This window comes from Burkholderia sp. MSMB1072 (assembly GCF_001524725.1).
Lineage (GTDB): Bacteria > Pseudomonadota > Gammaproteobacteria > Burkholderiales > Burkholderiaceae > Burkholderia.
Genome location: NZ_LOYC01000030.1, coordinates 280,154 through 394,648 on the forward strand (window position 1 = coordinate 280,154; position 114,495 = coordinate 394,648).

102 protein-coding genes and 1 pseudogene (2 of these 103 only partly in view) are annotated in these 114,495 nt (G+C 66.3%); 47 read left to right on the plus strand and 56 right to left on the minus strand.

The genetic code is table 11. The features are described from left to right. The 16 genes from hemN to ureG all read left to right on the plus strand — a co-directional run. On the plus strand, window positions 1–144 hold the 3' portion of the coding sequence (gene hemN, locus WS89_RS14690; RefSeq protein WP_059791633.1) for an oxygen-independent coproporphyrinogen III oxidase. It extends 1,248 nt beyond the left edge of the window; only the last 144 of its 1,392 coding nucleotides appear in the window; its start codon lies beyond the left edge, outside the window; the stop codon is at window positions 142–144. A 97-nt stretch (window positions 145–241) separates the two neighbouring features. Beyond that, window positions 242–499, plus strand: coding sequence for a hypothetical protein (locus tag WS89_RS14695; protein ID WP_059499872.1), 258 nt, complete (start codon window positions 242–244; stop codon window positions 497–499). A 104-nt stretch (window positions 500–603) separates the two neighbouring features. Then, complete coding sequence (locus WS89_RS14700) at window positions 604–1,260, plus strand: protein-L-isoaspartate O-methyltransferase family protein (RefSeq protein WP_059499871.1); 657 nt, start codon at window positions 604–606, stop codon at window positions 1,258–1,260. A 14-nt stretch (window positions 1,261–1,274) separates the two neighbouring features. Next, a complete protein-coding gene (locus WS89_RS14705; protein ID WP_006476692.1) occupies window positions 1,275–1,598 on the plus strand; it encodes a rhodanese-like domain-containing protein in 324 nt (107 codons plus the stop codon). Window positions 1,599–1,945: 347 nt separating this feature from the next. Next, window positions 1,946–3,253, plus strand: a complete 1,308-nt coding sequence (urtA, locus tag WS89_RS14710) for an urea ABC transporter substrate-binding protein (protein ID WP_034206613.1) — start codon at window positions 1,946–1,948, stop codon at window positions 3,251–3,253. Between the two features lie 148 nt (window positions 3,254–3,401). Next, window positions 3,402–5,021 (plus strand): urea ABC transporter permease subunit UrtB, encoded by a 1,620-nt coding sequence (urtB, locus tag WS89_RS14715; protein WP_059791635.1) that lies wholly within the window; start codon window positions 3,402–3,404, stop codon window positions 5,019–5,021. 1 nt (window position 5,022) lies between these two features. After that, window positions 5,023–6,210, plus strand: coding sequence for an urea ABC transporter permease subunit UrtC (urtC, locus tag WS89_RS14720; protein WP_059791637.1), 1,188 nt, complete (start codon window positions 5,023–5,025; stop codon window positions 6,208–6,210). Beyond that, window positions 6,207–7,064, plus strand: a complete 858-nt coding sequence (gene urtD, locus WS89_RS14725) for an urea ABC transporter ATP-binding protein UrtD (protein WP_034206610.1) — start codon at window positions 6,207–6,209, stop codon at window positions 7,062–7,064. The genes urtC and urtD overlap by 4 nt, the downstream gene beginning before the upstream one ends. Before the next feature lie 4 nt (window positions 7,065–7,068). After that, complete coding sequence (urtE, locus tag WS89_RS14730; protein WP_059791639.1) at window positions 7,069–7,761, plus strand: urea ABC transporter ATP-binding subunit UrtE; 693 nt, start codon at window positions 7,069–7,071, stop codon at window positions 7,759–7,761. 410 nt (window positions 7,762–8,171) lie between these two features. After that, window positions 8,172–9,047, plus strand: a complete 876-nt coding sequence (locus WS89_RS14735) for an urease accessory protein UreD (RefSeq protein ID WP_059791641.1) — start codon at window positions 8,172–8,174, stop codon at window positions 9,045–9,047. Between the two features lie 238 nt (window positions 9,048–9,285). After that, window positions 9,286–9,588, plus strand: a complete 303-nt coding sequence (ureA, locus tag WS89_RS14740) for an urease subunit gamma (RefSeq protein ID WP_006406310.1) — start codon at window positions 9,286–9,288, stop codon at window positions 9,586–9,588. A 14-nt stretch (window positions 9,589–9,602) separates the two neighbouring features. Then, the gene (locus tag WS89_RS14745) at window positions 9,603–9,908 is read left to right on the plus strand and encodes an urease subunit beta (protein ID WP_059499866.1); all 306 of its coding nucleotides are present in this window, start codon (window positions 9,603–9,605) and stop codon (window positions 9,906–9,908) included. 28 nt (window positions 9,909–9,936) lie between these two features. Further along, window positions 9,937–11,643 (plus strand): urease subunit alpha, encoded by a 1,707-nt coding sequence (gene ureC / locus WS89_RS14750; RefSeq protein WP_059791643.1) that lies wholly within the window; start codon window positions 9,937–9,939, stop codon window positions 11,641–11,643. Between the two features lie 18 nt (window positions 11,644–11,661). Beyond that, window positions 11,662–12,288: an urease accessory protein UreE gene (gene ureE / locus WS89_RS14755; RefSeq protein WP_059791645.1), complete on the plus strand. Its 627-nt coding sequence runs from the start codon at window positions 11,662–11,664 to the stop codon at window positions 12,286–12,288. Beyond that, window positions 12,275–12,955 (plus strand): urease accessory protein UreF, encoded by a 681-nt coding sequence (locus WS89_RS14760; RefSeq protein WP_059499863.1) that lies wholly within the window; start codon window positions 12,275–12,277, stop codon window positions 12,953–12,955. Before ureE ends, WS89_RS14760 begins: the two co-directional genes overlap by 14 nt. A 16-nt stretch (window positions 12,956–12,971) precedes the next feature. Then, complete coding sequence (gene ureG, locus WS89_RS14765) at window positions 12,972–13,619, plus strand: urease accessory protein UreG (protein WP_034206603.1); 648 nt, start codon at window positions 12,972–12,974, stop codon at window positions 13,617–13,619. 64 nt (window positions 13,620–13,683) lie between these two features. Here the strand turns inward: ureG and waaA are convergent, their stop codons facing one another. The 4 genes from waaA to WS89_RS14785 all read right to left on the minus strand — a co-directional run bounded on the left by waaA (window position 13,684) and on the right by WS89_RS14785 (window position 18,543). After that, window positions 13,684–15,036, minus strand: coding sequence for a lipid IV(A) 3-deoxy-D-manno-octulosonic acid transferase (waaA, locus tag WS89_RS14770; protein ID WP_059791646.1), 1,353 nt, complete (start codon window positions 15,034–15,036; stop codon window positions 13,684–13,686). Between the two features lie 37 nt (window positions 15,037–15,073). Continuing rightward, window positions 15,074–15,958, minus strand: coding sequence for a Kdo hydroxylase family protein (locus tag WS89_RS14775; protein ID WP_027810762.1), 885 nt, complete (start codon window positions 15,956–15,958; stop codon window positions 15,074–15,076). A gap of 23 nt (window positions 15,959–15,981) precedes the next feature. Further along, window positions 15,982–16,977 (minus strand): lipopolysaccharide heptosyltransferase I, encoded by a 996-nt coding sequence (waaC, locus tag WS89_RS14780; protein WP_027783735.1) that lies wholly within the window; start codon window positions 16,975–16,977, stop codon window positions 15,982–15,984. A gap of 171 nt (window positions 16,978–17,148) precedes the next feature. Then, on the minus strand, window positions 17,149–18,543 hold the full coding sequence (locus WS89_RS14785; RefSeq protein WP_059499854.1) for a phosphomannomutase/phosphoglucomutase: 1,395 nt from the start codon (window positions 18,541–18,543) through the stop codon (window positions 17,149–17,151). 244 nt (window positions 18,544–18,787) lie between these two features. Between WS89_RS14785 and WS89_RS14790 the strand changes: the two genes are divergently transcribed. The 5 genes from WS89_RS14790 to WS89_RS14810 are packed head-to-tail and all read left to right on the plus strand — an operon-like array spanning window position 18,788 to window position 24,225. Next, entirely contained in the window at window positions 18,788–20,044 is a 1,257-nt protein-coding gene (locus WS89_RS14790) for a lipopolysaccharide biosynthesis protein (protein ID WP_059499852.1), read from the plus strand. Then, window positions 20,041–20,865 (plus strand): glycosyltransferase, encoded by an 825-nt coding sequence (locus WS89_RS14795; RefSeq protein WP_059791648.1) that lies wholly within the window; start codon window positions 20,041–20,043, stop codon window positions 20,863–20,865. The genes WS89_RS14790 and WS89_RS14795 overlap by 4 nt, the downstream gene beginning before the upstream one ends. Window positions 20,866–20,916: 51 nt before the next feature. Next, the gene (locus WS89_RS14800; protein WP_059791650.1) at window positions 20,917–22,053 is read left to right on the plus strand and encodes a glycosyltransferase family 4 protein; all 1,137 of its coding nucleotides are present in this window, start codon (window positions 20,917–20,919) and stop codon (window positions 22,051–22,053) included. Window positions 22,054–22,068: 15 nt separating this feature from the next. Then, on the plus strand, window positions 22,069–23,091 hold the full coding sequence (gene galE, locus WS89_RS14805; protein ID WP_059791651.1) for a UDP-glucose 4-epimerase GalE: 1,023 nt from the start codon (window positions 22,069–22,071) through the stop codon (window positions 23,089–23,091). Window positions 23,092–23,118: 27 nt separating this feature from the next. After that, window positions 23,119–24,225 (plus strand): MraY family glycosyltransferase, encoded by a 1,107-nt coding sequence (locus WS89_RS14810; RefSeq protein WP_059499848.1) that lies wholly within the window; start codon window positions 23,119–23,121, stop codon window positions 24,223–24,225. A gap of 84 nt (window positions 24,226–24,309) precedes the next feature. On the opposite strand, the gene WS89_RS14815 is transcribed toward WS89_RS14810, so the two are convergent. From WS89_RS14815 to WS89_RS14830, 4 genes are read right to left on the minus strand one after another with little or no spacing between them, the layout of a single operon-like run. Next, entirely contained in the window at window positions 24,310–26,193 is a 1,884-nt protein-coding gene (locus WS89_RS14815) for a polysaccharide biosynthesis protein (RefSeq protein ID WP_059779478.1), read from the minus strand. A 12-nt stretch (window positions 26,194–26,205) separates the two neighbouring features. Beyond that, window positions 26,206–27,222, minus strand: coding sequence for an MraY family glycosyltransferase (locus WS89_RS14820; RefSeq protein WP_059791653.1), 1,017 nt, complete (start codon window positions 27,220–27,222; stop codon window positions 26,206–26,208). A 7-nt stretch (window positions 27,223–27,229) separates the two neighbouring features. Beyond that, window positions 27,230–28,195, minus strand: coding sequence for a UDP-glucose 4-epimerase family protein (locus WS89_RS14825; RefSeq protein WP_059791656.1), 966 nt, complete (start codon window positions 28,193–28,195; stop codon window positions 27,230–27,232). Further along, window positions 28,192–29,019 carry a glycosyltransferase family 2 protein gene (locus WS89_RS14830; protein ID WP_059791658.1) on the minus strand — a complete coding sequence of 276 codons (828 nt, stop codon included), beginning with the start codon at window positions 29,017–29,019 and terminating at the stop codon, window positions 28,192–28,194. The genes WS89_RS14825 and WS89_RS14830 overlap by 4 nt, the downstream gene beginning before the upstream one ends. A gap of 270 nt (window positions 29,020–29,289) precedes the next feature. Between WS89_RS14830 and WS89_RS14835 the strand changes: the two genes are divergently transcribed. Next, on the plus strand, window positions 29,290–30,105 hold the full coding sequence (locus tag WS89_RS14835) for a sulfotransferase family protein (protein ID WP_059791952.1): 816 nt from the start codon (window positions 29,290–29,292) through the stop codon (window positions 30,103–30,105). A 92-nt stretch (window positions 30,106–30,197) separates the two neighbouring features. Here the strand turns inward: WS89_RS14835 and WS89_RS14840 are convergent, their stop codons facing one another. The 5 genes from WS89_RS14840 to WS89_RS14855 all read right to left on the minus strand — a co-directional run bounded on the left by WS89_RS14840 (window position 30,198) and on the right by WS89_RS14855 (window position 37,960). Further along, complete coding sequence (locus WS89_RS14840; RefSeq protein ID WP_059791660.1) at window positions 30,198–31,175, minus strand: glycosyltransferase family 2 protein; 978 nt, start codon at window positions 31,173–31,175, stop codon at window positions 30,198–30,200. Between the two features lie 48 nt (window positions 31,176–31,223). Further along, window positions 31,224–31,802, minus strand: a complete 579-nt coding sequence (locus tag WS89_RS32410) for an acyltransferase (protein ID WP_082741866.1) — start codon at window positions 31,800–31,802, stop codon at window positions 31,224–31,226. Window positions 31,803–31,816: 14 nt separating this feature from the next. Beyond that, window positions 31,817–32,977: a glycosyltransferase family 4 protein gene (locus WS89_RS14845; RefSeq protein ID WP_373558389.1), complete on the minus strand. Its 1,161-nt coding sequence runs from the start codon at window positions 32,975–32,977 to the stop codon at window positions 31,817–31,819. Window positions 32,978–33,081: 104 nt separating this feature from the next. Continuing rightward, a complete protein-coding gene (locus WS89_RS14850) occupies window positions 33,082–36,477 on the minus strand; it encodes a methyltransferase domain-containing protein (RefSeq protein ID WP_059791664.1) in 3,396 nt (1,131 codons plus the stop codon). Window positions 36,478–36,589: 112 nt separating this feature from the next. Then, window positions 36,590–37,960 carry an ABC transporter ATP-binding protein gene (locus WS89_RS14855; RefSeq protein ID WP_059791666.1) on the minus strand — a complete coding sequence of 457 codons (1,371 nt, stop codon included), beginning with the start codon at window positions 37,958–37,960 and terminating at the stop codon, window positions 36,590–36,592. Window positions 37,961–38,460: 500 nt separating this feature from the next. On the opposite strand from WS89_RS14855, the gene WS89_RS14860 reads away from it, so the two are divergent. From WS89_RS14860 to WS89_RS14870, 3 genes are all read left to right on the plus strand, one after another. Further along, a complete protein-coding gene (locus WS89_RS14860; protein WP_059791954.1) occupies window positions 38,461–39,285 on the plus strand; it encodes an ABC transporter permease in 825 nt (274 codons plus the stop codon). Continuing rightward, the gene (locus WS89_RS14865; protein WP_059791668.1) at window positions 39,275–40,672 is read left to right on the plus strand and encodes an ABC transporter ATP-binding protein; all 1,398 of its coding nucleotides are present in this window, start codon (window positions 39,275–39,277) and stop codon (window positions 40,670–40,672) included. Before WS89_RS14860 ends, WS89_RS14865 begins: the two co-directional genes overlap by 11 nt. A 319-nt stretch (window positions 40,673–40,991) precedes the next feature. After that, window positions 40,992–42,890: a glycosyltransferase family 2 protein gene (locus WS89_RS14870; RefSeq protein WP_059791957.1), complete on the plus strand. Its 1,899-nt coding sequence runs from the start codon at window positions 40,992–40,994 to the stop codon at window positions 42,888–42,890. Window positions 42,891–43,068: 178 nt separating this feature from the next. Here the strand turns inward: WS89_RS14870 and WS89_RS32415 are convergent, their stop codons facing one another. The 7 genes from WS89_RS32415 to rfbB form a co-directional block, all read right to left on the minus strand. Next, window positions 43,069–43,893: a class I SAM-dependent methyltransferase gene (locus WS89_RS32415; protein ID WP_179949757.1), complete on the minus strand. Its 825-nt coding sequence runs from the start codon at window positions 43,891–43,893 to the stop codon at window positions 43,069–43,071. Between the two features lie 441 nt (window positions 43,894–44,334). Next, window positions 44,335–45,249 (minus strand): glycosyltransferase family 2 protein, encoded by a 915-nt coding sequence (locus WS89_RS14875; protein ID WP_059791670.1) that lies wholly within the window; start codon window positions 45,247–45,249, stop codon window positions 44,335–44,337. 147 nt (window positions 45,250–45,396) lie between these two features. Further along, window positions 45,397–46,815 carry a mannose-1-phosphate guanylyltransferase/mannose-6-phosphate isomerase gene (locus tag WS89_RS14880; protein ID WP_059791959.1) on the minus strand — a complete coding sequence of 473 codons (1,419 nt, stop codon included), beginning with the start codon at window positions 46,813–46,815 and terminating at the stop codon, window positions 45,397–45,399. 130 nt (window positions 46,816–46,945) lie between these two features. Next, entirely contained in the window at window positions 46,946–47,860 is a 915-nt protein-coding gene (rfbD, locus tag WS89_RS14885; protein WP_059791672.1) for a dTDP-4-dehydrorhamnose reductase, read from the minus strand. Further along, window positions 47,853–48,404 (minus strand): dTDP-4-dehydrorhamnose 3,5-epimerase, encoded by a 552-nt coding sequence (rfbC, locus tag WS89_RS14890; protein ID WP_059791674.1) that lies wholly within the window; start codon window positions 48,402–48,404, stop codon window positions 47,853–47,855. Before rfbC ends, rfbD begins: the two co-directional genes overlap by 8 nt. Then, the gene (rfbA, locus tag WS89_RS14895) at window positions 48,389–49,282 is read right to left on the minus strand and encodes a glucose-1-phosphate thymidylyltransferase RfbA (RefSeq protein ID WP_034206577.1); all 894 of its coding nucleotides are present in this window, start codon (window positions 49,280–49,282) and stop codon (window positions 48,389–48,391) included. Before rfbA ends, rfbC begins: the two co-directional genes overlap by 16 nt. Window positions 49,283–49,293: 11 nt before the next feature. Continuing rightward, entirely contained in the window at window positions 49,294–50,355 is a 1,062-nt protein-coding gene (rfbB, locus tag WS89_RS14900; RefSeq protein ID WP_059791961.1) for a dTDP-glucose 4,6-dehydratase, read from the minus strand. Window positions 50,356–50,697: 342 nt separating this feature from the next. Here rfbB and WS89_RS14905 point away from each other — a divergent pair, with 342 nt between their 5' ends. Continuing rightward, window positions 50,698–51,537 carry a symmetrical bis(5'-nucleosyl)-tetraphosphatase gene (locus tag WS89_RS14905; protein ID WP_059791676.1) on the plus strand — a complete coding sequence of 280 codons (840 nt, stop codon included), beginning with the start codon at window positions 50,698–50,700 and terminating at the stop codon, window positions 51,535–51,537. A gap of 32 nt (window positions 51,538–51,569) precedes the next feature. On the opposite strand, the gene WS89_RS14910 is transcribed toward WS89_RS14905, so the two are convergent. The 8 genes from WS89_RS14910 to WS89_RS14945 form a co-directional block, all read right to left on the minus strand. Next, window positions 51,570–52,427 carry a lysophospholipid acyltransferase family protein gene (locus WS89_RS14910; RefSeq protein WP_059791678.1) on the minus strand — a complete coding sequence of 286 codons (858 nt, stop codon included), beginning with the start codon at window positions 52,425–52,427 and terminating at the stop codon, window positions 51,570–51,572. Between the two features lie 19 nt (window positions 52,428–52,446). Further along, a complete protein-coding gene (locus WS89_RS14915) occupies window positions 52,447–53,724 on the minus strand; it encodes a dihydroorotase (RefSeq protein WP_059791680.1) in 1,278 nt (425 codons plus the stop codon). Between the two features lie 61 nt (window positions 53,725–53,785). Further along, the gene (locus WS89_RS14920) at window positions 53,786–54,817 is read right to left on the minus strand and encodes an aspartate carbamoyltransferase catalytic subunit (RefSeq protein ID WP_006476735.1); all 1,032 of its coding nucleotides are present in this window, start codon (window positions 54,815–54,817) and stop codon (window positions 53,786–53,788) included. A gap of 73 nt (window positions 54,818–54,890) precedes the next feature. After that, window positions 54,891–55,403: a bifunctional pyr operon transcriptional regulator/uracil phosphoribosyltransferase PyrR gene (gene pyrR / locus WS89_RS14925; protein ID WP_059791682.1), complete on the minus strand. Its 513-nt coding sequence runs from the start codon at window positions 55,401–55,403 to the stop codon at window positions 54,891–54,893. Continuing rightward, the gene (gene ruvX, locus WS89_RS14930) at window positions 55,390–55,839 is read right to left on the minus strand and encodes a Holliday junction resolvase RuvX (protein ID WP_059499824.1); all 450 of its coding nucleotides are present in this window, start codon (window positions 55,837–55,839) and stop codon (window positions 55,390–55,392) included. Before ruvX ends, pyrR begins: the two co-directional genes overlap by 14 nt. Continuing rightward, a complete protein-coding gene (locus WS89_RS14935) occupies window positions 55,836–56,414 on the minus strand; it encodes a YqgE/AlgH family protein (RefSeq protein ID WP_006491354.1) in 579 nt (192 codons plus the stop codon). Before WS89_RS14935 ends, ruvX begins: the two co-directional genes overlap by 4 nt. A 182-nt stretch (window positions 56,415–56,596) precedes the next feature. Then, a complete protein-coding gene (locus WS89_RS14940) occupies window positions 56,597–57,898 on the minus strand; it encodes a hypothetical protein (protein ID WP_059499823.1) in 1,302 nt (433 codons plus the stop codon). 104 nt (window positions 57,899–58,002) lie between these two features. Then, on the minus strand, window positions 58,003–58,173 hold the full coding sequence (locus tag WS89_RS14945) for a rubredoxin (protein WP_004186709.1): 171 nt from the start codon (window positions 58,171–58,173) through the stop codon (window positions 58,003–58,005). Window positions 58,174–58,427: 254 nt separating this feature from the next. On the opposite strand from WS89_RS14945, the gene WS89_RS14950 reads away from it, so the two are divergent. Then, the gene (locus WS89_RS14950) at window positions 58,428–59,294 is read left to right on the plus strand and encodes a hydroxymethylpyrimidine/phosphomethylpyrimidine kinase (protein WP_012492910.1); all 867 of its coding nucleotides are present in this window, start codon (window positions 58,428–58,430) and stop codon (window positions 59,292–59,294) included. A gap of 187 nt (window positions 59,295–59,481) precedes the next feature. Here the strand turns inward: WS89_RS14950 and groL are convergent, their stop codons facing one another. The 9 genes and pseudogenes from groL to WS89_RS14990 all read right to left on the minus strand — a co-directional run bounded on the left by groL (window position 59,482) and on the right by WS89_RS14990 (window position 69,832). Next, the gene (groL, locus tag WS89_RS14955; RefSeq protein ID WP_059499822.1) at window positions 59,482–61,122 is read right to left on the minus strand and encodes a chaperonin GroEL; all 1,641 of its coding nucleotides are present in this window, start codon (window positions 61,120–61,122) and stop codon (window positions 59,482–59,484) included. Window positions 61,123–61,167: 45 nt separating this feature from the next. Further along, a complete protein-coding gene (gene groES, locus WS89_RS14960) occupies window positions 61,168–61,461 on the minus strand; it encodes a co-chaperone GroES (protein WP_004186661.1) in 294 nt (97 codons plus the stop codon). Window positions 61,462–61,864: 403 nt separating this feature from the next. Beyond that, window positions 61,865–62,377, minus strand: coding sequence for an SRPBCC family protein (locus WS89_RS14965; protein ID WP_059791684.1), 513 nt, complete (start codon window positions 62,375–62,377; stop codon window positions 61,865–61,867). 41 nt (window positions 62,378–62,418) lie between these two features. After that, window positions 62,419–63,051: a LolA family protein gene (locus WS89_RS14970; RefSeq protein ID WP_059499820.1), complete on the minus strand. Its 633-nt coding sequence runs from the start codon at window positions 63,049–63,051 to the stop codon at window positions 62,419–62,421. Beyond that, window positions 63,048–63,467, minus strand: coding sequence for a hypothetical protein (locus WS89_RS14975; RefSeq protein ID WP_059791963.1), 420 nt, complete (start codon window positions 63,465–63,467; stop codon window positions 63,048–63,050). The genes WS89_RS14970 and WS89_RS14975 overlap by 4 nt, the downstream gene beginning before the upstream one ends. Before the next feature lie 26 nt (window positions 63,468–63,493). After that, a pseudogene (locus WS89_RS34990) lies at window positions 63,494–63,562 on the minus strand (anti-sigma factor family protein); the annotation flags it as partial. A 289-nt stretch (window positions 63,563–63,851) separates the two neighbouring features. Beyond that, complete coding sequence (locus tag WS89_RS14980; protein WP_059791686.1) at window positions 63,852–67,229, minus strand: beta strand repeat-containing protein; 3,378 nt, start codon at window positions 67,227–67,229, stop codon at window positions 63,852–63,854. Between the two features lie 511 nt (window positions 67,230–67,740). Then, window positions 67,741–68,985, minus strand: a complete 1,245-nt coding sequence (locus WS89_RS14985) for an NAD(P)/FAD-dependent oxidoreductase (protein WP_059791688.1) — start codon at window positions 68,983–68,985, stop codon at window positions 67,741–67,743. A 67-nt stretch (window positions 68,986–69,052) separates the two neighbouring features. Then, the gene (locus WS89_RS14990) at window positions 69,053–69,832 is read right to left on the minus strand and encodes an ABC transporter substrate-binding protein (protein ID WP_059501107.1); all 780 of its coding nucleotides are present in this window, start codon (window positions 69,830–69,832) and stop codon (window positions 69,053–69,055) included. A 374-nt stretch (window positions 69,833–70,206) separates the two neighbouring features. Here WS89_RS14990 and WS89_RS14995 point away from each other — a divergent pair, with 374 nt between their 5' ends. From WS89_RS14995 to WS89_RS15015, 5 genes are all read left to right on the plus strand, one after another. Continuing rightward, window positions 70,207–71,181: an ornithine cyclodeaminase family protein gene (locus WS89_RS14995; RefSeq protein WP_059791690.1), complete on the plus strand. Its 975-nt coding sequence runs from the start codon at window positions 70,207–70,209 to the stop codon at window positions 71,179–71,181. Further along, window positions 71,178–71,972 carry a helix-turn-helix transcriptional regulator gene (locus tag WS89_RS15000; protein WP_059501105.1) on the plus strand — a complete coding sequence of 265 codons (795 nt, stop codon included), beginning with the start codon at window positions 71,178–71,180 and terminating at the stop codon, window positions 71,970–71,972. Before WS89_RS14995 ends, WS89_RS15000 begins: the two co-directional genes overlap by 4 nt. A gap of 185 nt (window positions 71,973–72,157) precedes the next feature. Then, window positions 72,158–72,889, plus strand: coding sequence for a DsbA family oxidoreductase (locus WS89_RS15005; protein WP_059791692.1), 732 nt, complete (start codon window positions 72,158–72,160; stop codon window positions 72,887–72,889). A 120-nt stretch (window positions 72,890–73,009) separates the two neighbouring features. After that, window positions 73,010–74,449, plus strand: a complete 1,440-nt coding sequence (locus tag WS89_RS15010; protein WP_059791694.1) for a DHA2 family efflux MFS transporter permease subunit — start codon at window positions 73,010–73,012, stop codon at window positions 74,447–74,449. A gap of 299 nt (window positions 74,450–74,748) precedes the next feature. Continuing rightward, window positions 74,749–75,537, plus strand: a complete 789-nt coding sequence (locus WS89_RS15015) for a sulfite exporter TauE/SafE family protein (RefSeq protein WP_043205476.1) — start codon at window positions 74,749–74,751, stop codon at window positions 75,535–75,537. Between the two features lie 155 nt (window positions 75,538–75,692). Here the strand turns inward: WS89_RS15015 and WS89_RS15020 are convergent, their stop codons facing one another. The 3 genes from WS89_RS15020 to WS89_RS15030 all read right to left on the minus strand — a co-directional run bounded on the left by WS89_RS15020 (window position 75,693) and on the right by WS89_RS15030 (window position 80,735). Continuing rightward, window positions 75,693–77,528, minus strand: a complete 1,836-nt coding sequence (locus WS89_RS15020; RefSeq protein WP_059501102.1) for a S10 family peptidase — start codon at window positions 77,526–77,528, stop codon at window positions 75,693–75,695. A gap of 612 nt (window positions 77,529–78,140) precedes the next feature. After that, the gene (locus tag WS89_RS15025; protein WP_059791696.1) at window positions 78,141–80,231 is read right to left on the minus strand and encodes a D-(-)-3-hydroxybutyrate oligomer hydrolase; all 2,091 of its coding nucleotides are present in this window, start codon (window positions 80,229–80,231) and stop codon (window positions 78,141–78,143) included. 138 nt (window positions 80,232–80,369) lie between these two features. Beyond that, on the minus strand, window positions 80,370–80,735 hold the full coding sequence (locus WS89_RS15030) for a BON domain-containing protein (protein WP_059501100.1): 366 nt from the start codon (window positions 80,733–80,735) through the stop codon (window positions 80,370–80,372). 432 nt (window positions 80,736–81,167) lie between these two features. Between WS89_RS15030 and WS89_RS15040 the strand changes: the two genes are divergently transcribed. From WS89_RS15040 to WS89_RS15050, 3 genes are all read left to right on the plus strand, one after another. Continuing rightward, window positions 81,168–82,610, plus strand: coding sequence for a TAXI family TRAP transporter solute-binding subunit (locus WS89_RS15040; protein ID WP_059791700.1), 1,443 nt, complete (start codon window positions 81,168–81,170; stop codon window positions 82,608–82,610). A 94-nt stretch (window positions 82,611–82,704) separates the two neighbouring features. After that, on the plus strand, window positions 82,705–83,343 hold the full coding sequence (locus tag WS89_RS15045; RefSeq protein WP_059791702.1) for a 2-hydroxychromene-2-carboxylate isomerase: 639 nt from the start codon (window positions 82,705–82,707) through the stop codon (window positions 83,341–83,343). Between the two features lie 69 nt (window positions 83,344–83,412). Next, window positions 83,413–84,360, plus strand: coding sequence for a LysR family transcriptional regulator (locus tag WS89_RS15050; protein ID WP_034206550.1), 948 nt, complete (start codon window positions 83,413–83,415; stop codon window positions 84,358–84,360). Window positions 84,361–84,403: 43 nt separating this feature from the next. Here WS89_RS15050 and WS89_RS15055 read toward each other — a convergent pair whose 3' ends face one another. The 4 genes from WS89_RS15055 to xdhA form a co-directional block, all read right to left on the minus strand. Next, entirely contained in the window at window positions 84,404–84,805 is a 402-nt protein-coding gene (locus WS89_RS15055; RefSeq protein WP_059791704.1) for a nuclear transport factor 2 family protein, read from the minus strand. A 100-nt stretch (window positions 84,806–84,905) separates the two neighbouring features. Continuing rightward, window positions 84,906–85,523 (minus strand): xanthine dehydrogenase accessory protein XdhC, encoded by a 618-nt coding sequence (gene xdhC, locus WS89_RS15060; RefSeq protein ID WP_059791705.1) that lies wholly within the window; start codon window positions 85,521–85,523, stop codon window positions 84,906–84,908. Window positions 85,524–85,592: 69 nt separating this feature from the next. Further along, a complete protein-coding gene (gene xdhB / locus WS89_RS15065; protein ID WP_059501096.1) occupies window positions 85,593–87,956 on the minus strand; it encodes a xanthine dehydrogenase molybdopterin binding subunit in 2,364 nt (787 codons plus the stop codon). An 18-nt stretch (window positions 87,957–87,974) separates the two neighbouring features. Continuing rightward, complete coding sequence (gene xdhA, locus WS89_RS15070) at window positions 87,975–89,549, minus strand: xanthine dehydrogenase small subunit (RefSeq protein WP_059791707.1); 1,575 nt, start codon at window positions 89,547–89,549, stop codon at window positions 87,975–87,977. Window positions 89,550–89,883: 334 nt separating this feature from the next. Between xdhA and WS89_RS15075 the strand changes: the two genes are divergently transcribed. Continuing rightward, complete coding sequence (locus tag WS89_RS15075) at window positions 89,884–91,098, plus strand: MFS transporter (RefSeq protein WP_059791708.1); 1,215 nt, start codon at window positions 89,884–89,886, stop codon at window positions 91,096–91,098. Between the two features lie 120 nt (window positions 91,099–91,218). On the opposite strand, the gene WS89_RS15080 is transcribed toward WS89_RS15075, so the two are convergent. Then, window positions 91,219–92,109 (minus strand): DMT family transporter, encoded by an 891-nt coding sequence (locus WS89_RS15080; protein WP_059791710.1) that lies wholly within the window; start codon window positions 92,107–92,109, stop codon window positions 91,219–91,221. Window positions 92,110–92,243: 134 nt separating this feature from the next. Here WS89_RS15080 and WS89_RS15085 point away from each other — a divergent pair, with 134 nt between their 5' ends. Next, entirely contained in the window at window positions 92,244–93,179 is a 936-nt protein-coding gene (locus WS89_RS15085; RefSeq protein ID WP_059791712.1) for a helix-turn-helix domain-containing protein, read from the plus strand. Window positions 93,180–93,206: 27 nt separating this feature from the next. Here WS89_RS15085 and WS89_RS15090 read toward each other — a convergent pair whose 3' ends face one another. Beyond that, window positions 93,207–94,418 carry a pyridoxal-phosphate-dependent aminotransferase family protein gene (locus tag WS89_RS15090; protein ID WP_059791714.1) on the minus strand — a complete coding sequence of 404 codons (1,212 nt, stop codon included), beginning with the start codon at window positions 94,416–94,418 and terminating at the stop codon, window positions 93,207–93,209. A 737-nt stretch (window positions 94,419–95,155) separates the two neighbouring features. Here WS89_RS15090 and WS89_RS15095 point away from each other — a divergent pair. The 5 genes from WS89_RS15095 (at window position 95,156) to WS89_RS15115 (ending at window position 100,726) form a co-directional block, all read left to right on the plus strand. Continuing rightward, entirely contained in the window at window positions 95,156–96,139 is a 984-nt protein-coding gene (locus tag WS89_RS15095; RefSeq protein WP_059791716.1) for a LysR family transcriptional regulator, read from the plus strand. Window positions 96,140–96,169: 30 nt separating this feature from the next. Further along, entirely contained in the window at window positions 96,170–97,168 is a 999-nt protein-coding gene (locus tag WS89_RS15100) for a 2-hydroxyacid dehydrogenase (protein ID WP_059791718.1), read from the plus strand. Between the two features lie 172 nt (window positions 97,169–97,340). Continuing rightward, on the plus strand, window positions 97,341–98,078 hold the full coding sequence (gene bluB / locus WS89_RS15105) for a 5,6-dimethylbenzimidazole synthase (protein ID WP_059791720.1): 738 nt from the start codon (window positions 97,341–97,343) through the stop codon (window positions 98,076–98,078). A 224-nt stretch (window positions 98,079–98,302) separates the two neighbouring features. Further along, window positions 98,303–99,472: an MFS transporter gene (locus WS89_RS15110; protein ID WP_059501087.1), complete on the plus strand. Its 1,170-nt coding sequence runs from the start codon at window positions 98,303–98,305 to the stop codon at window positions 99,470–99,472. Between the two features lie 93 nt (window positions 99,473–99,565). After that, window positions 99,566–100,726: an MFS transporter gene (locus tag WS89_RS15115; protein ID WP_059791722.1), complete on the plus strand. Its 1,161-nt coding sequence runs from the start codon at window positions 99,566–99,568 to the stop codon at window positions 100,724–100,726. A gap of 170 nt (window positions 100,727–100,896) precedes the next feature. On the opposite strand, the gene fahA is transcribed toward WS89_RS15115, so the two are convergent. The 5 genes from fahA to WS89_RS15140 are packed head-to-tail and all read right to left on the minus strand — an operon-like array spanning window position 100,897 to window position 106,816. Beyond that, window positions 100,897–102,201: a fumarylacetoacetase gene (gene fahA / locus WS89_RS15120; RefSeq protein WP_059791724.1), complete on the minus strand. Its 1,305-nt coding sequence runs from the start codon at window positions 102,199–102,201 to the stop codon at window positions 100,897–100,899. Continuing rightward, entirely contained in the window at window positions 102,198–103,532 is a 1,335-nt protein-coding gene (hmgA, locus tag WS89_RS15125; RefSeq protein ID WP_059791726.1) for a homogentisate 1,2-dioxygenase, read from the minus strand. The genes fahA and hmgA overlap by 4 nt, the downstream gene beginning before the upstream one ends. A gap of 15 nt (window positions 103,533–103,547) precedes the next feature. Further along, window positions 103,548–104,909 carry an MFS transporter gene (locus tag WS89_RS15130; protein WP_059501083.1) on the minus strand — a complete coding sequence of 454 codons (1,362 nt, stop codon included), beginning with the start codon at window positions 104,907–104,909 and terminating at the stop codon, window positions 103,548–103,550. Continuing rightward, window positions 104,906–105,136, minus strand: a complete 231-nt coding sequence (locus WS89_RS15135; protein ID WP_034206533.1) for a DUF2783 domain-containing protein — start codon at window positions 105,134–105,136, stop codon at window positions 104,906–104,908. The genes WS89_RS15130 and WS89_RS15135 overlap by 4 nt, the downstream gene beginning before the upstream one ends. A gap of 27 nt (window positions 105,137–105,163) precedes the next feature. After that, the gene (locus WS89_RS15140; RefSeq protein ID WP_059791965.1) at window positions 105,164–106,816 is read right to left on the minus strand and encodes an FAD-dependent oxidoreductase; all 1,653 of its coding nucleotides are present in this window, start codon (window positions 106,814–106,816) and stop codon (window positions 105,164–105,166) included. Between the two features lie 362 nt (window positions 106,817–107,178). Between WS89_RS15140 and WS89_RS15145 the strand changes: the two genes are divergently transcribed. Further along, entirely contained in the window at window positions 107,179–107,982 is an 804-nt protein-coding gene (locus tag WS89_RS15145) for an EAL domain-containing protein (RefSeq protein ID WP_034206532.1), read from the plus strand. Window positions 107,983–108,172: 190 nt separating this feature from the next. Here WS89_RS15145 and WS89_RS15150 read toward each other — a convergent pair whose 3' ends face one another. Both WS89_RS15150 and WS89_RS15155 read right to left on the minus strand, forming a co-directional pair. After that, the gene (locus tag WS89_RS15150; RefSeq protein WP_059501082.1) at window positions 108,173–108,583 is read right to left on the minus strand and encodes a GFA family protein; all 411 of its coding nucleotides are present in this window, start codon (window positions 108,581–108,583) and stop codon (window positions 108,173–108,175) included. 179 nt (window positions 108,584–108,762) lie between these two features. Beyond that, a complete protein-coding gene (locus tag WS89_RS15155; protein ID WP_059501081.1) occupies window positions 108,763–109,554 on the minus strand; it encodes an IclR family transcriptional regulator in 792 nt (263 codons plus the stop codon). A gap of 261 nt (window positions 109,555–109,815) precedes the next feature. On the opposite strand from WS89_RS15155, the gene WS89_RS15160 reads away from it, so the two are divergent. Further along, window positions 109,816–111,003, plus strand: coding sequence for an acyl-CoA dehydrogenase (locus WS89_RS15160; RefSeq protein WP_059791728.1), 1,188 nt, complete (start codon window positions 109,816–109,818; stop codon window positions 111,001–111,003). Between the two features lie 126 nt (window positions 111,004–111,129). Here WS89_RS15160 and WS89_RS15165 read toward each other — a convergent pair whose 3' ends face one another. Beyond that, window positions 111,130–111,768 (minus strand): peroxiredoxin, encoded by a 639-nt coding sequence (locus WS89_RS15165; RefSeq protein ID WP_006476788.1) that lies wholly within the window; start codon window positions 111,766–111,768, stop codon window positions 111,130–111,132. A gap of 317 nt (window positions 111,769–112,085) precedes the next feature. On the opposite strand from WS89_RS15165, the gene WS89_RS15170 reads away from it, so the two are divergent. From WS89_RS15170 to WS89_RS15180, 3 genes are all read left to right on the plus strand, one after another. Next, window positions 112,086–112,388: a DUF883 family protein gene (locus tag WS89_RS15170; RefSeq protein WP_006494044.1), complete on the plus strand. Its 303-nt coding sequence runs from the start codon at window positions 112,086–112,088 to the stop codon at window positions 112,386–112,388. Between the two features lie 119 nt (window positions 112,389–112,507). Then, the gene (locus tag WS89_RS15175; protein WP_059501079.1) at window positions 112,508–112,897 is read left to right on the plus strand and encodes a phage holin family protein; all 390 of its coding nucleotides are present in this window, start codon (window positions 112,508–112,510) and stop codon (window positions 112,895–112,897) included. Between the two features lie 43 nt (window positions 112,898–112,940). Beyond that, a complete protein-coding gene (locus tag WS89_RS15180; protein ID WP_059791730.1) occupies window positions 112,941–113,384 on the plus strand; it encodes a DUF3318 domain-containing protein in 444 nt (147 codons plus the stop codon). A gap of 555 nt (window positions 113,385–113,939) precedes the next feature. Here WS89_RS15180 and nrdR read toward each other — a convergent pair. Together nrdR and glyA are read right to left on the minus strand one after the other, a co-directional pair. Continuing rightward, entirely contained in the window at window positions 113,940–114,419 is a 480-nt protein-coding gene (gene nrdR / locus WS89_RS15185; protein ID WP_050011738.1) for a transcriptional regulator NrdR, read from the minus strand. A 6-nt stretch (window positions 114,420–114,425) separates the two neighbouring features. Continuing rightward, on the minus strand, window positions 114,426–114,495 hold the 3' portion of the coding sequence (gene glyA, locus WS89_RS15190; RefSeq protein ID WP_059791732.1) for a serine hydroxymethyltransferase. It continues 1,178 nt past the right edge of the window; the window shows 70 of its 1,248 coding nt (coding positions 1,179–1,248); its start codon lies beyond the right edge, outside the window — the gene reads right to left on this strand; it ends in the stop codon at window positions 114,426–114,428.

Sequence of the window (114,495 nt, forward strand, 5' to 3'; positions counted from 1 at the left end):
TTCGAGCGCGACGGCCTGCTGACGATCGCACGCGATCGGCTGACGATCCATCCGGCCGGCCGGATGGTCGTGCGCAACATCGCGATGGCGTTCGATGCGTACCTCGACCAGACGCCGCGGCAGCGCTACTCGCGCACGGTCTAGGGTGCGGTTCGCGCGGGTGCCTCGCGGGCGCCCGCCGCACACGGGCGGCCGGTTTGATAGAGTGTGAGGCTTACATCCGCTTCGCCAGCCCCCCAAGATGCGCACCACCAAAGCGACCCACGCGGTCGAACGCCTGAAGACCCGCTCCGGCAACCCGCAATTCGCGGCCGTCGCGATGGCGGGCGGCCTGTTCTATCTCGTCGACCGCTCGGGCGGCACCGCCGAGAAGTGCTGCGAGCCGCTGCCGCTCGACGCGTTCGTCAAGTTCGTCGACGAATTCGGCCCCAAAAAGCCGCGCAAGGCGAGCAAGCTCGACCTCGCCTTCGAGGCGCAGATCAAGAAGAGCAAAGGGTAAAGGTCTGTTGCAGGCCGCCTGAAGGCTTCGCTGCCGTGCCGTTTGGTACAATCACGAAGTTTCTCTATCCCCGCTGATGGCCGACCAGGCTGCGTGACCACACCATGAATATCGAAAACGCGCGTTTCAACATGATCGAACAGCAGATCCGTCCGTGGGACGTGCTGGATCTGGATGTCCTGGGCCTGCTGTCGATCGTCAAGCGTGAAAACTACGTGCCGGCCGAATACCGCGATCTCGCGTTCGCCGATCTCGAACTCCCGCTGCCCGGCGGCGCCAGCAAGATGCTGTTCCCGCGCGTCGAAGCACGCGTGCTGCAGGAACTGGCTGTCAAGAAGCACGAGAACGTGCTCCTGATCGGCGCGGGTTCGGGTTACCTGGCCGCGCTGTTCGCGCACCGCGCGCAGCATGTGACGGCCGTCGAGATCGATCCGACGATCGCGAAGTTCGCGGAAGACAACCTGCGCAACGACGGCGTGACCAACGCCGAAGTCGTGCTCGGCGACGGTTCGCGCGGCTGGGCCGCGAAGGCGCCGTACGACGTGATCTGCGTCGCGGGCGGCCTGCCGGTCGTGCCGCAGGAAATGCTCGAACAGCTCAAGATCGGCGGCCGCCTGTCGGCGTTCGTCGGCGGCCGTCCGGTGATGAAGGCGCAGATCATCACGCGGATCGACGACAAGCAGTACCGCGTCGCCGACGTGTTCGAAACGTACATCGATCACCTCGTCAACGCGATCGAGCCGTCGCGCTTCAAATTCTGAGCGGCGGAGCCTCCATGCAGATCCTGACGCCCGCGATGCTCGCGGAATGGCTCGGCGACACGGCGCGCCCCGCGCCGGTCGTGCTCGACGTGCGCGAGCCGTGGGAAATCGCGACCGCGCAGATCGCCGGCAGCGTGGCGATTCCGATGCAGCAGATTCCCGCGCGCAGCGAAGAGCTCGACGACGAAGCGGAAATCGTCTGCGTGTGCCATCACGGGATGCGCAGCGCACAGGTCGCGATGTTCCTCGAATCGCGCGGCTTCACGAAGCTGTACAACCTGCAAGGCGGGATCGACGCGTGGTCGCGCGACGTCGATCCGTCGGTGCCGCGCTACTGATCGATCCTCCCGGCGGCGCATCGTGCGCCGCCGCGCCGCCCGGCACCCTGCCGCCGGCCACACGAAATCGCCGAACGGGCGCGCACTGCGCGCCCGTTTCTCTTTTCCGCTCCTCCGTTTCCTGCGTGGCGACGCCGCAGCACCGCCGTGCACCATTTGCGCTCGCGCGTCTGCACCGCAACGGACCGTGCATGCTGCACGGCGCGTCATCCGCACCGTCCCGATGCTCGCCCGCACCCCTCGCAGGCACGCCGGGCGTGCATCCGCACGACTGGCACATGCCTTGCGTTACACGATGGCCGGCGCCGCCACGGCGCACGCACATCCAACACGACAAGGGGATCCCGATGAAACGTCGCAGTCTGTTGAAGTTCGGTTCGATGGCCGGCGCACTCGCGCTGGCGGGCAAGAGCCCGTTCGCGCACGCGGCCGATGCGGGCACCGGCCCGATCAAGGTCGGCATCCTGCATTCGCTGTCGGGCACGATGGCGATCTCGGAGACGTCGCTGAAGGACACCGCACTGATGACGATCGCCGACATCAACAAGAGCGGCGGCGTGATGGGCCGCAAGCTCGAACCGGTGGTGGTCGATCCCGCGTCGAACTGGCCGCTGTTCGCGGAGAAGGCGCGCCAGCTGCTCACGCAGGACAAGGTCGCGTGCGTGTTCGGCTGCTGGACGTCGGTGTCGCGCAAGTCCGTGCTGCCGGTGTTCGAGGAACTGAACGGGCTGCTCTACTACCCGGTGCAGTACGAAGGCGAGGAAATGTCGCGCAACGTGTTCTACACGGGCGCCGCGCCGAACCAGCAGGCCATTCCGGCCGTCGAGTACCTGATGAGCGCGGAAGGCGGCGGCGCGAAGCGCTTCTTCCTGCTCGGCACCGACTACGTGTATCCGCGCACGACCAACAAGATCCTGCGCGCGTTCCTGAAATCGAAGGGCGTGAAGGACGCCGACATTCAGGAGGTCTACACGCCGTTCGGCCACAGCGATTACCAGACCATCGTCGCGAACATCAAGACCTTCTCGCAAGGCGGCAAGACGACCGTGGTCTCGACGATCAACGGCGACTCGAACGTGCCGTTCTACAAGGAGCTGGGCAACCAGGGGATCAAGGCGACCGATGTGCCGGTCGTCGCGTTCTCGGTCGGCGAGGAAGAGCTGCGCGGGATCGACACGAAGCCGCTCGTCGGCCACCTCGCCGCGTGGAACTACTTCATGTCGGTGAAGAACCCGACCAACACGAAGTTCAAGGACCAGTTCGCCGCGTGGGTGAAGGCGAACAACCTGCCGGGCGGCGCGAAACGCGTGACCAACGATCCGATGGAAGCCACCTACGTCGGCATCCATATGTGGAAGCAGGCCGTCGAGAAAGCGAAGAGCACCGATGTCGACAAGGTGCGCGTCGCGATGATCGGCCAGACGGTGGCCGCGCCGTCGGGCTTCACGCTCGCGATGGACGGCAACCATCACCTGCACAAGCCGGTGATGATCGGCGAGATCCGCGGCGACGGGCAGTTCAACGTCGTGTGGAAGACGAAGACGGCCGTGCGCGCGCAGCCGTGGAGCCCGTTCATCGCGGGCAACCAGGGCAAGCCGGACGTCGTCAGCTCGATTCCGGCGTTCCTGCGCCGGCAACGCGCGGCGCTGGCCTGATGCGGTGCGGCACGTCGTGCTTCGTGTGCGGCGTGCCGCCCGCACGCCCGCTGCCGATGCGCCGGCACGCGCTTGCCGTGACGAACCGCCCGCGCCGGCGCCGCGCCGCCGCACCACTGCGCTTCCCCACGCCCGACAGGACTTCCCGATGCCTACACGCTTTCGCCGAGCCGCCCGCGCGATCGCGGCATGCGCCGCCCTCGCGGGCATGCTGCCGCACGCCGCGTTCGCGCTGACGGCGGCCGATACCGCCGCGCTCGCCGGCGACGACTTCGACGCGAAGACGGCCGCGATCGAACGGCTCGCCGTCGACACCGATCCGCGCGCCGTTGCGGTGCTCAATGCGTTGTCGAGCGGCGATGCACTCGCGACCGGCGACGGCCGCCTGCTGATCCAGGCAGGCGACACCGCGCACGACGCGCTCACGCAGGCCGCGACGCCGGCCGGCGACGCGCAGCCGGTGATGCTGAACAACCTGCTGCGCACGAAGATCGCCGGCGCGCTGTCGGGCCTCGCGCTCGCGTCGCCCGACGTCGCCGCGCGCCGCGACGCGATCGACGCGCTGCTGAAATCGCCCGACCCGGCGCTCAAGCCGATGATCGACCGCGCCCGTGCAAAGGAAACCGATCCGGCATTGAAACGTCGGCTCGACGCGCTGTGGGCGATCGCCGCGCTGCACGACGCCGATCCGGCCAGGCGCCTCGAAGCCGTGCAGGTGGTGGCCGCGCGCAGCGATCTCGACATGATCGAACAACTGCGCCCGCTGGTCGCGAAGAACGCCGACGGCAGCTACGCGGAACCCGATGCGCAGGTCCGCGCCGCCGCGCAACAGGGACTCGACGCGCTCGACGCGCTGCAGCGCCGCGGCGAAATCGCCGGCACGCTGTTCGCCGGCCTGTCGCTCGGCAGCGTGCTGCTGCTCGCCGCGCTCGGTCTCGCGATCACGTACGGGCTGATCGGCGTGATCAACATGGCGCACGGCGAATTCCTGATGATCGGTGCGTACGCAACCTATGTCGTGCAGACGCTGATCCAGCGCTACGCGCCCGGCGCATTCGACTGGTATCCGCTCGTCGCCGTGCCCGTGTCGTTCGCGGCGGCCGCGCTCGTCGGCATCGTGCTCGAGCGGCTCGTGCTGCGGCACCTGTACGGCCGCCCGCTCGAAACGCTGCTCGCGACCTTCGGCGTGAGCCTGATCCTGATCCAGGCGACGCGCATGCTGTTCGGTGCGCAGAACGTGCAGGTCGTGAACCCGTCGTGGATGAGCGGCGGCGTGACGGTGATGCAGAACCTGATCCTGCCGTACAACCGGCTCGCGATCCTCGCGTTCGCGCTCGCGGTGGTGTTCGTAGCGTGGGCCGTGCTGACGAAGACGCGGCTCGGCCTGTTCGTGCGCGCGGTCACGCAGAACCGCCGGATGGCCGCCTGCGTCGGCGTGAAGACCGCACGCGTCGACGCGTATGCGTTCGCATTCGGCGCGGGCATCGCGGGCCTCGGCGGTTGCGCGCTGTCGCAGATCGGCAACGTGGGCCCCGATCTCGGCCAGAACTACATCATCGATTCGTTCATGGCCGTCGTGCTCGGCGGCGTGGGGCAGATCGCCGGCACCGTGCTCGGCGGCTTCGGGCTCGGCCTCGCGAGCAAGGCGATCGAGCCGTTCTGGGGCGCCGTGCTCGCGAAGATCGCGGTGCTCGTGATGATCGTGCTGTTCATCCAGAAACGCCCGCAGGGCATGTTCGCGCCGAAGGGCCGCAGCGCGGAGGCTTGACGTGACTTCATTCACCGATTCGATACCGAACCCGGTCGCCGGTACGTCCCAGTCCGCCGCCGCCGCGCGCGCGGCGGACGGCTTCGCGCTCGGCCTGCCGCCCCGCCCTGCGCTGCTGTCGCGCCGCGCATGGCTCGCGCTCGTCGCGCTGTGCGTGGCGATCGGCATCGGCGTGCCGCTCGCCGCGCTCGTCGTGCCGGAAGCCAGCGCGCTCCATCTGTCCGCGTACACGATGACGCTCGCCGGCAAGCTGATGTGCTACGCGATCGCCGCGCTCGCGCTCGATCTCGTGTGGGGCTACTGCGGGATCCTGAGCCTCGGCCACGGGTTGTTCTTCGCGCTCGGCGGCTATGCGATCGGCATGTACCTGATGCGCGAGATCGGCCGCGACGGCAAGTACGGCAGCGACCTGCCCGACTTCATGGTGTTTCTCGACTGGCACCAGTTGCCGTGGTACTGGAGCGGCACGCAGCATCTCGCATGGGCGCTCGCGCTCGTCGTGCTCGTGCCGGCCGTGCTCGCGTGGGTGTTCGGCTTCTTCACGTTCCGCTCGCGCGTGAAAGGCGTGTACCTGTCGATCATCACGCAGGCGCTGACGTTCGCCGCGATGCTGCTGTTCTATCGCAACGAGACGGGCTTCGGCGGCAACAACGGCTTCACGGATTTCAAGCGCATCGCCGGCTTCGCGATCACGTCGCCGGGCACGCGCACGGTGCTGTTGCTGCTGACGTTCGCGACGCTCGTGCTCGCGTTCATCGCCGCGCGCGCGATCGTCACGAGCAAGCTCGGGCGCGTGGTGACCGCGGTGCGCGACGGCGAGACGCGGCTGATGTTCCTCGGCTACAGCCCGCTCGCGTACAAGCTGTTCGTGTGGACCGTGTCGGCCGTGCTGTGCGGCATCGCCGGCGCGCTGTACGTGCCGCAGGTCGGCATCATCAATCCCGGCGAGATGTCGCCGGGCAACTCGATCGAAATGGCGATCTGGGTCGCGGTGGGCGGGCGCGGCACGCTGATCGGGCCGATCGTCGGCGCGTTCGCGGTGAACGGCGCGAAGAGTTTCTTCACCGCGTACTTCGCCGAATACTGGCTGTTCTTCCTCGGCCTGATCTTCGTGCTCGTGCCGCTGTTGCTGCCGCGCGGAATCATGGGCCTCGTCGAAACCGTGCTCGCAAAGGGGAAACGCGCATGAACGGAACGGCGCTCTACCAGTTCACGCCGCCGCCCGAGGACGAGCTGCTCGCCGTCAGCGGCAGCGCGTCGATGGGGCGCGTCGTGCCGCCCGGCATCGACACGTCGCACGGCACGATCCTGTATCTCGAGGATATCGAGGTGAGCTTCGACGGTTTTCGCGCGCTGAAGAAGCTGTCGCTCGCGATCGACGCGGGCGAGCTGCGCTGCGTGATCGGCCCGAACGGCGCGGGCAAGACGACGATGATGGACGTGATCACCGGCAAGACGCGGCCCGATGCGGGCAAGGTGTTTCTCGGCCAGACGATCGACCTCGCACGGATGAACGAGCCCGAGATCGCGCGTGCGGGCATCGGCCGCAAGTTTCAGAAGCCGACGGTGTTCGAACAGCACCCGGTGTGGGAAAACCTCGAACTCGCGATGCAGACCGACAAGGGCTGGCTCGCGTCGCTGCGCGCGCGGCTCGACCGCACCGCGCAGGCGAAGATCGAGGAGACGCTCGCGCTGATCGGACTCGAAAGCCACGCGTATCGCGCCGCCGGCGAGCTGTCGCACGGGCAGAAGCAACGGCTCGAAATCGGCATGCTGCTGATGCAGCGCCCCGCGCTGCTGCTGCTCGACGAGCCGGCGGCCGGGATGACCGACCACGAGACGATGGAGCTCGCCGAGCTGCTGAACACGCTGCGCGGCACCTGCTCGATGATGGTCGTCGAGCACGACATGGAATTCGTCGCGGCGCTCGCGGGCGACACGGGGCGCGTGACGGTGATGGCCGAAGGCGCGGTGCTCGCGCACGGCACGCTCGACCAGGTCAAGCGCGACGACGCGGTGATCGAGTCTTACCTCGGACGATGATGCGATGCTGAAAATCGAAGCGCTGAACCAGTACTACGGCGGCAGCCATATCCTGCGCAACGTGAACCTCGCCGCCGACGACGGCAAGCTCACCGTGCTGCTCGGCCGCAACGGCGTCGGCAAGAGCACGCTGCTGCGCTGCCTGATGGGCGTGGTCGCCGCGAAGAGCGGCAGCGTGTCGTGGCGCAGCACCGCGCTCGGCGCACTGCCGCCGTATGCGCGCGTCGCAGCCGGGCTCGCGTACGTGCCGCAGGGCCGCGACATCTTTCCGCGGCTCACCGTCGAGGAGAACCTGCTCGTCGGCGCGGCGAGCCGCAAGGCGCCCTCGAAGGTGCCCGATCGCATCTACGACCTGTTCCCGGTGCTGAAGGACATGCGCGCGCGGCGCGGCGGCGACCTGTCGGGCGGCCAGCAGCAACAACTCGCGATCGGCCGCGCGCTGATGAGCGAGCCGCAGTTGCTGATCCTCGACGAGCCGACCGAGGGCATCCAGCCGTCGATCATCCAGGACATCGGTCGCACGCTGCGCCAGCTCGTCGACGAATCGAAGATGACCGTGCTGCTCGTCGAACAGTATTACGATTTCGCGCGATCGATCGCCGATCGCTACTGGGTGATGAGCCGCGGCGAGATCGTCGCGGGGGGCGATGCGCGCGATATGGAGACGAACGGCGTGCGGGAGCTGATCGCGGTGTAGCGGGCAACGCGGTAGGGGCCGCGCGATGGCGGTGAGTGGCGTTTGGCGTTTGGCGTTTGGCGTTTGGCGTTTGGCGTTTGGCGTTTGGCGTTTGGCGTTTGGCGTTTGGCGTTTGGCGTTTGGCGTTTGGCGTTTGGCGTTTGGCGTTTGGCGTTTGGCGTTTGGCGTTTGGCGTTTGGCGTTTGGCGGTCGGCGGTCGGCGTTTGGCGGTCGGCGGTCGGCGGTCGGCGTTTGACGAACGGTGTTAGGCGGATGGCGCTCGTCGCCCGGCATCCGGCATCCGGCATCCGGCGATTATGCATACGGCCGTACATTCCCGAAGCCCCCGCCCGCTCGGCAACGCCTCTGCTCACGCGTATATTGTTGCGTTAGCATCCTCGTTTCCCGCGCCCGTCCCCAGCTTCCTGCCGATGTCCGCCCCCGACTCCCACGCCCCGCTGTCCCGCCCCGCCGTCGCCAAGTCCTGGCATGGCCGCCTCGAACTCGGCTTCGAACGGCACGGAGCGCGCACGACGCTCGTTCACCGGCTGCACGATGGCCCGCTGCGCGTGCAGCGGCCGCTGTATCCGGAAGGCGACGCGATCTGCCACGCGGTGATCGTTCACCCGCCGGGTGGCGTCGCCGGCGGTGACCGGCTCGACATCGACATCGCGCTCGGCGACGGCACGCATGCCGCGCTGACGACGCCCGGTGCGACCAAATGGTACAAGTCGAACGGCCTCGACGCGACGCAGCGCATCGGCATCACGGTCGGCGCGCACGCGAAGCTCGACTGGCTACCGCAGAACAACCTGTTCTTCGACGCCGCGCATGCCTCGCTCGACTTCACGGTGGCACTCGGCGCCGGCGCGAGCGCGATCGGCTGGGACGCGACGCAGCTCGGCCGACAGGCGGCCGGCGAAACCTGGTCGGCGGGCCGCATCGCGTCGCGCTCGGCACTCGTCGATGCCGAGGGCCGGCCGCTGTGGACCGAGCGCGCACTGCTCGACGCGCACGATCCGTTGCGCGGTGCACTGCAGGGCCTCGCAGGCTTTCCCGTGTACGGCACGCTGTGGGCAGCCGGGCCCGCGTGCGATGCGGCGCTGGCCGAAGCGCTCGCCGCGCGGATGCCGTTCGACGATACGCTGAGCGCGGGCGCAACCTGCGTGACGCCGGGCGTCGTGCTGGTGCGTGCGCTGTCGACGTCGATGGAAGCGCTGCAACGTCACTTCACCGACTGCTGGCTTTATCTGCGTCCGATTGTGCACGGCGTCGATGCACGGCCACTGCGTCTCTGGCAAACCTGAACGTACCGAACGCGGCACGCACCGTTTCGGCGCAGCACCGCCGCCGATGCCGCCCGCATTCGATGCATCGCGCACCACGAACGCGCACATCCGCACATTTCGTCGGCATGGCACGGGCCTTGCTGCTTACATAACCGATACACGACGCACGTAAAACGGCGCGGTGCTACGATGAGCCGCGCGCTGCCCGCACCGCCGCGCACCGATAAAAATTACGTTTTCCTGAACGACTGCCTTCATGAAACTGACTCCCCGCGAAAAGGACAAGCTGCTGATCTTCACGGCGGCGCTGCTCGCCGAACGCCGCCGCGCGCGCGGCCTGAAGCTCAACTATCCGGAGGCGGTCGCGTTCATCACCGCCGCGCTGATGGAAGCCGCGCGCGACGGCAAGACGGTCGCCGAAGTGATGCACTACGGCACGACGCTGCTCACGCGCGACGACGTGATGGACGGTGTGCCGGAAATGATTCCCGACATCCAGGTCGAAGCGACCTTCCCCGACGGCACCAAGCTCGTCACCGTCCACCACCCGATTCCGTGACCGAGGCCCCGCGCATGATTCCCGGCGAAATCCTCACCGACGACGGCGAGCACGAACTCAACGCGGGCCGCGCGACGCTGTCGCTCGTCGTCGCGAACACCGGCGACCGCCCGGTGCAGGTCGGCTCGCACTACCACTTCTTCGAAGTCAACGACGCGCTGTCGTTCGATCGCGCGGCCGCGCGCGGCTTCCGGCTCAACATCGCGGCCGGCACCGCGGTACGCTTCGAGCCCGGTCAGACCCGCACCGTCGAGCTGGTCGAACTGGCCGGCGATCGCGCCGTCTACGGTTTTCAGGGCAAGGTGATGGGGCCGCTGTAAGCCGCGCCCCGCTCTTCAGGAACAGCACATGACATTACGCTTGAGCCGCCGCGCGTACGCGGAAATGTTCGGGCCGACGACGGGCGACCGCGTGCGGCTCGCCGATACCGAACTGCTGATCGAGATCGAACGCGACTTCACCACGTACGGCGAGGAAGTGAAATTCGGCGGCGGGAAAGTGATCCGCGACGGGATGGGCCAGTCGCAGCGCGTGGCCGCCGACGTGCCCGACACGATCATCACGAACGCGGTGATCCTCGATCACTGGGGCATCGTGAAGGCCGACATCGCGATCAAGCACGGCCGCATCGCCGCGATCGGCAAGGCCGGCAATCCGGACATCCAGCCCGGCGTGACGATCGCGATCGGAGCCGCGACCGAAGTGATCGCCGGCGAAGGGCTGATCGTCACCGCCGGCGGCATCGACACGCACATCCACTTCATCAGCCCGCAGCAGATCGACGAGGCGCTCGCGTCGGGCGTCACGACGATGCTCGGCGGCGGCACGGGGCCGGCCACCGGCACCAACGCGACGACCTGCACGCCGGGCCCGTGGCACATGGAGCGGATGCTGCAGGCCGCCGACGGCTGGCCGATCAATCTCGGCTTTCTCGGCAAGGGCAATGCGAGCCTGCCGCAGCCGCTCGTCGAGCAGATCGCGGCCGGTGCGATCGGGCTGAAGCTGCACGAAGACTGGGGAACGACGCCCGCCGCGATCGACAACTGCCTGTCGGTTGCCGACGACACCGACACGCAGGTCGCGATCCACACCGACACGCTGAACGAAGGCGGCTTCGTCGAATCGACGGTCGCCGCGTTCAAGGGCCGCACGATCCACACGTACCACACCGAAGGCGCGGGCGGCGGCCACGCGCCCGACATCCTCAAGGTGTGCGGCGAGGCGAACGTGCTGCCGTCGTCGACCAATCCGACGCGCCCGTACACGATCAACACGCTCGACGAGCACCTCGACATGCTGATGGTGTGCCATCACCTCGATCCGTCGATCGCCGAGGATCTCGCGTTCGCGGAGTCGCGGATCCGCCGCGAGACGATCGCGGCCGAGGACATCCTGCACGATCTCGGCGCGCTGTCGATGCTGTCGTCCGACTCGCAAGCGATGGGCCGCGTCGGCGAAGTGATCATCCGCACGTGGCAGACCGCGCACAAGATGAAGGTGCAACGCGGCGCGCTGGCGGAAGACAATGCGCGCAACGACAACTTCCGCGCGAAGCGCTACGTCGCGAAATACACGATCAACCCGGCGATCACGCACGGTATCGCGCATGAAGTCGGTTCGATCGAACCGGGCAAGTGGGCCGACCTCGTGCTGTGGGAGTCGGCGTTCTTCGGGATCAAGCCGTCGATGATCCTGAAAGGCGGGATGATCGCGATGGCGCAGATGGGCGACCCGAACGCGTCGATCCCGACGCCGCAGCCGGTGCACTACCGCGAGATGTTCGCGACGCGCGGCGGCGCGCTCGCGCGCACGTCGCTGACGTTCGTGTCGCAGATGGCAGCCGACGCGGGCATCGCCGAACGCTACGGGCTCGCGAAGCATGTCGTGCCGGTGCGCAACTGCCGCAACGTGACGAAGGCCGACATGATCCACAACGCGTGGCGGCCGTCGATCAGCGTCGATCCCGAAACCTACGACGTGATCGCCGACGGTCAGTTGCTCACCTGCGAACCGGCAACGGTGCTGCCGATGGCGCAGCGCTACTTCCTGTTCTGATTTCCTGTTTTTCGTTCCATGCGCACCCTCGACAAACGCATTGCCCCGAACGTGAAACTCGCCGCGTCGCTCGTCGCGCGCGCGTCGACGCTCACGCTCGCCTATGACGCCCGCTGCAAGAGCCGCCTCGCGGCGACGCTCGACACCGGCGAGGACGTCGCGGTCCTGCTGCCGCGCGGCACCGTGCTGCGCGACGGCGACGTGCTCGTCGCCGACGACGGCGCGCTCGTGCGCATCGCCGCGGCGCCCGAAACCGTGCTGCTCGTGCGCGCGACCGACCCGCTCACGCTGATGCGCGCCGCGTACCATCTCGGTAACCGCCACACGCCGGTCGAGATCGGCGACGGTTATCTGAAGCTCGAAGCCGATCCGGTGCTCGCGGACATGCTGCGCCGGCTCGGCACGCAGGTCGACGAAACGAGCGCACCGTTCCAGCCGGAAGCCGGCGCGTACGGCGGCGGCCACAAGCACGGGCACGACGCGACATTCGCCGAGGATTACGCGCTCGCACAGCAGGTGTTCGGCGAACACCACGGCCACTCGCACTCGCACTCGCACGATCACGATCACGATCACGATCACGATCACGATCATCAGCATGGTCCGGGCTGCGCGCACGGCCACCACGGTCATGACCACCACTGAGCTCGTCGCGCTGCTGCATCTCGCGTCGCCCGCATTGCCGATCGGCGCGTTCAGCTACTCGCAGGGCTTCGAAGCCGCGCTCGACGCGAACCTGATCCGCGACGCCGACACCGCGCGCGACTGGATCGCGAGCGGCCTGACCGACGTGCTCGCGCACGGCGAGTTGCCATTCCTCGCGCACCAGCTCGCGCGCTGGCACGCACATGACGCGGACGCGCTGGCCCGCGAGAACGCATGGTTCGTCGCAAGCCGCGAGTCGGCCGAACTGCGCCGCGAGACCGAACAGATGGGCTGGTCGCTCGCGCAACTGTGCGCGTCGCTCGAATGGGGCGATGCCGCGCGCCGCGCGACGCTCGCATCGTTCACGCCGATCGCGCTGCCGACCGCATTCGCCTACGCGGCCGCCGCGCACGATGCCGGCGCCGATGCAACGCTCGCCGCGTACGCGTTCGGCTGGGTCGAGAACCAGACGTCGGCCGCGCTGAAAGCGGTGCCGCTCGGCCAGCTCGCCGGCCAGCGCATCATCGTCGCGCTACGCGGCGCGATCGACGCGGCCGTGCGCCGCGCGCTCGCGACGCCGCCCGACGCCGTCAACACGTTCGCGCCGCAGCTCGGCATCCTGTCCGCGCGGCACGAAACCCAGTATTCGCGGTTGTTCCGCTCCTGAACCTCATCGCCCGACCATGAACGCACCTGCTCCCTCCTCCGCTCGCCGCACGAAGAAACTGCCGCCGCTGCGCGTCGGCATCGGCGGCCCCGTCGGCTCCGGCAAAACCACGCTGCTCGAAATGCTGTGCAAGGCGATGCGCGAGCGCTACGACCTCGTCGCGATCACGAACGACATCTACACGAAGGAAGACCAGCGGCTGCTGACGGTCGCGGGCGCGCTGCCCGAGGAACGCATCATGGGTGTCGAGACGGGCGGCTGCCCGCACACGGCGATCCGTGAAGATGCGTCGATCAATCTCGAAGCCGTCGACCGGATGCTCGCGCGCTTTCCCGATGCGGACATCGTGTTCATCGAGTCGGGCGGCGACAATCTCGCGGCAACCTTCAGCCCCGAGCTGTCGGACCTGACGATCTACGTGATCGACGTCGCCGGCGGCGAGAAGATTCCGCGCAAGGGCGGCCCCGGCATCACGAAGTCCGACCTGCTCGTGATCAACAAGACCGACCTCGCGCCGCTGGTCGGCGCGAACCTCGACGTGATGGCGTCCGACACGAAGAAGATGCGCGGCGAGCGGCCTTACGTGATGACGAACCTGAAGGCGCTCGACGGCGTCGCGGACGTGATCGCATTCATCGAGAAGAAGGGCTTGCTGACGGTGTGAGCCGCGCGGCGGCGCGCGGCGACGCCGCCGCGCGTGTCCGGGCGGCAGCGCGCCGCCCGTCCCGTCATGCGTCGTCGTCGACGGCGTCCGGCAACGCACGCACGCCGGCTTCGGCGGGCGGCAGCAGTGCGGCGAGCACGTCGACCGTGCGCGCGGTCGCGCCGCGGTGACGCGACGCGAAGGCCGCGCCGGCCGCGCCCATCGCGATGCGCCGCGCCTTGTCGGCGAACAGCGCGTCGAGCACGTGCGCGAGATCGAGCGGATCCTCGACCTGCATCGCGGCGCCTGCCGCGACCGCATCGGCGGTCGCCTGCGTGAAGTTGAACACGTGCGGCCCGATCAGCACCGGCACGCCGACCGCGCATGCCTCAATCAGGTTCTGCCCGCCGAGCGGCAGCAGGCTGCCGCCGATGAACGCGATGTCGGCCGCCGCGTAGTACGCGCCGAGCTCGCCCATCGAATCGCCGAGCAGCACCGTCACGTCGTCCGGCAGCGGTTCGGCGGCCGGACGGCCCGCCGCGAGCGCGGCCGCATCGGCGGCCCAGACGGAGCGCCGCACGCACTTGAACCCGCTGCGCGCGACGAGCGCCTCGACTTCGGCGAAGCGCTGCGGATGACGCGGCACGAGCACCAGCAGCGCGCCGGGCGTGCGCATTTCCGCGAACGCCTGCAGCACCAGCGCTTCTTCGTTCTCGCGCGTGCTGGCGGCGACCCACACCGGCCGCGCACCGATCGCATCGCGCCATGCATGGCCGCGCGCCGCGAGTTCCGGCGGCGTCGTCATGTCGAACTTCAGGTTGCCGAGCACGGTCACGTTGCGTGCGCCGAGCGACGTCAGCCGCTCGGCATCGGCCGGACTCTGCGCGAGCACGCGCGAGAAGCCGCCGAACACGTCGCGCGTCGCCGCGCCGAACTTCGCCGCGCGCCGGAACGAACGCGCGGACATCCGCGCATTGGTCAGCACGAGCGGCACGTCCGCGCGGCGGCACTCGTCGATCAGCGTCGGCCACACCTCGGTTTCCATCACGAGGCCGAGCGTCGGCCGCCATGCGTGCAGGAAGCGCCGCACCGCGCCCGGCATGTCGTACGGCAGGTAGCAGCGCAACACCCGGTCGCCGAAGATCTGTTCGCCGGTCGCGCGACCGCTCGGCGTCATGTGCGTGAGCAGGATGCGTGCATCGGGACGCGCACGCAGCAGCGCATCGATCAACGGCTGCGCCGCGCGCGTCTCGCCGACCGACACCGCATGCACCCAGATCAGCGGCGCGCGGTCGTCGCGCGAGCGGCCCGCGACGTGACCGAAGCGCTCGCCGATATGCTCGCGATAGCCGCGCTCCTTGCGCGAGCGCACATAGAGCCGGATGACCGCGGCCGGCGCGACGAGCCACCACAGCGTGCGATAGATCGCCCTCAGCATGCGGCCGCCCGGGTATGGCGTCGAAACAGGTGCGCGCTCAAACCAGCGCCCTGCCCGTCAGGCGTTCGAGAATGCCGAGCGGCGCGCATTCGCGGCGGACCATCGCATCGACCGGCAGGAAGAAGGTCTGCTCGAGCATGAACTGGCCGGACATCACAGCGTGCGAAGTCTGATCCGAGAAACATATCCACACGCTGCCCGGCGGAAACGGCATCGTTTGCTGCGGGCAAGTCTTCTGGTAGTCGAGATCGGCCTTCATCCCGTCGTGCAGGTTCAGCATCAGGTGGTCGTACGCGCTGCGCGGCGATTTCGTCACGTGCAGCAGGTTCAGCAGCCAGGCCGAGCCCGGGAACTGCGGCCGGATCTTCGGCAGGAAACGCTTCGCGACGTCCTCGAACGGCTCGCCGACACGCCACACGCGCGGCACGCCGGCCGGATTCACGTTCGTGAACACGCGCAGGATGCGCTCGCCGTAGTTCGGCCGCGACGGGAACGCATCGACGTGCAGCCGGCTGTCGTCCTTGCGCCACGACGTCTGGCGCGTCTCGACCTGCATCAGCCGCAAGCTCGTCGGCGCGACGCGCAACTTGCCGCGGTATTCGGGAAAGAGGCCGTCGACGAGCGTGCCGGCCTGCTGCTGGAAGCGCGCGACGAGCGCGCGCACGGCCGATTGCGTGACGCTGTCGCCGAGCACGCCGGCGAGCGCGCCGCCGTTCGGCGCGAGGCTGATGTTCTTGCGTTTCGGATCGGCGAGCGCCGGATCGAGCAGCGCTTCCTCGCCGCCTTCGATCGCGAAGCGCAGGTGCGGGAAATACAGCACCTTGCCTTCCTCGACCGCGGCCAGCAACTGCTCGCGCGGCGCCGACAGGTTGTGTCCGCTCCAGTCGGCGGACGGGACTTCGATGATCTGGGATTCGCTCATGATCGGTTCGCGTGTGGACAGCGTTACAGGAGACCGAAGCCCGCGAGCGCCGACTTCACCTGCGCGATCGACGGGGGCTGCCCCGCCGTGCCGAGATTGACGACGTTCGGCGACCAGTAGCCGCCGGTCCGCCAGGCCGTCGCGAAATTGTACAGTTCGATCGTCGGACGCTTCAGCGCGGCCGCGATGTGAACCAGACCTGTATCAACCCCGACCGTCGCGGCCGCACCGTCGATCAGCCCGACCACGGCCGGCAGCGACAGCTTCGGCGGCACGATCGCCGCCGCGCCGAACTCCTTCGCGAGCCGCTCGCTGGTCGCCCGCTCCGCGTCGTTGCCCCACGGCAGCACGAGCGACGCACCGCGCCGCACGAGCGCCTGGCCGAGCTCGATCCATGCGGCGTCCGGCCACTGCTTGTCGGCGCGCGACGTCGCATGGACGAACACGACGTACGGCACCGGCAGGTTCAGGCCGAGCGCGGCCACCGCGAGCGCCGCCGCGCGCGTGTCGAGGCCGAATTCGACCGGATCGGCCGGGGTCGGCGCCGGGTCGTCCAGCGCGGCCGCGACGAGCTGGCGCGAGCGCTCGACGACGTGCGTGCGCGGCGCGATCGGCACGCGCTTGCGGTAGAAGAAACGCACCGGCCATTCGTAGCCGGCGCCGTCGGTGCGGTTGCCGAGCCCGACGAGCGGGCCGCGCGCCCAACTCGCGACCCACGCCGTCTTGATGAGGCCCTGGCAGTCGATCACGAGGTCGTACTGCTCGGCCGCGAGGCGCCGACGGAATGCGCGGATCTCGCGCCACGTCGCGCCCGAGAACGGCTTCTTGCGCCAGCGGCGCAGCGAGAACGGCAGCACGTTGCGCACGCCGTCGACGAGCCGCACGAGGTCGACGAAGCTTTCCTCGACGAGCCAGTCGATCTGCGCATCGGGGTGACGGCGCCGGATATCGGCGATCACCGGCATGTTGTGCACGACGTCGCCCAGCGACGACACGCGCACGATCAGGATCTTTTGCACGCTGAAAAAACGCCGGCTGGCAGCCGGCGACGGACATAAAGGGGGGATTTTATCCCGGCCGAAGGGCCGGATAGACAAAAAGCGGCCGCGCGCCCGGGGCGCGCGCCGCTTTTCGGGATATGCACGGCCGACGAACGGCCGTCGTACGGGCGGCCCGCCGGCCGCCGGCGCTCAGAACGGCAGCTTGACGTCCGGCTTCGCGGCCGTCAGCACGCGGCGGAAGTCTTCCTGGATGCGCTTGAGCCCTTCCTGCGTCTCCGCCTCGAAACGCATCACGACGACCGGCGTCGTGTTCGACGAACGCGCGAGACCGAAGCCGTCCGGATACTCGACGCGCAGGCCGTCGATCGTCACGACTTCTTCGGCGCCGTCGAACTTCGCCTCTTTCTGCAGCTTGTCGATCAGGCGGAAATTCTCGCCCTCGTCGAGCCAGAGCTGCAGTTCGGGCGTGCTCATCGCGTCCGGCAGGCTGTTGAGCAACGCGCTCGGATCGGCCGTCTTCGCGAGGATCTCGAGCAGGCGCGCGCCGGTGTACAGGCCGTCGTCGAAGCCGTACCAGCGATCCTTGAAGAACACGTGGCCGCTCATTTCGCCGGCGAGCGGCGCACCGGTCTCGCGCAGCTTCGCCTTCACGAGCGAGTGGCCCGTCTTCCACATCAGCGGCTCGCCGCCCTTCGACTTCACCCACTGCGCGAGGTGGCGCGTGCACTTCACGTCGTAGATGATCTGGGCGCCCGGGTTGCGCGACAGCACTTCTTCCGCGAACAGCATCAGTTGGCGGTCCGGATAGATGATCTGGCCGTCCTTCGTGACGACGCCCAGGCGGTCGCCATCGCCGTCGAACGCGAAGCCGAGCTCCGCATCGGTGTCCTTCAGCGCCTGGATCACGTCCTGCAGGTTCTCCGGGTGGGCGGGATCGGGGTGGTGGTTCGGGAACGTGCCGTCGATGTCGGTGAAGCGCTCGACGAGCTCGCAGCCGAGCGCCTTAAAGAGGCGCGTCGCGAGCGGGCCCGCGACGCCGTTGCCGGCGTCGACCACGAGCTTCAGCGGCCGCGCGAGCTTCACGTCGCCGACGATGCGTGCGATGTATTGGTCCGCGACGTCGATCGCTTCATACGTGCCGCTGCCCGTCTCGAACCGTTCGTCGACGATACGGCGGTACAGCGCCTGGATCTGCTCGCCGTAAATCGCGGCGCCGCGCAGCACCATCTTGAAGCCGTTGTAGTCGGGCGGGTTGTGGCTGCCCGTGACGACGATGCACGAATCGACGCGGCGCTCGCCGCCCTTCAGCGCCAGCGGCACGTTCGCCGCGAAATAACCGACCGGCGTCGGCACCATGCCGACGTCCACGACGTCGACCCCGGCCGCACGCAGGCCGTCGGCCAGCGCGCCGACCAGCTCCGGCCCGGACAGGCGGCCGTCGCGCGCGACGACGACCGCATCGCCGCCCTGCGCACGCACTTCGCTGCCGAATGCCCGGCCGATGCCGCGCGCGGTGTCGACGTCGAGCGTCTTGCCGACCACGCCACGAATGTCATATGCCTTGAAGATGGATTGGGAAATCATCGATTCTCTTCTCTCGGTTGCGTGCATGGAAAATTGTCTGGCTTGCGCGGCCGCCGTTCGCGGGTCCCGCACATGATACGTGCCTGCCGGCACGACACGGCGAGCAACGGCTGGAGCAGCCGCGATCCCACTTATAATCGCGGGTTTTGATGACGCGCATGTCGCCCATTTTAATGCCTAGCCGTCCCGCCGCCGCCCACCCGCCGTTTCCGGCCGCCCGCCGCGCGCACCGCCGCTGCCGCGCATGCTGAAGCGCTTCGGCAACCCGGACGTCGCGAAGGCCGTCGCGAACCTCGTCTGGCTCGGGCTCGAACGGCTCACGCAGATCGGCGTCGCGATCGCGATCAGCGGCCTGCTGGCCCGTTATTTCGGGCCAGATGTGTTCGGCAAATGGCAGTATGCGAATACGCTTCTCCTGGTACTGGCGCCGCTCACCTGGGTGTGCGGCGCGGAAATCCTCGTCCCGACCATCGTCCAGCGCCCGCCGGCCCAGCTCGGTGCGGTGCTCGGCAGCGCGTTCGTGCTGCGCATCGCCGTGTCGGCGGCCGCGCTCGTCGCGACCTGGATCGCGATCGCCGCGGGCGCCTTCGACCCGCTGGTCGGCGCGATGCTCGCCGGCCTGGCGGTCACGATGGTGTTCCGCGAGCCGTTCGTCGGCGTGATCAACGCGTGGCTGCAGAGCATGACCTACAGCAAGCCGCAGCTCGTCACCAGCATGGTCACCGCGCTCGCCAAGGCGCTGCTCGTCTGGCTGCTGGTGCGCGCGGCCGCCGGGCCCGCCCGCTTCGCGTGGCTGTGGGCACTGGAAGCCGCCGCGATCGGCTTCGCGCTGCTGCTGTACTACCGTCACCGTAACGGCGGTACGCTCGGCTGGACGTTCGATACCCCGCTGTTCCGGCACTTTGCGACGGCCGGCACCGTGTTCTGGCTCGGCCTCATCTGCATGTACCTGTTCCTGAAGCTCGACCGCCTGATGCTCGAGCGCCACGTATCGTTCGCCGACCTCGGCCGCTATTCGGCCGCGCAGCAGCTCAACGAGAACTGGATCACGCTCGCGCTGATGCTCGCGCAGACGATCGCGCCCGCCTTCGTCTACCGCGTGCAGGACGTCGCCCGGCTGCGCCGCAACATCGTCCGGCTGATCGCGATGACGGCCGGCCTGATGACGGCCGGCGCGCTCGTGCTCGACGCGGCCGCCCCGCTGATCGTCGGCAAGGTGTTCGGCCGCGGCTACGAGGCGTCGGTCGACATCTTCCGCTGGGCCGTCTGGCTGTCCGTGCCGGCCGGCATCGAGGCGATAGGCAATCTTATCGTGCTCAAATATCAAGCAAAATTCGTGTTGCTGACGAAATGGCTGCTCGCGCTGGCGATCGCCGCGCTCGTCAACCTGTTCGCGATCCCGCGGCTCGGCCTGTACGGCGCGCTCGTCGGGCTGGCGGCCGGCTACCTGGCCGCCGCTGCCGTCAACTTTTATTACATCCGTTTCAAGCTGCGAACATGACGTCCCCCGATTGCCCGCCCCCGCTCGACGACGTGGCCGTACTGATGCCGGCCTACAACGGGCACGACGACGTCGTCCGCACCCTCGCGTCGTTTCGCGAGGATGCGCCCGTGCACGTGCTGATCGTCGACGACGGCAGCACGCCGCCGATCGTCGCGCCCGACTTGCCGGGCCTGTCGACCGACGTGCTGCGCATGCCGCGCAACGGCGGCATCGAACGCGCACTGGCGGCCGGCATCGATGCGCTCGCGGCGCGCGGTTTCCGCTACGCGGCCCGCATCGACGCGGGCGATCTCGCCGCGCCGCAGCGCCTCGCGAAAGAGCGCGCCTATCTCGGCGCCCACCCGCGCGTGGCCTGCGTCGGCATGTGGACGCAGGTCGTGTCGCGCGCCGGCGAGCCGCGCTTCATGCTGACGCCGCCCACCGATCCGCGCACGCTGCGCCGCACGCGCTTCCTGCGCTCGCCGCTCGTGCATCCGTCGGTCATGTTGCGCATCGACGCCGTGCGCGAAGTGGGCAACTATCGCGCGAAGTACCGCGCAGCCGAGGATCTCGATCTTTTTTTACGGTTAATGCAACGCTACGATTGCGCGAACCTGCCGGAACTCGGCCTGTATTACGAGCTTAACGAGGGCGGGATCAGTGCGACCAAACGCCGGCGCCAGCTGGTGTCGACGCTCACGCTGCTGCTGCGCCACTTCAACGTGCTGAACCCGTACGACTGGGCCGGCCTCGCCAAGAACCTGCTGCATTTCGTGACGCCGTACCGTACGCTGCAGCGGATCAAGCAGACGCTGTTCGCCGCGCGGCCGTCCGCCTGACGCGTATCCGGCCCGTTCGGCAATTTCGACGCTTTATTTTTTCTTTTTTTCATGTCCGCCACCTCCCCGCTGCGCATCGCGCTCGTCTGCAACACGGCCTGGGCGATCTACACGTACCGCCACGGGCTGATCCGTGCGCTCGTCGCGCGCGGCGCCGAGGTCGTCGTGATCGCGCCGCACGACCGCACGGTGCCGCTGCTCGAACAGATGGGCTGCCGCTACGTGGCGCTCGCGGTCGCGTCGAAAGGCACGAGCCCGCGCGAGGATCTCGGCACGCTCGCCGCGCTGGTGCGCCACTACCGCGCGCTGCGGCCCGATCTCGTGTTCCATTACACGATCAAGCCGAACATCTACGGCTCGGTGGCCGCGTGGCTCGCGCGCGTGCCGTCGATCGCGGTGACGACGGGGCTCGGTTACGTATTCATCCAGAAGAGCCGCGCGGCGAGCGTCGCGAAACGCCTGTACCGGTTCGCGTTCCGCTTCCCGCGCGAAGTCTGGTTCCTGAACCGCGACGATCTCGCGACCTTCGCCGACGAACGGCTGCTCGCGCATCCCGAGCGCGCGCGGCTGCTGCACGGCGAAGGCGTCGATCTCGACCAGTTCGCGCCCGTGCCGCTGCCCGCCGGCGACGCGCCCGTCTTCATCCTGATCGGCCGGCTGCTGTGGGACAAGGGCGTGCGCGAATACGTGGAGGCCGCGCGCCGCGTGCGCGAGCGCGTCCCGAACGCGCGCTTCCAGCTGCTCGGGCCGCTCGGCGTCGACAATCCGAGCGCGATCGGTCGCGCGGATGTCGACGCGTGGGTCGGCGAAGGCATCGTCGAGTATCTCGGCGAAGCGCACGACGTGCGCCCGCACATCGCGGCGGCCGATTGCGTCGTGCTGCCGTCGTACCGCGAAGGCGTGCCGCGCACGCTGATGGAGGCATCGGCAATGGGGCGGCCGATCGTCGCGACCGACGTGCCGGGCTGCCGCGACGTCGTCGCCGACGGCGAAACGGGCTTCCTGTGCCGCGCGCGCGACAGCGCGAGCCTCGCGGAGCAACTGAATCGCATGATCGCGCTCGGACCGCAAGGCCGTGCGGCGATGGGCGCACGCGGCCGGCACAAGGTCGCGGCGGAATTCGACGAACAGCAGGTCGTCGAACGTTACAGGGAGACCATCCATTCGTTGACAGGATTCACACTCTGAAGGAGCGCATCAGCAATGACCGCTAAAGGCACCATCCTCGTCACCGGCGGCGCCGGCTATATCGGCTCGCACACGGCCGTCGAACTGCTCGACAACGGCTACGACGTCGTGATCGTCGACAACCTCGTCAACAGCAAGGCCGAGTCCGTGCGCCGGATCGAGCAGATCACGGGCAAGACGCCCGCGTTCCACCAGGTGGACGTGTGCGACGAAGCCGCGCTCGCGAAGGTGTTCGACGCGCACCCGATCACCGGCACGATTCACTTCGCGGCGCTCAAGGCCGTCGGCGAATCGGTCGCGAAGCCGCTCGAGTACTACCAGAACAACATCGGCGGCCTGCTCGCCGTGCTCAAGGTCATGCGCGAGCGCAACGTCAGGCAGTTCGTGTTCAGCTCGTCCGCGACCGTGTACGGCGTGCCCGAGCGCTCGCCGATCGACGAATCGTTCCCGCTGTCCGCAACCAACCCGTACGGCCAGTCGAAGCTGATCGCCGAGCAGATCCTGCGCGATCTCGAAGTCTCGGACCCGTCGTGGCGCATCGCGACGCTGCGCTACTTCAATCCCGTCGGCGCGCATGCGAGCGGGCTGATCGGCGAGGATCCGGCCGGCATTCCGAACAACCTGATGCCCTACGTCGCGCAGGTCGCGGTCGGCAAGCTGGAGAAGCTGCGCGTGTTCGGCTCCGACTACCCGACGCCGGACGGCACCGGCGTGCGCGACTACATCCACGTCGTCGATCTCGCGAAGGGGCACATCGCCGCGCTCGACGCGCTCGCCAAGCGCGACGCGAGCTTCGTCGTGAACCTCGGCACCGGCCAGGGCTATAGCGTGCTGGAAGTCGTGCGTGCGTTCGAGAAGGCGTCAGGCCGCCCGGTGCCGTACGAACTCGTCGCGCGCCGCCCGGGCGACATCGCCGAGTGCTATGCGAACCCGCAGGCCGCCGCCGACATCATCGGCTGGCGTGCGACGCTCGGCATCGAGGAAATGTGTGCCGACCACTGGCGATGGCAGGAGGGGAACCCGCGCGGTTTTGTATAATCCGCTGTCCATTTTTCGAGCGATCCCATGCTCAGCTTCGCGTCCGGCTTCATCGTCTCCTTGCTCGTCACGCTGTTCATCGTGCGCTACGCGCACCTTCACGAGAAATTCTCGATCGACAGCGACCTGGCCGGCGTGCAGAAATTCCACGTGCGGCCGGTGCCGCGAGTGGGGGGCATCGGGATCCTCGCCGGAGTCGTCGTGGCGGCGCTGCTCGTATCGCGGCGCTATCCGACGATCGCCGGCAGCATTCTCGGGATCGCTGCCTGCGGGTTGCCGGCGTTCCTGTCCGGCCTCGTCGAGGACCTGACCAAGCGCGTGTCGCCGCGCGCACGGCTGCTCTGCACGATGGGCGCGGCCGCGCTGGCGTTCTGGCTGATGGGCATCGCGGTCAAGCGCATCAGCGTGCCGCCGCTCGATTTCCTGCTCGGGTATGTCGCCATCTCGGCGTTCATCACGGTGCTCGCGGTCGCGGCGCTCGCGAATGCGATCAACATCATCGACGGCTTCAACGGGCTCGCCTCGATGGTCAGCTTCATGATGTTCGCGTCGCTCGCGTACGTCGCGTTCCACGTCAACGACCCGGTCGTGATGTCCGCGTCGATCATCATGATGGGCGCCGTGCTCGGCTTCTTCCTGTGGAATTTCCCGGCCGGACTGATCTTCCTCGGCGACGGCGGCGCGTATTTCATCGGTTTCATGCTCGCGGAGCTCGCGATCATGCTCGTGATGCGCAATCGCGAAGTGTCCGCGTGGTATCCGGTGCTGCTGTTCATGTATCCGATCTTCGAGACCTGCTTCTCGATCTACCGGAAGAAGTTCATTCGCGGGATGTCGCCGGGGATTCCGGACGGCGTGCACCTGCATATGCTCGTGTACAAGCGGCTGATGCGGTGGGCCGTGGGGACGAAGCATGCGCACGACCTGACGCGACGCAATTCGCTGACTTCACCTTATCTGTGGCTGCTGTGCCTCGTCGCAGTGATTCCGGCGACGCTGTTCTGGCGGCATACGGTGCATCTGTTCGTGTTCGTCGTGCTGTTCGCGCTCACTTATGTCTGGCTTTATCTCAGCATCGTGCGGTTCAGGGCGCCCAGATGGATGGTAGTGCGCAAGCACCGACAGAGCCGCTGAGCGATACGCCGATTTCCAGACAAAAAAGCGCCCATGCCGGGCGCTTTTTTTGTCACAACGTGTGCGGCTCACAGCCTGATCGCGTCACCCGTTGGATGCGACGCGCACCGACGGCACGCTCTGCAACACGGGGGCAACGGCCGTCTGGTATTCCGGCACCCAGCGCCGCAGATCGCGCCGCACTTCGTCGTCGGACAACACGCGATGCTGCATCAACCACGGCAGCAATTCATCGAGCAGGTTGTCCGGTACTTCGCGCGCGCGCGCGATCCGCAGTTTCGGGTGCGGCGTACGCGTCGTCGCCTCATCGTCCGCCAGCAGTTCCTCGTACAGCTTCTCGCCCGGCCGCAGCCCGGTGAACTCGATGCGGATCTGCTCTTCCGAAAAGCCGTACAGGCGGATCAGGTCGCACGCGAGATCGACGATCTTCACCGGCTCGCCCATGTCGAGAATGAAGATCTCGCCGCCCTGCCCCATGCTCGACGCCTGCAGCACGAGTTGCGACGCTTCCGGAATCGTCATGAAGAAACGCGTGATTTCCGGATGCGTGACCGTCACCGGGCCCCCCTTAGCGATCTGCTGCTGGAACTTCGGGATCACGCTGCCCGCGCTGCCGAGCACGTTGCCGAATCGCACCGTCTCGAACTGCGTGCGCCCGCTCGTCTGCTGCAACGCCTGGCACGCCATTTCGGCGAGGCGCTTGCTCGCGCCCATCACGTTGGTCGGATTGACGGCCTTGTCGGTCGAGATCAGCACGAAATGACGCACGTCGTGGCGAATCGCCGCGCGCGCCACGCGATAGGTGCCGAGCACGTTGTTGCGCAGCGCCTGCCACGCGTTGTGCTCTTCCATCAGCGGCACGTGCTTGTAGGCGGCCGCATGGAACACGATGTGCGGCGCATGGCGCGACATCACCTGGTCGAGCAGCAGCGAATCCTTCGCATCGCCGATGATCGGCAGGACGGGAAGATCCGGGAAGCGCTCGCGCAGCTCCTCCGTCAGCCGATACATCGCGTATTCGGACAGGTCGAACGCGACGAGCTGCGCCGGCGCGAAGCGCAGGATCTGCCGGCACAGCTCGGAGCCGATCGAGCCGCCCGCGCCCGTCACCATCACGACGCGGCCGCGCAGCAGCGCCTCGACGTGCGGTGTGTCGATCGTCACCGCATCGCGGCCGAGCAGATCCTCGAGGTCGATGTTCCGCACCTGCGACAGGAAGCCCTGCCCCGGCATCAGTGCGGTCAGCGAAGGCAGCACCATCGCCTTGACGCCGGCGCGCACGCACAGCGTCGCGACGCGACGCTGGGTTTCGACCGACGCCGACGGAATCGCGATGATCGCGTATTCGACCTTCATCGCATCGGTCCAGTGCTTGAGATCGTTGAACGAGCCGAGCACCTTGTAGCCGTAGATTTCGCGGCCCTGCTTCGTGACGTCGTCGTCGAGCAGGCCGACGAGGCGCCATTCGCCGGAGCGCGACAGTTCGCGCGCAAGGCTCGCGCCGGCCGTGCCGGCGCCGAGCACCAGCACCGGCTTGCCCTTGCCGACGAGCCCGCCGTACAGGTAGTACTCCTTGGTCGCGCGATACAGCGCGCGTGCGCCGCCCATCGCCAGGAACAGCATCAGCGGCGACACGAGCAGCACCGAGCGCGGGATGATCGGCTGCGGCTGGAACATCACGGCGCCGATCATCACGATCACGCCGCCGCCGACTACGGCCTTTGCGATGCGCATCAGGTCGGGCAGGCTCGCGAACACCCACAGCCCGCGATACAGGCCGAACCCGTGAAACATCAGTGCGTAGACGGGCAGCACCCACGTCAATGCCATCAGCGCGCCACTCAGGAAATCGTGCGGGACGCTGCCGTTGAAACGAACGAGATAAGCGAACAACCATGCGGCGACAACGGCCGTCAGGTCGAACAGGAAAGCACTCAGGGACAGCCAAGATGCTCTGGATCGCAACATCGGCGGGAAACCTCAAGAATTGTTTTCGGCGGCCGCTTGAAACCGGTGCCAGCGCCTGTCGATCAACCATCCGAACCACGCCAGGACGCCATACCACGCGAGGAACGACAGCCATTGCTGCAGTTCGGGGCGGCCCTTTGCCCATACGGCCAGAATTATGCCCGCGAGCATGATGAGGTACCAATAAAGCGCGGTCCGACCGTGACCTATGCCCGATCGGACCATCCTTTGATAATAGTGCTCACGGTGTGCTTGCCAGAACTTTTCGCCACGTAACAGACGTCTCAAAAGTGTTACAGATGCGTCAGCAATAAAGGGCGCGAATACCATCGCGGGGAACCAGATCGGCCAGACATTGGTACGCCAGCCCCAGTAGCCCAGCGCGCCGGCCAGGAAGCCGAGCGGAATCGAGCCGGCGTCGCCGAGAAATAGCCTCGCCGGGTGGAAATTGAGCAGAAGAAAGCCCAGCGCCGCGCCGGCGACCGCCGCCCCGGAAACGACGAGATCGGGCGACGCCTGTGCGCCGCTAAGCGCCGCGACCGCGTACCCGCCGAAGCCGAACAGCGCCATGCCGCCCGCGAGGCCATCGGCGCCATCCATGAAGTTGTACAGGTTCGTCAGCCAGACCATTGCGAAACCCACACCGGCGAGCAGCCACCAGGGCGCATCGGCCGGGAACACGACGATCAGTGCGACGACGGCCACGAGGTGCGCCGAGAACCGCACACGGGCCGGCAGCCCGCGCCGGTCGTCGATCTGCGACATCGCAGCCAGCCCGGCAGCGGCGATCGCGATCAGCCACAGTCGCGGCGCCAGCGTGAGCAGCGCAACGACACAGACCGGCACGATGCCCCATCCGCCGACTCGCGGTGTCGGCAGCGTATGGAGCGAACGATCATTCGGAACGTCGGTGGCAAGACGCCAGGCCAATCCGGTGGCGAGCAGTACGCGGAGAATCGCCGTCGAGGCGAATGCGGCGGCCAGAGCTACTGCGGCCGTGGTGAGCCAGGTGGGATTCGCGAGAAGCATGTGGCTTTTATTTTCGTGTATCGCGCGAACGATACCATGCGGCGGTCGCTTCGAGGCCCTGGCGGGTCGTATAGGGTGGATGCCAGTCGAGCACGCGCTTGATCCGGCCGGTGTCGAGCTGGAGGCTACCGGTCAGGCGGTCGATGGCCGCACTGCGACCGGTCAGCTTTCCGAGCGCGCGCAACAGCGCCGGCGGCACCGCGATCAGCCGCGCTGGCTTGCCGAGCGCGCCGCCGACGAGACGCAGCAGATCGGCGACCGTCGGCGCATCGTCGTCGGCGACATGAAAGCACTCGCCGGCGGCGCGCGGGTCGATTGCGCAACGCAGCAAAGCGTCGGCGAGATTGTCGACGTAGACGATGCTGCGGCGCGCTGAAACCGCGCCGAGCGGCAGCGGCATCCCGCGCGCGACCGCGTCCATCATCCGCAGGAAGTTGGCCCGGACAGCCGGGCCATAGACGAGAGGCGGACGCACGACGACGACGTCGAGCCCGACCGACGCTCCGAATTGCGCGAGTTGCCGTTCCGCACGCAGCTTCGAACGGCCGTATGCATCCTGCGGGTCGGGGTCGAACGCTTCCGACAGCGGTACTCCGCCGTCGCCCTCGCCGACCGCCTTGATGCTGCTCGCGAACACGATGCGACGCACGCCGTGATGGCGCGCGGCGTCGGCGAGACGCAACGTGCCGGCGACGTTGGTGGCATCGAACGCAGCGTCGGGATCGGGGGATTCGTCACGCATGACGTGCACGCGGGCGGCGAGATGGATCACACAATCGGCGGCCAGGTCGGCAGGCCAAGCTTCATCCACACCCGCGAAATCATCGGCGTCGTGGATCCATTCGCGCACGCCGTCGATGCAGCCGCCCGGACGTCGCACCAGCGCGGTAACCGTGTGGCCGGCTTGCAACGCGAGTCGGCAAACCGCCCGGCCGACGAAGCCGTTCGCGCCGGTGACGACGAGGTGACTCACCAGAGCCTCCAGCCGAAGCGGTTGTAGAACTTGAAGGCCGACGCGGCGAACATGCGGATGTGCGCGAAGCCCTTGCGGGATGCGCCGCCACCGTGATGGATCACGCGGACCGACGGGACGTACGCGACGCGGGCAACCTCGTGCGTACGCAGGCTGAGGTCGTAGTCTTCGAAGTACAGGAAGTAGCGCGGGTCGAAGCCGCCGAGTTGCTTCAGGACTTCGGTGCGGAACAGCATGAAGCAGCCGCTGACGATGGGGGGATCCCAGACGACGTCGCGGTCGTTGATCACGTCGCGCATTTCGTAGTGGGCGAGGCGGTTGGCGAACCGCGCCTTCCAGTTCGGCGGGAAAAATCCGCGGACCAGCAGATCGAATAGCGCCGGAGGACGCCTGCACAGATACTGGATCGCGCCTTTCTCATCGGAAATATTCGGCGTCAAAAGCCCGATGTCCGGACGACTGCACATAAAGCTCAACGCTTGCACGAGCGAATCCTCGTCGAGATCGATATCCGGATTCAGAACCAAGTGATGCTCGCTGCTTGCCGTCGTGATCGACAGGTTGTGTCCGCGGCCGTACCCGACATTCCCGTGACCACTCAATGATACACACTCGAATCCGGCCACATTCAATCTGGCCACGTCCTCCCAGATATCCGGCGTGCCGCCGTTGTCGACCACACAGATTACGGCATGAAAGTTCGGATCGCGTAGACGCATCGCACCCACTGCGTCGCGCAAGCTATGGAGCGTCTTGAAAAAGCGCTCGACATCCGGCCGATAGACGACGATCGATACGGTTAGCGGGGCTCTCGAAGTACTCATCTCAAGTCAAATATTATCTAAGTGAACAGGATGTGCATGTGTTTCATCGTAAGGCATTCGAAACATTACGACGAGCCATTTACCCGTCATTGTCGATGCGGGCATGTGGTCTGGCCGGCATCGTGGCCACGACATACGACGTTGGCAAGAACGTTTTGGCGTCCACGATGTCGTACAGGTTCGCGCATACTCATTTGACGGTGAATCGCGCGGCCCCGCGCCCCTCATTTGGTGATGCGGTCAGGCCGTCGTTCATTGCACCTCCACAGCATGTTCATTCTTTTCGGCTCGCCTCGATCAGGAACGACCCTGTTCAAGGAGTCGCTCAATCTGCACAGCGACATCTTCATCCCGAACCAAACCACGCTCATCAGTCCAATCGCTCATGTCATGGGTTGCATCAGCGACTGGTCTGTTGCACGTCCGCTGATCGGCAAGATCATCAAGTCGACGGACGACTTCCCCGAAGTTCTGGAGCCCTTTATCTCCGCCGCGGACATCGACGATGCACTACGTGATGCCGAGCCGACCTTGGCAGGCGTGCTCACATCGATCTATGGCCGCATTGCATCCAATACGGGAAAGCGGTTGAGTGGAGACAAGACCCCTGACGATCTTCTTTCGATCCGAAAGCTGGAACAGGTCGGACTCCTGGACTCCGACATCAGGTTTCTCCATATCGTCCGCGACGTACGCGGCACGATGCTGTCCCTCAAAAACGTCACGTGGGCTCCGTCAGGCATCGAGGAATATTTCCCTCGCTTGTGGAATTACACCAATCTCCACTTGCACAACGCCATGCGCGAGCGCGCGAACTACCTGCTCGTGCGCTACGAGGATCTCGTCTCGAACCCGCGGGATGTTCTGGCGCGCTCTGCGACATTTCTGGGCCTGCCGTTTGAAGAATCCATGCTGGACAATTCGAAGCGGGCGCCGGTACTGCGCCATGATCAGAGCCACCTCAACCTATCGCAGCCGTTCCTGAGCGATCGCGCAACGGCTTGGCAGACGAGCCTGCCACCGGACATCACCGCCCACTGTTGCGCCACAGCGACCGAAGGGCTGAAAACGTTCGGATATATCTGAGTACGCGGTAGTCCGCGCAGACTCTGCCACGAGAACGGTCGCGCCCCCATGCGTGCGCGGCCTCGGTCGTTCTGCTCTGGCGCCGCGACGGGTCAGCCCGCAACGGCCGCGCGAAATGCATCGGCATTTCGCGCATCGACAGCATATTCATAGAATGCCGCACGAGTCGGAAATGCCGGAAGGACGGTCTGCAGAAAGCACAGCATCTCCGTCATCCCCTTGTTCTGCAGGAAGCGTCTGAATGCATCAAGATCGCTTCCGTCCAATCGCGCGGAGAACATTCTCGGCCCCGACATCGCAAGTGCCTGCGCAATAACCGCCGCGATTTCGATCCGAACCTTGCTCAAGTCTTCCTTGATCGTGTTCCTTTCGTGCACGCGATACACGATGTGCTTCACGTCTCGGTCGATATACACGCTGTCGTAGGCGAACGCGTACATCAAGAAATCGAGATCATGACAGTAGCGAAGCGGCTGGAAGCCACCCGCGGCTTGCCATAGAGCCCGACTGAATACCATGTTCGACGTCGTCGCGACAAAATTCTCGTTCAGCAACGCCAGTTGCGGCAATCCGGTATCGCTTAAAAATCCATATGCACGCGCCAGCCAGTCGATCGCAACACCAGCGTGCTGTTCGATGCCGTGGTCGTCCATAATGCCAGCCCGCCCCGCGATCAACCCCAGGCCGGGTCGCTCCTGAATTAGTTCCCGGCAACGAGCGAGTTTCTCCGACGCAAACACGTCGTCCGAATTCAGCACCGCGACATAATCGCCGCGGGCGAGGCCAATCGCACGATTGATCGTATTGTGAGCCCCCGCATTCTCCTGTCGATAGGCGTTCGCATGCGGAACGTTTGCGAGAAGTCGCGACGCGACGTCAAACCCGTCATCGGACGAACCGTCATCGATCAATATGATTTCATCGGCAGGAGAAGACTGCGACAACACACTCTGTAATGTACCTTCGATATACCGCGCATGGTTATACAAAGGAATAACCACGGAAATGGTGGCGTTCTTCCGTGCAGCGGACGCAGGTGCAGACGGTTTGCGGAACTTAAAGATTGACATATTCAAGACCGGGCAATAATTTCATCCACAAAACACTCAAATACGAATTCATTGAATATCGGTATCAAAGAATGGGAAATAACGCGATCGATACCGCAAATCCCGCGTCCGTTCCTTGATAAACCGTGCCGGATTTCCGGCGACGATCGTGTACGGCTCGACATCACGCGTCACAACCGACCCTGCTCCCACCACTGCGCCCTCACCAATACGAACACCGGGGCTGATGATGGCGCGAGCACCGATCCAGACATGATCCTCAATGACGACCGGTTTGCACAAGCATACGAAATCCCGATTCTGTGGATCGTGCGTCAACGTCTGGATCAACGTGTAGTGCGAAATATTTACGTTGTTCCCGATCGTCAAGGGAACGCGCCCATCCAGATAGGTGTATCGGTTTACGACCGTATTATCCCCAATCGAAATGTGATACCCCGTAACAAAGCACCCCATCGCAATGCTTGAATCGCGACCGATCTTCACTTGACAAAATCTGCCAAGGAACCAATGCCTTATTCGATAAGGCATGTAATTCATGAACAAATGATTCCCCAGATAGAAACAAACCGCGGGCTTGAAGCGCCATCTGACGAATCGGTAAAACGACTTGAGTGAGCTCACCATATCCGTATCTTCCGTTATCGGTTGTGCGCCCTAACCACATCTTCGATAATCGATTCGTACCGCGTCACGATATCGGCAAAGTTATAGCTCGCGTAGATCTTGTCACGCCCCCGCGCCCCTCTTTCACGCCACTGTGCTGCGTTCGATGCCATCTGGTCCATTGCGTCCGCGAGGGCGGGTGCAATCTTGTATTCCCTCGGTGCGTAGGCAAGCTCGTCGAGCAACTTCGAATTCAGATTCGGTGTATCGCCATATTCATTCGGGATCAGGATCCCGATATCGTCATCGTCGATGACTTCGGCGGATGCACCTGTGTCGGTGAGGATCATCGGCTTGCGATAGAACATGGCCTCGTTCATCGCAATGCTCCAACCCTCGATGAACGACGGAAGGATGAATGCGTCCGCAACGCGATGTACGTCTTCAACATCCGGGAAATAGCCCGGCATCAGAATATGCTGCTCCAGACCATGTTCGACCAGATAGTGGCGAAGCGCATCGACGTGAGGCGGATAGATCACGTTGCCAACGCAAAGAATCTTGACGTCGCGTCTGCGAGCCAACAAATGGCGCATCGCGTCCGCCATCACGTAGTGCCCCTTGTGCAGATTGTACGAAGCGACATTCGCGAACACGTAGTCGGAATCCGACAGACCGAGCTGCGTGCGCGTCAGCTTCGGTGGCTGCTTTTCCCTCGCCTCGTGTTCAGACAGGATAAGACCGTTGGGCACCGTCACGACCTTGCCGGCCGACACGCCAAGATTCGTCACAGCAAAGCGGGTCGCGTTCTTCGAAACTGAAACGTAGCGATCGACATAGCGATCATTGTCGGCAAACGCTCGTGACTGTTCGTCCGAAAAGAACGCATAGACATTATGGATGAACGTGATATTTGGAATCCCGAGACGGGCAAACAGCGGATAGCCAGTATTCGAGAAGTGAGACATCGAGATATCGACACTCAACTCGGTCAGCAGTTTTTCGTAAGCCGCAAGCGGGTTCGCTGCGGGCAGTCCGACCACCCGCAAGCCAGCATTGCGTGCGACGGTACCAAGGTGCCCAACTTTGCCCGGGGTAACGATGGTGACATCGAAACGTGCCCGATCGAATGCGATCGCGGAATCGAGCACGACCTTCTCGAGACCGCCCTTGTCGAACGATGCCAGTTCGATCACGACACCGAGCTTCCCGTCGGTACGGGGACGACGTTGCGGCGGTACTTTACGAAACAATGAGAACAGGGAACGCAGCATGGTGAGTATCAATATGAGTGGAACGGTCAGTGAATATTGAATGCACCAGGACGCAAATCTCGCTCGCCATCCAGAACATTGATCGATGCGAGCAGAGTGGACATCCTGGCCGCAACGGTTTCCACCGAGTACTCCGCAACCGCGGCCGCAAATCCCGCATCGGCGACGCGCTGCCACAGTTGCCTGTCTTCGAGCAGTTTGACGATCGCCGCGGCAATATCTTCGGCGCTGTCACCCTCAAGCACCTGCTCACCTGGAACGAGGCCCATCCCTTCGCTCGCAATCTTGCTCAGCACGCTGGGTACGCCATGCAACAGGCTTGAAACCACCTTGCCTTTGACACCGGCACCGAATCGAAGCGGTGCAACCGATACGCGAGCCACGTCAAGCACATCGCCGAGATTCTCTACGAATCCGACAACCTTCACCCCCGTCGCCGGATTGTCGAGCGAACGTACGTAATCGGTCACGCCGCTGCCAACGATACGCAACTCCGCCGTGGGCTGGCTCCGCCTCACGATCGGCCAAATCTCCTCGACCAGAAATTGCACGGCATCGATATTCGGTCGGTGCGCGAATCCGCCGACAAATACGACGCCGGACCGCTCGTCGAACGTACGCCCCGAACGGGTCGGCATCCGCGGGATCGGAATGTGATGGACGTTCGCTTGCGGCGCTAAGTCTTTCAGCAAATCGTGCTCGACACGACTCACAACGATGGTCGCATCGGCTTCGCGCACGGTCTGAATTTCCGTGCGCCGCAGCATCAATGCCTCCTCCAGTGCTTCGGGGGAGCGATCGTGGATTGCCGCGCGCTCTTCACGGAGGTAATGGAGATCCACCGTGCCAAACACCAGCTTGACATGCGGTGCGCCCCGACGAAGCGGTTCAACCAGATGACGAGCGACGATGATGCGTTGTGCGACGACTACGCGTGCGTCCACAACCTCTTCCATGAACAACTGGTTGAGCGTCGCGAGATCGCTCGCGCACTGAACCCGCACGCCCCAACGCCGCAGTGCATCCATATAGGCGACAGGAGGCGACTGTTCGAATGCAGCAATGAAGCTCACGTCATAGCCGAACTCGCGGAAAATACGCATGTACCAGTAGACGTCGACCGATCCGGAGTCCTGATCGGGTTTTGGCACGAATGCATCTACGATCACGACCTTCGGTCGCTGCGGCAACACAAGCACGTCGTCAAACGGGCGCTCGACACGGAAGAGCGTGTCGTGATGCTGCCGTAGGAGCCAACGCTGATACGCATCATCCCAATTATCATCATTCGTCGGCCGGCTCGCTCGCGCCGCATTCGACATGACGAAACGGGCGAACGGCTGCAAGTACGTTTTCTCTCCTCGGGCAAACAAATCGAGCGCCAACGCAACGAAACCGGTTGTGAGAACCGGCATCTCCTTCTCGAAACGCGATGCACGCTCCCAGGCATCGCTTCGAACCGCGATGAATCCAGGGCTTGCCGCCTTGATCTCGGTCACATTCTGGATCTTGACGTTATCGCTGTTGACGCCGGCATGCGCGGCCAGGAGATGCGCGCCGGCATCGATGACTCCGCCAGCAGCGTACACCGTACCGTTCCTTTCCAAGATGATCGCGGAGACCGCAGCCGCGTCGGTGAAGCGTTCGAACGCTTCATCGATCGCTGCCAACCATCCCGGACGCGCCAGCAATACGTCCGACATCAGGACGATGAATTCACTCCCGGACAAATTACCGATGTGCTTGGCCAGCGCCGATATCGACTGGGCTGCATGATGATCGTCGATGACCCGGACACCGCTCTCCGCCACCAGCTTCGCATCGATCTCGCCAACCGCAAATATCTGGTACGCGACGGATGTCGTATGGTGGCTCAGAGCCGCAAGACATTCGCGCATCGCCGCACCGCCTTGTGATTGCAGCACGACGATCGTCGCTCGCGGCGCCGCCGCTTGCTCGAACGACCGGAGCGTCAACGGCGACGCCCCCTCGACCTCGGCGATCGACGTGGACGACCTCGCCGTCGCTCCGGAACGCGAAGCCGGTGTCGTGCTGGCACCCTGCTGATTCGCGCGGATACGGCGGGCGGCATAACGAAGCGGCTTCGTCACGCGCCAGGAAGTGGAGTTCGTGATCTGCTTCAACTGCCGCCGAAGGCTCTCGTTCTCGGTCAACAGTGCAACAGTCGACGGATCGCTCTCGCGCCCGCCATCGCTGTCCTGAGCCTGTGTGCCGAGGAGGCCCTCCGTATGCTTCAACTGATCGGTCAACTCGTCCACCCGAGCAGCGAGAACCGTCGAAGTGTTGTTCTGCACGTCAAGAGATTCAAGCACCTTACGTGAAGTCGTCACCGCTTCGTCGCGACGTTCAGCCGCCTCGGTAAGCGTGGAAACGGTCCGGGTCAATCGCTCGACCTCGGTTTTCAGGCGGTCGATATCGGCATTGTTCGCAATGATGACGTCGTTCAAACGCACGGTCTCGACCGTCAACTTGCCGATCTCTTCATCGCGCCGGAGAACCTCGTCGGTCAGCCGCACTGCCTCGGCCGTCAGGCGGCCGATTTCGTCGCCGCGCGCCATGGTTTCCGTCGTCAGGCGGACAATTTCAGTCGCTTGGGCGCCGATATGCGCGTTGCGCGCCTGATCGTAACGCGTGAACGACACACCGCCATCAAGCAGATTGTCCTCCATTTCCGGTATCGGACCATCGGACGCAATCGCAATGAAATACACGGGATCAAGAACACCCGCAGTCTCGCGATACTCGCCCACCTCGTGTTCGGACCAGCAATTGATGCGTCGCTCACCGCTGCGCCCTTCCTTCTGGAGCAGCGATCCGGCAAGCGGCTTCTGTTCATAGAGGACAAAATTCTGAAACCCGCTCTTGAGCCACTGGACGAATTCCTCGCGATCGAGCTCGCGAACATGGTACTCATTGGGAGGCGATCCGGGCGGCGAATAGATCGGACGGTTCGGCGTCGAAATGATCATGATGCCGCCCGGCTTCAATACCCGACGCGCCTCGCGCATGAACGTCTCATGCTCACGAAAATGCTCCAGCGTCTCATAGGAGTTGAGGACATCTACCGATGCGTCGGCAAGAGGAATCTGCGTGGCACTGCCCCACTCGAACCGGAGGTTCGGCACGTCACCATAGCGCCCCTTCGCATTTTCGACAGCTTGCGGGTCGACATCGACGCCGATCACGGAGCGCGCCGCCTGCGCCAGCAAGGCTGAACCATAGCCCTCGCCCGACGCGATATCGAGTACGTCCTTGCCTGCGCAGATCGCCGTCGAGAAAAGATACCGATGGTAGTGCTCGTACTGAATCGGCCCCGCAACGCCGGGAAGATATCGTTCACCGGTGAACGAGTGATCATCTTCCGACGCTTTGAATCGAAAAATTCGCTCTTGCTTGGTCATTTGAGAATCCTGCTCTGCAAACTTGCAAAAATCTTGTAATCGCGCCGAACACATGACGACAACTTCACGCCGGGAGATTGTGCTCATGCCTGGGGATCAAATCCATTCCACGCTATATCTCTTCGGACAGTCCGGCATGCACCATCGGAACGCCCACGAGCGCGTGTCTCACGCGGGATGCGTGCACGCGAAGGGGTAGCGCGTCGTGGATCCAGTGATGCTGAACGTGGTCGTATTGCGTGCCTTCCGCAATCGCGACATTGATCGAGAAAGCCCCCACCGGCAGTATCGGCATGATGAAGGTGAACTCCGCGCATAGCGCATCGCCGGCGTCACATGATACGGGTCGTTCGGCGAAGGTTGCGAACGTGTTGTCTCCCGTCAGTTCCTGACCTCGCTCGTTCTTGAGGTAGAAGCCGACGATCGGGGAAACCAGGGGCTCGTCGATTTCAATTGTCACGCGCAGCGTAATCGTTTCGCCACCGACGATCCATTCGAGCCTGCGCTCCTGATCGTCGAAGAATGCAACGTCGACGATTCGCGCGCCACCCTCGCCAAAAGCCTGCGACTGGTGATTGAACGCAAGCACCTGGATGTCGTTGCGAAACGAGGAGGCGTTGAAGCGTTCGCGACGGAAATCAATTGCACTGTCATGACGCTCGACCTCTACCGGCACCGCCGTGGACGCTGCTCCAGCCGTGCTGTAGCGCGCCTCCAGATACGCCGCACAGACATCCGCCGGTTTCCCCTGCGCCACAATCCGCCCGCTGTCGATCCAGATGACGCGCGAGCAAAGCTTTCTGATCGTCGACGTATCGTGACTGACGAACAGAATAGTCCCGTGCTGCTTGAACTCGTGCAGGAAACGAAAGCACTTCTGATTGAAAAATGCGTCCCCGACCGCCAGTGCCTCGTCGATCACGAGGATGTCCGCATCGACATGTGCGATGACCGCGAACGCCAGACGGACAAACATGCCGCTCGAGTAGGTCTTGACGGGCTGATCGATAAACTCGCCGATGTCCGCGAACTCGACGATCGACTCGTAGCGCTCGTCGATTTGCTGACGGGATAGCCCGTACAGTTGGGCATTCAGATAGATGTTTTCGCGACCGGTGTACTCGACGTCGAAGCCGGAGCCGAGCTCGAGCAATGCAGCAACCTTACCGCGCACGGCGATATCGCCGCGTGTCGGGGCCAGCGTGCCGCAGACGATCTGGAGCAACGTGCTCTTGCCCGACCCGTTCCGGCCCACGATGCCGACGGTTTCTCCAGCCGCGACAGAGAAACTCACGTCATGAAGGGCCCAAAATACGTTCGGCTGCGCTTCAGCTTGCCGATGCGTCGCCTGTCGCGTCGCCGAGCGTTGCGCAAGCCGCGCAATGGCACCGAGCACTCCTCTCTTCAACCGGTCGCCGGGTCGCTCGTAGGACTCAAAACCCTTGCTGATGCCGTGAGATTCGATCGCGATATAGTCAGACATATGAATTCATTCTTCGCATTCCGTCCACACACGATGCCAACCGATGGATTGCGATCGATGGATCGATCCAGTGATGTGCCATCAGTCGCGGATGGTAAACGACGAATCGTACCACGACGCATCATTTCACAATATGGAAAATCGACGCCGAAAGCCCCAGAAAAAGCGCTTCCCCGAACCCGAAATTCCGCTCGGATTCGGCTCGCGGCGTGGAAAGGCACGCGATCGGCATTAATCGGCGACCCCGCACCCGCACTCCGGATTGCTTGCGACATTTACACTTCGACACACGCTGCGACCGACTCGACGTGGGTCCGCCGATGAACCACTATGCGATAATTCGCATGCACCAGAATGGCCCCAGGGCCAAGTAAAGCACTGGACCGCAGGTGCTGCATCGACCTGAAGCCCGCCTGCGGTCATCGAATCGCGGCTGCACGGATCCGCTTTCCGCTGACTCCTTGTGCCGTGCCACACCCGCTGACCTTGTCGTCGAACTTATGCAAAGCTTTAGTCTTTCGCCGCGATCTCTCGCCGCTTCATTGGTGAAAAATCGCCGCCTGATGCTCGATCTCGCGCGCCGCGACGCCGTGGGACGTTACAAGGGGTCCTTTCTAGGCATCTTCTGGTCGTTGCTCACGCCCCTCATGATGCTGAGCGTCTATACGTTCGTATTCAGCGAAGTGTTCAAATCGCGCTGGAACGACGCGTCGCACGCAGCATCAAAGGGCGAATTCGCCGTAGTGCTGTTCGCGGGAATGATCGTGTTCAACCTGTTTTCCGAATGCGTGAACAGGGCACCGGGGCAAATTCTCTCCCACTCGAACTTCGTCAAGAAAATCGTCTTCCCGCTTGAGATCCTGCCTTGCGTGACGCTGTTATCGGCGCTGTTTCACCTTAGCGTGAGCGTCTGCATCCTGCTGGTGGCCGAATGGGCCGTCGTCGGTAGCGTGCCGTTGACTGCGTTTCTGTTCCCCATCGTGCTCGCACCGCTCTGCGTATTCATCATGGGCGTAAGCTGGATTCTGTCCGCCACCGGCGTCTATCTCCGCGACATCGGACAAACCGTCGGGATCGTCATCACCGCGATGATGTTCCTCTCGCCCGTGTTCTTTCCGGTGTCTTCGCTGCCGGAACAGTTCCGCAGCTTCGTCTATCTGAATCCGATGACCTATCCCATCGAACAGGGTCGTGACGTTCTCATTTGGGGACACATGATCGACTGGAATCGGTGGTCCATCTATTCAATCATGGCCATCGCCGTTGCGTGGATCGGCTTCGCATGGTTCCAGAAGACGCGCCGGGGTTTCGCCGATGTCATCTGATGTTGTCATTCGCGCCACGTCGCTCGCCAAAGGATTCGAGTCCTATCGCAAACCGTCGGACCGTCTGAAACGCAGTATCCTCGGCTTGCTGAGCGGGCTTGCGCCGGTCCCGAGCGTGCGCGAATCCCTGCGCCAGCGTGCGCAGGCGTGCGCCCGGATGTTCTGGGCACTCAAAGACGTCGATTTCGAGATTGCGCGGGGAGAGACGATTGGCATCATCGGCCGCAACGGGTCCGGCAAGAGCACGTTGCTGCAGATCATTTGCGGCACACTCGCTCCCACGAGCGGCGTGGTCGAAACCCAAGGACGCATTGCTGCTCTACTTGAACTCGGTTCCGGGTTCGATGCCGAATACTCCGGTCGGGAAAATATCTACATCAACGGCCAGTTGCACGGCCTGACCCGCGAGCAGATCGATTCGCGCGTCGACGAGATCATTGCGTTCGCCGATATCGGCCACTTCATCGACCAGCCCGTCAAAACATACTCGAGCGGCATGTTCGTCCGCCTCGCGTTCGCAGTCATCGCACACGTGGACGCCGACATCCTGGTCATCGACGAGGCGTTAGCTGTGGGCGACGCATTCTTCACGCAAAAATGCATGCGCTTCCTGCGTCGCTTTCAGCAGACCGGGACGGTTTTGTTCGTCAGCCATGATTCATCCGCCATCCGCAGCCTGTGCGACCGGGTCATCTGGCTTGATCGAGGTGTGATGCGCGAATCGGGAAGTGCGAAAACCGTCTGCATGAACTACTTCGAGGCGTTTTATCGGGAGCGTGAGGACAGCGTGTCTCGTGTTGAATCCGGCACCAGAAAGCTCGATGTAACCGCCATCGGCAACGAGCCACGCGCAGATCAGCGCAGCGGATTCCCGCGCAACACAATCGATGCACTGCCGGCGCTGCCGAGCGTCGATCTGGATCCGCACGAACTTCCAGTGCAACGTGAGTCGACGTTGATCGAATCCACGACCCTCACCAACACGAAAGGCGCCCCGGTTACCTGGGTCATGGGTGGTGAACGGGTTTCACTTCGGATTCGTATCCGCCGAACCGAATCCGATATGCCGCACATTGCGTTTTTCGTCAAGGACCGACTCGGGCAGCCGCTGTTTGGTGACGACAGCGTATTCGCGCTGCGGGAAGGCGGTTTTCCATCTGCGAATGCTAGTCACGTCGTTGCGGAGTTTTGCTTCGACATGCCAATTCTTCCGCCCGGCGACTACTCATTCACCGTTCTCGTCGCGGCACCTTCCGAGAAGAGTATTCGCATACTTGACTGCGTTCACGATGCCATCATCGTAAAGTCGGAGTCCGCCCGTGTCGCAACCGGACTCGTCGGAATCCCAATGAATCGCATCGAGCTCTTTGTTCGCGAAACTGCGTAAAACGCGTCAGTCCGTTTGAGAATCCGATCAACCCACACCGACCTGGCCCTGACTTACTCATATGACTTCTGGCCAACACCGCGCCCCACAGGATTCGACAAATCGCGACGCCCTTTCCCGTGACGACGTCGAGGGCAGCGCATTGGCGCAGCGCATTATCGAACTGGAACGCGAACTCGCTGGCCTGCGCAAGGAAAATATCCTGCGCGCGAATGTCGAAGCCGACCGAATCCGGCTTGAGGATGAACTGCGAAACATCCGCGCATCGCTATCATGGCGCCTGACGTCGCCCCTTCGACACGTGACGTCCGCGATCCGCATGGCTGGCGTCGTTGCGGCAACGATCCGGCGCCAAGCGGTCGTCCGCGGTAGCCTGTGGAGTGCACTCTGGCACTACGCGTCCATACTTAAGCGAGAAGGTCTTCAGGGAATCCTTGTTCGGTCCAGGCGTCTGCGTGATGGCGGAGGATTCGCCGACGCCCCCCCGCCCGACGAGGTCTATCACGAGTGGATCAACAAGTTCGACCGATTCGGCGACGCGGAACGTGCGGCCGCTGAAAACGCGCTGCAATCGTTCGAACGTCAACCGCTGATTTCGATCGTCGTTCCGACGTACAACAGCAATCCGTCGCATCTCGAAGCAATGATCCGTTCCGTGCAGGAGCAGGTCTACCCGTTCTGGGAACTTTGTATCGCGGATGATGCGTCGCCGGGCGAGACTACGCGCGAGATCCTGACACGCCATCAGGCACATGATTCACGAATTCGGCTCATGTTTCGTACGGAGAACGGCCATATCTCCGAAGCGAGCAATAGCGCCCTTTCGCTGGCAACCGGCGAATTCGTCGCACTGCTAGATCACGACGACATCCTCCCGCCTCACGCACTGTTTGTCGTTGCACAATACATCAACCGATACCCTCGGGCGCGCATGTTCTACAGCGACGAGGATAAGCTGAACGAACGCGGGCAGCGGACGGCCCCATATTTCAAATGCGACTGGAATCCTGCGTTGTTCCGTACGCAGAATCTGTTCTCGCATCTCGGAGTTATCGAAACCGCGCTCGTGCGACAAGTGGGCGGCTTTCGACTCGGGTTCGAAGGAAGCCAGGACTACGACCTCGCGCTTCGATGCGTCGAGATTGCCGGCGATGACAGCGTCGTTCATATTCCGCATGTGCTCTATCACTGGCGCATCACGGCCAATAGCACCGCAAGAACGAGTCACGCCAAGCCGTATGCGTCAACGGCGGCGCAGCGGGCAATCGAAGGTCATCTCGCGCGCTCCGGCATCGTCGCAACCGTGGAGCGGCCCTTCGGCGACTTGCCGGTTTTCCGCGTGAGGTACGCGATACCCGCCCCTGCTCCAAAGGTATCCATTATCATCCCGACGCGAGACGGTGTCGCGTTGCTCCGCCAGTGCGTCGAAAGCATCGTCGAGCGCACGGTATACCCGAACTACGAGATCATCGTCGTCGACAATGGCAGCACGGACGGGGCTACCCTCGCCTATTTCCAGGAGATATCGCTTCGCCCGAACGTCAGGATCATCACCGACGATTCGCCGTTCAATTTTTCTGCGCTGAACAATATAGCCGCAGCAGCAGCGACAGGCAGTTTTGTATGCCTGTTGAACAACGATACCGAAGTCATCTCGCCTGACTGGCTCGACGAAATGGTTGGCATCGCGTCGCAACCAGGCATCGGTGCAGTCGGGGCAGCCCTATGGTACCCGGATAATTCACTTCAGCATGGCGGCGTGCTGCTGGGATTGGGCGGTATCGCGGGCCATATGCACCACATGCTCAAGCGTGGGAATTTCGGCTACTTCAACCGTGCAGTATCCGTGCAGGACATGTCTGCGGTCACGGCCGCATGCCTCCTTGTCAGCAAGCGGATATATAACGAAGTAGGCGGCTTGGACGAGGCTTTTGCCGTTGCCTTCAATGACGTCGACTTCTGCTTACGGGTACGAGACGCGGGTTACCGAAACGTTTGGACGCCATTCGCCGAGTTGTACCACTACGAATCGGCAACACGCGGTTCCGACATGGCGGCGGACAAATATCAGCGCTTTGTGGGTGAAGTGCGTCGAATGGAAGAGCGATGGGGTACCGCACTGATTCGCGACCCAGCGTACAACCCGAATCTTTCCCTCGCGGTGGACGTATTGCCATTCACGCTCGCCAATCCTCCGCGCATCGGAACCCTCGATTAGGTCGAGGCCTATCGGCGTGAAGTGAACACGACTCGACGGAGCGGTCGGTCCCCGCTCCGCCCGTCTTCAGATCAAAAGCCGCCCTCTACCGCGTGCCACGTGAACGGCAAGGTCGATGAGTATCGCGGAAGACCATCGGTTCAGCCGTTGCAGAGCGGATGCTTGAGTACGGTCAACTTCACAACCATCGACTTACGAATCTTGTCCAGGTAGATACCGGCAGTACCGGCAGAGATGCCGTTCCTTGCCGCTGCGACAAGAAGACCCAGTTGTTATAAATCGCGTATGCACGCTCCATGTCGAGATCACCGTGAGCAGCCAACATCTCCGACTTACCGATGATGCTACAGTAGCGCGCGAGAATATCCTGCCCGTAGTCAGTAAACGCCAATATTCCTTCCACCCTGGTCGGATCAAGATGAAACTCGGGCTCTTGCAAGTGACGAATCATTCCACCCTCGATTACTGCGCGAGGTTCACTTTTAGCAAGATGCCATTTAACCGGTATCGTCGAAACATGATACCCACCGGGTTTCAAAATGCGTCTAATCTCGGCAAATGCCATTTCAGGGCAGGGAACATGTTCCAGAACGTCCTCAGTGATAACCAAATCAAATGAGCAATCGTCGAAGGACGTAGCCTGAATATCCTCGCAAAGTACTCCATTATGACTCTTCCCCGAAGCGATGCCGTCGATATACTCGCTGGAAACGAGGCGTTTCCCAAGTGGGGTCAGGGATTCAGCGACAGCGCCTGCCGTGCTCGCTATGTAGACCGTTCCTCGAAATTTTCTCGCGAACTTCCGGAGCGAGGCACGGGGATCACCACTCAACCACAAATCAAGAATCGACTTTGCAAGATGCCGGTTTCTTGCGGAAGACCCGCAGTACTGACAGAGGAAAGAATTGCGCTTGCAAGGGAAGTCGACCGGCTCGTATGACTTAAAGATGGCCTGCGATCCGCAGACGTGGCAATATCCGCGAGCAATTTGCGTTGGCTCCATACTCATCTCTCAGGTAGACGGTTTGGGTAGGCTTCTGTTGCCATGGCCGTGGCAAATATCGATATATCTCCGACTGAAGACCGGGGCCACGAGCTTACAACACATTACATATAATTATATTTTTGAAAGGAAGTGGGGTTAATACCAACTCCAACCCAATCCGTCAGATTCTGATTATGCCGAGCCTCTCGCACTTCCGACCCATCTACCAACGCATCACCACGCCGCACCTGATTTATGGTGCATCGCAAAAAAAGCGAGCCGCAACATTATTCAGTTGACGCGCCCCGCCGTCACCTGACGACCATCGCCAGGGTTCGGATAGCCACGAATATGAACGCCAGATAGATTTTTGCAGAGCATCCTGATCCCCGCTCCCACAATGAGGCCCATCTGCTCAAATGAGTTTGGCTGACCGCCTAGCGAGACCCAGCGAAACCTTCATCGAGCACTATCGGAATAAGGTCCGAGCCGGCCTCGAAAACCATCGCGAATGCCGCGCCATACCATCACAAGATGCTCAACTCGCCGATCAGGGAAAAAACAATAGATCAGGACCCGAAATGGCAACTTCACGAGTTCTGTCGTCTTCCATTTCAACGGCATCGATGCACGCTTCATCAATGCGATTACATTCCGAAACTGATAATAGTGGCGGATCGGTCCATGCATGGGATAACGACGCCCCAATATCTGAACAGGCTCGCCTCCCAGCTCGTGACTCATCCGCAACCACGGAATCCCCCAGACCTGATAGCCGCGCTGCTTCGCGCGAATGCACCATTCGAGATCGACGAAGTCGATGAATAGCGACTCGTCCATTGCGCCGACGTCTTTCCAGCATTCCAGATTGATGCAGGATCCGGATGAGATGAGAAAATCGACCTCGATTGGCACGTCGCCTACCGGAGGTATCCGCTGGAGTCTCCCCCATCCAAACCGTACAAACGGTGCAACCCCACGCAAACGTCGATCCTCATAAGCCGGACCGATCAGCGCGACGCGGCTTCCCAACTCCCGGGCTTGGGCGATCAGTTTCGGCAGATCCGTTAGCAAGGACTGGGGCGGCTCGCTGTCCTGATCAAACAGCAATGCGACATCGCAACCTGCCTGAATCAACGCGCCGACACCCTGATTGAACGCCATTGCGATTCCGGCATTCCATCCATTGGAAATGTACTCGATCGAACCGGTCAACCCGAGAGCGCGGCGATCGAACACTTCCGGCGTATTGTCGACCACGACGCAATGCATCGACTCGGCCAGCCGATTGGCACGCGCAACGCACGCCGCGTCAGGATGAAAGAAAACGACAACCGCTCCGGTGTTCGGCGATCGATTTTGTGTATTGCTCATAAGATTGCTACGCCTACGGTATCAGCACCGTGCGAAATGGCCACGTTCGCCATCCTGCAATGCGCTTTGACACGACCATTCCGCAATCGGTGATACCAGGCCGCTTCGGCAACGCGAAAATCCGCCACGCCGCTGCCGCCCATCGCGTCATGTTCGCCCGTAGTTATCCTCGAAGCGGACGATATCGTCTTCGCCCAAATACTCGCCACTCTGAACTTCGATCATGACTAGGTCGACTACCCCGGGATTCTCCAGCCGGTGCTTGTGGCCGGCTGGAATGTAAGTGGACTCATTGGTTGACACGAAAAACGCGTCATCACCATTGACGACTTTCGCCATCCCGGACACGACGATCCAGTGCTCGCTGCGATGATGATGCATTTGAAGGCTGAGGCTCGCGCCAGACTTTACGACGATGCGCTTGATCTTGAATCGAGGCCCCTCTTCAAGCACCGTGTACGTTCCCCACGGGCGATGCACCGTTCGATGTACCTTGTACGCCTCGTGACCAGTCGCCTTGAGCTCCGCATAGATCTGCTTCACGTCCTGTGCGCGACTGCGCGTCGCAATCAGCAACGCGTCGGGTGTGTCGATCACGATCAGGTTTTCGACACCGACTGCGCCAATCAAACGCTCAGAACTCTGCAGATAACTGTTTCTGACGTCGATGAGCAGGGCTTCGCCTTCCACGCGATTGCCGTATTCGTCCGGAGTCGCAAGATCACCCAGCGCCGTCCACGATCCGACGTCACTCCAGCCAATCGAGCACGGCACCACCGCCCCCTGCCGGCACTTCTCCATCACCGCATAATCGACGGAAACATCGGGAACCGCGCCGAAACTGTTCGGCTCGAGACGAATCTGCGCCCCTCCGCCCGCACTTGTCGACGACGGTGACGCACCGATACAGGTTTTCACAGAATCGAGGATGTCGGGGCAGTGCTCGGCGAGCTCTCGCAGCATCGTTCCGGCCGTAAAACAAAACATCCCGGAATTCCATAGGAACCGCCCGGATTCGAGATACTGCTGCGCATGGGCGAGATCGGGCTTCTCGACGAATCGCACGATGTCGGTCCCATCCGCCTCGATATAACCATATGCGGTTTCCGGGCTGTCGGGCTGTATGCCGAACGTCACGACCTTCCCGCCCTTGGCCAGCACCGACGCCTTCTCGACTGCGTCGGCAAACGCCGATGTGTCGTTGATCAGATGATCCGCCGCGAGCACGAGCATCACGACCTGTTCACCCTGGGCCGCGGCAGCATACAAGGTCGCTGCGGCGATCGCGGCAGCCGTGTTTCTGCCAAACGGCTCGAGGATGAACGAGGTCGCCAATCCGGTCACATTGACTTCCCGATACTCGTCCTCGGTCTTGAAGAAAAGGTCACGGTTGGTGACCGTGAGCACTTCATCGACGCCAGCCAGACCGGCCGCCCGCAGAAAGGCTTTTTGCAACAGGCTCTCGCCGTCGGCAAGTCGAATGAACGGTTTGGGATGCGATTCACGAGACACGGGCCAAAGTCTTGACCCGGCACCACCGCAAAGAATAATCGGCAACAAGCTCACATGTTCCTCGTATTGCATTGACGATCAACGCGCTTCGGTCGACGTACAACGTCGCGGATATCAGCCGCATCCGCCGTTTCGGTACGAAACGCACTACACGCGCATGCGACCACTCAGACTACAGAAACGATCACGTCTTCTGCATACCAGCCAGGCAAAAACCCAAGGATTCACGCCAGTGCGGCAGAGCCACACCAAAAACCTGCGCCAACTTCGCGTTGGACAACCGAGAGTTCGACGGCCGCTTCGCCGGCGTCGGATAGTCCGCAGCCGAAATCGGCAATACGACCGGCCGCTTCGGAAGGCTCGCCAACTCGAAAATCGCCGACGCGAATCCGTGCCACGACGTGTCCCCGCCAGCTGTCAAATGGTACGTTCCGGAACGGGCATCCCACCATTCCGCCGCGTCCGCAGCACCGCGTGCCTGGGCGATCATGTGCGACGTCGCCGTCGCGATGGCGAGACTCCAGGTCGGTGCGCCCATTTGATCAGCGACGACTTTCAATTCGGGGCGTTCCGCGCCCAAACGAAGCATTGTCAGCAGAAAATTATGTCCACGCGCACCATATACCCAACTGGTGCGCAAAATGAGGTGCCGGCATCCGGACGAGGCGATCGCAGCTTCGCCTTCAAGCTTGGTCAGGCCGTAGACGTTTTGCGGATCCGGGAGATCGGTCTCGCAATACTCACCCGGCTTCACGCCATCGAACACATAATCGGTCGAGTAGTGAACCAGTGCCGCGCCGTTACGTGCCGCCTCTTCGGCCAACACACGCGGCACGTCGGCATTCAGCCGGCGCGCGGCGTCGACGTCCGTCTCCGCCTTGTCGACGGCCGTGTACGCAGCAGGATTCACGATGATCGACGGCTTCAACTCGCGCACGACGCTGCGCACCCGATCGAGATCGGACAAGTCGAGCATCGAACGGTCGCATGCCACCACACGACCGAGACCTTGCAGCGAACGCAGCAGTTCGAACCCGACCTGGCCATTCACACCCGTCACGAGGATCGTCGGTTCAGGAGTCACACCCACCTCACGCATAAACTTCGGCTTCGCTCAACCGCTTGCCGGCCGCATCCTTCGCCGCCAGCAGCGGCTCGAAGTCGATCGGCCATTCGATCCCGATCTCCGGATCGTTCCACACGATGCTGCGCTCGTGTTCCGGAAACCAGTAGTCGGTCGTCTTGTAGAGGAACTGCGCGGCCTCCGACAGCACGACGAAACCGTGCGCGAAACCGGGCGGCACCCACAGTTGCCGGTGGTTGTCGTTCGACAGCACCACGCCCACCCACTTGCCGAAGTTCGGCGAACCCTTGCGAATGTCGACGGCCACGTCGAACACTTCGCCTTCGACCACGCGAACGAGCTTGCCCTGAGCGTGCTGGATCTGATAATGCAGCCCGCGCAGCACGCCCTTCGACGAGCGCGAATGGTTGTCCTGCACGAATTCGACGCCGGGCGCGACCTGCTCGGCGAATTCCTTCCCGTTGAAGCTCTCGTAGAAGAATCCGCGCGCGTCGCCGAACACCTTCGGCTCGATGATCTTGACTTCGGGCAGCGCCGTTGCCGTTACTTGGATGGCCATGCGACTTGATCCGTGAGAATGTTCTTCAGGTACTGACCGTATGCGTTCTTCGCGAGCGGCTGGGCCAGCTTCAACACTTGCTCCGCGTCGATCCAGTTGCGGCGATACGCGATTTCTTCCGGACATGCGACCACGAGACCCTGTCGCTTCTGCAGCGTCGCGATGAAACTGGCCGCCTCGATCAGCGAATCGTGCGTGCCGGTGTCGAGCCACGCGTAGCCGCGCCCCATGATCTCGACATTCAGCGCGCCGCTATCGAGGTAGCGCGAGTTGACGTCGGTGATTTCCAGCTCGCCGCGGGGCGACGGCTTGATGTCGGCCGCGATGTCGCACACGCGGTTGTCGTAGAAATACAGGCCCGTCACCGCGTAGTTCGAACGCGGCTTGGCCGGCTTCTCCTCGATCGACAGCGCGCGGAACGACTTGTCGAATTCGACGACACCATATCGCTCCGGGTCGTGCACGTGATACGCAAACACGGTCGCGCCGCTTTCCTGCGCATGCGCACGCTCGAGCTGCTTCGCGAGATCGTGCCCGTAGAAGATGTTGTCGCCGAGGATCAGCGCCGACGGATCGTTGCCGACGAACTCCTTGCCGATGATGAACGCCTGCGCGAGGCCGTCGGGCGACGGCTGCACCGCGTACTGGATGTTCATCCCCCACTGGCTGCCGTCGCCGAGCATCGACTCGAAGCGCGGCGTGTCCTGCGGCGTCGAGATGATCAGCACATCGCGAATACCCGCGATCATCAGCGTCGACAGCGGGTAGTAGATCATCGGCTTGTCGTACACCGGCAGGAGCTGCTTCGACACGACGTGCGTGATCGGATACAGCCGGGTACCGGAACCGCCGGCGAGAATGATGCCTTTACGTGCCATCGCTTCTCTCCTCAGGTGCGTTTCGCGTAGTTCGTCTCGACCCACTTGCGGTACTCGCCCGATGCGACCTCGTCGGCCCAGGCCTGGTTGTCGAGGTACCAGTCGACCGTCTTCGCCAGGCCCGTCTCGAACGTTTCCGCCGGCTTCCAGCCGAGCTCGCGTTCGAGCTTGCGTGCATCGATCGCGTAGCGGCGATCATGGCCCGGGCGGTCGGTCACATAGGTGATCTGGTCGCGGTACGACCCGGCTGCCTTCGGGCGCGCCTTGTCGAGCAGGTCGCACAGCGTATGCACGACTTCGAGGTTCTTCTTCTCGTTCCAGCCGCCGACGTTGTACGTCTCGCCCGGCACGCCGCGCGCTAGCACTTCGCGGATCGCGCTGCAGTGATCGCCGACGTACAACCAGTCGCGCACGTTCTGGCCGTCGCCATACACCGGCAGCGGCTTGCCCGCGAGCGCATTCGCGATCATCAACGGGATCAATTTCTCGGGGAACTGGTACGGGCCGTAGTTGTTCGAACAGTTCGTCGTCAGTACCGGCAGACCGTACGTATGATGGTATGCGCGTACCAAGTGGTCGGATCCCGCCTTCGTCGCCGAATACGGGCTGTTTGGCGCGTACGGCGTCGTCTCGGAGAATTGCGGATCGGTGGCCGACAGCGAACCGAACACCTCGTCGGTCGACACGTGCAGGAAGCGGAACGCGGCCTTGTCGGCGTCGTTCAGGCCGTTCCAGTACTGGCGGGTCGCCTCGAGCAGCGTAAACGTGCCGACGACGTTGGTCTGCACGAAGTCCGCGGGGCCGTGGATCGAGCGATCGACGTGGCTTTCGGCGGCGAAATGCAGCACCGCGCGCGGCTTGTGCTCGGCGAACAGCGCATCGAGCGCGGTACGATCGCAAATGTCGACGCGTGCGAATACGTGCTTCGGGTTGCCGTCCAGCGATTGCAGTGTACGGAGGTTGCCCGCATAGGTCAGCTTGTCGACGTTGAGCACCGCTTCGTCGGATTCGCGTAGCCAATCGAGTACAAAGTTGGCACCGATAAACCCTGCGCCGCCCGTAACCAGAATCATGAGACTCCCTCTGTAGTAATGCGCGGCGAGCGCCATCAGGCGGTCGCCGCGTCAAAATTCGAAGCACTTGGCGATGGCCGCCACGTCAGACCGGGAATTTTAACCGGTCGACATGGCCTCCAAAGTCATGAAATGCTAATTTTGTTGGGGAAAGCGACAATTATAGGGAGTCGCCCCCTGCAAAAGCCATGCCGCTAACAACTTGATACAGCGCTTCGAACCCTTTCCAGGCGCGAAATTTATTGCCAGATTACCGCCCTGTTGCGGAACAGAAATTGCACGGCGCCGCATTGACTGGATAATTTTCCCCGCGTTCTCGATACTCGCAAAATCCGCCGCCCCATGACCCTCTCCCCCATCGCCATCGGCGACATCCAAGGCTGTCATTCCGCTTTCCAGTCGCTGCTGGCCAAGCTTTCAGTCCCCGCCGACACGCCGCTCTGGATCGCCGGCGACGTCGTCAACCGCGGCCCTGGCTCGCTCGCCGCCTTGCGCGCCATTGTCGATCTCGGCCCGCGCGCGACCGTCGTTCTCGGCAACCACGACCTTCATTTGCTCGCCGTCTCGGCCGGCATTCGCACCGAGCGCCCCGGCGACACCATCGGCGAGATCCTCGACGCGCCCGACGCCGACGCGCTGCTCGACTGGGTCCGCCACCGTCCGTTCGTGCATGTCGACGACGGAAAACTGCTCGTGCACGCCGGCGTGCTGCCGCAATGGGACACCACGCTTGCCCTCGAACTCGCCGACGAACTGCAGCACGCGCTGCGTGCCCCCGACTGGCGCGACACGTTGCAAGGGCTGTACGGCAACGAGCCGAACCAGTGGAGTCCGAACCTGAAGAAACGCGACCGGATGCGCGTCGCATTCAATGCGTTCACGCGCCTGCGCTTCTGCACACCCGACGGCGCGATGGAGTTCAAGGCGAACGGCGGCCCCGACAGCGCGCCGCCCGGCTACCTGCCGTGGTTCGACGCGCCGGGGCGCCGCACCGAGGACGTGACGGTCGTGTTCGGGCACTGGGCCGCGCTCGGCCTGATGCTGCGCGACAACGTCGTCGCGCTCGATTCGGGTTGCGTATGGGGAAACCAGTTGTCGGCCGTGCGACTCGCGGCCGATCCGGCGCAGCGCACGGTCACGCAGGTGCAGTGCGAAGCGTGCCGCTCGCCGGGCGGCGAGTGACGGCACGCTGATTCACGCGCCGCGGTCGCGCGTCAGCCCTCGCGCCCCGGCACGGGCGCGTCGGGCGTCGCGTCGCCCGCAGCATCGGCGCCGAGCTCGGTCGCCGGATACGCATGCTTCTGCAGCTCGGCAAGCGACTCCGCCGTCGGCTTGCCGACCTTCTCCTGCAGTGTCACCAGTGCGGCGGCGATCGCGTCGCGCGCCGCCGCGGACGTCGCGCGGCGGTCGCCGCCCGGCGCGATCGGTTCGCACACATACAGATGCGCGACGAGCGGGCCGCCGCGCAGCACCATGTCGAGCGACTTGCCGAGCGACAGGTCGCCCGTGTACGCCGGCGCGACCGACTGCCGCCCGTGCGCGTCCTCGTACATCAGGCAAATCGGCTGCACCGCGCAGCCGGCCGATACCGCGGCCTGGAACAGGTTCGCATGGAACGGCAGCAGATCCTGGCCGTCGGACGTCGTCCCTTCCGGAAACACGCACATCACGCCGCCGTTGCGCAGGCGCTCGGCCATCTCGTGCATGATCCGCATCGCCTCGGTACGCTTCTCGCGCTGCAGGAACACGGTGTCGAGCTTCTCGGCGAGCCAGCCGACGATCGGCCACTGCCGCACCTCGGCCTTCGACACGAACGGCGTCGGCCGCCACGCGTTGACCGCATAGATGTCCAGCCACGAGACGTGATTGCCCACGACGAGCGCGCTCGCATCGAGCCGCGCGCCGTCGTTGTGGACGACGAGGCGCATCCCGCAGATCCGCAGCATCTTGAGCGACCAGCGGCGTATCAGCTCGGCGCGGTGCGCGGGCGTGACGTGCGAAAAGCGCAGCGCGACGATCGCCATGCCGCGCAACAGGTGAAAGACGAGACGCAGCTTGCGAATGGCGGTCATGGCGAAGGTCCGACGGGGTTCAGTGGCGCTCGAACGCGATCTGCCCGGCGACGAGCGTCGTGCGCACGGTGGCCGGCAGTTCGTAGCCGAGGAACGGCGAGTTGTGGCCCTGGCTCTTCAGCGCACGCGGCTCGACGCGCCAGTGCGCGCGCGGATCGAACACGCACAGGTCGGCCGCGCCGCCTTCGGCGAGGCGGCCCGCCGGCAGCTGCAGCACGTCGGCCGGCGCGGAGGTGATGCGGCGCAGCGCCTGCGCGAGCGGCGTGCGCGTCTCGTCCGCCCACTTCAGCGTCAGCGACAGCAGCAGCTCGAGCCCGGTCGCGCCCGGCGTCGCTTCGCCGAACGGCAGCAGCTTCTCGTCGTCGTCGACCGGCGTGTGATCCGAGCAGATCGCGTCGATCGTGCCGTCGGCGAGCGCCACGCGGATCGCTTCGCGGTCGCGCTCGCCGCGCAGCGGCGGGTCGAGCCGGAACTGCGAATCGAAGTAACCGATGTCGACGTCGATCAGGTGAACGTGGTTCGCGCCGACGTCGCAGGTCACGGGCAGTCCTTCCGCCTTCGCCGCACGCACGAGCGCGAGGCCGGCCGCCGACGACAGCCGCGCGAGGTGCACGCGCGCGCCCGTCACGCGCATCAGTTCGAAAATGGTGTGCAGTGCGATCGTCTCGGCCGCGACCGGCACGCCGGAGAGCCCGAGCCGCGACGCGAGCGCGCCGCTCGCGGCCACACCGCCGCGGCCGATGAACGCGTCGAGCGGACGCAGCCACGTCGTGTAACCGTAGGTGCTCGCGTATTGCAGCGCGCGCAGCAGCACCTGCGTGTCGCGCACCGGCACGTTGGCGTGCGTGAAGCCGACGCAGCCGGATTCGGTCAGCGCGACCATCTCGGTGATCACCTCGCCCTTGAGGCCGACCGTCAGCGCGCCGAGCGGATGCACGTTCGCCTGCCGCAGGTTGCGCGCGCGGAACTTGAGCATTTCCACGAGGCCCGGCTCGTCGAGCACGGGATCGGTGTCCGGCGGGCACACGAGCGTCGTGACGCCGCCCGCGACGGCCGCGGCCATCTCGGACGCGAGCGTCGCCTTGTGCTCGTAGCCGGGCTCGCGCAGCCGCGCGCACAGGTCGACGAGGCCGGGCGCGACGATCAGGCCCGACGCGTCGATCGTCCTGTCCGCGTTGAAACCGGCCGGCGCGCTGCCAAGCGCGGCGATCTTGCCGTCCGCGACGAATACGTCGGCCTGCCCTTCGGTGTCGGCGACCGGGTCGATCAGCGTGCCGCCTTTGATATGAATCTTCATGCGCTGTCTGTGAATGCGTTGATTGCGTTGAATGCCTGGATCGGGATGCGCGAAAGCGGGCTCAGTCGCTGTTGCCGGCGACGATGCCCATCACCGCCATCCGCACGGCGATGCCGAACGTGACCTGGTTGAGGATCACCGACTGCGGACCGTCGGCGACCTGCGAATCGATCTCGACGCCGCGGTTCATCGGGCCCGGATGCATCACGATCGCGTCGGGCGCGGCGAGCGCGAGGCGCTCGGGCGTCAGGCCCCACGTCTTGAAGTACTCCTGCGCGGACGGCAGCAGCGCGCCGCTCATCCGTTCGTTCTGCAGGCGCAGCATGATGATCACGTCGACGCCCTTCAGCCCCTCGTCGAGGTTGTGGAACACCTTCACGCCCATCTGCTCGAGCCCGCCCGGCAGCAGCGTGCGCGGGCCGATCGCACGCACTTCCGGCACGCCGAGCGTGGTGAGCGCGTGGATGTCGGAGCGCGCGACGCGCGAATGCAGGATGTCGCCGACGATCGCCACGCGCAGCTTCGTGAAGTCGCGCTTGTAGTGACGGATCGTGTACATGTCGAGCAGGCCCTGCGTCGGGTGCGCGTGGCGGCCGTCGCCGGCGTTGATCACGTGCACGTGCGGCGCGCAGTGCTCGGCGATCAGGTACGGCGCGCCGCTCGACGCGTGGCGCACGACGAACAGGTCGGCATGCATCGCCGACAGGTTGTTGATCGTGTCGAGCAGCGATTCGCCCTTGCTGGTCGACGACGCATTGATGTTCAGGTTCAGCACGTCGGCCGACAGGCGCGTCGCGGCGATCTCGAAGGTCGTGCGCGTGCGCGTCGAGTTCTCGAAGAACAGGTTGAACACGGACTTGCCGCGCAGGAGCGGCACCTTCTTCACTTCGCGGTCCGTCACGCTGACGAACTGCTCGGCCGTATCGAGGATGTGATTGACGATCGAGCGCGGCAGGCCCTCGATCGACAGCAGGTGCTTCAGCTCGCCGTTTTTCGTGAGCTGCGGGTTGCCCTTCAGGAACCCGTAGCGAAACCGGTCGGGGCTCGCGGCCGCCGCGGGATTGCCGGTGCGGCCAGTGGTGTCGGTGGTCATGGTGTGCGTGATTCCAACTATGCAAACGGGCCGCGGTGCAAACCAGCGGCCCGGGATACGGTTCGCGTGTCGTTCAGGTGCCGTGCGACTCGGCGTGCAGCGTGAACCGCGTATCGTCGCGCGCGAGCACGAGCGTCGCGTCGGCCGGCACGTCGAGCGTGCCGCCTGCGAAGCGCGCGGCGACCGGCAACTCGCGGCCGCCGCGATCGGCGAGCACCGCGAGCTCGACCGCGGCCGGACGGCCGTAGTCGAACAGCTCGTTGAGCGCCGCGCGCACGGTGCGCCCGGTGTACAGCACGTCGTCGACGAGCACGATGCGCGCGCCGTCGACGTCGAACGGCAGCGACGTCGGGCTGGCCTGGCTGTGCAGCCCCTTCTTCGCGTAGTCGTCGCGGTGCAGCGCGACGTTGACGACGCCGAACGCCGGTGCGCCGAGATCGCTCGCGAGGCGCTCGGCGAGCCACGCGCCGCCGCTATGAATGCCGGCGAGCCGCGGGCCGCCCGGTTCGGCGAACGCCGTGCCGTACGCGGCGCGGATCTGGTCGAGCAGGACGCGGTAAAGCGCCTCGGCGTCAATGGTGCTCATGGTCGGACAATTGATCGAAATACTGTTGAAGGATGACGCGCGCGGCTTCGGCATCGAGCATGTCGGTGCGTGCGCGACCGCGCACGTCGCGCTCGCGCAGCCCGGCCTCGGCCTCGACCGACGAATAGCGCTCGTCGATCCACGTGACGGGTAGCCCGAAGCGGCCGTTCAACTGGTTGCCGAAGCGCTTCGCCTGCTGCGTCATATCGTGCGGCGTGCCGTCCGGATGCATCGGCAAGCCCACGACGAGCGCATCCGGCCGCCATTCGGCCAGCAGGTCGCCAACCGCCTTGAAGCGGTGTTCGCGGTTCAGGTTCTGGATCACGACGAGCGCACGGGCGGAGCGCGTCAGCCCGTTGCCGATCGCGACGCCGATCCGTTTCTCGCCGTAGTCGAACGCCAGGAGCGTCGCATCGCGCGCGCTCGCGCCGCTCATGCGTGCCCTGCCTCGCCGGACAGCATCGACGAGCTGACGCCGAGCAGGCCGAGGGCGGCTTCGAAGCGCTCTTCGGCCGGCGTATCGAACACGATGCGCGGGTCGGCGGCGACCGTCAGCCAGCCGTTGCGGGAAATTTCTTCCTCGAGCTGCCCGGCACCCCAGCCTGCATGACCGAGCGTCAGCAGGAAGCGTTTCGGGCCGGTGCCCGTCGCGACCGCCTCGAGCACGTCCTTCGACGTCGTCATCTCGAGCCCGCCGTCGACGGACATCGACGAGTTGTAGCTCGCGCCCTCGACCGGCTCGTGCAGCACGAAGCCGCGCTCGGTCTGGACCGGGCCGCCGAAGTACACGGGAATGTGCAGCAGCGGCTCGATGTCGAGCTTCAGGTCGATGCGGTTGAACAGCGATTCGAGGTCGATGTCGGTAGGACGATTGATGACGAGGCCGAGCGCACCGCGCTCGCTGTGATCGCAAAGATAGACCACCGTCCCCGAGAACGTCGGATCGGCCATGTTGGGCATGGCGATCAGGAACTGGTTGGTGAGATTGATGCGATCGGAAGGCTTTGACATGGTTTGAATTTTAGCAAAGACGCCGCGACCTGACCGGGCCGCGATCAACAAGCAACGCCGCGCCGCGCTGGCAACGGCGCGCGCGGATCACACGGCACTCTAACACGCGCGCGGGCGCTGTCGGCAGCGTGTTGCAGGCCCATGCGACAAGGGCCGCCGCCGTGTGTCCGTCCCCTTGTTCGTCAGGTCCGGCCGAGCGCGGCGCCGAGCGCTTCGGACGCCGCCGTGAGGTCCGGCGGCGCGACGCCGGCCGCGATCTTCAGGAGCGCCGCACGCAGCATGTCGGACGCGTGGCGGTGCGCATCGAGGCCGCCGTCGGCGAGCGGCACGCCATGCGCCGCACGGCGCCACGCCAGGCCAAGCGTGTCGGCCAGCAGCGCCGCGTGGCCGAGCCCCAGCGCGCACGCGGCCGTGCCGACCCGATAGGCCGCGCCGGACGCGTGCCACGCGGCACCCGCGTCGGCGGTGGCCGGATCGGCCGCCAGGTCGGCCATCGACGCATCGGCGGTCTGCAGGAAATCCTCGTAGGCGTGCGCGTTGACGGTCACGACGCCGAGCGCGCGAGTGGGCGCGGCGGCGACCGCATCGTGCTCGGCCCGCGCCGCATCGGCCTCCCACAATGCTTCGGATGCGGGCGTGCCGGCGACGTGCCAGTCGACCGTCAACCCGTAGTCGTGCAGCACGTCGACGAGCGCGACGTCCTCGGCCGCGGCGCCGAACAGCGCGAAATCGCGCCATAGCAGCGCCACCGTCTCGCGCACCAGTTCGGGCGGTGCGCCGCGCCGGCCCTGCGCGTGTTCGCCGAGCAGCAGGTTGGTTCGCGCGAGAAAGCGCTTCAGCTCGGGCGCGCCGCTTGCGCGCAGCGCGCGCACGCATGCGGCCGCGAGCCGCCAGAAATCGTACGGTGCGTCATCGGCGAGCGCGGCCAGCATCGCGTCGAGTTCGTCGAGCGCGGCCCCCGGCGCGCCGTGTTCGGCACGCAGCACGCCCAGCAGCGCCTGCTCATAGCGGGCGCGAAGCCGGGCCGCGAATGCATCGGGCAGCGCGCGCAGCGTGGCAGGCGGCACCGCGCGGCCGACCAGCGCGAGCGCATCGAGCGGCGCGCTCGCGCGCAGGTCGGCGGCGCTTTGCGCACGCAACGCACGGAAATGCTCGAAGAGAACGGGCGAGCACGCGAGCTCGCGCAGGTTGTGACGCCCGACGGCCGCACGAAAATCGTGCAGCGCGGCCCGCCAGCCGGCCGAAGTCGGCTCGGTGCCGACGAGCGGCACGGCGGCCGACAGTTGCCCGGCGAAACGCGCGGCCGGCAGCCAGCCGGCTTCCGCCAGCACGGCCGCGGCCGCGGCGAGCGGCGCCGCGGCGTCGTCGCGCCGCTCGAATGCGTCGGCAGCCGCCGCCAGCCATGCTTCGGCCGCGCGCACGGCTCCGCCACGCGGGTTGGGCAATGCGTCAGGGTGGGGAACGTTCGCCGGATCGGACGTCATGGACACGCGCGCCTGTCATCGTCGAGTCGCTCGCGCGAATCGCGGCGCGCGAGCGCCGAATCCGTGCGAGGCCTGAGCGGAGTGTGCGTGGGCCAGCGGTCCGATCAGATCTGGACCATCTCGAAGTCTTCCTTGCGGGCGCCGCATTCGGGACACGTCCAGTTGATCGGGACGTCTTCCCAGCGCGTGCCCGGGGCAATGCCCTCTTCCGGCAGCCCGGCTTCTTCGTCGTAAATCCAGCCACAAATCAGGCACATCCAGCTCTTGTATTCCATCTTAAGCCGCGTCGGGGAAAGTCGGTAAATTCGGGAGCCATGATGGTACCGTGTCGGGGCCGGACTGCCTAGCAATCGCGCTGGAGGACGGCGACTACGTTGCGCTGCGCTAAAAAATCCGTCGTACCGGCCGGATTCCACCGCATAATGGCTGAAAGTGCGGCCTGCCGGGCAACACAGGGCCGAAAACGCCCCTCTCGCCTCGCGGTCCGCATCTCCGTCGCTTTTCCGTTTTTCTCTTGCCCCATTTTTACATGTCCAGCAACGCCCCTCCGATCGTCCTCACCTTCGGCCTGTCCGATCCCACCGGCGGCTCCGGCCTCCAAGCCGATCTGATGACCCTGGCGAGCATGGGCTGTCACGGCGTGTCCGTCCTGACCGGCTATACCGTGCGCGACTCGGCCGCCTGCGATGAAGTCACGGGCCTCGACCCCGACGTCGTCGCCGCGCAGGCGCGCATGCTGCTCGAAGACATGCCGGTTGCCGCGTTCAAGATCGGCGCGGCGACGCGCGCGGAAGTCGTGAGCGCGATCGCCGAAGTCGTCGCCGACTACGACGGCGTGCCGCTCGTGCTCGCGCCGGACTTCACGCTCGACGACGAACACGTGCTCGCCGCCGACGACCTGCGCGAATCGATCGCCGACCTGCTGGCGCCGCAAACCACCTTGCTCGTCGCTGACCACGCGACGCTGATCGCGCTCGCGCAGCCGGACGGCGATGCCGAGGCACCGAACCTCGATGCGGCCGTGTCGCACCTGCTGTCGCAAGGTTGCGAATACATCCTGTCGTCGGAAACGGGCTCGCACCGGCTCGTCAATACGCTGTACGGCGAAGAAGGCCAGCTTCGCGAAGACATGTGGGATCGCTCGCCGCACCGGCTGATGGGCATCACCGATACGCTCGGCGCAGCTATCGCGGCGCTGCTCGCGAACGGGCAGGAGCCGCCGGAGGCCGTGCGCGAGGCGCAGGAATACCTGTACCAGGCCGTGCGCGACGCGTTCCGGCCCGGTATGGGCGCATACCTGCCCGACCGGTTCTTCTGGGCGCGCAGCAACGACGATTCGGACACACCGCCGGCCGTGAAGGCCGACCCGGCGCCGAGGACGTCGCACCGGCATTGAGTCGCGACGCGGCAGGCAGGTCCCGCCGCCGCACGCCGCGCCGCGCCTGGTGCGTGACAGATCCGGCCGCCTCGCGCACGCATCGAAAATTACGCGCGCATAAAAAAAGACCCGCATCGCTGCGGGTCTTTTCTTTTGGCTGGAACGCGCATCGCTGCGCGTTCCGGACACCATCGACCGAAGTCGATTACATGTCCATGCCCATGCCGCCCATGCCGCCCGGCATGCCGCCCGGCATCGGTGCGTCTTCCTTCGGCAGTTCTGCGACAGCTGCATCCGTCGTCAGCAGCAGGCCTGCAACCGACGCTGCGTTCTGCAGTGCAGTGCGCGTGACCTTGGTCGGGTCGACGACGCCGGCTTCGACCATGTCGACGTACTCGCCCGTTGCTGCGTTGTAGCCGTAGTTGCCCTTGCCTGCAGCAACCGCCGCCACCACGACGCTGGCTTCTTCGCCGCCGTTCGTGACGATCTGGCGCAGCGGCTCTTCCATCGCGCGCAGCACGATCTTGATGCCGGCGTTCTGGTCGGCGTTCGCGCCGGTCAGGCCTGCGATCGCGGTGCGTGCGCGGATCAGCGCGACGCCGCCGCCTGCCACGATGCCTTCTTCCACAGCTGCGCGGGTTGCGTGCAGTGCGTCTTCGACACGTGCCTTCTTTTCCTTCATTTCGACTTCGGTCGCAGCACCGACCTTGATCACTGCAACGCCGCCCGCCAGCTTGGCCACGCGCTCTTGCAGCTTTTCACGGTCGTAGTCCGACGTCGCTTCTTCGATTTGCGCGCGCACTTGCTTCACGCGTGCTTCGATGTTCGCCGCTTCGCCTGCGCCGTCGATGATCGTCGTGTTTTCCTTGCCCACTTCGATGCGCTTCGCCTGGCCCAGTTCTGCCAGCGTTGCCTTCTCGAGCGTCAGGCCGGTTTCTTCCGCGATGACCTGGCCGCCGGTCAGGATCGCGATGTCTTCCAGCATCGCCTTGCGACGATCGCCGAAGCCCGGCGCCTTGACCGCAACGGTCTTCAGGATGCCGCGGATGTTGTTGACGACCAGCGTGGCGAGCGCTTCGCCTTCGACGTCTTCTGCGATGATCAGCAGCGGACGGCCTGCCTTCGCGACTTGCTCGAGCACCGGCAGCAGGTCACGAATGTTCGACACCTTCTTGTCGTGCAGCAGCACGAACGGATTGTCGAGGACGGCGACTTGCTTGTCCGGGTTGTTGATGAAGTACGGCGACAGGTAGCCGCGGTCGAATTGCATGCCTTCGACGACGTCCAGCTCGTCGGCCAGCGACTTGCCGTCTTCGACGGTGATGACGCCTTCCTTGCCGACCTTGTCCATTGCTTCAGCGATGCGATCGCCGATCGACGAATCGCTGTTCGCCGAGATCGAGCCGACCTGTGCGATTTCCTTGTTGGTCGTGCACGGCTTGCTGATCTTCTTCAGCTCTTCGACAGCCGCTGCGACTGCCTTGTCGATGCCGCGCTTCAGGTCCATCGGGTTCATGCCCGATGCGACGTACTTCATGCCTTCGCGAACGATCGATTGCGCGAGGACGGTTGCCGTCGTCGTGCCGTCGCCTGCGTTGTCGCTGGTCTTGGAAGCGACTTCCTTGACCATTTGCGCGCCCATGTTCTGGAGCTTGTCCTTCAGCTCGATTTCCTTCGCGACCGACACACCGTCCTTGGTGACCGTCGGGCCGCCGAAGCTGCGCTCGAGCACGACGTTGCGGCCCTTCGGACCCAGCGTGACCTTGACTGCGTTGGCGAGAATGTTCACGCCTTCGACCATCTTCGAACGGGCGGAATCGCCGAATACGACGTCTTTAGCTGCCATCTTTAACTCCTTGAATTCTTGGGAATATGTACCGTCGGAGGACGCTTACTTGGCGTTGACAACGGCCATGATGTCTTCTTCGCGCATGACCAGCAGTTCCTGGCCGTCGACCTTCACGGTCTGGCCTGCGTACTTGCCGAACAGGACACGATCGCCGACCTTCACGTCGAGTGCGATCGGCGCGCCCTTGTCGTCGCGCTTGCCCGGGCCGATGGCCAGGACTTCGCCCTGATCCGGCTTTTCAGCAGCGGCGTCGGGGATCACGATGCCCGAGGCGGTCTTGGTTTCCTGATCCAGGCGCTTGACGATCACGCGATCGTGCAAAGGACGAAGGTTCATATTCACTCCTCTCTTGACTGAGATTGAAGAACGCTTAGGGAAACTGCCCGGCTCATCGCCCGGCAGAGAATTGTTAGCACTCTCGTGCAGCGAGTGCTAATTATATGGACGGGTTTTGACAAATTCAAGAAGGGAAACCGGGGGGAATTTTCGGGGCGGCGAGGCGGCGGGAAAAATGCAGAAACACAACAAAAAACCTTTAAAAACAGCTACTTGAATACGGCAGCCGTCCCGATGGACAGCCCCATGCGATTCACCAACCTCATCCAGCCCCGATTGGACACCGGGTAAGCCCGGAGTTCCTGAGACCGGCGACATCGCCGCGAAAAAACCGTGTGGGCGCCGATTTCATCCGCCGCGCCACGTTCGTGCGCCTGCGTCGCCGGAGCAAGCGTCGCGCGCCTCACGCATCGGCACAGTCCCCGCCCGACAGCGGCCGGAAGGTCCGGCCGTCCGTCTCGACGGCCGCGCCCAGCCGCCGCGCGAGCCCCTTCGCGCCTTCGCGCATCACGACGTCGTGATTCCATCGGAACAGCGGCCGTGCGAGCGGCTCCAGCCAGTTCATCCAGCCGTGCGTGCGAATGTGCCAGTCGTAGCGCACGACGGTGCGCGCGCCGTCGGCGGCGAACGACCAGCGTCCGTCGCCTTCGATCGCGCCGCTCGCACGGCCTTCGAGCACATGCGGCCGCTCGACGCGCCGCACGCGCATGTCGAAGGTCAGCCGGTACGGCAGCGCGCCCTTCCACGTGTACCGGTGCAGCGCGCCGACGCCGCGTGCGTCGCCATGCTCGAGCTCGACGGTGCGCACGGCGCCCTTCCACCAGTCGGGCCAGCGATCGACCTGGTAGATCGCGTCCCAGACCGCCGCGAGCGGCGCATCCACCCGCCAGATCGTCGAAAACCGGTACTCCGCCATGCAGCCTCCGGCATGCGCGTCAGGAACGCGGATCGGCGCCGTCAGGGCGCGAAGAAACGTTCGGGAAACGCGACGTCGATCTCCACATCGTCGAGCGTCACGGTTTCGAGCGGCACGTCGTCGCCGTCCGCGTAGCTGACGACCTTCAGCGGAAAACCGTCCGCGGCGTCGAGCCACAGCCGGTAGCGATGCACGCCGTCGACCGCGTGCGCGGGCGCGCCCGTGACCAGCACGCGCAGCGCGGTCCGGCCGCCGACGGCCTCCTCGCCTTCGGTCACCGTCGCGCCGCCCTGCTGCAGCGCATGGACGTTGCGCAGCAGTTCGCCGACGTCCGAGCGGTCGACCCGGTGGCCGGTGCGATCGCGCACGAGCGGATTGGACGGCGACAGCGTCAGCGCGGGCGGTGCATGCGTGCCGAACGGGCGCAACCGCACCTTGCCGTCGCCGGGATCGTACGCGAGCACCGCGCCGCGATGCGGCGACACGAAATCCATCCGGACGAAGCCCGGTTTCAGGTATGCGTAGCGGATTTCGGTGTGCTCGCCGTCGCGCGCCGACGAGCGGATCGTCGCGCGGTACGAGCGGACGTGGTCGAAATGCGCCTGCGCGACGGTCACGGGATCGGCTGTCATGCTCGCTCCTATCAGGCTCGCGGCCAGCAACGCGGCGATCACGGCGCCGCCTCGACATCGAGCACGCCTTCCATCCCGCGCTCGCGATGGCTTCTGAAAAACAGCAGCCGGTGCGTGCAATAGTAGGCGAATCGCCCCGGCTGCAGCGGCGTGAAACGAAACGTCCTCGGCGTCGTGCCGAGCTCGGTGCGTACCGCGATGCCGGCCTGCGGCGCGTCGATTTCGAAGCTGTGCGGCACCACGCCGGACTCGGCCGACACGGTCAGCTCGACCGGCACGTGCGCGCGCACGATCACGTGATCCGGCCGGAAGAAATAGCTGCCGCCGACGATCGCCACGCGCTGCACGCCATCGGCGTCGACCGGCACGCGCACGGGCGGGTCGCCGTCCGCTTGCGCAAGCATCGTGCCCGCGAGCAACGCTGCCAGCCCGAACCCCTTCGTCATCGCCGTCTTCATCGCTTGCTCCCTGCGAGCGCCGCGCGTCATCCCTTCCATGCGTCGGTCGGGCCGCCCAGCGCACCGCATGCATCGATCGCGAACTCGCGCAGGCGCGTTCCATTCCGGTCTCCTTGGCGGCTGCCGCCGGACGGGACGATCGGCTGCGTCGCGATCATTATCCCGCCGGCCGGCCGTGCCGGAACTCGGTATGTAAACGGACGGCGACGGCCGGTTATTCCATGGCACGCCGTGCCGCAACGCGGCGAGCGGCGGCGATCATTGATGCGAAGAAAGAAAACGGCAAGCCCGAAATGACAACGCGGCATGACATCGCTGTCATGCCGCGTTGCGCGACCGTTGCGCACGACGGCCGATGCGGCGCCGTCGTGCGGTTTCGGCCGGTTACCTCGGCAGTGCGCCGGTCAGCGACTGGAGCAGCGTCGTCACCGGTGCGAGCGGGTTGTTCGGCGAGCTGTTGCCGGAATGCGGCGTCACCGACAGGCTCGGCGCGGAGCCGAGCACCGTGCCCGCCGACGTGCCGACCGCATTGACGACCGTCGCCGTCGAGTTGGCACCCGTCGTCAGCAGCGAGCCGACCGCGCCCGCCGTGCCGCCGGCCGCATTCGCGCCCGAGCCGAGCAGACTGCCGCCTGCCGCTGCCGTCGAACCGGCCGCGCCCGACAGCGCGCCGGCCGCCTGGCCGAGCGCCGCCGGACCTGACGCGAGTGCGCCCGTCACCGAACCGAGCGCGCCAGTCAGCGCGCCGGCCGGGTTGCCTCCGCCGGTCAGGCCGCTCACCAGATTCGTGATCGGCGCGATCGGGTTGCTGCCGGCGGCGCCGGACAGCGTGCCGACCACCTGGTTCACGACGCCTTGCACCGGCGCCAGCGGGTTGGAACCGCCCAGGTTGCCGAGGGCGCCCGTCACCGAGTTCAGCGCGCCCGTCAGTGCGCCGGCCGGATTGCCGCTGCCGAGCGTACCGACGACCTGATTCACGACACCCTGCACCGGCGCCAGCGGGCTCGTGCCACCGAGTGCGCCGAGCGCGCCCGCCACCGAGCCGACCGCGTTGCCGAGGGCGCCCGTGGCCGTCCCGACCGCGTTGCTCAGCGTGCCGGCCGCGTTGCTGCCGCCGAGCGTACCGACCACCTGGTTCACGACGCCTTGCACCGGCGCCAGCGGGTTCGTCCCGCCGAGATTGCCGAGCGCGCCCGTCACCGAGCCGAGTGCGCCGGTCAGCGCGCCGGCCGGATTGCCGCCCGGCAGGGCGTTCTGCAGACCGCTGACGAGGTTCGTGATCGGCGTGATCGGGCTGCCGCCGCCAGCACCCGACAGCGTGCCGACGACCTGGTTCACGACGCCCTGCACCGGCGCCAGCGGGTTCGCGCCGCTGAGCGCGCCCGTCACCGAGTTCAGCGCGTTCGTCAGCGCACCGGCGGGATCGCCGTTGCCGAGCGTACCGGCGAGTTGCGTGACGGCGCCTTGCACCGGCGCGAGCGGGCCGCCTGCGCCACCGACGTTGCCGAGCGTGCCCGTGATCGTGTTGACCGCGTTGCTCAGTGCGCCGGCCGGGTTGCCGCTGCCGAGCGTGCCCGTGACCTGGTTCACGACGTTCTGGATCGGGGTGATCGGATTCGCGCCACCGCCGAGGTTGCCCAGGGCGCCGGTTACCGTGCCGAGTGCGCCGGTCAGAGCGCCTGCGGGATTACCGCCGCCGATGCCGCCCAGTGCACCCGTCACCGTGCCCAGCGCGCCGGTCAATGCGCCTGCGGGATTGCCGCCGCCAACGCCGCCCAGTGCACCCGTTACCGTGCCGAGTGCGCCGGTCAATGCGCCTGCGGGGTTGCCACCGCCGACGCCGCCCAAGGCGCCCGTTACCGTGCCGAGTGCGCCGGTCAGTGCGCCCGCCGGGTTGCCACCGCCAACGCCGCCCAAGGCGCCCGTTACCGTGCCGAGTGCGCCGGTCAATGCGCCTGCGGGGTTGCCACCGCCGACGCCGCCCAAGGCGCCCGTTACCGTGCCCAGCGCGCCGGTCAGAGCGCCCGCCAGGTTGCCACCGCCAACGCCGCCCAAGGCGCCCGTTACCGTGCCGAGTGCGCCGGTCAATGCGCCTGCGGGGTTGCCACCGCCGACGCCGCCCAAGGCGCCCGTTACCGTGCCCAGCGCGCCGGTCAGAGCGCCCGCCGGGTTGCCACCGCCAACGCCGCCCAGTGCGCCCGTCACCGTGCCCAGCGCGCCCGTCAATGCGCCTGCCGGGTTGGCGCCACCAAGCGCGCCGGTAACACCGTTCACCACGCCCTGCACCGGCGCGAGCGGATTCGAGCCGCTGCCAAGGTTGCCCAGTGCCCCCGTGACCGTGCCAACGACACCGGTCAGTGCGCCGGCCGGGTTGCCGCCGCTCAACGCGCCCGTCACTTGATTCACCACGCCCTGAACCGGCGCCAGCGGATTCGCACCGCCGCCGATCCCGCCCAGCGCACCCGTCACCGTGCCGATGGCGCCGGTCAGCGCACCTGCCGGATTGCCACCACCGAGCGCGCCCGTTACCTGATTCACCACACCTTGAACCGGCGCCAGCGGGTTCGAACCACCGCCGATCCCGCCCAGTGCACCCGTCACCGTGCCGATGGCGCCGGTCAGCGCACCTGCCGGATTGCCACCACCGAGCGCGCCCGTTACCTGATTCACCACACCTTGAACCGGCGCCAGCGGGTTCGAACCACCGCCGATCCCACCCAGTGCGCCCGTTGCCGTACCGAGCGCATTGCTCAGCGTGCCGGTTGCCGTGTTCAGCGCACCGGTCAACGCACCCGCCGGGTTGCCGCCGCTCAACGCGCCCGTCACTTGATTCACCACGCCCTGAACCGGCGCCAGCGGATTCGCACCGCCGCCGATCCCGCCCAGCGCACCCGTCACCGTGCCGATGGCGCCGGTCAGCGCACCTGCCGGATTGCCACCACCGAGCGCGCCCGTTACCTGATTCACCACACCTTGAACCGGCGCCAGCGGGTTCGAACCACCGCCGATCCCGCCCAGTGCACCCGTCACCGTGCCGATGGCGCCGGTCAGCGCACCTGCCGGATTGCCACCACCGAGCGCGCCCGTTACCTGATTCACCACACCTTGAACCGGCGCCAGCGGGTTCGAACCACCGCCGATCCCACCCAGTGCGCCCGTTGCCGTACCGAGCGCATTGCTCAGCGTGCCGGTTGCCGTGTTCAGCGCACCGGTCAACGCACCGGCCGGGTTGCCGCCGCTCAAGGCACCCGTCACTTGATTCACCACGCCCTGAACCGGCGCCAGCGGATTCGCGCCGCCACCGACATTACCCAGTGCGCCCGTCACCGTGCCAGCCGTATTGCTCAGCGTCCCCGTCGCCGCATTCAGCGCACCAGTCAACGCCCCCGCCGGGTTGCCGCCGCCGAGCGCGCCCGTCACCTGATTCACCACGCCCTGTACCGGCGCGAGCGGCTGCACCGTGCCGCCGCCACCGCCGAGTGCGCCCGTCACCGCCCCCACGGCGCCCGACAATACTTGCCCCGGCTCCCCCAGCGACGTCTGGATCGCGCCGGACCCGCCCGCCGTCAGGGTCACCGAGCCCAGCGGCGACGTGCCCGTCGCGGCCAGCCCGACCGACACGCTGTTCGTCGGCGGATTGACGATCACTTGCGGGATTGGCAGCGCATCGAGGGCTCCCGCCATCGCGGAACCCGAAGCCAGTACGCCGAACACCGTCGCGACCGACAGCGCCACACCCGTTAATTTGAAGTTCTGTCCCATCTTTGTTTTTTCCCCATCTCGGTTGGCACTACGTTGACAAAGCATGGGGACGGATTGCACGAAGCGTGCCAATTCCAAAAATCGGCCGTTTCGTCTGCCTACTTATCGGCAATAATGATTTTTAAATCGATTTCAGGTGAAATTGGTGGGTTGCAGAGACTCAATCGTCTGATGAAAAGGCCTCCGGAGCGCGGATGTAACGTAACGTTTGCGAGCCCTACGGTAACGTGTTCCGGTACATTCCGCGTAACGCCTGAACGCGCGGCCGCGATGGAGCCTATACCGTCGGAACTGGCTGCCCATTACGCATTTCAGCAATATGAAAATGCATTGATAAATCGCGAATTTGCTGATTTTCTTTTATCGCGCGATTTTCTTTCCTATCGATTACGCAGATCATTTCCGATTGCGTGGATTTCGACAATCCGGACGGCAAAATGAAAAACTGTGAACGACACGCGTTGCCACCGGCGCATGCCGGTGGCCGAATCCGCATCTGCGCACCGCGGGTTCAACCGAAGCGTGCGGGCCGGTACGGACGGGGATCGATATAGGTCGGCGCGCCCGTCATCATTTCGGCGAGCAGACGACCGGTCGCGGGCCCGAGCGTGAGCCCATGATGGCAGTGGCCGAACGCGAACCACAAATGGCGGTGGCGCGGCGCGGGCCCGATCACCGGACGCATGTCGGGCGTGCACGGCCGCATCCCGAGCCAGGGCTCCGGATCGAGCCGCTCGCCGATGCCGAACGCGTCGCGCGCCAGCGGTTCGGCGCGTGAGAGTTGCACGCCGGTCGGCGGCGCGTCGCGCGGCGCGATCTCGACGCCGGTCGTGAGCCGCAGGCGGCCGCCCTCCATCGGCGCGACGACGAAGCCCTCCTCGGTATCGCACACGGGCACGTTCAGCAGCGTGCGGGTCGGCAGGTAATGCATGTGATAGCCGCGCTTCGCGCGCAGCGGAATCCGGTAGCCGAGCGGCGCGAACACCCGATCCGACCACGGCCCGAGCGCGACCACGGCCGAGCGCGCCGAGATCGGCCCGTGCTCGGACCCGACCTGCCAGCCGTCATCCACCTGCGCGAGCGTCGTCGCGTCGCCGCGCACGAACGTGCCGCCGTCGCGCTCGAACAACCGCGCATAGGCCTTGGTCAGCCCGCCCGGGCTCGACACCGTCTTCGGGTCCTGCCAGTGAAAGGCGCCGCAGAAGGCGTCGCCGATACCGGGCTCGCGCGCGCGCAACGCACGCGCGTCGAGCACGGTCATCCGCAGCCCGTGCGCGTCGGCCACGCGCTGCTGGGCGCGCGCTTCCGCGTCGAACAGCGCGGGCGAACGAAACGCCTCGATCCATCCGCCGTCGTGCACGAGCGGCTGCGCGTCGGTGCGCGCGAGCAGCGCATCGTGCTCGACGACGCTCGCCGCGACGAGCGGCAGCAGGTCGCGCGCGGCGGCCGCGAGCCGCTGCGGCGACGATTCGCGCCAGAAGCGCGCGAGCCAGCCGGCGTACTCGGGCAGCGCCTTGTAGTCCCAATAGAGATCGACCGAACGGTTGCGCGCGTAGCGCAGCAGCGTGCCGAGCCGGCGCGGAAACGCATACGGCACGACCGACGAGCGCTCGATCAGCCCCGCATTGCCGTGGCTGGTTTCCTCGCCGGGCGCGCGCCGGTCGACGAGCGCGACGCGCAGGCCGCGATCCTGCAGATGCAACGCCGACGACACGCCAACGATGCCGGCCCCCAGAACGATGACGTCGAAATCCATGGTTCCCCGCACTGCGTCGAGATGGGAGGCGCCGTGCGCCAGCCCCGCGGCCGGCGCGCGGCGGCGCTTACTTCGCGATGATGTCGCGCTTGAAATACTTCCGCGACAGCGCGCTCAGCGTGCCGTCCTGCTTCAGCGCGTCGAGCGCGCCGACGATCTTCGCCTGCAGCGCCTTGTCGTTCTTGCGCATCCCGAAGCCGGTGCCTTCGCCGAGCGTCGCCGGATCCTTCAACGGCTCGCCGACGATCCGGTAGTCGCGACCGGCCGGCTTGTCGAGGAACCCGTCCTGCGCGGTTTGCGCTTCCTGCACGGCCGCATCGAGACGCCCCGCGACGAGATCGGCGTAGATCTGATCCTGATCCGGGTACGACACGACGGCCACGCCCGCATCGGCCCAGTGCGCCTTCAGGAAATCCTCCTGCGACGAGCCCTGCAGCACGCCGACGTGCTTGCCGCGCAGGCTCGCGACGTCGGGCTTCAGCGGCGAACCGTGCTTCGCCACCATCACGATCGGCACCACGTAGATCGCCGGTGTGAAGTCGATGCTTTGCTTGCGCTTCGCGGTGATGTTCATCGCCGAGTTGATCGCGTCGAACTTGCGCGCCTGCAGCGCCGGGATCAGCCCGTCGAACGCATTCTCGACCCACACGCATTTCATGTTCAGCTTCGCGCACACCGCGTTGCCGATGTCGACGTCGAAACCCTGCAACTGACCGGCCGGCGTCTTGCTCTCGAACGGCGGATAGGCAGCTTCGATCCCGAAGCGCAGCGTGGCCTGTTCCGCATGGGCCGTGACGGCCGCGCACGCGAGCGCCGCAGCGGCGCAGAGGGAAAGTTTCCGGTTCATGACGGTCCTTCTGTTCTGGATTGAGGCTGGAGATCGGTCGTGCGACGCCCTCGACCGGGCGCCAGCGCGGCATCCGAGGCACGCAGCCGCCTGGCGGCGTGTCGGATCCCACATGCGAAATATAGACTTAAAGTCTACTATAGACTATAGGGGATACGAGAATGTCGCGCCAATTTCTCGACGTCGAAATTTCGTAGCCTGCTTCCAACGCCTTTGATTCCATGGTGTTTTCCATGAATCCAGCAATGACGCAGCGTCTCGAAAAGAAAAATTCTCCCGATTTTGTTTGTCTATATTAGACTTTTCGTCTATCACGAACCCTGCCGGACGCCGTCTTTCGAGACTTTCTGTCCAGCCCGAACCGGAGATGTCCGATGACGCAAACCGTCCCCACCCCGCCGCTGATCGTCGACGAAGCCGCAGTGCGCGCGGCGCTGCCGTCGCTCGACGTGCTCGGCACGCTGCGCCGCATGTTCGCGTCGCTCGCCGCGGCGCGCGCAGTGCAGCCGCCGCAGACGCTCACGCTGTTTCCCGATCAGGCCGGCGACTTCATCACGTATCTCGGCGCGCTCGCCGATGCGCAGGTATTCGGCGCGAAGCTGTCGCCGTACATCGTGACGGGCGGCAAGCCCGACGGGAGACCGATCGTCACCGCATGGACCGCGCTGATGTCGATGCAGACCGGCCAGCCGCTGATGTGGTGCGACGCGGGGCTCTTGACCGTCGAGCGCACGGCCGGCACGACGGCGCTCGCGGTCGACTGCCTCGCGCCGCGCGACGCGCGTCATCTCGCGATCGTCGGCACGGGCGCGGTCGGCCTCGCTCACCTCAGGCACACGGCGCCGCTGCGCGATTGGGACACGATCCGCGCGTATTCGCCCGCGCTGGCCGGCGATGCGGCGCAGCAAGCGGCCCTCGCCGCGCTCGACCCGCGCGCACGCGCGGCGGCGAGCGTCGAGGCCTGCGTGCGCGACGCGGACGTGGTGATGCTGTGCACGTCGTCGGGCACGCCCGTGCTTGGCGACGGGATGCTCACCCGCCCCGCGCTCGTCACGTCGATCAGCACGAACGTCGCGCGCGCACACGAAATCCCGCCCGCGTGGCTGCCGGACATGGACGTCTACTGCGACTACCGGTACACGACGCCCGCGAGCGCCGGCGAGATGCAGATCGCGGCGGCCGAGCACGGCTGGGATGCCGGCCGGATCGTCGGCGACCTGCCCGCGCTCGTCGCCGGCACCTGCGCGGCGCCGTCGCGCACGCGTCATGCGTTGTTCCGCTCGATCGGCCTCGGGCTCGAGGACATCGCGATCGCACATGCGCTGTACACGCATCTGACGCGCGCATGAACGGCATGCGCACGCGGGGCCGATACAATGGCGCAACCGCCGCGGCGGCCGCGCGCGGGCGCACGGGCATGCCGGCCGACGGTGCGCCGGCTCGCCGGCCCGACACGCTGCCCGGCTCCCGCCCACCCGAGATCGCGACACCGATGCGCAAGAAGAAATCTCCCGTCAAAGACCTGCTGCTCACCCGCTATGCGCCGATCGCCGACGGCATCGCCGCACTGTTCTTCCCGTACGCGGAAGTCGTGATCCACGACCTGCACGACCAGACCGTGCTGTATCTCGCGAACAACCTGTCCAAGCGCGAGGTCGGCGACGATTCCGCGCTCGAGGAAATCGATCATTCGGCGCGCGAGCGCGTGATCGGCCCGTACGAGAAGCTGAACTGGGACGGCCGGCGGATGCGCTGCGTCAGCAACGTGCTGTTCGACGACGAAGGCCGGCCGGCCGGGATGATGTGCATCAACTTCAACATCGCGGTGTTCGACGAAGTGCGCGCGACGCTCGATCTGTTCATCAAGGGCGCGGGCGTCGTCGCGCAGCCCGACGAGTTGTTCCGCGACGACTGGCAGGAGCGCATCAACACGTTCCTGCACGGCTGGCTGCGCGAGCGGCAGGTCGGGCTGAACGGTCTCACGCGCGAGCACCGGCGCGAGCTCGTCGAGGCGCTGTACGCGGAAGGCGCGTTCCGCGGCAAGAGCGCGGCGAACTACGTCGCGAACGTGCTCGGGATGGGGCGCGCGACGGTCTACAAGCACCTCAAGCACCTGAAGGAAACGCAGGGCGACGCGTGAGCGCGACGCGGCGGGCACCATCGCGGTAGCCCGGCGTCGGTACCGGGCCGGCGGTTCCACGCCCCTGCTTCGCGACACGCGGGCGCGCGCCCTTTCGCACCGTGCCACACGGTTCCGCGAGCGACGAAGCGTCGAAACATAAAGTGATATAGTCTCGGTTACATTTTTTGCCGCCCGGACCGCCCATGACGACCGCTCCCGCCCCGACTGCCCGCCCGACCCTGACCGTCGAAATCTGGTCCGACCTGATCTGTCCGTGGTGCTGGATCGGCAAGCGCCGCTTCGACGAGGCGCTGGCCGCGTTCGCGCACGCCGACCGCGTCGACGTCGCGCTGCGCGCGTACCGGCTGATGCCCGGCCAACCCGTCGAGCCGGTCGAGGCGATGCTGGCCGGCAAATACCGGATGGCGCCCGCGCAGGTCGACCAGATGCTGCGCCAGGTGACCGATGCGGCCGCGAGCGTCGGGCTGCGCTACGACCTGCCCGGCACGCTCGTCGGCGACACGCTCGACGGCCACCGGCTCGTGAAGCTCGCGCAAGCGTCGGGCCGCGCGCACGCACTGACCGAGCGGCTCTACCGCGCCTATTTCTGCGAGCACGGCTCGCTGTTCGATCATGCCGTGCTGACCGAGCTTGCGGTCGAAGCCGGACTCGAGCGCTCGGCCGTCGAAGCCGTGCTCCGCAGCGACGCGTATCGCGACGAAGTCGAAGCCGACATCGCGCGCGCCGCACGAATCGGCGGGCGCGGCGTGCCGCTGTTCGTGTTCGGCGGCCGCTACGCGGTGTCAGGCGCGCAGCCGGCCGACGCGTTCGCGCGGGCGCTCGATCAGGCGTGGCGCGACGGCATCGTCGAACCCGCCGGCGACGACGCGGCCGCCTGCGGCCCCGACGGCTGCGAACTGCCGGCTCGATCGTAACGGCTCATCCCGCAGCACGCGCGCCACTACGCGACGCTCCTGCCACAAACCGGCAGGAAGCCCGCGCCGCCGGCATCTACAATGCATCCTTTCAAATAACTATCGGAAGGCTGCAGGCCCATGACCCACGGGATTCACGGCGAGAAGCGCTGGTACGCGCTGATCGTGCTCTGTCTCGGCGTGCTGATGATCGTGCTCGACAGCACGATCGTAAACGTTGCGCTGCCGTCGATCAGCACCGATCTCCACTTCACCGAAACGGCCCTCGTATGGGTCGTCAACGCATACCTGCTGACGTTCGGCGGCTGCCTGCTGCTCGGCGGCCGGCTCGGCGACCTGTACGGCCAGCGGCGCATGTTCCTCGCGGGCCTCGTCGTGTTCACGCTCGCGTCGCTCGCGTGCGGCCTCGCGCAATCGCAGGCGATGCTGATCGCCGCGCGCGCGGTGCAGGGGTTCGGCGGCGCGGTCGTGTCGGCCGTCTCGCTGTCGCTGATCATGAACCTCTTCACGGAACCCGGCGAACGCGCACGCGCGATGGGCGTCTACGGCTTCGTGTGTGCGGGCGGCGGCAGCATCGGCGTCCTGCTCGGCGGGCTGCTGACGAGCTCGCTGTCGTGGCACTGGATCTTCCTCGTCAACCTGCCGATCGGCGTCGCCGTCTACGCGATGTGCGTCGCGCTGCTGCCGCGCACGCGTGCGCCGGCGGGCACCGCACGGCTCGACGTCGCCGGCGCGATCACCGTGACCGCGTCGCTGATGCTGGCCGTCTACGGCATCGTCGGCGGCAACGAGGCCGGCTGGCTGTCGACGCAAACCGTCGCGCTGATCGGCGCGGCCGTCGTGCTGCTCGTGCTGTTCATCGCGATCGAGTCGCGCGCCGCGCATCCGTTGATGCCGCTCACGCTGTTCGCCGCACGCAACGTCGCGCTCGCGAACGCGATTGCCGTGCTGTGGGCAGCCGCGATGTTCGCGTGGTTCTTCCTGTCGGCGCTGTACATGCAGCGCGTGCTCGGCTACGGGCCGCTGCAGGTCGGCCTCGCGTTCCTGCCGGCGAACCTGATCATGGCCGCGTTCTCGCTCGGGCTGTCGGCGCGCATCGTGATGCGCTTCGGGATCCGCGGCCCGATCGCCGCCGGCCTGCTGATCGCGGCGTGCGGCCTCGCGCTGTTCTCGCGCGCGCCGGTCGACGGCGCTTTCGTGTGGCACGTGCTGCCCGGCATGACGCTGCTCGGCATCGGCGCGGGCGTCGCGTTCAATCCGGTGCTGCTCGCCGCGATGAACGACGTCGACCCGGCCGATTCCGGGCTCGCGTCGGGCATCGTCAACACCGCGTTCATGATGGGCGGCGCGCTCGGGCTCGCGGTCCTCGCGAGTCTCGCCGGCGCCCGCACCGACGCGCTCGCGACGGCGCAAGCCGCGCCGCTCGACGCGCTGAACGCCGGCTACCACGCGGCATTCGCGTTCGGCGCGGCGTTTGCGACCGTGGCCGCGCTGATCGGTTTCGCGCTGCGGATCCGGCCGCAACGCTCGGTCGAAGGCGCAGGACCCGCGATGCACTGACCGTCGGCAGCCGGACGGGAACCGACCTCGAGTCAGGGCGTGCAGCATCGCGCCCTTTTTTGTGCGCACCGGACGCGCGGCGTACACGCCCGGTTCGCCCTGCCTTTCAGGCCGACGACGCCTCTCAGCCCCTGCTCAAACGCCCGTTTCACGCCCGCCGGCCGTCGCCGCGCGCCCCCTCGCGGCCGATTTTTAACCCAGTCGTACGTTGACGCGTCACTTTTGCGACAATGGCGGACTTTGATGCGCGCGCCCCGGCCGCGCGCCGCCGCCGAACGCCGCATAACCGCCTGCTTCCGATGTCGCTTCCCCATATCGATCTGCTGTACTCCCTGTCCGGCCTGTTCGTCGGCATCCTCGTCGGCCTGACGGGCGTCGGCGGCGGTTCGTTGATGACGCCGATTCTCGTGCTGCTGTTCGGCGTCCACCCCGCGACGGCGGTCGGCACCGACCTGCTGTACGCGGCCGCGACCAAGGCCACCGGTACGCTCGTCCACGGCCTGAAAGGCTCGATCGACTGGCGCATCACGGGCCGGCTCGCGGCCGGCAGCGTGCCGGCCGCGGCGCTCACGCTGTGGTGGCTGCACACGCACGGGATGAACACGCCGGGCACCGCACGGATGATCCAGCTCGTGCTCGGCGTTGCGCTGCTGCTCACGTCGCTCGCGTTGATCTTCCGCCCGCAGCTCACGGCATTCGCCGCACGCAACCCGCTCGCGCCGAGCCCCGCGCGCACGCTGTGGTCGACCGTGCTGACGGGCGCCGTGCTCGGCGTGCTCGTGTCGATGACGTCGGTCGGCGCCGGCGCAATCGGCGTGACCGTGCTCCTGCTGCTGTATCCGCTGCTCGCGACGACCCGCATCGTCGGTTCCGACATCGCGCATGCGGTGCCGCTCACGCTGGTCGCGGGCATGGGCCACTGGCTGCTCGGCTCGGTCGACTGGTCGATGCTGCTGTCGCTGCTGCTCGGTTCGCTGCCCGGCATCGTGCTCGGCAGCCTGCTGTCGGCGCGCGCGCCCGAGCGGCTGCTGCGCAACCTGCTCGCCGCGACGCTGGTCGCGGTCGGCGTGCGGCTCGTGCTGGCGTAAGCGGCGAGGCCGCCCTTTCCTCCGCGGTTACACCCTTTTCCCGTCCGGCGCATGACGCGCCGGCCCAGCGCTCGCTGCACAAGAAAAACAGCCCGACCGGCCTGCGCCGATCGGGCTGTCGTCCATCCGGGGCGGCGCGCGCCGCCCCACGCCGCTTACTGCCCCTGCTGCTGCAGTTTCTGCTGCTTCATCTGCTGCGTGCGCGCCTGCAGCTTCAGCACGCGCTGCAGCGCGGTGCGATTCGCGAGGATGCCGTCGTAGAAGTTGGCGAGATCGCCCTTCAACGCGGTCCGCGATGCGTCGTTCAGGTAGATCATGTGACCCGACGGGTAGTTCTTGATCGTCAGGTTCTGCGCCTTGAGCGTCGGATCGAGCGGCATCTGCGCGAGCGTCAGCTCCGTCTGGTGGAACGGCGTGACGGCGTCGAAATAGCCGTTCGCCGACAGCACCTTCAGGTCCGGGTTCACGCTCATCGTCGACGCCAGGTCGCCGGCCGTGTACAGCGTATTGCCGCCGCCCTTGTTCGCGCCGGTCGGGTCCGTGTGGCTGAAGTCCCAGTTGTTGAAGACCTGGTCGTTCAGGTCCACGAACGACGACGTCGACGTGTACTTGAGGTCGGTGTTGATGTAGCTGTTCCACAGCACCGTGTATGCGCCGCCGACGTTCGTGATCGACGGATCGTTGCTGCCCGAGTTCGGCAGGATGTACGGCGCGATGCCCTTGCCCGTGAAGTTCGCGCGACCGTCGTACTGGCCGATCTGCGTGCCCGGCACGAGCGTCAGGAAGAACGTGTACGGCGGGTTGTCGTCCGACGACGGCACGTTGCCGAGCGCGGCCGGGTTGCCGAAGGTCTGGATCAGCGACGTCGGGTCCGTGCCGATGTACGCGCCCATCTGCTGCGCGGTCTGCAGGTTCAGGTTCAGCCGCACGTTCACGAAGCCGCCGTCCTGCGGGTTCGGCTTCTGCGCGAGCGGCGCGAGCGTGTTGTCCGCGTAGTTGCGGGCCTGAACCATGTACGCGTCGAGATCGGTCGGCGTCGGGTTGAGCGTCGTCTTCTTCCAGTAGAACGCGTCGGCCGCGAGCGTCGGGAACGTGCCCGGCGCGGACAGCGCGTTCGCGTAGTCGAGGATCGACGACTGCAGCGTGATCCCGTTCAGGTCGATGCCGTCCTCGTGCAGCACCCACGACACGACCGCGCTGCGCGCGGTGCCGTACGACTCGCCGTACAGGAACTTCGGCGAATTCCAGCGCGAGTACTTGGTCAGGTAGCGCTGGATGAAGCGGTCGATCGAGCGCGCGTCCTGGTCGGTGCCCCAGAAGTCCTTGTTCTTCGCCGGCGCGATCGCCGTCGAGTAACCGGTGCCGACCGGGTTGATGAACACGAGGTCGGTGCGGTCGAGCAGGCTGTCCGGGTTGTCGAGCAGCTTGTACGGCGCGGGCGGGGTGAAGTTCGGGAACGACGACTGCAGGCGCTTCGGCCCGTACGAGCCGAGCAGCAGGTAGACCGACGACGAACCGGGGCCGCCGTTGTAGAAGAACGTGACCGGGCGCGGCTTCGACGGGTCCGGATTGTCCTGCGTGTACGCGACGTAGAACATCTTCGCGTTCGGCGCCGACGTGATCGGATCGATCGTCGTCAGGTGGCCCGTGGTGGCCGTGTACTTGATCGTCTTGCCGCCGATCGTCACCTGGCGGTGCACGACTGCCGCGCCTTCGGTCGAATCCGTGACCGCGTCGTTCGGCCCGGTGCCGTACACGTCGGTGTCGACGTACGGCTGGTCGGCCGCGGCGGCGGCCGTTGCGTCGGTGCTGGCCGACGTGCTGCCGCTGGACGTCGCGGCCGCGGTGGCGGCCGCCGCACTCGGGCTCGGCCCGTCGTCGCCGCCGCACCCCGTGACGAGCAGCGCCGCGGCCGCTGCCGCGGCGAGCGGTACGCTCAGGGTCGTTCCAAATAGCGCGAAACCGTCTTTCAAGGACTTGCGTGTCGTCATTATTGCCTCTCGAACAGAACGATAAATACCGCCGGCCGCAAAGGATCATTTGCGCCGGCGCTCCGCACCGGGAATGCATTCGTTATGCGACGCACTCCGAGTTTTTTACCGGATCGGCGAATACCGATCGGCACGATTTACCCCACCCACGTTTTTTGCAACCGCACAATGGAATCAATTCCATTGCGAACGGCAATTCAACGGTTTGCAGCAATACGAATGCATTTCGCGAATTCGCATGCGCACGAAATCGACGTCCAAAGGACGCCCTGCGAAGCCCGCCCGGCAACGCGCCTTCACTTCGAACAGACGAACGATCCCGGTCGGCGCGATACCGATTAATCGCGAAACGGCGATCAATCGCGACGCGAGCCGACTGAATAAAATCGAAAGGATCGATTAACTAAAAGGAAAGGAATATTCTCGTATCTGGAATTTATTAAATTAAGTGAAAATACCGGCGCATAATAGGTTCCGGATTTATGGCCGTAAAGTAATAATTTGTTACGGCGCTCGCCATTCGGATAAAAGGCAGTACGGGACCGATTCCAGGCGACGTAAAAAAAGCCGGACGGCTGTCCGGCTTCTTCGGAGGCGGCGCGACGGCCGCCGTCAGAGCGGCACGTCGATCGTGCCGACGCCGGCGGAGATCGCGTTCGCGCCCGGCGCGGCCGAGATCGGCGGCAGGTTCGCGCTCGTCAGCGCGGGTGCGGCGCCCGGCGTGCCGCCGCGCGGCACCGTGCGGATCACCTGCGACGGCGGCAGCGGCGCGCCGTTCTTCAGGTGCTTCCACATCAGGTTCAGCGCCTGCACGTTGTAGTAGTGAACCGGCACGAAGCGCGTGTCGAAGCCCGGAACCGACAGGAATGCGTCGAAGTGCTGGCCGTTCGTCACTTCGTAGAACACCAGCTGGCTGCGCCCGGCTTCGCTGATGCCGTTCTGCGCGACGTACGCGCGCGACGCGTGGTTCACGGGAACGAGCGCGTCGCTGCGGCCCTGCACGATGATCGCCGGCTTGCCGTGCAGGTTCGCGTTCACGCGCACCGCGTCGACGTTCGCGGGCATGCCGAGCATCCCGTTCGTCCACAGCTGGCGCAGGCACAGCGCGCCCGCGAAGCTCGCGTCGGGCGTCGCGAGCCGGTGGTCGACGCCCGCGCCGTTGTTGAACACGAGATTGATGCCGGCCGTCGGCGGTACGCCGTTGCCGGCGCCGAACACGGCCGGCATCGGCGACGCGGCGGGCGCCGCGACCGCGCCGGTCGCCGGGTTCGTCGTCGCGAAGCTGAAGTTGCACAGGTTGTCGGTCACGCGCGAGCGCGTGTACGCGTTCGCATAGGTGACCGCGATCGCGGGAATCGCCTGCGAATCCCACATCGACGCCTGCAGCAGGTCGGAATCTGCCAGATAGCCGGCCGCATGGAGCTGCGCGAGCGCGTCGGCCGCCTGGCTCTGCGTGTCGGCGCCCGCCACCAGCCCGGCCGCGGCGAGCGTCGCGCAGCGCTGCGCGCGGATCGACTGCGTGGTCGCGGCCGGCAGCGCGCTCAGGTACGGCGCGCCGGCCAGCGACGCCGATGCGGCCGCGCACGGTTCCAGCAGGTTCGCGAGCGTCGCGTAATCGGCCAGCGGCCGGCCGAACGACGGCACCGGCTGGCCGCCCGCGCGAACGACCGCATTCGGCGCCATCCGCACGTTGATCTGCGGCTCGCCGACCACGACCGCGGTAATCCAGCCGCGGTCGTCCTGCTCGGCCGCCGCGAGCGAGGCGCCGCCGCCGTTGCTGACCGACGCGGCGATCGTCGTGATGTCGCCCGCGCGATAGCGCACGCCGTGACGCGCGCCGTCGATCAGCGGTCCGAACTGCTCGTTGAGCGCCCAGTACGCGAACTCGACCGACTGCAGCGTCACGCGCCCCCAGTCCTGCTCGGGATTCTGCTGCGAATGCGCGTGCTTGAACGCATAGCGGTTCGGGAAGCGGCTGTTGAACGCGGCGAGATCGCCGCTCGTCACGTTCGCGGTGAACAGGCTCGCGGTGCCGGCCAGCACCGCGTTGGCGAGCGTGCCGTCGATCAGCGTGACGGTGTCGGAACCGAGCTCGTGCGCGCCGTTGCCGCCGCCCTTGTCGTTGTAGGCCACCGCGCAGCCGCGCTTGAGCGCCCACTCGCCGGCCGCGGAAATCGCGCCGTACACGCCGCGCGAGCCGGACGACGTCGCGGTGACGATGCACGGCCGCGCGGGATCGAAGCTCGCGGGCACCTGCACGAGCAGCGTCACGTTCTTCGCGCCGCTGCCGTCGTCGGCATACGCGAGATATTCGGTGCCGGGGATCTTGCCTTCGCCGAGCGTATCGTTGCCGTCGAGGTCGACGTTCGGCCCCCAGAAGCGGCCGTAGCCGCCGTTCGCGCTCATGTCGACGAGCGCGCGGTAGTTCGACCAGATGGCAAGGCGACGCAATTCGGCGCTCGTCGGCCGCGACGGGTTCGCGAAGCCGGGCGCACTCGCCGCGGCGAGGCCCGTCTTGCCGAGGCCGGCCGTCAGCAGGTCGTCGCTCGCGCCGTCGTAGGCCGTCGTGCGCACGCTGCCGGACACGAAGCCGGGCAACCGGTTGCGCTCGGCCGACTCGTCGCCGTTGCAGGCGCCGAGCATCGCGACCGCGGCCAGCGCCGCCCCCCACACCACCCGCCTGCCCCACCCGAGCTTCGTCATCGCCGCCCCCTCGATATCGTTATCGGTCCGCCGCCGCGCCGCGCACGGCGTTCGGTGTCTGAAGCGCAAACGGGCCCCGGCATGCCGGGGCCCGCCTGGAAACGGGCGCACGCGGCGCTCGCGCGCCGCCGCCCGGCATTACTGCTGCTGAACCGTCAGCTTGTTCGTGACCGACGTCACGCCCTTCACGCTCTTGGCTGCCGCTTCCGCCTTGTCGATCTGTGCCTGGTCGGGCACCGTGCCCTCCAGCGAGATCGCGCCGCCCTTCGAACGCACGACGAGGTTCGCCACGTCGATGCCGCCTGCCTTCGTAATGGCCTTGCGCACCGCGTAGCCGAGCTTGCGGTTCGCCTTCTTCGCGGTTTTCGCGGCGGCCTTCGGCGCGCTCGCCGCGGCCGACGGCGCTTCCGTTGCCGCTGCATCGCTCGACTGCGCATACACGCTGCCCGACAGACAGGCCGCCACGGCGGCGACACCCAACGCTCTCAACACGATCGACTTCATGCTATCTCCTTATCACTCCGGAACGGCCGTGCACAGTACGGCCGGATACCCCCAAAAACAGCCGGCCCGCGCGCGAACGGGCGGGACAGCCGGTGTTTTCCACGGCGATACGAGAGAGGCGTCACGGGCCGGCGGCCGGCGCACGCGAAAGCGGGCCGGCCGGGCCGGACAGCCGCCGGCCGGACGCGCCCGGTCTGATGACGTGCCGGGTCGCGCGCGATTCGGGCGCGGCTGCGTCGCACAATGTAATCCAGCGCCCGCGGAAGCGCAAAGCTTTTGACGCGACGGCGCGCGCCGCTGTCGCCGCGCCGCCGTGCAATCCCGCCGCGACTCGCGCATGCACGGCGAAACCGGGTACCATCGCCGCGAGCATCCGTGTCATCCGGTGACGACCGTCACCGATGCGTCACGCCAGCGTCATCCGCCGATCCCATGAAGCCAGCCCGCCCTCGCCCGCCGCGCCGTATCCTCGCCCGCTTCGTCGCCGTCTCGTGGCGCGACCTCGCGCTGTCGATCGGCCCGACCGTGCTGCTCGCCGGCGCGGCCGTCTGGCTCGCGGTCAAGCTGATCCAGCCGGCGCCGCCGTCCACGCTCGTGATTTCGTCCGGGCCGCCCGGCAGCACCTACTGGAACGCCGCCCAGAAATACAAGACGATCCTCGCGAAAAACGGCGTCACGCTCGACGTTCAATCGTCCGAAGGTTCCGCGCAGAACCTCGCGCGGCTGTCGAACCCGAACGCGCCGGTCGACGTCGGCTTCGTGCAGAGCGGCATCGGCCCGAAGGAGCGCGACGAGCATCTCGTGTCGCTCGGCAGCATCGGCTACGTGCCGCTCGCGATCATGTACCGCGGCCCGGTCGTCGGGCGCCTGTCCGACTTCAAGGGCAAGCGGCTCGCGCTCGGCGCGCAAGGCAGCGGCGCGCGCGAACTGAGCCTCGCGCTGCTGAAGATGAACGGCATCGTGCCGGGCGGCCCGACCGAGCTCCTGCCGACCGCCGGCGAGGACGCCGCGACCGCGCTGCTCGACGGCAAGATCGACGCCGCGTTCCTGTCGGGCGACTCGACGCAGATCCCGGTGATGGCGAAGCTGTTCCGCGCGCCGGGCGTGCACGTCTACTCGTTCACGCAGGCCGACGCGTATGCGCGGCGCTTTCCGTACCTGACCGCGATCACGCTGCCGATGGGCGTCTACGATCTCGGCCGCAACCTGCCGCCCGCCGACATCCACACGGTCGCGCCGACGATCGAACTCGTCGCGCGCGACTCGCTGCACCCCGCGCTGTCCGACCTGCTGATCGAGGCGGCGCGCGAAGTGCACGGCCACGCGACGATCCTGCAGCACGCAGGCGAATTCCCGTCGTCCGTCACGCGCGGCTTCCCGCTGTCCGACGATGCCGCCCGCTACTACAAGTCGGGCAAGACCTTCCTGTACCGACGGCTGCCGTTCTGGGTCGCGAGCCTCGTCGACCGGCTGCTGGTGGTGGTCGTGCCGCTGATCGTCGTGCTGATTCCCGGGTTGCGGCTCGTGCCGTCGCTGTACGGCTGGCGCGTGCGCTCGCGCATCTACCGCTGGTACGGCGCGCTGATCGCGCTCGAGCGCAGCGCGCTCGGCGAACATACGGCCGAGGAGCGCGTCAAGCTGCTCGACGAGCTCGACGACATCGAGGAAGCGGTGAACCGGATGAAGATGCCGCTCGCGTACGCGGGGCAGTTCTACGTGCTGCGCGAGCACATCGGCTTCGTGCGCGAACGGCTCACCGCGCACGACCAGGACGCGCCGGCGGCCCCGCCCGGCGCCGGCAATCCGCCGGCACGCACGGTAACCGACCCGCCGCCGGCCGGCGACGCCCCCCGGGCGACTCCCGGTTCCGCGTAAGCGAACGATCCGCGATCATTGCTGCATGCGCGCGCCGCCGCGTAACATGGAGGCCGCCGCCAGGCGCCGCACGCCCCACCTTCTGGAGAACGACATGACAACCGGCCTCGACACCGCCCAACCCGCCTGGTTCTTCGACTTCGTGTCGCCGTTCTCGTATCTGCTGCTCGAACAGCACGACAAATGGCCGGACGTGCCGTTCAACCCGGTCGCCGTCTCGCTGCCCGACCTGCAGCGCCACTGGGGCCAACGCCCGAGCGCCGACGTGCCGGCCAAACGCGTGTTCACGTACCGGCATGCGCTGTTTCGCGCGGAACAACTCGGCATCCGCTTCAAGATGCCGCCCGCGCATCCGTTCGATTCCGACAAGGTCCTGCGCCTCGCGATCGCGCTGCGCGCCGATATCGTGACGGTGCTGGAAATGTTTCGCTTCATCTGGCGCGAAGGGAACGATCCGTCGACACCGGAAGGCTTCGCGGCGCTGTGCGAACGCGTCGGCGTCGGCCACGGCGACGAGCTGATCGAATTCGAGGAAACCGCTGCACAACTGACCCGCAACACGACCGACGCGATCTCGCTCGGCGTGTTCGGCGTGCCCACCTTCTGGATGAACAAGCAGCTGTTCTGGGGCGAGGACGCGCTGCCGATGGTGCTGTACTGCGCGCGCACGCCGAACTGGCTCGAATCGCGCGAGGTCAAGCGGATCAGCACGCTGCCGAAGGGCCGCGCGTGATGGCCGGTATCACGCACGGCAACGCGCGGCTGCGGTAAGGTTACGCGTCACCGGAATCACCCCCAATCGATGGAAGACGACGACCGTACCGCCTCGCTCGACATCTGGCTCGTGCGCGTGTTGCGCACGCTGCTGCTCGAGCGCAGCGTCACGCAGGCCGCGCTGCGGCTGAACCAGACCCAGCCCGCGATCAGCACCGCGCTGCGCAAGCTGCGCGAGACGCTGAACGACCCGATCCTCGTGCGCGGCAAGTCCGGCATGGTGCCGACCGAATACGGCGCGTCGCTGCTCGACGCCGCATCGCGCGCGCTGCGCGAGGTCGATTTCATCGCGACGCCGCACGGCGACTTCGATCCGTCGTCCGCGCGGCGCACGTTCCGCGTCGCCGCGCCCGACTACCTGAACGATTTCTTCATGCCGACGCTGATCGAGCGCTTTCGCGACGCGGCGCCGCATGCCCATCTGGAGATCGATTCGCTGAATCCCGCGCTCGACCACGCGGGTGCGCTCGAATCGGGCGCGCTCGATCTCGTGATCGGCAACTGGCCGAAGCCCGACCCGCAATTCGCGCGCCAGGACCTGTTCTCCGACACGATCGTGTGCCTGATGCGCGACGCGCATCCGCTCGCCCGCGTGCCGCTCACGCGCGACGCTTATGCGTCGGCCGCGCACGTCGCGCCCACCCCGTACACCGGCGACAAGCGCAACGCGATCGAGATCGGCCTCGCGCGCGCACGCCTCACGCGACGCATCGTGACGACGCTGCCGTACTTCGGGATCGTGCCGCAGGTGCTGCTGCAGTCGGACCTGATCTTCACGACGACGCGCCGCTTCGCGACGCACTATGCGCAACTGCTGCCGCTCGTCGTCGTCGCGCCGCCCGTGCCGTTCCCGCGTATCAAGAGCTACCTGCTCACGCATCCGCAGCCCGATCGGCCGACCGACATCGCGTGGCTGTGCGCGCTGATGCAGAGCGTATCCGACGAGCTGACGGTCGCCCGCACGCGCAAGCGCTGACGCGCGGCCGGCGCGCCGCGCGACCGTTCGACAGCGCGGCCGCTCAGGCCGTGCAGAAGGTTTCCTGCAGATGGGTCCAGCGCACGACGCCCGCCGCGTCGCGCGCGAACACGGCGGTCGCACGGCGCGCAGGCAACTCGCCCGCCGCCGCATGCTGCGCTTCGAGATAGGCGATCACCGCATGCGATGCGTCGGCCGCGAGCACGCGGATCTCCGACAGCGTGATGCGCAGCCCCGGCTTCGCGCCGGCCAGCTTCGCGAACAGCGCGCGCGTGCCGTCACGGTCGACCACGCGGCCGTCGGTCAGGGTCATCGTGAAATCGGCGGCAAACGCCGCGAGCAGCGCATCGAGCGCCGCCGGCGCGGTATCGACGCCGGACAGCCAGCGCTCGATGACGACGAGGCTCGCATCGAGCGCGTCGAGATAGACGGAGTGATCGGACATGGGTGTGCACGGTGAGGTGAAGCACGGCCCGCTGCCGCGCGTCGTCGTGCAGTGTATGCAAAAACGCGCGGCCGTGCGCCGGCCGCGCGACATCGGCGTTTTACCGCGCGCAGGACACGTCTTCGCGTGCGCGCCCGGCCACCGCCGCCTTCGCATCGGCCACCCGCATGCCCGAGCGTGCCTGCAGCAGCTCCGCGCAGACGGCCACCGCGATCGCGCCCGGCGCCTTGTCGACGATGCCGGCGACACCGATCGGACACACCATCTCGACGAGCCGCGCCGGGTCGACGCCGCGCGCAACGAGCCGGCGCTCGAACTTCACGCGCTTGGTGCGCGAGCCGATCATCCCGAAGTACGCGTAGTCGCGCCGCCGCATGATCTGCGCGGCGAGCGAGAAGTCGAGCGCGTGGTTGTGCGTCATCACGAGGAAGTACGCACCGGGCGGCGCCGCGTCGACGACGGCCTCCGGCGTGTCGGTCGGCTCCGGCTGCACGTTCGGCGGACATTCGTCCGGGAACAGCTCGTCGCGCGTGTCGACCCACTGCACGACGCACGGCAGCGCGCCGAGCAGCGTGACGAGCGCGTGGCCGACGTGCCCGGCGCCGAACAGCACGATGTGCATCGGCGCCGGCGCGCCGGTCGCGCGGTTGCGCTGGCCGGTGCCTTGCGCGAACGCCGGGGTCGACGCGGCGCGCGACGGCTGGGCCGGCCCGTTCATTCCAGCCTCCGCCGGGCCGTGCCGCCGTGAGCGGGCAACGTACGAAGCACGCGCAAAGAGCGTTTCATGTCAGCCTGCCTGGCCCGCGCGGGCCGCACGCACCGCGCCGATCGCGCGCAGGATCGACTCGCCGGTGGCCGGCGCGTCGAGCGGCGGATTCACCTGGTAATCGCCGACTGCCGCGATCGCGTCACGCACCGCGAAGAACACCGAGAACGGCAGCAGCAGCGGCGGCTCGCCGACGGCCTTCGAGCGGTGGATGCTGTCCTCGACGTTGCGGTTCTGGAACAGCCGCACGTTGAACTCGGGCGGCGTGTCGTTCACCGTCGGGATCTTGTACGTGGACGGCGCATGCGTCATCAGCTTGCCGCCCTGGTTCCACCACAGCTCCTCGGTCGTCAGCCAGCCCATCCCCTGGATGAACGCGCCTTCGACCTGGCCGATGTCGAGCGCCGGGTTCAGCGACGCGCCCACGTCGTGCAGCGCATCGACGCGCAGCGTGCGCATCTCGCCCGTCAGCGTGTCGATCACGACTTCCGACACGGCCGCGCCGTACGAGTAGTAGTAGAACGGGCGGCCCTGCAGTTTCGACTGATCCCAGTGCAGCTTCGGCGTCGCGTAGAAGCCGTCGGACCACAGCTGCACGCGCGCGAGGTAGGCCTTCGCGATCACTTCGCCGAACGGCACGCTCGCGCCGCCGATCCACACGAAGTCGTTGCCGAACTTCACGTCGGCCGCATCGACCGTGCCGTCGCCGAACTGCTTCGCCGCGAACGCCGCGAGCCGCTCGCGCAACTGACGCGCAGCGTCCTGCGCGGCCTTGCCGTTCAGGTCCGAGCCCGTCGACGCGGCGGTCGCGGACGTGTTCGCGACCTTGCTCGTATCGGTCGCCGTCACGCGGATCCGGCCGAAGCGGATGCCGAGCTCGTGCGCGACCACCTGCGCGACCTTCGTGTTGAGCCCCTGTCCCATTTCCGTGCCGCCGTGGTTCACGAGCACCGAGCCGTCGGTGTAGATGTGCACCAGCGCGCCGGCCTGGTTGAAATGCGTGACGTTGAACGCGATGCCGAATTTCACCGGCGTGAGCGCGATGCCCTTCTTCAGCACCGGGTTGCGCGCGTTGAACGCGCGCACGCCCGCGCGCCGCGCACGGTAGTCGCTCGTCGTCTCGAGTTCGCCGAGCAGCTCGTGCAGGACGTTGTCCTCGACCGTCTGCCCGTACGGCGTCACGTTGCGTTCGGTCTTGCCGTACAGGTTCGCGTAGCGCACGTCGAGCGGATCGCGGCCGAGCGAGCGCGCGATGTCGTCGAGGATGTATTCGATCGCGAACGCGCCCTGCGGGCCGCCGAAGCCGCGGAACGCGGTGTTCGACTGCGTGTTGGTCTTGCCGCAGTAGCCGGCGATGTCGACGTCGCCAAGCCAGTACGCGTTGTCGAAGTGGCACACCGCGCGCGTCATCACCGGGCCCGACAGGTCGGCCGAGAAGCCGCAGCGCGACGTCATGTCGAGCGCGACGCCGTCGATGCGGCCGTCGTCGTCGTAGCCGACGTCGAAGCGGTAATGGAAGTCGTGCCGCTTGCCGGTGATCATCATGTCGTCGTCGCGGTCCGGACGCAGCTTCACCGGGCACAGCAGCTTCCACGCGGCAAGCGCCGCGCAGCACGCGAACAGGCCCGACTGCGATTCCTTGCCGCCGAACCCGCCGCCCATCCGGCGGCATTCGACCAGCACGTTGTGCGACGCGACGCCGAGCACGTGCGCGACGAGGTGCTGCATCTCGCTCGGGTGCTGCGTCGAGCAGTACACGTGCATCCCGTCGTCGTCCTTCGGCACCGCGTACGCGATCTGCCCTTCCAGGTAGAACTGCTCCTGCCCGCCGAGCAGCATCTCGCCCGACTCGCGGTGCGGCGCGGCGGCGAGCCGCGCGGCCGCGTCGCCGCGCGCGAGCTTCAGCGGCGGGATCACGTAGGTTTCGGCCTTGCGCGCTTCCTGCGCGGTCAGGATCGCGGGCAGCTCCTCGTAGTCGACCTGCGCGCGGCGCGCGGCGAGCCGCGCGGTCTCGTGCGACGTCGCGACGACGATGAACATCGGCTGGCCGACGAACTGCACGACGCCCTTCGCGAGCACCGGATCGTCGTGGACGATCGGCCCGCAATCGTTGACGCCCGGGATGTCGTCGGCCGTGAACACGGCGACCACGCCCGGCGTCGCGCGCACCGCGTCGAAGTTCATCGACACGATCCTCGCGTGCGGCTTCGCCGACAACCCGAGCGCCGCGTGCAGCGTGCCCGCGACGAGCGGGATGTCGTCGGTGTAGGTGGCGCGCCCGCTCACGTGCAGGTGGGCGGACTCGTGCGCGCGCGACACGTGCACTTGCGCGGCGTCGGCCTGCGGGTCGACGGTGCTGAGGAACGGTTCTGCTTGCTGGTTCATGTTCGGTGTTCTCCGTCTTCAGACGCGCGCCGCGTCGTTGGCAACTTCGGCGGCTACTTCGCGCACGTTCAGCGCCTGCGGCGGCAGCGGGTCGTGCGGACGCGTCTCCAGCCAGAACCGGAACATCAGGTTCTTCGCGGTATCGAGGCGATACGTGCTCGTCGCGCGCATGTCGGACAGCGGCTGGTAGTCGCGCTCGAGCGCCTGCATCGCGGCCTGCGCGGTGGCTTCGTGCCACTGTGCGCCGTCGAGCACGGCTTCCGTATGCGTGGCGCGCTTCGGCGTCGCCGCCATCCCGCCGAACGCGACGCGCGGCTCGCGGATCGTGTCGCCGTCCGCGATGAACGCGAACGCCGCGCACACGGCCGAGATGTCGGAGTCGAACCGCTTCGACAGCTTGTAGGTGCGGAACTGCAGCTTCGCGCGCGCGCCGATGCGAGTCGGCACCTTCAGGCCGACGACGAATTCATGCGGCGCCATGTCCTTTTGCTGATAGCCCGTGTAGAGCGCTTCGAGCGGCAGCTCGCGCACCGTGTCGCGGCCGCGCAGTACGACCCGCGCGCCGAGCGCGATCAGGCCCGGCATCGAATCGCCGATCGGCGAGCCGTTCGCGACGTTGCCACCGATCGTGCCCGCGTTGCGGATCGGCAGCGACGCGAAGCGCTTCCACATCTCGGTCAGCTCCGGGTAGGTGCGGGCGAGTGCCGCATAGGCCTTCTCGACCGTCACGCCCGCGCCGATCTCGATCCAGTCGTCGCCGTCCACGACCTGCTGCAGTTCGGCGATCTGGCCGACGTAGATCAGATCGTCGAGGCGGCGCATCTGCTTGGTGACCCACAGGCCGATGTCGGTGCTGCCCGCGAGGATGCGCGCGTCGGGACGCTCGGCCTTCAGCGCGGTCAGCGCGTCGAGCGTGCGCGGCGCGGCAAAGCGCGCGCCGTTGGCCGCCGTGTAGTCGAACGTGTCGTCGCGCTTGAGCGATGCGAGCGTGCGGGCAAGCGCCGCCGTGTCGACCACCGCCGACGGCGCCGGCGAGGCTTCGCCGGCCGCGCCTTCGCCGGTCGCATCGAACATCCGCACCGCCGCATCGACGATCGGGCGATAACCGGTGCAGCGGCACAGGTTGCCCGTCAGCGCATCGGCGATCTCGCTGCGCGTCGGCACGTCCTTCGCCTTCGCGCACGCATTGCCGCAGCCTTCGTGGCCGTGCTTCTCGTACAGCGCCCACATCGACATCACGAAGCCGGGCGTGCAGAACCCGCATTGCGAACCGTGGCAATCGACCATCGCCTGCTGCACCGGATGCAATGCGCCGTCCGGCCGGCGCAGGTCCTCGACCGTCAGGAGCGCCTTGCCGTCGAGCGTCGGCAAGAACTGGATGCACGCGTTGACGGCCTTGAACTCGACCGCGCCGGCGTCGGTCAGTTCGCCGACGACGACCGTGCACGCGCCGCAGTCGCCTTCCGCGCAGCCTTCCTTGGTGCCGGTGCAATGCGCGTCCTCGCGCAGGTATTGCAGCACGGTGCGGGTCACGTCCGCGCCGCTGACTTCGCGGATCGCGTGACGATGGTAGAAGCGAATCGGCTCACTCATGTCTCGGTGTTTCTTCAAATTGGGGGCAAGGCGGCCTGCGCGGAGCGCTCGACCGACGTTTTTCCGACAGTTTGAACGCTATCACCGTCAAATTCCGCAACCCATAGTCCATCGCGCATGCGGCTCATATAACTGCCGCGATATGCGCGCCCGGCCGCCCGCGCCCTTTGCCGCACCGTGCGCTCTGCCGTTCCCGGCGCCCGCGACCGCCGGTCGTCTTCGCGAACGGCGGCCCGGTTAACTAAACGGTACCTGCGTGAAAACCGGTTCCATGGGAAAATCCCGATTCCCTTCTCCGCCGTTTTCCGTTCGATTCGCCATTCGTTCCGACCCCATGTCAACCGATTCCGCCACACCGCCGCACAGCGGGTTCGCGGTCACGCTGCAAATCGTGTCCGTCGTCTGCTTCACGTTCATCTGCTACCTGACCATCGGCCTGCCGCTCGCGGTGCTGCCGGGCTTCGTCCACGACGACCTCGGCTTTTCCGCGATCGTCGCGGGCGGCGCGATCAGCGTCCAGTATTTCGCGACGCTCGCGTCGCGGCCGCTCGCCGGGCGCCTCGCCGATACGCTGGGGCCGAAGCAGACGGTGCTGCGCGGGCTGGTCGGCTGCGGCGTGTCGGGCGTGCTGCTGCTCGTCGCGCTGCTGCTCGCACACTGGCCGGTCGCGAGCCTCGTGCTGCTGATCGCGAGCCGGCTCGTGCTCGGCGTCGGCGAAAGCCTGTGCGGCACCGGCGCGATCCTGTGGGGCATCGGCCGGGTCGGCGTCGCGCACAACGCGAAGGTGATCTCGTGGAACGGCATCGCGACCTACGGCGCGCTCGCGCTCGGCGCGCCGGTCGGCGTCGCGATCGCCCATACGCTGAATCCGGCGCTGATCGGCGTGATCGTGATCGCGCTGGCCGCGCTCGGCTTCTACCTCGCCCGCCTGATCGCCGCCGTGCCGCTCGTGCACGGCGAACGGATGTCGTATGCGAGCGTGTTCACGCGCGTGCTGCCGCACGGCCTCGGCCTCGCGCTCGGCTCGGCCGGCTTCGGCTCGATCGCGACGTTCGTCACGCTGTACTACGCGGCGCGCCACTGGCCGAACGCCGCGCTGTCGCTGACCGTGTTCGGCACGCTGTTCATCGGCGCGCGCCTGCTGTTCGCGAACACGATCAAGACCCACGGCGGCTTCCGCGTCGCGATCGTGTCGTTCGCGTTCGAATGCGCGGGCCTCGTGCTGCTGTGGCTCGCGCCGGTGCCGCACGTCGCGCTCGTCGGCGCGGCACTGACGGGCTTCGGCTTCGCGCTGATCTTCCCGGCGCTCGGCGTCGAGGCCGTCGCACTCGTGCCGCCCGCGAGCCGCGGCGCGGCGCTGTCCGCGTATTCGGTGTTCCTCGACCTGTCGCTCGGCATCACCGGCCCGCTCGCCGGCTATGTCGCGGGCGCGTTCGGCTATCCGCAGGTGTTCCTGTTCGCGGCGGTGGCCGCCGCCGCGGGCGTCGCGCTGTCGATGGTGCTGTATCAGCGGCAGACGCGTGTGGCGGGAAGCGGCGCGGCGGCTTGATCACGCCGCTCGCCCCACGGCGGCCAGTTGCGAAAGTCGCGGCGCCGTCGCGTCAAAAAGAAAACGCCTGCATCGCGCAGGCGTTTTTTTATATGGCGGCCGTTGCGATGGCCGGCGCGGTCACGCCGTCCGCAGAAACAACCGGCGCGTGAGATCGAACGCGACGAGATTGCCGGCCACCACGAGCAGCAGCCCGATCACCGCGAGCGGCGACCATTGGTAGCCCTCGAACACCGTCGACACGGCCAGCGCGACGATCGGGAACAGCACCGTGCAGTACGCGGCGCGCTCCGGCCCGATCCGGCCGACGAGCGTCAGGTAGGCGGTGAAGCCGATCACCGAGCCCGGCACGGCCAGGTACACGAGCGCGCCGAGATAGCGCGGGCTCATGTCGAGCGTGAACGGCATTCCGGCCACCGCGCTGCCGACGGTCAGGATCGCCGCGCCGATCAGCATCGCCCAGCCGTTGGTCGCGAGCGGGTGCAGCCCCATCGACTGCATCCGGCTCGACAGCAGGTTGCCCGCCGAGAAACACATCGTGCCGGCGAACGCGATCGCGAGCCCGATCCACGTCGCGTGATCGTCGAGATGGCCGGCCATCTGCTGCCAGAACAGGCATGCGATGCCGGTCAGACCGAGCAGCGCGCCGGCGATCGCCGACGGCCGCAGCGGGCGGCCCATGAACAGCCGGCCGTTGATCGAGTTCAACAGCGGCGCGGTCGAGAAGATCACCGCGACGAGCCCGCTCGGCACGACCTGCTCCGCATAGTAGAAGCACAGGAAATTCAGGCAGAACAGCGCGAAGCCCTGCGCGACGAGAAAGCGCCACGCTTCGCGCGGCGGGCGCACCGGCCGGCGCATCACGCGCAGCAGGGCGAACAGCACGGCGGCCGCGAGCCAGAAGCGCCACGCGATCGACACGGGCGGCGGCACCGAGCCGAGTTGCCACTTGATCGCGATCCAGGTGGTGCCCCAGATCAGCACGGTGACGAAATAAAGCGACAGGTTCATGGCGACAATCCGGGAAATCGGGTGAATCGGGATCCCGACTATGCCGCCGCACCGCGCGTGCCGATTGTCCGGAATTGCGGTCTTTTTCGGGACCCCGCGCACGCGGTCGCGCGGCCGCTTATACTCGGCGCATCATGAGTCCCTCCCTCTGCGCCCCGCCCGTCGACCGCGCCGCCGCCCTGGCCGGCGGCGATCTGCCGTTCGGCCTGCAGTCGGTCTGCCGCACGCTCGCCGACGCGAACGCGACGCTCGAGCGCTTCGCGTGGCTCGGCGACCATCTCGCGATCGCCGAATGGACGCGGATCACCGACGAAAGCGAGACGATCTACGAGCAGCCCGGTCACCACACGCTGTCGTGCTACCTCGACGGCGGCTACCGGACCGAGCGCCAGCGCGTGCCGCGCTACGGCGCGCCGAGCCTGCTGTGCGCATTGCCGGGCGACCATGAATCGCGCTGGTGGGTGCGCGGCGAAATGCATTTCATCCACCTGTATTTCCTGCCCGAACACTTCACGCAGCGCGCGATCCGCGAGCTCGACCGCGAACCGCGCGAACTGAAGCTGGCCGATCGCACCTATTTCGAGGATGCGCGCGTCGCCGCGCTGCTGCGCTCGCTCGCGCTCGACGGCTGGGACGATGCCGACGACCGGCTGCGCGCGAACGAAACCGCGCATGACGTGCTGAGCCTGCTGCTGCGCGGCCAGAGCACGACGCGCACCGACACGTCGTTCCGCGGCGGGCTCGCGCCGGCCGTGCGCCGCCGCGTGCGCGACTACATCGACACGTACCTGACGCAGCCGCTGACGCTCGGCGAACTCGCCGAGGTCGCCGCGCTGTCCGAATACCATTTCTCGCGGATGTTCCGGCTGTCGTTCGGCCGTGCGCCGCACGCATGGGTGGCCGAGCAACGGCTCGCTCGGGCACGCGAGTTGCTGCGCACGACGGCGCTGCCGCTCGCGCAGATCGCGGCCGACTGCGGCTACGCGAACGCCGGCCACTTCAGCCATCGCTTTCGCGACGCGCACGGCACGACGCCGAATACGTACCGGCGCGCGATGCAGGGCCGCTGAGCGCGGCCCCGTGGCGCTGTTCCGCGCTTACGCGCCGCGCCGCGACAGTTCCTGTTCGAGCGCGGCGACGCCGGCCGGCAGGTCGACCGGCACCTTCAGGTCGACCATCGTGCGGCCGAACGCATGCAGCGTGCGGAACAGGTTGTGTTCGCGGCACTGCTCGCCCATCTGTCCGATCCGCACGATCGGCAACCCGAACGAACCCGAGATCTCGACCTGGTACTGCTTCGAGATATGGCCGCAGACCATTCCCGGCGTGAGCCCCTCCGGCGTCTCGATCCCGACCACCGAATTGAGCCGGCAGTCCTTCGGCGCATAAAGCTTGAGCCCCATCGATTCGACACCCGCCTGCAGCGCCAGCGAGCAGCGCAGGTGGCGCGCGAAGCGGCTTTCGAGCGTCTCCGCGCAGACGAGCCGCAGCGCCTCGTGCAGCGCGAGCACGCCCGACACGGGCGCCGTGTAGTGATAGCCGGCGTTGTGCCAGAAGTTCTCCGCGAGCGCCATGTCGAGGCACCAGTGCGCATTCGGCTCGGGGCGCTTCTTCATGCGTTCCCACGCGGCATCGGAAAACGCGATCAGCGACACGCCCGGAATCGACGACAACCCCTTCTGGCCGCCGGTGATCACCGCGTCGATGCCCCACGCGTCCATCTCGAGCGGCATCGTCGACAGCGTGCACACCGCGTCGACGACCACCAGCGCGCCGGCCGCCTTCGCGAGCGCGGCGATGTCGCGCAGGTCGCGGTTCCATACGGTGTTCGACGTCTCGCCCTGCACGATCGTGACGATCTCGGGCCGCTCGCGGGCGATCGCGTCGGCGATCTCGTCGAGGCTCGCGACCGCGCGGTCGGCGACTTCGAGCGTCGCGACGTCGGCGCCGACGCGCGTGGCCATCTCGGCCATCCGCGCGCTGAAGAAGCCGTTGCGGATCGACAGCACGCGCGTGCCGCGCCACGCGAGGTTCGAGATCGCCATTTCCATCGCGGCCGAGCCGGGGCCCGCAACGCCGAGCACCCACTTCGTGCGGGTCTGGAACACGTAGCGCGCCATCTCCTTCACCTGCTCGATGATCTTCGCCATCGTCGCGCCGAGATGGTTGATCACGATCGTGTTCGCCTTGGCCACCGCGGCCGGGATCGGAACCGGGCCGGCCCCCATCATCAGCAGCGGTTCTTCGGGCAGGATCGCGTCGAGCGGCACGACGACGGGACAGGGAATCGGCGAATAATCGATGGACATGGCTGGAAAAAGGTGAGGAAAGGAAAATGCTCGGACGCCCGTGACATGGCACGGCGAACTGGTCGATCATTCCGCGTTCCGCCGCCCCGCGCAAGAGGCACGCACGTCCGGACAGCGCGACGCCGGCCGGTCGCCGGACCGGGCCAGCCGGTTGCGCCACGACCCGCCGGATTGAAAAAGGGATTGCCGGCCGGTTCCGAAACGGTTCCATTCGAGTTCCGCCCGCACGATTTTCTCCGTCAATATCGGCAACGATTCGCCGACACCGGCGGTTCAGCCGGATTCTCGGTTCGAACGAAATGGAGCGGTCACCTGATACAAATCGCGGAGCGAATTCGATACACAAAATCCGAACGTGGAAAAAACATCCACTATTGCGGCATGTATTGGGGAGCGATTCCGAAATTGCCCTGTCACGGTTCGCATGAATTTAGCTCAACACGTTGATTGGAATAGGCAATCCCGGCCGCCTCGGCGCTTATTCCAATACCGCACCGTTTTTCCCGGGAGGATCTTGCTGCATTGCAGCGTTAAACCGGTACTCGCGATTTCGATTTTACGCAAGCCGCCCATTTTCTCAGGTTGACGGATATCGGTTCCGTATTGAACAATCGTCTGCGGAATCGAAATTCGATTTTCGATACGAGGGAGAGCTGGGGCCGCACAATGCGCTTTCGATGTCGTGCGGCGATAAATCACAACCAAAATCAATCAACCGGGCCAGAAATACGCAAGCCATGAACCAGATTCAGACCATGCGTGTATTCGTCTGCGTCGCCGAACAGCAAAGCTTTCGGCGCGCGGCGCACCATCTCGGCGTGTCCAATGCGCTCGTCACGCGTTCGATCGCGATGCTCGAGGGCCACCTGAACACACGGCTGATCCATCGCACCACGCGCAACCTGTCGCTCACCGAGGCCGGCGTGCGCTACCTCGATGGTTGCCGCGCGCTGCTCGAGGAATTCGACCACCTCGAATCGTCGGTCGCGCATGCTGCGCGCGAACCGGCCGGCACGCTGCGCGTCGTCGCGTCGGGGCTGCTGTCGCCGCTGGCGCTGACACCGCTCGTCAGCAGCTTCCGGCACCGCTATCCGGAGCTGCGCGTGCAGCTGACCGTCGCCGAAGGCCCGCTCGACGTACTCGATTCGGGCTACGACGTCGGCATCGTCACCGGCACCCGGCTCGACGGCAACCCGTCGCTGATCGGCCATGCGCTCGCGCCGAACCCGTTCGTCGCGTGCGCGGCGCCGGCCTATCTCGACCGGCGCGGCGAGCCGCGCGTGCCCGACGATCTACCGGGCCACGACTGGGTCACGCTCGCGCCGCACCAGCACGCACCGACGTGGCAACTGGTCGGTCACGACGGCGTCGCCCATTCGGTCACGGTGCGCCCGGCCTGCACGGTCAACCAGCTCGCGCTCGTGCAGGCGGCGGCCGTGGCCGGCGCCGGCATCGCGGTGCTGCCCGAGCCGTGCGTGGCCGACGCGCTCAACCACGGCACGCTCGTGCGGCTGATGGCCGGCTACCGGATCGACGATCCCGACGCGCAGTTGTCGCTCGTCTATCCGAACCGCCAGTACGTGCCGGCCCGCACGCGCAGCTTCGTCGAGCACGCACTCGAGCACTTCGGCGCGCCGGCCGCCCGCGAGCGGACGGACTACGGCTTCCTGCGGCCGGTGCGCGGGCCCGAACACGCCGATATCGTCACGGGCCTGCAGTAAACTGCGCGCGTCAGCCATCGGAGGTGCAGCGTGCGCGTGATCCTGTTCAGCAGCCGGCAGTACGACGACGATTCATTCACCGCCGCCAACCGGCAGTTCGGCTATCGGCTGCACTTCCAGCCGTCGCACCTCGACGCGGAAACGGCGATCCTCGCGCACGGCTATGACGTCGTCTGCCCGTTCGTCAACGACACCGTCGATGCGGCCGTGCTCGAGCGGCTCGCCGACGGCGGCACGCGGCTGATCGCGCTGCGCTCGGCGGGCTTCAACCATGTCGACCTCGCCGCCGCCGAACGGCTCGGCATCGCGGTCGTACGCGTGCCCGCGTATTCGCCGCACGCGGTCGCCGAGCACGCGGTCGCACTGATCCTCGCGCTCAACCGCCGCCTGCCGCGCGCCGTCGCACGCACGCGCGAAGGCGATTTCTCGCTGAACGGGCTGCTCGGCTTCGACCTGCACGGCAAGACCGTCGGCGTGATCGGCACCGGCATCATCGGCAGCGTGTTCGCGAAGATCATGATGGGTTTCGGGATGCACGTGCTCGCGCACTCGATGCCGCCGTACAACGACGAGCTGATCGCGTTCGGCGCGCGCTACGTCGAGCTCGACGAGTTGCTGCATCACGCCGACATCGTCAGCCTGCATTGCCCGCTGCTGCCGTCGACACACCACCTGATCGACGAACGAACGCTCGCGCGGATGAAGCACGGCGCGATGCTGATCAACACGGGGCGCGGCGGCCTCGTCGATGCGCAGGCGCTGATCGACGCGCTCAAGAGCGGCCAGCTCGGCCATCTCGGGCTCGACGTGTACGAAGAGGAAAGCGGGCTTTTCTTCGAGGATCACTCCGACCTGCCGCTGCAGGACGACGTGCTCGCGCGCCTGCTGACGTTCCCGAACGTGATCGTCACGTCACACCAGGCATTCTTCACGCGCGAGGCGCTGGCCGAGATCGCGCACACGACGCTACTGAACATCGAGGCGTGGCATGCGGGCGCGCCGCAGAACGTTGTCATGCCAAACCGTTGAGAAATAGCCCGTTTGACGGCCAGCAGCGCATCCGCAATCGTTTGCTTCTGCCCATTGCCACTCACCGCACCCAACCTCGTCAACAATTGAGTGCATTGTTTCGCGTGAAGTAACGTTTCGTGCGCGCCGTCTGTTATCGTTGCGCCGACGTCCTTCCCTGCCTTTGCCGCTCATGCGTTTCGACGATTCCGACATCGCCGCCGTCTATCGCGCCATCTTCGAACGGCGCGACATGCGCCACTTCACGCCGGCGCCCGTCGATCCGGCCGTGCTCGCGCGGCTGCTGCGCGCGGCGCACCACGCACCGAGCGTCGGTTTCATGCAGCCGTGGCGCTTCATCCGCGTCACCGATCCCGCATTGCGCACCGCCATTCACGCGCTGGTCGAGGCCGAGCGCCGCGCGACCGCCGACGCGCTCGGCGAGCGTCAGGACGAATTCATGCGGCTGAAGGTCGAGGGCGTGCGCGAATGCGGCGAGCTCCTGGTCGTCGCGCTCGCCGACGGCCGCGAACGCCATGTGTTCGGCCGCCGCACGCTGCCGGAGATGGATCTGGCATCCGCCTCATGCGCGATCCAGAACATGTGGCTCGCGGCGCGCGCGGAAGGCCTCGGGATGGGCTGGGTGTCGCTGTTCGACGTCGATGCGCTGCGCACGCTGCTGCGGATGCCCGACGGCGCGAAGCCGATCGCCGTGCTGTGCATCGGGCACGTCGATGCGTTCTATGCGAAGCCGATGCTCGAAGCAGAACGCTGGGCCGCGCGGATGCCGATCGAAGCCTGCCTGTTCGAGAACGGCTGGGACGCGCCGGCGGCGATCGACGGGGCCGGATCGGCTGCGTCGCCGGCAGATGCTGAAATCGAAAAAACCTCGGCCGCGATACCCGACGGGGCGCCCGAACGCATCGCCTGATGCACGGTTCGGCAGCCACCATCGTGCCGCTACCGAATCGCCGCCGATCCCACGGGGGGAAGCTCCCCGCCCGCCGCCCCGTCGCACGCCGGCAACAACCGTTTTGGCCCCAAGCATAGGGGTTTTCACTGAAGTAGAATCGCGGCTGACGTTCGCCTGACCGACCGCCCGTCCCGCGCATCCCGCGCCTGGCTCGAGCGGCATCCTTTCCCGAGCCTACCGCGATGCCCCTGCCTCTTTTCGCCCTTGCCGTCGCCGCATTTGGAATCGGTACCACCGAATTCGTGATCATGGGCCTGCTGCCGAACGTCGCGCGCGACCTCGGCGTGTCGATCCCGGCCGCCGGAATGCTCGTGTCGGGCTACGCGCTCGGCGTGACGGTCGGCGCGCCGATCCTCGCGATCGTCACCGCGAAGATGCCGCGCAAGCGTGCGCTGATGGGTCTGATCGGGCTGTTCATCGCGGGCAACCTGTTCTGCGCGATCGCGCCCGGCTACGCGGTGCTGATGGCCGCGCGCGTCGTCACCGCGTTCTGCCACGGTGCGTTCTTCGGCATCGGCTCGGTGGTCGCGAGCAACCTCGTCGCGCCGAACCGCCGCGCGCAGGCGATCGCGCTGATGTTCACCGGCCTCACGCTCGCGAACGTGCTCGGCGTGCCGCTCGGCACCGCGCTCGGCCAGGCGTTCGGCTGGCGCGCGACGTTCTGGGCCGTCACCGGCATCGGCATCGCCGCGGCCGCCGCGCTCGCGGTGTGCCTGCCGAAAAATCTCGCGATGCCCGACACCAGCATCACGCGCGAATTCAGCGTGCTGAAGCACCCACAGGTGCTGATGGTGCTCGGCATCAGCGTGCTCGCGTCCGCGAGCCTGTTCAGCGTGTTCACGTACATCACGCCGATCCTCGAGGACGTGACGGGCTTCTCGCCACGCCAGGTCACCTACGTGCTGCTGCTGTTCGGCCTCGGCCTGACGGTCGGCGGTACGCTCGGCGGCAAGCTCGCCGACTGGCGCCGGATGCCGTCGCTGATCGCGACGCTCGCGCTGATCGGCATCGTCCTCTCGCTGTTCGCGGGCACGATGCATCTGCCGTTCGCCGCGCTCGCGACGATTTTCGTGTGGGGTATCCTCGCGTTCGCGATCGTGCCGCCGCTGCAGATCATGATCGTCGATCGCGCGAGCGACGCGCCGAACCTCGCATCGACGCTGAACCAGGGCGCGTTCAACCTCGGCAACGCGACCGGCGCGTGGCTCGGCGGCATGGCGATCGGCTCCGGCGTGTCGCTCGTGAACCTGCCGTGGGTCGGCGTCGCGATGGCCGTCGCCGCGCTCGCGCTCACGCTGTGGTCGGCGTCGCTCGAACGTCGCCCGGTGGCCGTGCCGACCGAATACGTGTAACGCGACCCTGCCGCGATCGTTGCGGACACAACTCCATCCGAACCTGACGGCCTTCATGGACCTTTCAACGATCGCGGTGTAGCATCGCGGCCGATGAAAGCCATTCTCAATCGCGATTTCCTCGCGCTGATCCTGAGCGTCGCGGTCGTCGGCCTCGGCACCGGCGCCACGCTGCCGCTCACGGCACTTGCACTGACCGAAGCCGGACACGGCACCAACGTCGTCGGCATGCTGACGGCCGCGCAGGCCCTCGGCGGCCTCGCGATCGTCCCGTTCGTCACCGCGCTCGCGCGGCATATCGGCGCGCGCCGCGCGATCGTCGTGTCGGTCATGCTGCTCGCGGCCGCCACCGCGCTGATGCAGTTCACGTCGAACCTGGTCCTGTGGGGCGTGCTGCGCGTGCTGTGCGGCGCCGCGCTGATGCTGCTGTTCACGATCGGCGAGGCGTGGGTCAACCAGCTCGCCGACGATTCGACGCGCGGCCGCGTCGTCGCGATCTACGCGACCAATTTCACGCTGTTCCAGATGGCGGGCCCCGTGCTCGTCAGCCAGATCGCCGGCGCGACGAGCATCCGCTTCGCGCTGTGCGGCGCGCTGTTCCTGCTCGCGCTGCCGACGCTCGCGACGATCCGCCGTGCGCCGCTCGCCGGCGACGACGCGCATCACGACGCGCACGGCCGCTGGCTCGACGTGCTGCCGCGCATGCCCGCGCTGATCATCGGCACCGGCTTCTTCGCGCTGTTCGATACGCTCGCGCTGTCGCTGCTGCCGCTCTACGCGATGGATCACGGCGTCGCGAGCGCGACCGCCGTGCTGCTCGCGTCGATCATGCTGTTCGGCGATACCGCGATGCAATTCCCGATCGGCTGGCTCGCGGACAAGCTCGGCCGCGAACGCGTGCACCTCGGCGCCGGCTGGATCGTGCTCGCGGGCCTGCCGCTGCTGCCGTTCGTGATCGCGAACCCGTGGCTGTGCTGGCCGCTGCTGTTCGTCCTCGGCGCGGCGGCCGGCAGCATCTATACGCTGTCGCTCGTCGCATGCGGCGAGCGTTTCCGCGGCGCGGCGCTCGTCACCGCGAGCTCGCTCGTGTCGGCGTCGTGGAGCGCCGCGAGCTTCGGCGGCCCGCTGGTTGCGGGCGCGTTGATGGAGCAACTGGGCAGCAACGCGCTGATCGGCGTGCTGGTCGCCTGCGTCGCCGCGTTCGTCGCGGCCGCATTGTGGGAACGGCGCGCGGCGGTGCAACGCGCGGTCTGATGCAGATTGGCGTTGGCGTTGGCGTTGGCGCGCAACATCATGCGTCGATACGCGTCAGCCCGCTCGCACCCATCCTCCGGTCAACGAAAAACGGTCCGCGCAATGCGGACCGTCCCGTCATTCCGTACTAGCGTGGCCGGCCTGCGCGTGACTTCCCGCACTGCGGTCCGTCAAGCACGCCGCGCCGGCAAAATCTTGCCCGCACACGTGCCGAAGCCGACGCGATAGCCGTCGCCCTGGCACCAGCCGGCAAGCGTCAGCTCGTCGCCGTCCTCGATGAACGTGCGGCTGCCACCGCCGTTCAGCGCGACCGGCTCCTTGCCGTTCCACGTCAGTTCGAGCAGGCTGCCGAACGAATCCTTGGTCGGCCCGCTGATCGTGCCCGAACCCATCAGGTCGCCCACGCGGGTGTTGCAGCCGGCCACCGTGTGATGCGCCAACTGCTGCGCCATCGTCCAGTACATGTGCTTGAAGTTCGTTCGGCAGATCGACGTCGCTTCGGCTGCCCCCTCGGCCCGTAGCGTCACCTCCAACGCGATGTCGAACGCATGCTTGCCCGCATGCCGCAGATACGCGAGCGGTTGCGGCGACTGCTCCGGCTGCGCGACGCGGAACGGTTCGAGCGCGTCGAGCGTGACGATCCACGGCGAGATCGTCGTCGCGAAGCCCTTCGAGTTGAACGGGCCGAGCGGCACGTACTCCCACTGCTGGATGTCGCGCGCGCTCCAGTCGTTCAGCAGCACCATCCCGAAGATATGCGCTTCCGCGTCCTCGCACGCGATCGGCTCGCCGAGCGCGTTGCCTTTCCCGACGATGAAGCCCGTCTCCAGTTCGATGTCGAGCTTCCGGCATGCGCCGAACACCGGGCGCTCCTGGTCGGGCAGCTTCAGTTGCCCGTTCGGGCGCCGCACCGGCGTGCCGCTCACGACCACCGACGACGCGCGGCCGTTGTAGCCGATCGGCATCTCCGACCAGTTCGGCAGCAGCGCATTCTTCGGATCGCGGAACATCGAGCCGACGTTGGTCGCGTGCTCTTTCGACGAATAGAAATCGGTGTAGCCGGGAATCTCGACCGGCAGATGCAGCGTCGCGTCGTGCTGTGCGACGAGCACCTGCGCACGCAGCGCCGCATCGTCACGCAGCGTCGCGTTGTCGCGCGAGAACAGCGCCGACAGTTGCACACGCACGCTGCGCCACGTGTCGCGACCGAGCGCGATGAACGCGTTGAGCGTCGGCGCGGCGAATGCATCGGCGCCGGCCGGCAGCGTCACGAGGCCCGCACGCGCGAGCGCCGCGAGGTCGACAATCTGGTCGCCCAGCGCGACGCCGGCACGGCGCGCCGGTTGCTTCGCATCGCTGAAGATCCCGAACGGCAGGTTCTGGATCGGGAAATCGCAGGCGGGATCGTTCGCGGTCTCGACCCAGCTCTTGCGAGCCGGGTCGAGCGTCGCGCGCCAGTCTTGGGTATCGCTCACTTTTGCTCCGGATTGAAGTGTTTCTTGATGCCTTGCCAACATTCGAAGTAATCGGCCTGCAGCTGCGCGGTGTCGAGCGCGTAGCGCGTCGGCCGGATCAGCGTGCGGGTTTCGAACATGAACGCCATCGTCGCGTCGACCTTGTGCGGCTTCGTCGTATCGCTCGCGGACGCCTTCTCGAACGTGTCCGCATCGGGCCCGTGGCCCGACATGCAGTTGTGCAGGCTCGCACCGCCCGGCACGAAGCCCTCGGCCTTCGCGTCGTACGCGCCGTGCACGAGCCCCATGAATTCGCTCGCGACGTTGCGGTGGAACCACGGCGGGCGGAACGTATCCTCGGCCGCGAGCCAGCGCGGCGGGAAGATCACGAAGTCGATCGTGTCGACGCCCGGCGTGTCGCTCTGCGCCTGCAGCACGAGGAAGATCGACGGATCGGGATGGTCGAAGCTGATCGAGCCGATCGTGTTGAACAGGCGCAGGTCGTATTTATACGGTGCGTAGTTGCCGTGCCATGCGACGACGTCGAGCGGCGAATGGCCGATGTCCGCGCGCCAGAGGCGCCCGTTCAGCTTCGCGATCAGCTCGAACGCACCTTCGCGGTCTTCGTAGGCGGCCTGCGGCGTCAGGAAATCGCGCGGGTTCGCGAGCCCGTTCGAGCCGATCGGGCCGAGATCCGGCAGGCGCAGCAGCGCGCCGAAGTTCTCGCAGATATAGCCGCGCGCGTCGCCGTCCGGCAGCGCGACGGCAAAACGCACGCCGCGCGGAATCACCGCGATCTCGAACGGCTCGACGTCGAGCCGGCCCAATTCGGTCGCGATGAACAGGCGCCCCTGCTGCGGCACGATCAGCAGTTCGCCGTCCGCGCTGTAGAAGAAGCGGTCCTGCATCGAGCGGTTCGCCGCATACACGTGGATCGCGCAGCCGTTCATCGCGGCGGCCGAGCCGTTGCCGGCCATCGTCACGAGGCCGTCGACGAAATCGGTCGGCTCGACCGGCATCGGCAGCGGATCCCAGCGCAACTGGTTCGGCGGCGTCGGCGGCACGTCGGCCGAATCGGCGAAATCCGACACGAGCCGCTGCGGGCCCGCATACGGCTCGAACGGCCGGTGCACGGCGGCCGGGCGGATCCGGTACAGCCACGAGCGGCGGTTGTGGCCGCGCGGTGCGGTAAACGCGGTGCCCGACAACTGCTCCGCGTACAGCCCGTACGGCGCGCGCTGCGGCGAGTTGCGGCCGTGCGGCAGCGCTCCGGGCAGCGCCTCGGTCGCGAATTCGTTCGCGAAACCGCTCAGGTAGCCGGCGGTCGCCGGTTTCGACAGGTCAAGCGTCATCGTTTCCTTTCTCCATCAATTCAGGGCGGCGTTCGGCGCCTGCGCGCCGCTGCGTCGCGTGACGCCCGCCAGGCCCAGCACGAACAGCGCCGAGCACAGCACGGGCACCGCGGCCGCGTGGAACAGCGCGCCGTTCGACCAGTTGAGCGCAATCAATTGCCCGCCGACGAGCGGCCCGAGCACCGAGCCGATCCGGCCGATGCCGAGGCTCCAGCCGATACCGGTCGAGCGCAGCGACGTCGGGTAATACTGGCCCGCGAGCGCGTTCACGGCCGGCTGCCCGCCGACTACGCAGAACCCGCCCGCGAACACGACCACCAGCAGCCACGGCAGCGCATGCGCGACCGAGCCGATCAGCCCCACCGACACGGCCGCGCACACGAAGCACGCGAACAGCACGCGCACGAAACCATGACGTTCGATGAACCAGCCAAGCGACAGCGTGCCGATCACGCCGCCCGTCTGCAGCACCGTGCCGACGATCACCGCCGTGCTCGGCGAATAGCCGGCGTCGCGCATCACGGTCGGCAGCCAGTTCGACAGGAAGTACAGGTCGATCAGGTTCATGAAGCTGATGGCCCACAGCAGCAACGTGACCGGCAGGCGGCCATGGCGGAACAGCTCGGCGACCGGCGCGCCGCTCGCGGCACGCTCGCGCACGACGAGCCGCGTATTCGCATCGATGCCGGCTTGCGGCGCGAACCGCGCGAGCCAGTCGCGCGCCTGCGCGACGCGCCCTTTCAGCACCAGGAACTGCAGCGACTCGGGCAGCCGCGCGAGCATCGCGATCGTCAGCACGAGCGGCACCGCGCCGCCGACGAAGAACACCGAACGCCAGCCGAGCGCCGGAATCAGCGCCGCGCTGATGAAGCCGCCGACCGCCGCGCCGAGCGTGAAGCCGCACGACACGATCATCATTCGCTTCACGCGATGCGCGGCCGGGCTGAACTCGCCGACCAGCGCCATCGCGTTCGGCATGATGCAGCCGAGGCCGAGGCCGGTGACGAAGCGCAGCGCCATCAGCACGGGGATCGAGCTCGCGAACGGCGTCGCGAGCATCGTCGCCGCGAAGAACAGCGTCGAGCCGATCAGCACCGGGCGCCGGCCGATCCGGTCGGCCAGCACCGACAGCCCGAGCGCGCCGAGCAGCATCCCGAACAGGCTCGCGCTGAACACCGGCCCGAGCGCCTGCTTCGGCACGCCCCATTCGGCGATCACGCTCGGTGCGACGTAGCCCATCGCCTGCGCATCGAAGCCGTCGATCACGAGGCATAGCCCACACAGCATCAGCAGCATCCAGTGAAAACCCGGGCGATGGGTCTCGTCGATCACGCGCTCGACTTCGAGCACGCGCGCGTCGGCCGGCGCCGCGCTCATTGCGCGACCTCGGCGGCCGGATGCACGGGCGGCGTCACGCCCTGGCGCGCGAGCGCCATCGCTTCGCGCAGCACGTCGGCGTCGCCGACCTGGTTCGCGAGCAACAGGATCAGCTTCGCGTTGACGAGCTGGCTGTCGGCATCCGACAGGTCGCGATGCATGTCGATCAGCGCTTCGTAGAACGCGTCGGGGTCGGCCAGGCGCGGGCGGGTATCGAGTGGGGGCATGACGGTGTCTCCGGTGTCTTTGTCGTATCAGCGGGCGCAGGTCGCGCGCGCCAGTGCGTCGGCAATCGCCTGACGGTCGAGCGTGCGCGTGCGTGCGCAGACGTGCTGGTCGGGGCGCAACAGGTAGAACGTGCCGGGCTGCGCGTCGTAGCGCCGCGCGGCGAGCCCGTCGACGTCCTCCACGACGTCGACGCCGGCCACCGGCTGCGCGTGCCCGGCCGGCACGACGAGCACGGGACGCACCGGCAGCGCGAGACCGCCGACGGCCTGCGCGAGCGCCGCCGCGTCGCCCGGCAAGCCGAACAGCACGCCGGTGAAGCCGCCGCGCAGATGCTGCAGCAGCCATCCCCGCGCACCCTGCACGCGCACCGGCGCATCGGCCGCCGCCGCGCCCGGCCGCATCGCGCACGCGAATGCGTCGCCGCCGCGGTCCGGCGTGTTGAGCGGCGAATCGGCGAGCACGGCCGGCACCGACAGGCGCCCGCTGTTCACCAGCTTGCGCGCGAACTCGCAGTCGCGCGCAAGCTTCAGCGTCGCATCACGAAACACGCGCGACACCGCGCTCTTCGGCGTGATGAAGTCGGTCGAGCGCGTCGAGTGGCGGATGTTCTCGTCGGCCGCAAACTCGCGCTCGCTCGCATACGTATCGAGCAGGCTGTCGGCGGAATGGCCGTCGAGCACCAGCTTCAGCTTCCACGCGAGGTTGTCCGCGTCCTGCACGCCGCTGTTCGCGCCGCGCGCGCCGAACGGCGACACGCCGTGCGCGGAATCGCCCGCGAACAGCACGCGGCCGTGACGGAACGTGTCCATCCGCTGGCAGCGGAACGTATAAACGCTCACCCACTCGAGCTCGAACTCGACGTCCGGCCCGAGCAGCGCGCGCACGCGCGGGATCACGCGCTCCGGCTGCTTCTCGGCGACGGGATCGGCATCCCAGCCGAGCTGGAAGTCGATGCGCCACACGTTGTCGGGCTGGCGGTGCAGCAGCACTGACTGGTTGCGGTGAAACGGCGGATCGAACCAGAACCAGCGCTCGGTCGGAAACTCCGCCTTCATCTTCACGTCGGCGATCAGAAAGCGGTCCTTGAACGTGCGGCCGCGGCTTTCCAGACCCATCATCGTGCGCATCGGGCTGCGCGAGCCGTCGGCCGCGATCACGTACTGGGCGCGCAGCGTCGCGACGCCGTCCGGCGTCTCGACCGTCAGCACCGCGTGTTCGGCCGACTGCTCGATACCCGTCACCTTGTGCTTCCAGTGGATGTCGATGTTCGGCAGCTCGAGCGCGCGATCGGCCAGATAGCCTTCGACGTAGTACTGCTGCAGGTTGATGAACGCGGGGCGCGCATGCCCTTCCTCGGGCAGCAGGTCGAACGCGTAAAGCTGCTCGTCCTGCAGGAACACCTTGCCGACGTGCCAGCTCACGCCCTTGTCGACGAAGCGCTCGCCGCAGCCGAGCCGGTCGAAGATCTCGAGCGTGCGCTTCGCGAAGCAGATCGCGCGCGAGCCGGTCGACAGCGTGTCGTCGTCGTCGAGCAGCACGACGGGCACGCCCTGCTGCGCGAGGTCGATCGCGGCCGCGAGGCCCACCGGGCCCGCGCCGACGACGATCACCGGGTGGACGGCCGCGTCGTGCGCGCGGGCGCGGTACTCGAACTTCAGCGTCTGGTAATCGATGCTCATGGTCGCCATCCGCTCCTCAACCGCGCCGTGCGCGCACCGCCGCGCCCGTCGTCCCGCCCCTCTCCTGCCGGCGCGCCTGCCCGCCTGTCCTGTCAACCGCCACGTCTCGCTCCTTGCTTCCTGTTGATTCGTGAACGGCGCCGTTTCGCGGCGCCCGCGTGCCGCATTGCTTGATCGGCGGCACATTCTGGATTTACGAATAGTAAAACCAATTACGAATAGTGAAATCAACGTAAACCCTAGGCATCGACGCGGGGACGGGATAACCATATGAGCGAAACGCCAAGCCGAGCGCGGCGCGCACTGCTAATATCAAGTCAACGAGGCGGCCCTTTCGGCCGCCATTTTTCCTTCTCACGCCGATGATTCCGCCTACCATCCCCGAGCTGGTCGCCCGTGCCGGGCAACTGCCGTATCTGCGGGAACACCTCGCGCTTGCCGAGGGCGGCACCGCGTGCGCGAATCTGCCCGAGCGCACGCTCGCCAGCGCGTACGAGCCGATCTACGACGTGACGATGCCCGGCTCGCCGCAATCGACGTCGTTCGCCGACGCGATCGAGCGCTACGGCGACGAGCTCGGCTTCCAGGCCGTCACGCTCGTCACGGGCGCGCAGCACGATCCGGTCGACGCGGCCGTCGACGACCAGACACTGGTCGCGATCGACCGCCTGTCGCGCGCGCTGCACGCGATCAATTTCTTCGGGGCGCAGCGTCACGGGCTGCTGTTCCTGCGCGTGCACGAGCGGCTGCTCAAGAGCGTGAAATACGACCACGGCAAGCATTTCTCGTCGGTGCTGCAGCGCTTCGGGCTGCCGCCCGAGCGGATCGTGATCGAGCTGCCGGCGGTCGCGGTCGCCCACAAGACGTTCCTCGGCTACCTGACGCGCAGCTACCAGCATCACGGGTTCAAGGTCGCGGACAAGCTGCCGGACCCGGGCCGCATCCTCGCGGTCGAATCGGACATGGCGCGCCCCGACTACATCAAGATGGATGCGGGCATCGCGTTGCGCGACGGGATGGTCAAGGCGCTCGTCGCCTACGCACAGCGCGTGCGCATTCCGCTCATCTTCGACGGCGTCGTCGACGAGACGCAGTGCGAGCTGCTGCGCCAGCACGACGTGCGGTTCATGCAGGGGCCGGTGTTCGCGAAGGTCGTGACGGCCTGAGGGATCGGCGGGGAAGGCGCGCGGGAGCGGCGCGCCGGACGGCGGACTCCGGTGTCGTGCCGCTGCGCGGATCGGGTTTCGGCACGCAGCGTGGCGCGACGCCGGTCGGTTCCTGGTTCGTTCATGCAGCGAAGCCGGACGCGCTTGCGCGCGCTCGACGCCGGCGCAGCGACCGACGCCGATGTGGCGCCTATTCTGGTCCGCCGTCGGCGTACTTCGGTAGATCGTCGTCGATCTCGATGCCGGGGAAACGATCCCCATACCAGACATGCCACGCCGGACGCAGCCGCGACGGTTCGTCGAGCGTCGCGGAATTGATCTCGACCGTCTGCGGCGCGTCGGAGCGCCGGTATTCGAGCTGCGCGCCGCAACGGCCGCAGAAGCGCCGCTCGCCCCACGCGCTCGATGCATAGACGGTCGGTTCGCCCTGCAAGTATTCGAATGCGCCGATCGGCACCGATGCCGACGCAACGACCGCCGCCCCGGTCGTGCGCTGGCAGAGCCGGCAGTGGCAGAAGCCCGCATCGGCGGGAACGTCGGCGATACGGTAGCGGATCGCGCCGCACGCGCATCCGCCTTCCATCGGTTCGGAGTGCGCCATTGCAAACCTCGTCGTCGGGAAGCACGCGAACGATGATGAGCGCGGTTCTCCCGTCGCGCAATACGCAACGGCGCCGCGCCGCCTCCGCGCCCCACGCTTTACGCCCTACGCCCTACGCCCTACGCCGACCCAACGCGAACCAACCGGTTGCCGCGCGACGGCAACGCCCGCGCGCTTGCTCAGACCGTCTGCCCGAGCCGCTGCGCGAGCGCCTTCAGTCGCGGTCCGACCTGCGTGCGAAACACGTCCTCGTCCATCGACGACGCGGGGCCGCTGCAGCTCAGGATCAGCCAGCGCCCCTCGCGCGGCTCGCGAAACGGCACGGCCGCCGCGTTCACGTCCATGTGCCACGCGCGGAACGAATAACAGCAACCGCCCGTCGAGAACTCGGCCACCGCCCGCTGCGCGGCCTCGACGAGCGCATCGGCGTCGGCCGCGCCGCCGGCCGCGCGGTGCAGTTCGGCATAGAGCGCACGGCGCGCGTCCTCCGGCTGCACGGCCAGGTACGCGCGCCCCATCGAGCTCGTCAGCATCGACAGCCGCGAACCGGGCGCGAGCCCGAGCGTCAACGCGGTCTCGCTGCGGATCGTCTCCAGGTAGATCATGTCGAGCCCGTCGCGGCAGCCGAGCGACACGGCCGCGCCGATCTCGCGCGCCAGCGCCTGCATGTGCGGCCGCGCGAGATCGATCGTCCCCGAGCCCGACAGCAGCGCGTAGCCGAGCGACAGCACGCCGGCGTCCAGCGCATACTTTCCGAGCGTCTCGTCGTAGCGCAGATAGCCGAGCACCGTCAGCGTATAGGCGAGCCGGTTCACCGTCGCCTTCGGCAGGCCCGTGCGTTCCGCGAAATCGCGATTGCCCAGCATCGTCTCGCCGGGCCGGAAGGCGCGTAGCAGGTCGAGCCCGCGCGCGAGCGCGACGACGAACTTGCGCTCGTCGATCGGGGTGTCGTCGATGGTTGAAAGTGTCATCCGGTGCTACACTGGGTTCGGTTTGCAAAACATTGTTCCGCACAGCGGAACGCAAGTCAAGCGAACTTCACGCATCAGCCCGGAGCAAGCGCCGAAGCACTCTCTGCCCGACCGAAAAAGCACGGGTGTGGAGTCTCGCCGAGGCATCCGCTCCGACCGACCGCAAAGATGGGGCCGAGTAAGCACCACTCGGCCCGACCGCGAAGCATGGGGCCCGAGTAAGCGCTGAAGCGCCAACTCCGGCCGACAGGAGATGAGACGATGAGTGCTGCAACTTTTCATTGGGACGATCCGCTGCTGCTCGACCAGCAACTGACCGAAGAAGAGCGAATGGTCCGCGATGCCGCGCAGGCGTACGCACAGGACAAGCTCGCGCCGCGCGTCACCGAAGCGTTCCGCCACGAACGCACCGACGCGGCCATCTTTCGCGAGATGGGCGAAGTCGGCCTGCTCGGCCCGACGATTCCCGAGGAATACGGCGGCCCCGGCCTCAACTATGTGAGCTACGGATTGATCGCGCGCGAAGTCGAGCGCGTCGATTCGGGCTACCGGTCGATGATGTCCGTGCAGTCGTCGCTCGTGATGGTGCCGATCCACGAATTCGGCTCCGACGCGCAGAAGCAGAAATACCTGCCGAAGCTCGCGACCGGCGAATGGATCGGCTGCTTCGGCCTGACCGAGCCGAACCACGGCTCCGATCCGGGCAGCATGGTCACGCGCGCGAAGAAGGTGCCGGGCGGCTACTCGCTGTCCGGCGCGAAGATGTGGATCACCAACTCGCCGATCGCCGACGTGTTCGTCGTGTGGGCGAAGCTGGAAGAAAACGGCAAGGACACGATCCGCGGCTTCATCCTCGAGAAGGGCTGGAAGGGCCTGTCGGCGCCCGCGATCCACGGCAAGGTCGGGCTGCGCGCATCGATCACCGGCGAGATCGTCCTCGACGAAGTGTTCGTACCCGAAGAGAACCTGATGCCGAACGTGAGCGGCCTGCGCGGCCCGTTCACCTGCCTGAACTCGGCGCGCTACGGGATCGCGTGGGGCGCGCTGGGCGCTGCCGAGTCATGCTGGCACACCGCGCGCCAGTACGTGCTCGACCGCCGGCAGTTCGGCCGGCCGCTCGCCGCGAACCAGTTGATTCAGAAGAAGCTCGCCGACATGCAGACCGAAATCACGCTCGGCCTGCAAGGCGTGCTGCGCCTCGGCCGGATGAAGGACGAAGGCACGGCCGCCGTCGAGATCACGTCGATCATGAAGCGCAATTCGTGCGGCAAGGCGCTCGACATCGCCCGTCTCGCGCGCGACATGCTCGGCGGCAACGGCATCTCCGACGAATTCGGCGTCGCGCGCCACCTCGTGAACCTCGAAGTGGTCAACACGTACGAAGGCACGCACGACATCCACGCGCTGATCCTCGGCCGCGCGCAGACGGGTATCCAGGCATTCTTCTGACGATCCGGCCATGACGCACGCGGCAGCGATGCCGCGCACGCGCCCGCCGCCAAGCAAGCGGCCCGCCCGGCATCGCTGCCGGGCGGGCCTCTCGTCATCGGAGCCGCGGCTGCGGGCCGCCGATGCTTACTTGTTCGGCTGCGGCGTCAGGCGCAGATACGGACGCACTGCGTTGAAGCCCTTCGGGAAGCGCTTCTTCAGCTCTTCCGGATCCTGCAGCGACGGCACGATCACGACGTCGTCGCCGTCCTTCCAGTTGCCGGGCGTTGCGACCTTGTAATTGTCGGTCAGTTGCAACGAATCGATCACGCGCAGCACTTCGTCGAAGTTGCGCCCCGTGCTGGCCGGATAGGTGATCGTGAGCCGTACCTTCTTGTTCGGGTCGATCACGAACAGCGAACGCACCGTCAGCGTTTCGTTCGCGTTCGGGTGAATCATGTCGTACAGCTGCGATACCTTGCGGTCCGCGTCGGCGATGATCGGGAAACCCACGACCGTCGACTGCGTTTCGTTGATGTCGTTGATCCAGCCCTTGTGCGATTCGACGCCGTCGACCGACAGCGCGATCACCTTCACGTTGCGTTTCTCGAATTCGCCCTTCAGCTTCGAGGTCAGCCCGAGTTCGGTCGTGCACACCGGCGTGTAGTCGGCCGGATGGGAGAACAGGACACCCCAGCTGTTGCCGAGCCACTCGTGAAACTTGATGGTGCCCAGGCTCGATTCCTGCTCGAAATCCGGTGCGATGTCGCCAAGACGCAGACTCATGATGTTCCCTCCTCGAACGATGCTGGTTGAAACCGCGCGCCGGACAGCGCGGGGCAGTCCATCAGCTTACGGGAAGCAATGGGCCGTGCGAACGATTATTCCGTTTGATATTCATACTTTTTTGTCATTTTTACCCGGCGTCGCGGCAGTGCGGAGGGCTGCGAGGGAAACTTTTCAATCCTTTGCCGCTCTGTTCATGATTACAAGTCGTTTACCATGCAGTCTTGCGCTGCCGCCGTGTGTCTTCCCGGCTCGCCAGCAGGCAGGGGTTTCGCTACGATGTGAACCTGCAGCATGACAGCACGAAGGGAGTTGCAATGTCGGAAATCAACAAGGAGAAACTGATGTCGGATATCAAAACCGTTCTCTCGGACGCCGAAGACCTGCTCAAGCAAGCGGCGAGCAGCACGGGCGACCGTGCGGCCGAGCTGCGCGAGAAGGCCATGTCTCGCCTGAAGCAGGCCAAGGAAAAGGCGGCCGACGTCCAGGTCGTGGTGGTCGAGAAAGGCAAGAAGGCCGCGCGCGCGACCGACGACTACGTGCACGAGCATCCGTGGACGTCGATCGGCGTGGCCGCCGGCGTCGGCGTGCTGATCGGCCTGCTGATCAATCGCAAGTAACGCGCTTGGCGCCGTTTCGTCCCGCAGGCCGCGTCGCGCGGCCCGCGGGCGTCGAAGCCAGCCGGCTGCGCCGGCCGGCTTTGTCCTAGCTGCTCACTGCACGCGCAAGCACCTCATCCATGACGACAGACACCCCCTCGCAGCCGTCCGGTCAAGGACCGCTGCGCCGCCTCGTCGGCTCCGCCATCGGCCTTCTGCAGACGCGCCTCGAACTGGTGGGCATCGAGCTCGCCGAGGAGAAGGAGCGCCTGATGGGCGTGCTGTTCCTCGGACTCGCCGCGATGATGCTCGCGACGATGGCGCTCATCAGCCTGACCGTGCTGGTCGCGATCGCGTTCTGGGATACCTACCGCTGGCAGGCACTCGCCGCGATCACCGCGCTGTATGCCGTTGGCGGCATCGTGTGCGCGCTGAAGGCCCGCTCGGGCCTGCGCGACGCGCCGACCGTATTCGAGGCGACGCTCGCCGAACTCGAGAAAGACCGCGACCTGTTCCGCGGCAAGTCGTGAACGCCCTCGCGCTCATCCCTCCCACCTACCTCGCCGACGCGCCATGAGCCAGAACATCACGGGCAATTCATCCCGCTCCCATTCGTCGCGATCGAACTGGAGCGCATCGCAGCACCGCGCGCTCCGCAAGGAATTGCTGATCCTGCGATCCGAAGTCGAGCGGCTCGAACTCGCGGAAGCCGCCGCCGAAATGCGTCAGGCCGTCACGCGCTTCAGCTGGCTCAAGGTGTTCATCCCCGGCCTGTCCTCCCACAAGTTCGGCCAGTCCGCCAAGAACCTGAACGCAAGCCTCGGCCAGCTCGTCAACCAGTATCCGATGCTGAGCTCGCTCGCGTCGCTCGTGCTGGCAAAGCCCATTCGCTCCTTGCTGCGCGCGAGTGCAGGCCCCGCGTTGAAGTGGGGCACGCTCGGCTTCGCCGCATGGGAGGTCTACCGGATTTGGAAACAGTCCCGCGACGAGCGCGGGCTCGACGCACACGACGACTGACCGTCGGCATCCCCGCGCGCACGGCCACGGCCGCTGCGCGCCTTCCTTGCGAACTCAGCGCCCGCCCCAGCAGATAGCGCCCGGTTCGTCGGCGCCATCGTTTCTTGCATTGCCTTTCGTCCCGTCCGAGCGCAGCGTGAACGTGCCGCATGCAACGTCATGCATCGGACCGGTGTCAGGCGGCATCGCTGCCTATTCATAGCTCACCGGCGAATCGTCGCCGCCGGCCGCCCGAACGTTATTCAATACACGGCATGCCAGTCCGGCGGCGCCTGCGCGAGCATGCCGCGGGGGGAACCGTCGGCTATGGTGGGCGACATAGCGACCATCAGCTCGACGAACAGGAATCCGCCCAGTCGTTGCACGACATTCTTCAGGGGTTAAGCGTCCCGTTCCATCGCAATCGTCCTCCGCCGCGGTGATGCGACGACTGTAGCGGCGCGTGCAAGCACGCACCATTTGCCGAACAGCCGACCGACTGGCGACATGCGATCGCGACCGACACAATCGGCGCGAATTGAACCAACGGAGCAGACGATGAACGAACGCAGCGCGTCAGCGCTTACGTGGGGTCTTGGCAGGAGAGGCGCGACGGAACTCTTCGATCACGTCGGCAAATTCGGAAACGTCCTCGAACTGGCGATACACCGATGCGAAGCGCACATAGGCGATCGTATCGAGGCCGCGCAACTCGTTCATCACGAGTTCGCCCAGCTTCTCGCTACGCACTTCGCGCTCGCCAGTCGCGAGCAGTTGATATTCGATACGGGCGACCGCCGCGTCGATCGCGTCGGCGGCAACCGGCCGCTTTCGCAGCGCGAGTTGCATGCTGGCGACGATCTTGCGACGGTCGAACTCCGTGCGGCTGCCGTCCTTCTTCACGACGAACGGCAGGGACAACTCGACCCGCTCGTACGTCGTGAAACGCTTGTCGCAAGCCGAGCAGCGACGGCGCCGCCGAATCGCGGCGCCATCTTCGGACACGCGCGAGTCAACGACCTGCGTGTCGTCATGCCGGCAGAACGGGCAGCGCATCGGCGATCAGCGGTAGACCGGGAAACGCTTGGTCAGCTCGGCGACCTGCGCGCGTACGCGCTCGATCGTCGCTGCG

What these genes read in the sequence shown, in the direction of transcription:
- WS89_RS14705 (WP_006476692.1), top strand. Translation starts at nt 1,275, where the DNA reads ATGCAGATCCTGACGCCCGCGATGCTCGCGGAATGGCTCGGCGACACG.
- WS89_RS14735 (WP_059791641.1), top strand. Translation starts at nt 8,172, where the DNA reads ATGTCCGCCCCCGACTCCCACGCCCCGCTGTCCCGCCCCGCCGTCGCC.
- rfbD (WP_059791672.1), bottom strand. Translation starts at nt 47,860, where the DNA reads ATGCGTGAGGTGGGTGTGACTCCTGAACCGACGATCCTCGTGACGGGT.
- WS89_RS32410 (WP_082741866.1), bottom strand. Translation starts at nt 31,802, where the DNA reads ATGGTGAGCTCACTCAAGTCGTTTTACCGATTCGTCAGATGGCGCTTC.
- WS89_RS15135 (WP_034206533.1), bottom strand. Translation starts at nt 105,136, where the DNA reads ATGCCCCCACTCGATACCCGCCCGCGCCTGGCCGACCCCGACGCGTTC.
- WS89_RS14775 (WP_027810762.1), bottom strand. Translation starts at nt 15,958, where the DNA reads ATGAGCGAATCCCAGATCATCGAAGTCCCGTCCGCCGACTGGAGCGGA.
- WS89_RS14865 (WP_059791668.1), top strand. Translation starts at nt 39,275, where the DNA reads ATGTCATCTGATGTTGTCATTCGCGCCACGTCGCTCGCCAAAGGATTC.
- WS89_RS15150 (WP_059501082.1), bottom strand. Translation starts at nt 108,583, where the DNA reads ATGGCGCACTCCGAACCGATGGAAGGCGGATGCGCGTGCGGCGCGATC.
- WS89_RS14760 (WP_059499863.1), top strand. Translation starts at nt 12,275, where the DNA reads ATGACCACCACTGAGCTCGTCGCGCTGCTGCATCTCGCGTCGCCCGCA.
- ureC (WP_059791643.1), top strand. Translation starts at nt 9,937, where the DNA reads ATGACATTACGCTTGAGCCGCCGCGCGTACGCGGAAATGTTCGGGCCG.
- WS89_RS15165 (WP_006476788.1), bottom strand. Translation starts at nt 111,768, where the DNA reads ATGAGTCTGCGTCTTGGCGACATCGCACCGGATTTCGAGCAGGAATCG.
- bluB (WP_059791720.1), top strand. Translation starts at nt 97,341, where the DNA reads ATGCGTTTCGACGATTCCGACATCGCCGCCGTCTATCGCGCCATCTTC.
- WS89_RS14905 (WP_059791676.1), top strand. Translation starts at nt 50,698, where the DNA reads ATGACCCTCTCCCCCATCGCCATCGGCGACATCCAAGGCTGTCATTCC.
- WS89_RS14745 (WP_059499866.1), top strand. Translation starts at nt 9,603, where the DNA reads ATGATTCCCGGCGAAATCCTCACCGACGACGGCGAGCACGAACTCAAC.
- WS89_RS15055 (WP_059791704.1), bottom strand. Translation starts at nt 84,805, where the DNA reads ATGTCCGATCACTCCGTCTATCTCGACGCGCTCGATGCGAGCCTCGTC.
- rfbA (WP_034206577.1), bottom strand. Translation starts at nt 49,282, where the DNA reads ATGGCACGTAAAGGCATCATTCTCGCCGGCGGTTCCGGTACCCGGCTG.
- WS89_RS14910 (WP_059791678.1), bottom strand. Translation starts at nt 52,427, where the DNA reads ATGACCGCCATTCGCAAGCTGCGTCTCGTCTTTCACCTGTTGCGCGGC.
- WS89_RS14940 (WP_059499823.1), bottom strand. Translation starts at nt 57,898, where the DNA reads ATGACGTCCGATCCGGCGAACGTTCCCCACCCTGACGCATTGCCCAAC.
- WS89_RS15090 (WP_059791714.1), bottom strand. Translation starts at nt 94,418, where the DNA reads ATGTCCATCGATTATTCGCCGATTCCCTGTCCCGTCGTCGTGCCGCTC.
- WS89_RS14870 (WP_059791957.1), top strand. Translation starts at nt 40,992, where the DNA reads ATGGCTGGCGTCGTTGCGGCAACGATCCGGCGCCAAGCGGTCGTCCGC.
- rfbC (WP_059791674.1), bottom strand. Translation starts at nt 48,404, where the DNA reads ATGGCCATCCAAGTAACGGCAACGGCGCTGCCCGAAGTCAAGATCATC.
- xdhA (WP_059791707.1), bottom strand. Translation starts at nt 89,549, where the DNA reads ATGAGTGAGCCGATTCGCTTCTACCATCGTCACGCGATCCGCGAAGTC.
- hmgA (WP_059791726.1), bottom strand. Translation starts at nt 103,532, where the DNA reads ATGACGCTTGACCTGTCGAAACCGGCGACCGCCGGCTACCTGAGCGGT.
- WS89_RS15025 (WP_059791696.1), bottom strand. Translation starts at nt 80,231, where the DNA reads ATGACGAAGCTCGGGTGGGGCAGGCGGGTGGTGTGGGGGGCGGCGCTG.
- WS89_RS15015 (WP_043205476.1), top strand. Translation starts at nt 74,749, where the DNA reads ATGTCGCTTCCCCATATCGATCTGCTGTACTCCCTGTCCGGCCTGTTC.
- ureE (WP_059791645.1), top strand. Translation starts at nt 11,662, where the DNA reads ATGCGCACCCTCGACAAACGCATTGCCCCGAACGTGAAACTCGCCGCG.
- xdhC (WP_059791705.1), bottom strand. Translation starts at nt 85,523, where the DNA reads ATGAACGGGCCGGCCCAGCCGTCGCGCGCCGCGTCGACCCCGGCGTTC.
- urtE (WP_059791639.1), top strand. Translation starts at nt 7,069, where the DNA reads ATGCTGAAAATCGAAGCGCTGAACCAGTACTACGGCGGCAGCCATATC.
- WS89_RS15080 (WP_059791710.1), bottom strand. Translation starts at nt 92,109, where the DNA reads ATGAACCTGTCGCTTTATTTCGTCACCGTGCTGATCTGGGGCACCACC.
- WS89_RS14785 (WP_059499854.1), bottom strand. Translation starts at nt 18,543, where the DNA reads ATGATTTCCCAATCCATCTTCAAGGCATATGACATTCGTGGCGTGGTC.
- WS89_RS15000 (WP_059501105.1), top strand. Translation starts at nt 71,178, where the DNA reads ATGAACGGCATGCGCACGCGGGGCCGATACAATGGCGCAACCGCCGCG.
- WS89_RS14980 (WP_059791686.1), bottom strand. Translation starts at nt 67,229, where the DNA reads ATGGGACAGAACTTCAAATTAACGGGTGTGGCGCTGTCGGTCGCGACG.
- WS89_RS32415 (WP_179949757.1), bottom strand. Translation starts at nt 43,893, where the DNA reads ATGGAGCCAACGCAAATTGCTCGCGGATATTGCCACGTCTGCGGATCG.
- pyrR (WP_059791682.1), bottom strand. Translation starts at nt 55,403, where the DNA reads ATGAGCACCATTGACGCCGAGGCGCTTTACCGCGTCCTGCTCGACCAG.
- WS89_RS14920 (WP_006476735.1), bottom strand. Translation starts at nt 54,817, where the DNA reads ATGACCACCGACACCACTGGCCGCACCGGCAATCCCGCGGCGGCCGCG.
- WS89_RS14995 (WP_059791690.1), top strand. Translation starts at nt 70,207, where the DNA reads ATGACGCAAACCGTCCCCACCCCGCCGCTGATCGTCGACGAAGCCGCA.
- rfbB (WP_059791961.1), bottom strand. Translation starts at nt 50,355, where the DNA reads ATGATTCTGGTTACGGGCGGCGCAGGGTTTATCGGTGCCAACTTTGTA.
- WS89_RS14950 (WP_012492910.1), top strand. Translation starts at nt 58,428, where the DNA reads ATGTCCAGCAACGCCCCTCCGATCGTCCTCACCTTCGGCCTGTCCGAT.
- ureG (WP_034206603.1), top strand. Translation starts at nt 12,972, where the DNA reads ATGAACGCACCTGCTCCCTCCTCCGCTCGCCGCACGAAGAAACTGCCG.
- WS89_RS15010 (WP_059791694.1), top strand. Translation starts at nt 73,010, where the DNA reads ATGACCCACGGGATTCACGGCGAGAAGCGCTGGTACGCGCTGATCGTG.
- WS89_RS15095 (WP_059791716.1), top strand. Translation starts at nt 95,156, where the DNA reads ATGAACCAGATTCAGACCATGCGTGTATTCGTCTGCGTCGCCGAACAG.
- WS89_RS14700 (WP_059499871.1), top strand. Translation starts at nt 604, where the DNA reads ATGAATATCGAAAACGCGCGTTTCAACATGATCGAACAGCAGATCCGT.
- WS89_RS14835 (WP_059791952.1), top strand. Translation starts at nt 29,290, where the DNA reads ATGTTCATTCTTTTCGGCTCGCCTCGATCAGGAACGACCCTGTTCAAG.
- urtB (WP_059791635.1), top strand. Translation starts at nt 3,402, where the DNA reads ATGCCTACACGCTTTCGCCGAGCCGCCCGCGCGATCGCGGCATGCGCC.
- WS89_RS14985 (WP_059791688.1), bottom strand. Translation starts at nt 68,985, where the DNA reads ATGGATTTCGACGTCATCGTTCTGGGGGCCGGCATCGTTGGCGTGTCG.
- WS89_RS14795 (WP_059791648.1), top strand. Translation starts at nt 20,041, where the DNA reads ATGACGTCCCCCGATTGCCCGCCCCCGCTCGACGACGTGGCCGTACTG.
- WS89_RS15005 (WP_059791692.1), top strand. Translation starts at nt 72,158, where the DNA reads ATGACGACCGCTCCCGCCCCGACTGCCCGCCCGACCCTGACCGTCGAA.
- WS89_RS15130 (WP_059501083.1), bottom strand. Translation starts at nt 104,909, where the DNA reads ATGAGCGCGGCGCCGGCCGACGCGCGCGTGCTCGAAGTCGAGCGCGTG.
- WS89_RS14935 (WP_006491354.1), bottom strand. Translation starts at nt 56,414, where the DNA reads ATGTCAAAGCCTTCCGATCGCATCAATCTCACCAACCAGTTCCTGATC.
- WS89_RS15140 (WP_059791965.1), bottom strand. Translation starts at nt 106,816, where the DNA reads ATGAGCATCGATTACCAGACGCTGAAGTTCGAGTACCGCGCCCGCGCG.
- WS89_RS15115 (WP_059791722.1), top strand. Translation starts at nt 99,566, where the DNA reads ATGAAAGCCATTCTCAATCGCGATTTCCTCGCGCTGATCCTGAGCGTC.
- WS89_RS14695 (WP_059499872.1), top strand. Translation starts at nt 242, where the DNA reads ATGCGCACCACCAAAGCGACCCACGCGGTCGAACGCCTGAAGACCCGC.
- WS89_RS14800 (WP_059791650.1), top strand. Translation starts at nt 20,917, where the DNA reads ATGTCCGCCACCTCCCCGCTGCGCATCGCGCTCGTCTGCAACACGGCC.
- WS89_RS14820 (WP_059791653.1), bottom strand. Translation starts at nt 27,222, where the DNA reads ATGCTTCTCGCGAATCCCACCTGGCTCACCACGGCCGCAGTAGCTCTG.
- WS89_RS15020 (WP_059501102.1), bottom strand. Translation starts at nt 77,528, where the DNA reads ATGACGACACGCAAGTCCTTGAAAGACGGTTTCGCGCTATTTGGAACG.
- WS89_RS15160 (WP_059791728.1), top strand. Translation starts at nt 109,816, where the DNA reads ATGAGTGCTGCAACTTTTCATTGGGACGATCCGCTGCTGCTCGACCAG.
- WS89_RS14840 (WP_059791660.1), bottom strand. Translation starts at nt 31,175, where the DNA reads ATGTCAATCTTTAAGTTCCGCAAACCGTCTGCACCTGCGTCCGCTGCA.
- WS89_RS15175 (WP_059501079.1), top strand. Translation starts at nt 112,508, where the DNA reads ATGACGACAGACACCCCCTCGCAGCCGTCCGGTCAAGGACCGCTGCGC.
- WS89_RS15170 (WP_006494044.1), top strand. Translation starts at nt 112,086, where the DNA reads ATGTCGGAAATCAACAAGGAGAAACTGATGTCGGATATCAAAACCGTT.
- nrdR (WP_050011738.1), bottom strand. Translation starts at nt 114,419, where the DNA reads ATGCGCTGCCCGTTCTGCCGGCATGACGACACGCAGGTCGTTGACTCG.
- ruvX (WP_059499824.1), bottom strand. Translation starts at nt 55,839, where the DNA reads ATGAGCGGCGCGAGCGCGCGCGATGCGACGCTCCTGGCGTTCGACTAC.
- WS89_RS14830 (WP_059791658.1), bottom strand. Translation starts at nt 29,019, where the DNA reads ATGAGTACTTCGAGAGCCCCGCTAACCGTATCGATCGTCGTCTATCGG.
- WS89_RS14850 (WP_059791664.1), bottom strand. Translation starts at nt 36,477, where the DNA reads ATGACCAAGCAAGAGCGAATTTTTCGATTCAAAGCGTCGGAAGATGAT.
- galE (WP_059791651.1), top strand. Translation starts at nt 22,069, where the DNA reads ATGACCGCTAAAGGCACCATCCTCGTCACCGGCGGCGCCGGCTATATC.
- WS89_RS15110 (WP_059501087.1), top strand. Translation starts at nt 98,303, where the DNA reads ATGCCCCTGCCTCTTTTCGCCCTTGCCGTCGCCGCATTTGGAATCGGT.
- WS89_RS14975 (WP_059791963.1), bottom strand. Translation starts at nt 63,467, where the DNA reads ATGAAGACGGCGATGACGAAGGGGTTCGGGCTGGCAGCGTTGCTCGCG.
- WS89_RS14790 (WP_059499852.1), top strand. Translation starts at nt 18,788, where the DNA reads ATGCTGAAGCGCTTCGGCAACCCGGACGTCGCGAAGGCCGTCGCGAAC.
- WS89_RS15075 (WP_059791708.1), top strand. Translation starts at nt 89,884, where the DNA reads ATGTCAACCGATTCCGCCACACCGCCGCACAGCGGGTTCGCGGTCACG.
- WS89_RS15085 (WP_059791712.1), top strand. Translation starts at nt 92,244, where the DNA reads ATGAGTCCCTCCCTCTGCGCCCCGCCCGTCGACCGCGCCGCCGCCCTG.
- WS89_RS15030 (WP_059501100.1), bottom strand. Translation starts at nt 80,735, where the DNA reads ATGAAGTCGATCGTGTTGAGAGCGTTGGGTGTCGCCGCCGTGGCGGCC.
- urtD (WP_034206610.1), top strand. Translation starts at nt 6,207, where the DNA reads ATGAACGGAACGGCGCTCTACCAGTTCACGCCGCCGCCCGAGGACGAG.
- WS89_RS14945 (WP_004186709.1), bottom strand. Translation starts at nt 58,173, where the DNA reads ATGGAATACAAGAGCTGGATGTGCCTGATTTGTGGCTGGATTTACGAC.
- WS89_RS14810 (WP_059499848.1), top strand. Translation starts at nt 23,119, where the DNA reads ATGCTCAGCTTCGCGTCCGGCTTCATCGTCTCCTTGCTCGTCACGCTG.
- WS89_RS15050 (WP_034206550.1), top strand. Translation starts at nt 83,413, where the DNA reads ATGGAAGACGACGACCGTACCGCCTCGCTCGACATCTGGCTCGTGCGC.
- WS89_RS14815 (WP_059779478.1), bottom strand. Translation starts at nt 26,193, where the DNA reads ATGTTGCGATCCAGAGCATCTTGGCTGTCCCTGAGTGCTTTCCTGTTC.
- groL (WP_059499822.1), bottom strand. Translation starts at nt 61,122, where the DNA reads ATGGCAGCTAAAGACGTCGTATTCGGCGATTCCGCCCGTTCGAAGATG.
- WS89_RS15045 (WP_059791702.1), top strand. Translation starts at nt 82,705, where the DNA reads ATGACAACCGGCCTCGACACCGCCCAACCCGCCTGGTTCTTCGACTTC.
- WS89_RS14855 (WP_059791666.1), bottom strand. Translation starts at nt 37,960, where the DNA reads ATGTCTGACTATATCGCGATCGAATCTCACGGCATCAGCAAGGGTTTT.
- WS89_RS15155 (WP_059501081.1), bottom strand. Translation starts at nt 109,554, where the DNA reads ATGACACTTTCAACCATCGACGACACCCCGATCGACGAGCGCAAGTTC.
- WS89_RS14860 (WP_059791954.1), top strand. Translation starts at nt 38,461, where the DNA reads ATGCAAAGCTTTAGTCTTTCGCCGCGATCTCTCGCCGCTTCATTGGTG.
- ureA (WP_006406310.1), top strand. Translation starts at nt 9,286, where the DNA reads ATGAAACTGACTCCCCGCGAAAAGGACAAGCTGCTGATCTTCACGGCG.
- xdhB (WP_059501096.1), bottom strand. Translation starts at nt 87,956, where the DNA reads ATGAACCAGCAAGCAGAACCGTTCCTCAGCACCGTCGACCCGCAGGCC.
- WS89_RS14990 (WP_059501107.1), bottom strand. Translation starts at nt 69,832, where the DNA reads ATGAACCGGAAACTTTCCCTCTGCGCCGCTGCGGCGCTCGCGTGCGCG.
- WS89_RS14965 (WP_059791684.1), bottom strand. Translation starts at nt 62,377, where the DNA reads ATGGCGGAGTACCGGTTTTCGACGATCTGGCGGGTGGATGCGCCGCTC.
- WS89_RS15180 (WP_059791730.1), top strand. Translation starts at nt 112,941, where the DNA reads ATGAGCCAGAACATCACGGGCAATTCATCCCGCTCCCATTCGTCGCGA.
- waaA (WP_059791646.1), bottom strand. Translation starts at nt 15,036, where the DNA reads ATGCTGAGGGCGATCTATCGCACGCTGTGGTGGCTCGTCGCGCCGGCC.
- WS89_RS15040 (WP_059791700.1), top strand. Translation starts at nt 81,168, where the DNA reads ATGAAGCCAGCCCGCCCTCGCCCGCCGCGCCGTATCCTCGCCCGCTTC.
- urtA (WP_034206613.1), top strand. Translation starts at nt 1,946, where the DNA reads ATGAAACGTCGCAGTCTGTTGAAGTTCGGTTCGATGGCCGGCGCACTC.
- groES (WP_004186661.1), bottom strand. Translation starts at nt 61,461, where the DNA reads ATGAACCTTCGTCCTTTGCACGATCGCGTGATCGTCAAGCGCCTGGAT.
- WS89_RS14875 (WP_059791670.1), bottom strand. Translation starts at nt 45,249, where the DNA reads ATGAGCAATACACAAAATCGATCGCCGAACACCGGAGCGGTTGTCGTT.
- WS89_RS14915 (WP_059791680.1), bottom strand. Translation starts at nt 53,724, where the DNA reads ATGAAGATTCATATCAAAGGCGGCACGCTGATCGACCCGGTCGCCGAC.
- WS89_RS15145 (WP_034206532.1), top strand. Translation starts at nt 107,179, where the DNA reads ATGATTCCGCCTACCATCCCCGAGCTGGTCGCCCGTGCCGGGCAACTG.